The 93,999-nt window shown below is 44.5% G+C and carries 67 protein-coding genes; 41 read left to right on the top strand and 26 right to left on the bottom strand.

From position 1 onward, the window contains the following. Positions 1–138 precede the first annotated feature (138 nt). The 13 genes from JZY04_RS17815 to JZY04_RS17755 all read left to right on the top strand — a co-directional run bounded on the left by JZY04_RS17815 (position 139) and on the right by JZY04_RS17755 (position 17,460). Positions 139–411 carry a hypothetical protein gene (locus tag JZY04_RS17815; protein WP_005780897.1) on the top strand — a complete coding sequence of 91 codons (273 nt, stop codon included), beginning with the start codon at positions 139–141 and terminating at the stop codon, positions 409–411. A 401-nt stretch (positions 412–812) separates the two neighbouring features. Further along, complete coding sequence (locus tag JZY04_RS17810; protein ID WP_122143658.1) at positions 813–2,309, top strand: 2-isopropylmalate synthase; 1,497 nt, start codon at positions 813–815, stop codon at positions 2,307–2,309. A 47-nt stretch (positions 2,310–2,356) separates the two neighbouring features. After that, positions 2,357–3,751, top strand: a complete 1,395-nt coding sequence (leuC, locus tag JZY04_RS17805) for a 3-isopropylmalate dehydratase large subunit (protein ID WP_122143657.1) — start codon at positions 2,357–2,359, stop codon at positions 3,749–3,751. Positions 3,752–3,853: 102 nt separating this feature from the next. After that, a complete protein-coding gene (leuD, locus tag JZY04_RS17800; protein ID WP_005780891.1) occupies positions 3,854–4,444 on the top strand; it encodes a 3-isopropylmalate dehydratase small subunit in 591 nt (196 codons plus the stop codon). Beyond that, on the top strand, positions 4,423–5,952 hold the full coding sequence (locus JZY04_RS17795) for an alpha-isopropylmalate synthase regulatory domain-containing protein (protein ID WP_005821377.1): 1,530 nt from the start codon (positions 4,423–4,425) through the stop codon (positions 5,950–5,952). The genes leuD and JZY04_RS17795 overlap by 22 nt, the downstream gene beginning before the upstream one ends. Positions 5,953–5,964: 12 nt before the next feature. Continuing rightward, entirely contained in the window at positions 5,965–7,026 is a 1,062-nt protein-coding gene (gene leuB, locus JZY04_RS17790; RefSeq protein WP_005807868.1) for a 3-isopropylmalate dehydrogenase, read from the top strand. Positions 7,027–7,243: 217 nt separating this feature from the next. After that, positions 7,244–7,978: a glycosyltransferase gene (locus tag JZY04_RS17785; protein ID WP_005807866.1), complete on the top strand. Its 735-nt coding sequence runs from the start codon at positions 7,244–7,246 to the stop codon at positions 7,976–7,978. Positions 7,979–7,982: 4 nt separating this feature from the next. Then, positions 7,983–8,630 carry a lipid-A-disaccharide synthase N-terminal domain-containing protein gene (locus JZY04_RS17780; protein ID WP_005807865.1) on the top strand — a complete coding sequence of 216 codons (648 nt, stop codon included), beginning with the start codon at positions 7,983–7,985 and terminating at the stop codon, positions 8,628–8,630. Then, entirely contained in the window at positions 8,620–10,173 is a 1,554-nt protein-coding gene (locus tag JZY04_RS17775; protein ID WP_122143656.1) for a glycosyltransferase family 39 protein, read from the top strand. Before JZY04_RS17780 ends, JZY04_RS17775 begins: the two co-directional genes overlap by 11 nt. A gap of 13 nt (positions 10,174–10,186) precedes the next feature. Then, positions 10,187–11,197 (top strand): NAD-dependent epimerase/dehydratase family protein, encoded by a 1,011-nt coding sequence (locus JZY04_RS17770; RefSeq protein ID WP_122143655.1) that lies wholly within the window; start codon positions 10,187–10,189, stop codon positions 11,195–11,197. Between the two features lie 150 nt (positions 11,198–11,347). Next, positions 11,348–11,632, top strand: coding sequence for a hypothetical protein (locus tag JZY04_RS17765; RefSeq protein ID WP_122143654.1), 285 nt, complete (start codon positions 11,348–11,350; stop codon positions 11,630–11,632). Between the two features lie 1,016 nt (positions 11,633–12,648). Further along, positions 12,649–15,828, top strand: coding sequence for a TonB-dependent receptor (locus JZY04_RS17760; RefSeq protein WP_005780875.1), 3,180 nt, complete (start codon positions 12,649–12,651; stop codon positions 15,826–15,828). A gap of 12 nt (positions 15,829–15,840) precedes the next feature. Continuing rightward, positions 15,841–17,460 (top strand): RagB/SusD family nutrient uptake outer membrane protein, encoded by a 1,620-nt coding sequence (locus JZY04_RS17755; RefSeq protein ID WP_122143652.1) that lies wholly within the window; start codon positions 15,841–15,843, stop codon positions 17,458–17,460. A gap of 157 nt (positions 17,461–17,617) precedes the next feature. On the opposite strand, the gene JZY04_RS17750 is transcribed toward JZY04_RS17755, so the two are convergent. Together JZY04_RS17750 and JZY04_RS17745 are read right to left on the bottom strand one after the other, a co-directional pair. Next, positions 17,618–18,283, bottom strand: a complete 666-nt coding sequence (locus JZY04_RS17750; protein WP_005807857.1) for a phosphatase PAP2 family protein — start codon at positions 18,281–18,283, stop codon at positions 17,618–17,620. Positions 18,284–18,306: 23 nt separating this feature from the next. Next, positions 18,307–20,145, bottom strand: coding sequence for an LTA synthase family protein (locus tag JZY04_RS17745; protein WP_181996540.1), 1,839 nt, complete (start codon positions 20,143–20,145; stop codon positions 18,307–18,309). A 90-nt stretch (positions 20,146–20,235) separates the two neighbouring features. Here JZY04_RS17745 and cysK point away from each other — a divergent pair, with 90 nt between their 5' ends. Beyond that, positions 20,236–21,186, top strand: coding sequence for a cysteine synthase A (gene cysK / locus JZY04_RS17740; RefSeq protein WP_122143650.1), 951 nt, complete (start codon positions 20,236–20,238; stop codon positions 21,184–21,186). A gap of 132 nt (positions 21,187–21,318) precedes the next feature. Then, complete coding sequence (locus JZY04_RS17735) at positions 21,319–22,188, top strand: lipopolysaccharide assembly protein LapB (RefSeq protein WP_050550260.1); 870 nt, start codon at positions 21,319–21,321, stop codon at positions 22,186–22,188. 394 nt (positions 22,189–22,582) lie between these two features. On the opposite strand, the gene recQ is transcribed toward JZY04_RS17735, so the two are convergent. Next, entirely contained in the window at positions 22,583–24,388 is a 1,806-nt protein-coding gene (recQ, locus tag JZY04_RS17730; protein ID WP_181996538.1) for a DNA helicase RecQ, read from the bottom strand. Between the two features lie 233 nt (positions 24,389–24,621). Here recQ and JZY04_RS17725 point away from each other — a divergent pair, with 233 nt between their 5' ends. The 3 genes from JZY04_RS17725 (at position 24,622) to JZY04_RS17715 (ending at position 27,898) form a co-directional block, all read left to right on the top strand. Further along, the gene (locus JZY04_RS17725; protein WP_005780854.1) at positions 24,622–25,086 is read left to right on the top strand and encodes an AraC family transcriptional regulator; all 465 of its coding nucleotides are present in this window, start codon (positions 24,622–24,624) and stop codon (positions 25,084–25,086) included. Positions 25,087–25,180: 94 nt separating this feature from the next. After that, entirely contained in the window at positions 25,181–27,232 is a 2,052-nt protein-coding gene (locus JZY04_RS17720; protein WP_044300672.1) for a dihydrofolate reductase, read from the top strand. Between the two features lie 3 nt (positions 27,233–27,235). Further along, a complete protein-coding gene (locus JZY04_RS17715; protein WP_005780849.1) occupies positions 27,236–27,898 on the top strand; it encodes a DNA alkylation repair protein in 663 nt (220 codons plus the stop codon). A gap of 142 nt (positions 27,899–28,040) precedes the next feature. Here JZY04_RS17715 and JZY04_RS17710 read toward each other — a convergent pair whose 3' ends face one another. Beyond that, complete coding sequence (locus JZY04_RS17710) at positions 28,041–29,699, bottom strand: glycosyltransferase family 39 protein (protein WP_122143440.1); 1,659 nt, start codon at positions 29,697–29,699, stop codon at positions 28,041–28,043. A 95-nt stretch (positions 29,700–29,794) separates the two neighbouring features. Here JZY04_RS17710 and JZY04_RS17705 point away from each other — a divergent pair, with 95 nt between their 5' ends. From JZY04_RS17705 to JZY04_RS17685, 5 genes are all read left to right on the top strand, one after another. Continuing rightward, on the top strand, positions 29,795–30,283 hold the full coding sequence (locus JZY04_RS17705) for a Fur family transcriptional regulator (protein WP_122143441.1): 489 nt from the start codon (positions 29,795–29,797) through the stop codon (positions 30,281–30,283). Next, positions 30,280–31,551: an adenylosuccinate synthase gene (locus JZY04_RS17700; protein ID WP_005780843.1), complete on the top strand. Its 1,272-nt coding sequence runs from the start codon at positions 30,280–30,282 to the stop codon at positions 31,549–31,551. The genes JZY04_RS17705 and JZY04_RS17700 overlap by 4 nt, the downstream gene beginning before the upstream one ends. A gap of 136 nt (positions 31,552–31,687) precedes the next feature. Continuing rightward, positions 31,688–32,992 carry an alpha-L-fucosidase gene (locus JZY04_RS17695; RefSeq protein WP_005807843.1) on the top strand — a complete coding sequence of 435 codons (1,305 nt, stop codon included), beginning with the start codon at positions 31,688–31,690 and terminating at the stop codon, positions 32,990–32,992. Between the two features lie 117 nt (positions 32,993–33,109). Beyond that, positions 33,110–33,796, top strand: coding sequence for a zinc metallopeptidase (locus JZY04_RS17690; protein ID WP_005780840.1), 687 nt, complete (start codon positions 33,110–33,112; stop codon positions 33,794–33,796). A 308-nt stretch (positions 33,797–34,104) separates the two neighbouring features. Continuing rightward, the gene (locus JZY04_RS17685) at positions 34,105–35,235 is read left to right on the top strand and encodes a 6-bladed beta-propeller (RefSeq protein WP_122143442.1); all 1,131 of its coding nucleotides are present in this window, start codon (positions 34,105–34,107) and stop codon (positions 35,233–35,235) included. A 102-nt stretch (positions 35,236–35,337) separates the two neighbouring features. Here JZY04_RS17685 and JZY04_RS17680 read toward each other — a convergent pair whose 3' ends face one another. Next, complete coding sequence (locus JZY04_RS17680) at positions 35,338–36,726, bottom strand: transglutaminase domain-containing protein (protein ID WP_122143443.1); 1,389 nt, start codon at positions 36,724–36,726, stop codon at positions 35,338–35,340. Positions 36,727–36,821: 95 nt separating this feature from the next. Between JZY04_RS17680 and hisS the strand changes: the two genes are divergently transcribed. Then, entirely contained in the window at positions 36,822–38,186 is a 1,365-nt protein-coding gene (gene hisS, locus JZY04_RS17675) for a histidine--tRNA ligase (protein ID WP_005780834.1), read from the top strand. Between the two features lie 255 nt (positions 38,187–38,441). On the opposite strand, the gene JZY04_RS17670 is transcribed toward hisS, so the two are convergent. Continuing rightward, positions 38,442–40,979, bottom strand: coding sequence for a S9 family peptidase (locus tag JZY04_RS17670; RefSeq protein ID WP_122143444.1), 2,538 nt, complete (start codon positions 40,977–40,979; stop codon positions 38,442–38,444). Between the two features lie 23 nt (positions 40,980–41,002). Then, entirely contained in the window at positions 41,003–43,186 is a 2,184-nt protein-coding gene (locus JZY04_RS17665; protein WP_122143445.1) for a GH92 family glycosyl hydrolase, read from the bottom strand. Between the two features lie 296 nt (positions 43,187–43,482). Between JZY04_RS17665 and JZY04_RS17660 the strand changes: the two genes are divergently transcribed. The 4 genes from JZY04_RS17660 (at position 43,483) to JZY04_RS17645 (ending at position 47,842) form a co-directional block, all read left to right on the top strand. After that, positions 43,483–44,634 carry a glycosyltransferase family 4 protein gene (locus JZY04_RS17660; RefSeq protein ID WP_122143446.1) on the top strand — a complete coding sequence of 384 codons (1,152 nt, stop codon included), beginning with the start codon at positions 43,483–43,485 and terminating at the stop codon, positions 44,632–44,634. 30 nt (positions 44,635–44,664) lie between these two features. Then, positions 44,665–45,684, top strand: coding sequence for a lysylphosphatidylglycerol synthase transmembrane domain-containing protein (locus tag JZY04_RS17655; protein ID WP_122143447.1), 1,020 nt, complete (start codon positions 44,665–44,667; stop codon positions 45,682–45,684). Positions 45,685–45,765: 81 nt separating this feature from the next. Then, positions 45,766–45,927: a hypothetical protein gene (locus JZY04_RS17650; protein ID WP_005802723.1), complete on the top strand. Its 162-nt coding sequence runs from the start codon at positions 45,766–45,768 to the stop codon at positions 45,925–45,927. A gap of 1,033 nt (positions 45,928–46,960) precedes the next feature. Then, positions 46,961–47,842 (top strand): polyphosphate kinase 2 family protein, encoded by an 882-nt coding sequence (locus JZY04_RS17645; protein WP_005780815.1) that lies wholly within the window; start codon positions 46,961–46,963, stop codon positions 47,840–47,842. A 92-nt stretch (positions 47,843–47,934) separates the two neighbouring features. Here JZY04_RS17645 and JZY04_RS17640 read toward each other — a convergent pair whose 3' ends face one another. From JZY04_RS17640 to JZY04_RS17610, 7 genes are all read right to left on the bottom strand, one after another. After that, positions 47,935–48,477 carry a DUF3575 domain-containing protein gene (locus JZY04_RS17640; RefSeq protein ID WP_122143449.1) on the bottom strand — a complete coding sequence of 181 codons (543 nt, stop codon included), beginning with the start codon at positions 48,475–48,477 and terminating at the stop codon, positions 47,935–47,937. 3 nt (positions 48,478–48,480) lie between these two features. Continuing rightward, a complete protein-coding gene (locus JZY04_RS17635; RefSeq protein ID WP_122143450.1) occupies positions 48,481–50,517 on the bottom strand; it encodes a M48 family metallopeptidase in 2,037 nt (678 codons plus the stop codon). A 24-nt stretch (positions 50,518–50,541) separates the two neighbouring features. Beyond that, positions 50,542–51,360, bottom strand: a complete 819-nt coding sequence (locus JZY04_RS17630; RefSeq protein ID WP_181996509.1) for a hypothetical protein — start codon at positions 51,358–51,360, stop codon at positions 50,542–50,544. 80 nt (positions 51,361–51,440) lie between these two features. Further along, positions 51,441–52,523 carry a hypothetical protein gene (locus JZY04_RS17625; protein WP_122143472.1) on the bottom strand — a complete coding sequence of 361 codons (1,083 nt, stop codon included), beginning with the start codon at positions 52,521–52,523 and terminating at the stop codon, positions 51,441–51,443. Positions 52,524–52,537: 14 nt separating this feature from the next. Continuing rightward, positions 52,538–53,671: a DUF5031 domain-containing protein gene (locus JZY04_RS17620; RefSeq protein WP_122143452.1), complete on the bottom strand. Its 1,134-nt coding sequence runs from the start codon at positions 53,669–53,671 to the stop codon at positions 52,538–52,540. Between the two features lie 13 nt (positions 53,672–53,684). After that, complete coding sequence (locus JZY04_RS17615) at positions 53,685–54,818, bottom strand: hypothetical protein (protein WP_122143471.1); 1,134 nt, start codon at positions 54,816–54,818, stop codon at positions 53,685–53,687. Positions 54,819–54,851: 33 nt separating this feature from the next. Continuing rightward, entirely contained in the window at positions 54,852–56,051 is a 1,200-nt protein-coding gene (locus tag JZY04_RS17610; RefSeq protein WP_122143453.1) for a FimB/Mfa2 family fimbrial subunit, read from the bottom strand. 558 nt (positions 56,052–56,609) lie between these two features. On the opposite strand from JZY04_RS17610, the gene JZY04_RS17605 reads away from it, so the two are divergent. The 4 genes from JZY04_RS17605 (at position 56,610) to JZY04_RS17590 (ending at position 60,851) form a co-directional block, all read left to right on the top strand. Continuing rightward, entirely contained in the window at positions 56,610–56,882 is a 273-nt protein-coding gene (locus JZY04_RS17605) for a co-chaperone GroES (RefSeq protein WP_005780804.1), read from the top strand. A 42-nt stretch (positions 56,883–56,924) separates the two neighbouring features. Beyond that, complete coding sequence (gene groL, locus JZY04_RS17600; protein WP_005780800.1) at positions 56,925–58,562, top strand: chaperonin GroEL; 1,638 nt, start codon at positions 56,925–56,927, stop codon at positions 58,560–58,562. Positions 58,563–58,805: 243 nt separating this feature from the next. Further along, positions 58,806–60,077: a carboxypeptidase-like regulatory domain-containing protein gene (locus tag JZY04_RS17595; protein ID WP_181996506.1), complete on the top strand. Its 1,272-nt coding sequence runs from the start codon at positions 58,806–58,808 to the stop codon at positions 60,075–60,077. A gap of 195 nt (positions 60,078–60,272) precedes the next feature. Next, on the top strand, positions 60,273–60,851 hold the full coding sequence (locus JZY04_RS17590; protein WP_005807817.1) for a flavodoxin family protein: 579 nt from the start codon (positions 60,273–60,275) through the stop codon (positions 60,849–60,851). A 103-nt stretch (positions 60,852–60,954) separates the two neighbouring features. Here the strand turns inward: JZY04_RS17590 and JZY04_RS17585 are convergent, their stop codons facing one another. After that, complete coding sequence (locus JZY04_RS17585; RefSeq protein WP_032540253.1) at positions 60,955–62,694, bottom strand: thiamine pyrophosphate-dependent enzyme; 1,740 nt, start codon at positions 62,692–62,694, stop codon at positions 60,955–60,957. Positions 62,695–62,934: 240 nt separating this feature from the next. On the opposite strand from JZY04_RS17585, the gene JZY04_RS17580 reads away from it, so the two are divergent. Beyond that, on the top strand, positions 62,935–63,153 hold the full coding sequence (locus JZY04_RS17580) for a winged helix-turn-helix domain-containing protein (protein WP_005780792.1): 219 nt from the start codon (positions 62,935–62,937) through the stop codon (positions 63,151–63,153). 68 nt (positions 63,154–63,221) lie between these two features. Here the strand turns inward: JZY04_RS17580 and JZY04_RS17575 are convergent, their stop codons facing one another. Continuing rightward, on the bottom strand, positions 63,222–63,647 hold the full coding sequence (locus JZY04_RS17575; RefSeq protein WP_005807813.1) for a DUF6249 domain-containing protein: 426 nt from the start codon (positions 63,645–63,647) through the stop codon (positions 63,222–63,224). Positions 63,648–63,782: 135 nt separating this feature from the next. On the opposite strand from JZY04_RS17575, the gene JZY04_RS17570 reads away from it, so the two are divergent. From JZY04_RS17570 to JZY04_RS17560, 3 genes are all read left to right on the top strand, one after another. Next, entirely contained in the window at positions 63,783–64,334 is a 552-nt protein-coding gene (locus JZY04_RS17570; protein ID WP_122143455.1) for an RNA polymerase sigma factor, read from the top strand. After that, the gene (locus JZY04_RS17565) at positions 64,334–64,705 is read left to right on the top strand and encodes a hypothetical protein (protein WP_181996020.1); all 372 of its coding nucleotides are present in this window, start codon (positions 64,334–64,336) and stop codon (positions 64,703–64,705) included. Before JZY04_RS17570 ends, JZY04_RS17565 begins: the two co-directional genes overlap by 1 nt. Positions 64,706–64,982: 277 nt before the next feature. Then, positions 64,983–65,996, top strand: a complete 1,014-nt coding sequence (locus JZY04_RS17560) for a low specificity L-threonine aldolase (protein ID WP_122143456.1) — start codon at positions 64,983–64,985, stop codon at positions 65,994–65,996. Between the two features lie 114 nt (positions 65,997–66,110). Here the strand turns inward: JZY04_RS17560 and JZY04_RS17555 are convergent, their stop codons facing one another. After that, positions 66,111–68,327, bottom strand: a complete 2,217-nt coding sequence (locus tag JZY04_RS17555) for a TlpA disulfide reductase family protein (RefSeq protein WP_122143457.1) — start codon at positions 68,325–68,327, stop codon at positions 66,111–66,113. 340 nt (positions 68,328–68,667) lie between these two features. Further along, on the bottom strand, positions 68,668–71,178 hold the full coding sequence (locus tag JZY04_RS17550; protein WP_122143459.1) for a glycoside hydrolase family 9 protein: 2,511 nt from the start codon (positions 71,176–71,178) through the stop codon (positions 68,668–68,670). Positions 71,179–71,462: 284 nt separating this feature from the next. Here JZY04_RS17550 and JZY04_RS17545 point away from each other — a divergent pair, with 284 nt between their 5' ends. The 5 genes from JZY04_RS17545 to JZY04_RS17525 all read left to right on the top strand — a co-directional run bounded on the left by JZY04_RS17545 (position 71,463) and on the right by JZY04_RS17525 (position 77,491). Next, positions 71,463–72,683: a BamA/TamA family outer membrane protein gene (locus tag JZY04_RS17545; protein ID WP_122143460.1), complete on the top strand. Its 1,221-nt coding sequence runs from the start codon at positions 71,463–71,465 to the stop codon at positions 72,681–72,683. Continuing rightward, the gene (locus tag JZY04_RS17540; protein ID WP_122143461.1) at positions 72,670–74,370 is read left to right on the top strand and encodes a phosphoethanolamine transferase; all 1,701 of its coding nucleotides are present in this window, start codon (positions 72,670–72,672) and stop codon (positions 74,368–74,370) included. Before JZY04_RS17545 ends, JZY04_RS17540 begins: the two co-directional genes overlap by 14 nt. A 141-nt stretch (positions 74,371–74,511) precedes the next feature. Further along, the gene (locus JZY04_RS17535; protein WP_122143462.1) at positions 74,512–76,149 is read left to right on the top strand and encodes an ATP-binding protein; all 1,638 of its coding nucleotides are present in this window, start codon (positions 74,512–74,514) and stop codon (positions 76,147–76,149) included. Positions 76,150–76,222: 73 nt separating this feature from the next. Beyond that, the gene (locus JZY04_RS17530) at positions 76,223–77,164 is read left to right on the top strand and encodes a DnaJ C-terminal domain-containing protein (RefSeq protein WP_122143463.1); all 942 of its coding nucleotides are present in this window, start codon (positions 76,223–76,225) and stop codon (positions 77,162–77,164) included. A gap of 15 nt (positions 77,165–77,179) precedes the next feature. Further along, positions 77,180–77,491, top strand: a complete 312-nt coding sequence (locus tag JZY04_RS17525; RefSeq protein WP_005780772.1) for a chaperone modulator CbpM — start codon at positions 77,180–77,182, stop codon at positions 77,489–77,491. 146 nt (positions 77,492–77,637) lie between these two features. Here the strand turns inward: JZY04_RS17525 and JZY04_RS17520 are convergent, their stop codons facing one another. From JZY04_RS17520 to JZY04_RS17485, 8 genes are all read right to left on the bottom strand, one after another. Then, positions 77,638–81,663 carry a glycoside hydrolase family 2 TIM barrel-domain containing protein gene (locus JZY04_RS17520; RefSeq protein ID WP_122143464.1) on the bottom strand — a complete coding sequence of 1,342 codons (4,026 nt, stop codon included), beginning with the start codon at positions 81,661–81,663 and terminating at the stop codon, positions 77,638–77,640. Positions 81,664–81,898: 235 nt separating this feature from the next. Beyond that, the gene (locus JZY04_RS17515; protein ID WP_122143465.1) at positions 81,899–83,602 is read right to left on the bottom strand and encodes an acyl-CoA dehydrogenase family protein; all 1,704 of its coding nucleotides are present in this window, start codon (positions 83,600–83,602) and stop codon (positions 81,899–81,901) included. Positions 83,603–83,605: 3 nt separating this feature from the next. Next, the gene (locus JZY04_RS17510) at positions 83,606–84,625 is read right to left on the bottom strand and encodes an electron transfer flavoprotein subunit alpha/FixB family protein (protein WP_122143466.1); all 1,020 of its coding nucleotides are present in this window, start codon (positions 84,623–84,625) and stop codon (positions 83,606–83,608) included. A 15-nt stretch (positions 84,626–84,640) separates the two neighbouring features. Next, positions 84,641–85,513, bottom strand: coding sequence for an electron transfer flavoprotein subunit beta/FixA family protein (locus JZY04_RS17505; protein ID WP_005780764.1), 873 nt, complete (start codon positions 85,511–85,513; stop codon positions 84,641–84,643). Positions 85,514–85,663: 150 nt separating this feature from the next. Next, complete coding sequence (locus JZY04_RS17500) at positions 85,664–86,875, bottom strand: 6-bladed beta-propeller (protein ID WP_122143467.1); 1,212 nt, start codon at positions 86,873–86,875, stop codon at positions 85,664–85,666. Between the two features lie 192 nt (positions 86,876–87,067). Further along, positions 87,068–88,948, bottom strand: a complete 1,881-nt coding sequence (locus JZY04_RS17495; RefSeq protein WP_122143468.1) for an alpha-L-fucosidase — start codon at positions 88,946–88,948, stop codon at positions 87,068–87,070. A gap of 76 nt (positions 88,949–89,024) precedes the next feature. After that, a complete protein-coding gene (locus JZY04_RS17490; protein WP_122143469.1) occupies positions 89,025–90,716 on the bottom strand; it encodes a RagB/SusD family nutrient uptake outer membrane protein in 1,692 nt (563 codons plus the stop codon). 13 nt (positions 90,717–90,729) lie between these two features. Beyond that, positions 90,730–93,885, bottom strand: a complete 3,156-nt coding sequence (locus JZY04_RS17485) for a TonB-dependent receptor (protein WP_122143470.1) — start codon at positions 93,883–93,885, stop codon at positions 90,730–90,732. Between the last annotated feature and the right edge of the window lie 114 nt (positions 93,886–93,999).

Genomic DNA, 93,999 nt, shown 5'->3' with positions numbered 1-93,999 from the left:
GGTAGTCGCCGTTTTTAGAGAGTTCATCCCCTCGGGTCAGAAGACACGAGGGGATGACTTGTTTTTGGGAGATTCATTTATTTTATCTATATTTGCAAATGAGTATTTATATAAACGTTTAAAGCAAATATTTAAAGTATGAAGACAAAATTCTTTTTAGCTGCTGCAATGGTGGCATTCTCTTTTGCGATGATTTCTTGTGGTGGCAATAAAACAGCTAATTCGGAAGCTGCTACAGACTCTACTTCAGTTGCTGTAGAAGCAGTGGAATCTGCTGCAACTTGTTGCAAAGGTGACTCTGCTGTTTGTGACTCTACCAAGGCTTGTTGCAAAGATAAAGCTGCATGCGACCAGAAAACAGAATGCCCTCAGAATGCAAATTGTGAAAAGAAAGCTTGTGATAAGAAGTAATCAACAGGCATTAAAGCTATAATTGAGTGGGAATAAGGTATCTAACAGTACTTTATTCCCATTTTTTGTAGGCAGATATATGAACTTTGATTGTGATATATTTGTTATTATACAGTAGTTCTTCTTATGAAATGATATTTTTATGAATAAAAAAGTAACGTTTTATTTGGAGGCTAAGAAATAATCTATACCTTTGCATCGTCAAACAATAAAAGAGACAATAAACATGAATCAATCATTTATACATATTCTACTGTGTGGTATTATTATTCTGCTGGCAAAGGTCGGGGGAAGTGAGTGTCGCGCGTAAATATGTATAATGAAAATATACGAAAGCCTTTCTCACTTCCTTGTGTGAAAGGCTTTTTTGATGGTGTATAATCAGATTAAAAAAATAGAATATGAGCGACAGATTATTTATTTTCGACACCACCCTTCGCGATGGTGAACAAGTACCGGGATGCCAGTTGAATACAGTGGAAAAAATTCAGGTGGCAAAGGCATTGGAAGTTTTAGGTGTAGATGTAATTGAGGCAGGCTTTCCTATTTCCAGCCCGGGTGATTTTAACTCGGTGATTGAAATATCAAAGGCTGTGACCTGGCCGACGATTTGTGCATTGACGCGTGCGGTACAAAAAGATATCGATGTGGCAGTGGATGCCCTGAAGTTTGCTAAACATAAGCGTATTCATACAGGAATCGGTACTTCAGATTCACATATTAAATATAAATTCAATTCTAATCGGGAAGAGATTATCGAACGTGCTGTGGCGGCAGTGAAATATGCCCGTCGTTTTGTGGATGATGTAGAGTTTTATGCAGAGGATGCAGGACGTACGGATAATGAATATCTGGCTCGTGTGATTGAAGCGGTTATTAAGGCTGGTGCTACAGTAGTGAATATTCCGGATACAACAGGTTACTGCCTACCTTCCGAGTATGGCGCGAAAATCAAATATCTGGTAGATCATGTAACAGGTATTGAGAATGCAATCATTTCTACCCACTGTCATAATGATTTGGGAATGGCTACTGCCAACACGATGGCAGGTATTCTGAATGGTGCCCGCCAGGTAGAGGTTACCATCAACGGTATCGGTGAACGTGCGGGAAATACGGCCCTTGAAGAGATAGCAATGATTATTAAAAGCCATCACGAGATTGATATTGAGACGAATATCAATACTCAGAAGATTTATCCTACCAGCCGTATGGTATCGAGCCTGATGAATATGCCGGTACAGGCTAATAAGGCCATTGTTGGACGCAATGCATTTGCGCATTCTTCGGGTATCCACCAGGATGGTGTACTTAAGAATGTGCAGACTTATGAAATAATTGATCCGCACGATGTGGGTATCGACGATAACTCTATCGTATTGACAGCCCGTAGCGGACGTGCTGCCTTGAAAAATCGCCTTTCCATTCTGGGTGTGACACTGGATCAGGAAAAACTGGATAAAGTATATGAAGAATTCCTGAAACTTGCCGACCGCAAGAAAGATATTCATGATGATGATATTCTGGTATTGGCGGGTGCGGACAGAAGTGGTAACCATCGCATCAAATTGGAATATCTTCAGGTGACCAGTGGAGTAGGAGTCCGTTCCGTTGCCAGCCTCGGATTGAATATTGCCGGAGAGAAATTTGAATCGGCTGCCAGTGGTAATGGTCCGGTGGATGCTGCCATCAAGGCTCTGAAGCGTATTATTGACCGTCATATGACTTTGAAGGAATTCACGATTCAAGCCATTAGCAAAGGAAGTGATGATGTGGGTAAGGTACACATGCAGGTTGAGTATGATAACCAGATGTATTACGGATTTGGTGCAAATACAGATATCATAGCTGCATCGGTAGAAGCCTATATCGACTGTATCAACAAGTTTACTAAGTGATGTGACTCTAAACGTAATTTGTAAATCGTAAAATAATAAATAAAAAGATGAATACATTATTTGATAAAATATGGGATGCACACGTAGTGACTACGGTGGAAGATGGCCCTACACAACTCTATATCGACAGATTATATTGTCACGAAGTAACCAGTCCTCAAGCTTTTGCCGGTTTACGCGCACGCGGGATTAAAGTACTCCGTCCGGAGAAGGTATATTGCATGCCGGACCATAATACACCGACTCACGATCAGGATAAGCCTATTGAAGATCCTGTCTCAAAAACTCAGGTGGATACATTGACTAAGAATGCAGCCGATTTTGGGCTGACGCATTATGGGATGATGGATAAAAGAAATGGTATTATTCATGTGGTAGGTCCCGAACGGGGACTCACTTTACCCGGAATGACGATTGTCTGTGGCGATTCACATACTTCTACTCACGGTGCGATGGGAGCGGTTGCTTTTGGTATCGGTACAAGTGAGGTTGAAATGGTACTTGCTTCACAATGTATTTTGCAGTCACGTCCCAAGACTATGCGTATCACGGTAGATGGTGAATTGGGTAAGGGAGTTACAGCCAAGGACATTGCCCTTTATATGATGTCGAAAATGACGACCAGCGGTGCAACCGGTTATTTTGTAGAATACGCCGGTGAGGCAATCCGCAGTCTGACAATGGAAGGCCGGTTGACACTCTGTAATCTTTCTATTGAGATGGGAGCCCGTGGCGGTATGGTTGCTCCCGATGAAGTGACTTTTGAATACATCAAAGGGCGTGAAAATGCTCCTCAAGGCGAAGAGTGGGATAAAGCAATGGCGTATTGGAAGACTTTGAAGAGTGAAGAAGATGCGGCTTTTGATAAAGAAGTCCATTTTGATGCAGCTGATATCGAGCCGATGATCACTTATGGAACTAATCCGGGTATGGGTATGGGCATCACGCAGCATATTCCTACAACCGAGGGTATGAATGAAACAACGAAAACTTCATTCTTGAAATCTCTGGACTATATGGGATTTCAGCCGGGTGAATCATTGTTGGGTAAAAAGATTGATTATGTATTTCTGGGCGCTTGTACTAATGGGCGTATCGAAGACTTCCGCGCATTCGCTTCTATAGTGAAAGGGCGTCAGAAAGCCGAACATGTGATTGCATGGTTAGTGCCGGGTTCTTGGATGGTTGATGCCCAGATCCGTGAAGAAGGATTGGATAAGATTCTGGAAGATGCCGGTTTTGCTATTCGTCAGCCGGGATGTTCGGCTTGTCTGGCCATGAACGATGATAAGATTCCTGTCGGTAAATATTCAGTTTCTACCAGTAACCGTAATTTTGAAGGACGTCAGGGGCCGGGAGCCCGTACGTTATTGGCCAGCCCGCTTGTGGCGGCTGCAGCTGCCGTAACGGGAGTGATTACCGATCCGAGAGAACTGATGTAATAGAGCTATAGGACGATCGGGGATTTACTGCTCAAGGAGTTTGTGAACGGAGATTGTCCGCCTGCACTGTAAATCGCAATTATTTAAATCGAAAATAAAAAGATGAAAGCAAAATTCAATATACTTACAAGTACTTGTGTACCTCTTCCATTAGAGAATGTGGATACAGACCAGATTATTCCCGCGCGTTTTTTGAAAGCTACAACCAAGGAGGGGTTTGGAGAGAACTTGTTCAGGGACTGGCGTTACGATAAACAAGGGAATAAAATAGAATCATTCGTGTTGAATGACCCTACATATGGAGGACAAATTTTGGTAGCCGGAAAAAATTTTGGTTCGGGATCCAGCCGAGAGCATGCTGCCTGGGCCATTGCCGATTATGGTTTCCGTGTAGTGGTGAGTAGTTTCTTTGCAGATATTCATAAAAACAATGAATTGAATAATTTCGTTCTTCCGGTTGTGGTAACCGAGGAATTCCTTGCAGAGTTGTTCGATTCCATCTTTAAGAATCCGAAGATGGAAGTGGAAGTTAACCTGCCGGAACAAACCATCACTAACAAAGCTACCGGAAAGAGTGAACATTTTGAAATCAATGCCTACAAGAAGCACTGTCTGATGAATGGACTTGACGACATTGACTTTTTGTTGACTAATAAAGATAAAATAGAACAATGGGAAAAGGCGTCAAAATAGAAATCATGGACACGACTCTCCGCGACGGTGAACAGACCAGCGGAGTATCGTTTGTGCCCCATGAAAAACTAATGATTGCCCGACTTCTGCTGGAAGAGTTGAAAGTAGATCGTGTGGAGGTAGCTTCGGCGCGTGTGTCCGATGGAGAGTTTGATGCGGTGAAAATGATATGTGACTGGGCTGCCCGAAGGAATCTGCTGCAAAAAGTAGAGGTATTGGGGTTCGTCGACGGACATACTTCATTGGATTGGATTCATGCTACCGGATGTCGTGTCATTAATCTGCTGTGCAAAGGTTCGCTGAAACATTGTACCTGCCAGTTGAAGAAAACGCCCGAAGAACATATCGAAGACATTCTTGCCGTAGTGGATTATGCCAATGAACTCGATATTGAGGTTAATGTATATCTGGAGGATTGGAGTAATGGTATGAAGGACTCTCCCGAATACGTGTTCCGGATTGTGGATGCATTGAAGGAGACCACTATCAAACGGTTTATGCTTCCCGACACATTGGGTATCCTGAACCCGCTTCAGGTGATTGAGTTTATGCGGAAGATGAAAAAGCGTTATCCTGACACACATTTCGACTTTCACGCACACAATGATTATGATCTGGCTGTAAGTAATGTGCTTGCTGCCGTGCTGAGTGGGGTAAAAGGGCTCCATACTACTATCAACGGTTTGGGTGAACGTGCCGGAAATGCTCCTTTGGCGAGTGTACAGGCCATCTTGAAAGATCATTTCAATGCCATAACCAATATCGATGAGAGCCGGCTGAATGATGTGAGTCGTGTGGTCGAATCGTATTCGGGCATTGTGATACCCGCCAACAAACCGATTGTAGGTGAGAATGTATTTACTCAGGTGGCCGGCGTACATGCCGATGGAGACAATAAAAGTAATCTTTATTGTAATGATCTGCTTCCCGAGCGTTTCGGGCGTATACGCGAGTATGCTTTGGGGAAAACTTCCGGTAAGGCCAATATCCGCAAGAACCTTGAAAGTCTGGGACTGGAACTGGATGAAGAGTCCATGAAGAAGGTTACGGAGCGAATCATTGAGTTGGGTGATAAGAAAGAGTTGGTTACTCAGGAAGATTTGCCCTATATTATTTCTGATGTGTTGAAGCATGATGGCATGAGCAATAAAGTAAAATTGAAAAGCTACTTTGTCACTTTAGCACACGGATTGAAGCCGATGGCAACACTGAGTATCGAAATCGACGGTCAGGTTTACGAAGAAAGTTCTTCCGGTGATGGACAGTACGATGCCTTCGTACGCGCTTTGCGTAAAGTATATAAGGTGACTTTGGGGCGTAAGTTCCCGATGCTGATTAATTATGCCGTAAGTATCCCTCCCGGAGGCCGTACCGATGCCTTCGTGCAGACAGTCATCACCTGGAGTTTTGGTGAAAAGGTGTTCCGTACCCGTGGATTGGATGCCGACCAGACAGAGGCTGCCATCAAAGCTACTATTAAAATGCTGAATATAATAGAAGAATATTAATTATTGAACAATATGGATTTTAAAATTGCTGTATTAGCCGGTGACGGCATCGGACCGGAAATCTCTGTACAAGGTGTAGAGGTGATGAGTGCCGTCTGTGAGAAGTTTGGACATAAAGTAAACTATGAATATGCCATTTGTGGTGCGGATGCTATTGATAAAGTAGGTGATCCTTTCCCCGAAGAAACCTATCAGGTGTGTAAGAATGCCGATGCAGTTCTCTTTTCGGCTGTAGGTGATCCTAAGTTTGACAATGACCCGACTGCCAAGGTACGTCCGGAACAAGGGCTGCTGGCTATGCGTAAGAAACTCGGTTTGTTTGCCAATATCCGTCCGGTGCAAACCTTTAAATGTCTGGTTCATAAGTCGCCTCTTCGTGCAGAGTTAGTAGAGGGAGCCGACTTCCTGTGTATCCGTGAGCTGACGGGTGGTATGTATTTCGGTGAGAAATATCAGGATAATGATAAAGCATATGATACGAATATGTATACACGTCCCGAAATTGAACGTATCCTGAAAGTCGGTTTTGAATACGCAATGAAGCGTCGCAAACACCTTACTGTAGTCGATAAAGCCAATGTGCTTGCTTCCAGTCGTTTGTGGAGACAAATTGCACAAGAGATGGCCCCGCAGTATCCGGAGGTGACTACTGATTATATGTTTGTGGATAATGCTGCAATGAAGATGATCCAGGAGCCTAAGTTCTTTGACGTAATGGTGACGGAGAATACCTTTGGCGACATTCTGACCGACGAAGGTTCTGTAATTAGCGGTTCTATGGGATTACTCCCGTCTGCTTCTACGGGCGAGAGTACTCCGGTGTTCGAGCCAATTCACGGTTCATGGCCGCAGGCAAAAGGTTTGAATATTGCTAACCCACTGGCACAAATCCTTTCGGTAGCAATGTTGTTCGAATACTTCGATTGCAAAGCCGAAGGCGCTTTGATCCGTAAGGCTGTCGATGCTTCTTTGGATGCAAATGTACGTACCCCCGAAATTCAGGTAGAAGGTGGTGATAAGTTTGGCACGAAAGAAGTAGGAGCATGGATTGTTGATTACATCCGGAAAGCCTGATTTCGTTTTTATATTTATAAAACAACAGACAATGCCGGAGAGGAGTGACATTCTTTCCGGCATTCTTTTTCTGTTTTAAGTCTGTATGAATGTTATAATCCGGTTTCATTTTTTCTTTTTGTGCTATAAAAACATAAATTAGATTTGGTTTGTTGTTTCAATACCCCTGTTTTATTTCTTATTTTTTGTATTTTTGCAGGATATTTACAATGAGGCAATGAATAAAACGATCAATTATCAACTGACTATCGTTGTTCCGGTATACAACGAAGAAGACAATATCTACTCTTTGGAACAGAAATTGGGAGAATTTTTGCCCAACTCTATTTGTACGGCTTGTGTATTGTTTGTGAACGATGGTTCACGTGATAACAGTAAGCAACGTATCATGGAGGTATGCGCGCGCAATAAGGATTTCTTTTATATGGATCTGGCAAAAAATTCCGGATTGAGTGCCGCCATGAAAGCGGGTATCGACTACGCTGAGTCGGTATATGTGGGATACATGGATGCCGATCTTCAGACTACTCCCGAGGATTTCAACCTGTTATTGAAGGATATTGCCGACTATCAGTTGGTGATGGGTATCCGTGCCAATCGTAAAGACTCTTTTTTTAAAAACCTCCAGTCCAAGATTGCCAATGGTTTCCGGCGGATGATGACCCATGATGGTGTTCAGGATACAGGTTGCCCTCTTAAAGTGTTGCATACGGCCTATGCCAAACGTATTCCGTTCTTTACGGGTATGCACCGTTTTCTTCCTGCGTTGATTTTATTGCAGGATGCTAAGATCAAACAGATTCCTGTCCGTCATTTCCCGCGTGTAGCAGGTACATCCAAGTATCATTTGTGGAACAGACTGGTTTCTCCTTTCCTCGATTGCTTTGCGTACCGTTGGATGAAGAAGAGATATATTAACTATCGTGTCGGCGACAATAACTTAATGGAGTAGTCTTGTGGGAGGTAACGGCTTTATTTATGTAATCGGTTTTTTGGCGCAGGCTTTTTTCTCTGCGCGCATCATATTCCAGTGGGTACTATCGGAAAAAGCAAAGAAGGTAGTATCTCCTTCCATATTTTGGATTCTGAGCATTGCCGGTTCTTATCTGTTGTGTATCTATGGGTGGTTGCGTGATGATTTTTCTATTATCTTCGGACAGTTTATTTCTTATTATATCTATTTGTGGAATCTGAACGAGAAGGGTATTTGGAATAAATTGCACGGGGTACTGAAAACTCTGCTGGTAATTACCCCCATTATTGCAGCAGCTTTTATGCTGCACGATGCACAACACTTTATCGATAGTTTTTTCCGAAATGAAAAGGTGCCTCTCTGGCTGTTGGTCTTCGGTTCAATGGGACAAGTCATTTTCACTCTTCGTTTTGTATATCAATGGGCTTATTCATTCCATCATAAAGAGTCTTTACTGCCTGCCGGTTTCTGGATTATCAGTCTGGTCGGTTCATCGGTTATTGTGGCATACGGTGTATTCCGTCTCGATCCGGTTCTGATTTTGGGTCAGTCTGTCGGTTTCGTAGCCTATTTTCGCAATCTGATGATTGGGCGTAAAAGCTCCAAGCAATCAGTTGCCTATGAAAAGTAAATTTCTTCCGTTTTTATTATTGCTGGCAGTATTGCCGGTGCTGATTTTCCGGGATTATACTCCCTCCAATGAGTTACGCTATCTGAGCATTGTCGATGAGGCACTGCGCAATGGTGATATTTTTACGTTCACCAATCACGGTGTGCAATATGCCGATAAGCCTCCTTTGTATTTCTGGATTCTGATGCTGGGCAAATGGTTGCTGGGCAGTCATGCCATGTGGTTTGCGTCACTTTTCTCTTTCATTCCTGCTCTGGTGATTATGCTGGTAATGGATCGGTGGGTAGAACGTGAAACATCTGCGGCCAATCGTCTTTCGGCACAGCTAATGTTGATGAGTTGCGGCTTGTTTTTAGGGTTGGCAGTTGTTTTGCGTATGGATATGCTGATGTGTATGTTCATTGTTCTTGCCCTCCGTACTTTCTACCGGATGCTGAAAGGACAGGGCAGCAAGAACCGGAATGCCTTTCTGTTTCCCTTCTATATTTTTATGGCTGTTTTCTCCAAAGGTCCGGTCGGTATACTGGTACCCTTGCTGTCTACTTTTGTCTTTCTGCTTATCACCGGGCGTGTGAAAACCTTCGGACGCTATTGGGGATGGAAGACATTTGCCGTGCTACTGTTAGGATGTTTCATCTGGTTTGGTGGTGTCTGTTGGGAAGAGGGAGGTTTGAACTATCTGCATGATCTGCTATTCCGCCAGACTGTAGGACGGGCTGTCAATGCTTTCGATCATAGTGCACCCTTCTATTATTATTTTATTTCCGTTTGGTATTCGTTGGCCCCTTGGGCGTTATTGCTGATAGGGGTGATTGTGGCCGGGGCATGTCGTCGGTTAATACGTTCAGATCTGGAGCGTTTCTTTATGGTAATCATTCTCAGTACTTTGTTGATGTTATCTTGTTTCAGTGGTAAACTTGCCGTCTATTTGGCACCGACTTTCCCATTTTTTGTCTATCTGGCCGTACTTTTGCTATCACATTTCCGATGGAATCAATGGCTGGCGTTGACGTTGGTTCTTCCTGCCGTTGTTTTTGTGGCAGGCCTGCCCGCTCTTATCGTGTTGGGACAAATGCCGGGCACCGAATTTCTGGGACAGAAGCTTTTTTACGTGGCCGGTGGAGTGTTGACAGTTAGTGGTTGTGCGGCTCTGTATTTCCTCTATCGGAAGAAATCGTTGAACAAGACTATCAATACGCTTGCCTTCGGATTGTTTTGTGCTATCTTTGTGGGCGGTTGGGATGTACCTGCCATTAACAGTGAATTGGGTTATTCCGAATTATGCCGGAAAGCAGTGGAACTTTCCAAAGAAAAAGGGACTTCCGGTTATTGTGTCCTGAATGTACGTCGTCCTGAGAATATGGATGTCTACCTGCACGAAGGTGTGAAAGAAGTGACTGAAGAAGAAGTTTTGGATAATAAATATCAGAATACCATCCTGATGATTTCGAACAAGAAAATACGTTCGAACAAGGAACTGCAGAAATTTGTTGACGGTAAGGCACATTATGTTATAGGCCGTTTTTCCGTAATGGTACTCTAAATAAGATTGAATCATGAAAGTATTAGTGACAGGAGCTGCCGGTTTTATCGGCTCTTATACAGTAAAAGCATTGATAGCACAGGGTTGCGAAGTTGTAGGGTTGGATATAATCAATTCTTATTATGATGTGCAGTTGAAGTACGACCGCCTTGCTGATACTGGTATAGCAAAAGAGTTGATAGAAGATGGTGTATTGTTACCAAGTTCTAAATATCCTTCCTATCGCTTTATTAAGATCGATTTGACTGATCGTGACGGACTGAATCACTTGTTTGAATCCGAACATTTTGATGTTGTGGTTAATCTGGCAGCCCAGGCGGGTGTGCGCTATTCGATAGAAAATCCTTATGCGTACATCGAATCGAATGTTGTAGGTTTCCTGAATTTGCTGGAGTGTTGCCGTCATTACCCGGTGAACCATCTGGTATATGCCAGCTCAAGCAGTATTTATGGCCTGAATGACAAGGTGCCTTACGCTGAGACGGATAAGGCCGATACACCGGTAAGTTTATACGCAGCGACGAAAAAGTCGAATGAACTGATGGCCCATGCTTATAGCAAACTGTACGGTATACCGACTACCGGTGTGCGTTTCTTTACAGTGTATGGTCCGTGGGGACGTCCGGATATGGCTCCATGCCTGTTTATGAAAGCAATCCTGAACGGAGATCCCATTAAAGTATTCAATAATGGGCAGATGCGTCGTGACTTCACCTATATAGACGATATCATCGCAGGGTTGATGAAGATCATCGCCCATCCTTCTGCCGATCCTATTCCTTTCTATATTTATAATATCGGTAATTCCGCTCCTGTGGAACTGATGGATTTCATTTCTGTGATTGAGAAAACAGCGGGTAAAACGGCAGTTAAGCAGATGATGGGGATGCAGCCAGGAGACGTGGTATGTACTTATGCTGATACAAGCCGGTTGGAGAATGATTTTGGCTATAAGCCTTCTACTTCCATAGAAGAAGGAATCCGAAAATTCTATGACTGGTATATAAAGTATTTCAATAAGTAACGTACAAAATCATACTTTTGATAACCTGAAAATCTTTCCTGATGGTCCTCAGTGGATAATCGCACGCAGACAGAAAACAAAAAGAAAATGAAGCGGTGGCAGTATATCCTCGGGACAAATAAATGAAAAGGAAATGATAAATGCCGGATTATGGAAACACTTGGAAAGATTATTTTTTATCTGTCAAACTTAGCCTTATATCATCTTCTGATGTGGTGGGGAGTCAATACATTGTGTGTTGGGGTGGTAGCTGCCGGTTTTGAATATTGGATACTTTTTGCTGTGCTTATTTTCTTAGGCATAAGTACTTTCAGCTATTTACTGGCGCACTATTTTTGGAATAGTAGCTATTGGGGGATGTTCCTCAAAAATGCAGGTATATTCCTTTTGGCTTTATTTGTTACTTATTTAAGAATGATGTTTTACGACCTGTAATTGTCGGGATGCCTTTCTGCATCTGCCTGAATTTCATGTTTTGGGGATACTTTTGCCCTTGAAAGAGTTCTTTTGATAGTAATGCCGTGCAAATACTTGAAAATAGGACAATTGCTAAAACATTACTTCTTTTTCTACAATGCCACAATAAAACAATTAATGTTCAAATAACCGGCATAAATTAATCACTATTTTAAATAAGATTTCATTTCGCCCAAAGTCCTAAGGCATAGAAAGAAAATCTGCTTGAAAGGGCAATCAAACTTCATCTTTGCAGCCAAGATGTGTGTCTTCGCAGCCAAGATATACATCTCTGCAGGCAAGATGAATATCTTAGTCGCTAAGATGAAGAAAGTTAGGCATAGAACTTGGATTACATCCGGATGATCCGGTAAGAGAAATATGAGGAGGATTGGAGTACGTATTGGATTGCTAAGTTCTTTCAGGACTATATCCGCAGTGTAGAAAACGCAATTCGGAGCTTTTAAGGCTAACAAATAATTCACATCTCTTAAGTCTTTGGCAGATGTTATGCAGCAAAGATAAGAATAAGAATTAATAAAATGCAAAAATAGAATCTTTTTTTTAATAAATACCAGAGAGCTTAGACTAACCAATCTTTTGTAGTAAATCGAAACGGCATCCTTAATTTCTATCTTATAGATATAAGTTGCATATATTCAGTGTATTATATTTTAGTTTGGTAGAATATAGGTACAAATAAGTATAAATGATACGGTTGTTCCTTCAAAAAAGCATCTGCATTTCTTGCTTTTACTCTGATAAACTGTACAAAATTCCTGTCTTTCCAAGTCCTGAAAGGACTACTCCCCAATGAATTGTTTTTCGGAATAGGATATCAGCATAGTTCAGCAAAGTTTTAATGTCGACAGAAAACTAATAATCAAAACTAAAAGGCCTATGAAGACTTAGAAGAACGACCAAACTGATTCCGGATTTATACATCTTCCGGATGGAACATTCCTTTTTTTATGTTTAACCGAAAAATTTAATGTATGACAAAAAGAACTAACCTGTTTCCGAGTTTGATCAAAGCTCGTGAAATGAATTGCCTCAAAATAGCAGGTACCAGTTTGCTGCTATTATGTATGTCACCCCAGTTTGCTGTGGCCGATAGCCTAAAGCAAGATGCAGTTACCGTCACACAACAGCACAATGTAAAAGCCAGCGGCATTGTTACCGATGAAGCCGGCGAACCTCTCGTTGGTGTATCCGTATTGGTAAAAGGGACTACTTTGGGAAGTATTACCGACCTGAAAGGAAGATTCTCTCTGGATGTTCCGGAAGGAAGCACTTTTGAGATTTCTTATATTGGGTATAAAACACAGATTGTCAAAGCGGAGAGAACTCCGATGAATATTGTTCTGAAGGAGGATACTCAGAAGCTGGATGAAGTTGTTGTAGTGGGCTTTGGTACCCAAAAGAAGGTTAACTTGACGGGGGCGGTATCGGCTGTGACCGGTGACGATATTTCGAAACGACCGGTTGCCAATGCCGCTATCCTGTTGCAAGGACAAATCCCGGGATTGCGTGTCAATCAGGGGCTTGGACAGCCCGGTGGCGAAGGGACTTCTTTCCGTATCCGTGGTCAGGGGACTTTCTCTTCTGCCGGATCAGATCCTTTGATCCTGATCAATGGCGTACCAGGTAGTATGACCAACCTCGACCCCAGTGTGATCGAGAGTGTTTCCGTTTTGAAAGATGCTGCTTCGGCGGCCATTTACGGAGCAAGAGCCGCCAACGGTGTTATTCTCGTTACTACCAAGCAGGGTGCCGTGGGAGATAAGGTGAGCATTAGTTATCATGGGAATATTGGTTTGCATACACCGACCAAACTCTACGACCGAATTACCAATTCGGCAGAATATATGGAGTTGGCAAATCTGGCCTGGAAGAACTCCGGAACCGGAAAGCAGTACACCCAAGATCAGATCAACCTCTATCGGAATAATGTCGGTGACCCCCAATATCCCAATTTCGATTGGCAGGACTATATGTTCCGTACGGCCGTAGTACAGACACATAATCTCTCGATGGCCGGAAGTACAGAGAAAACTACTTATAACGTGGCTTTGAATTTTGTAGATCAGCCGGGTACTATGCGTGGATTCAAATATAGAAAGTATAACGCCACAATCGACCTTACCGCACGCATTACCAATTTCATCAAAGTCGGAACCTATGCCAACCTGATGTATGGGGAAACGGAACAACCCCGTCAAGGCCAGAACGATGCATTCCTCTCTACTCTTTCGCAAGCACCGACCTATATGCCTTGGTTGCCGGACGACGGAACAGGGATTCGTCGTTGGACAAGTTCGGCTTATTCGTTCGAAAGTCATAACAAGAATATGCCTGCCATTATCGGAGAGAATGCGATGAAACGTGACAACAATTTCGATATTAATGCCCAGTTGTGGTTAGAGATCAACTTGGCTAAGGGATTGACATGGTACACCAAGGGTGCTGCCCGTCTTCAGTCGAACAAAAGTAAAGACTGGAGAGGGAGTACGACTTATACTTACGATTACCACACCGGAGAGAAGTCGTCCGAGCTTGATAAAGGAGGATTGGGGTTGAGCGTGGGCGATAGCCGCCGTTTCTATACCAATCTTTATAGTTACTTGAAATATGACTTGTCACTGGTGGAGAATGCACACAATTTCTCTTTGATGGTAGGTTATAATCAGGAATCGGAAAAATATGAAACGCTCAACGCTTACCGTAAGGACTTTGCCTTTGACCTGCCGGTGCTCAATGCCGGTGGTACGGCCGATTGGAGCAACAGCGGAGGTGAAGAAGAATGGGCTATCCAGTCTTTATTCGGACGTTTCAACTATAATTTCAAGGAACGCTATCTGTTTGAAGCCAATATGCGCTATGACGGAACTTCGCGTATTTCCGATGAAAACCGTTGGGGCGTGTTCCCGTCATTCTCAGTCGCCTGGCGTGCTACGGAAGAAGAGTTCGTAAAAAAAATGAACCTCAACTGGCTGAATAACTTCAAACTGAGAGGTTCATGGGGACAGTTGGGCAACCAGAATATCGGGCTTTATCCTTATCAGGCCATGATTTCGGGGGTAGATGACTATCCGTTTACCAAAACTTCGGACGGAGTGGTTATCGGTTATCAGCAGACGGCTTATGCCAATCGTAACATCAAGTGGGAGACGACTACCATTACCGATATCGGTTTTGACTTACAGGTGTTTGACGGTTTGAGTGTGACCTTCGACTGGTATAAAAAGACCACCGATGACATTTTGCGCTCTTCACAGGTGTCCAGTTTGCTCGGACTTTCGGCGCCGACTGTAAACAATGGCTCGGTAGAGAATAAAGGTATAGAGGTTGCTCTGAATTATGCCAATATGGTAAAGGGAGGCACACTCAAGGGACTCCGTTATAATGCCGGTGTTTATTTTGACCGTTCGCGCAACAAACTGACTGAGTTTGGCGCAGAAGAGATCGGAAGTTACAGTATCAAACGTGAGGGACTGCCTTATGATGAATATTACATGCTGGAGTGCATCGGTGTATTTGCCGACCAAGCTGAGATCAATGCTTCGCCGAAGCAATTCAATGATAACACCCAGCCGGGTGACCTGAAGTATAAGGATATCAGCGGTCCTGATGGGAAACCGGACGGAGTGATCGATAATTACGACCGCCGTACTTTCTCCGGACGCTTCCCCGGCTTTGAATATGGCATCAATGCCAGTGCCACCTGGAAAGGCTTCGACCTGTCGTTAATCGGTCAGGGAGTAGCTGATAAGAAATATTACACCACTGACTGGGGAGTGCAGCCTTTCATGCAAGGCGCTTCTCCCAACAAAGACTATATCAAGCACATGTGGACGGAAGAAAACCCGTATGGGGCCAAACATCCCAAACTTTATTGGCAGGATATGGGCGGAGGCAAGAATACACGTCCCAACAGCTATTATCTGAAAGACGCTTCTTTCTTCCGGTTGAAGAATGTGACACTTGGCTATACGTTACCGCGGGTATGGACCGAAAAGGCAAATATCTCCAAAGTACGTATTTACTTCTCCGGTGACAACCTGTTGACCCTGACCCCTTACAAAGGACTCGACCCCGAACGTAACGGTGACGGAAGAGATGCCATCTATCCACAAAACAGAATCTACTCGTTTGGTTTAAATGTTGAATTTTAATTAGGACATGCAATGAAAAAGAATATTCATATATTGTTAGCTGCCACATTACTTTTCGGTGCCACCTCGTGTGAAGACTTTCTTCAGAAAGATCCTCCGTCAAGTCCTTCGCAAAGCGTATTCTGGCAGAAGAAGAGTGACTTTGAATCAGCTTTGGCCGGAACCTATTCGGTCATGTACTCCGGTGTATTCTCTCAGATTATGCCTTGTCTGGACGGATTGACCGATAATGCAATCGTGCAACACAGTGAAGGTACCTACGGTTGGGCCAAGACCATCGCCCAGGGAGACCTTACTCCCAATCAGGGCGGGTTCGTGACCGACATTTATGGTAATTGCTATAAAGGCATTGCCCGTGTACATATCCTGATGGAACAACTCGAACAGTATACCGGATCGGATATCAGTGCAGAGGATAAGAAGTTTATGCTCGCACAGTGTAAAGCGTTGCGCGGTTACTTTTATTCATGGTTGTATCAGTGTTACAAAGAAGTGCCTGTCGTGACCCAGTCACTCGATCTGAATACAATGTACCAGCCTAAGGCCACCCGTGCCGAAGTGTTGAACCGTGTGATGACCGACTATGACGAGGCTATCAGCGAATTGCCCGATAAACTGTATTCCGACTCACAGACATCCGGACGATTTACCGTTTCGGCTGTCAAGGCTCTGAAGGCGAGAATTCTGTTATTCGATGCCTACGATAGCAATGGGAAGGCCATCCCTTCGAAGATGGAAGAGGTGCTGACTTTGTTGCAGAGTATCAAAGGATATAGCCTGGCAGCACGTGTACGTGACAATTTTATCTCTGAGAAACAATTGGCATCACCGGAAATCATGTTTTCCGTCCGCTTCTTGCGTCCGAACCTGACTCACTCCATGGACTTGTATTATGGTGCCTGGGCTGTTCTCGATCCGACCCGCAATATGGTGGATGCATTTGAATGTACGGATGGAAAACCGTGGGGAGAGTCGCCTCTGACCGTACGTCCTGACGAAAGCATATTGTATGGTAACAATGATGCGCTGAAGAAAGCAGAACGTGCCAAGATGTTCATGAACAGGGACCGCCGTCTGTATGAGTCGGTCAATCACTCCATGATGGCTAACTTTGCCGGTGACGGATGGAAAGACGAAGAGGTACAGGTGAACGAATCGAACAATAAAGGACCTACCGGTTTCAGTGCCCTCAAATACATTCAGCCTACGGATGTGACACCCGGATACAGTACTGTTTCGGATGCAGATGTAATCGTGTTGCGCTATGCTCATGTATTGCTGATGATAGCCGAGGCGGAGAATGAAGCCCATGGAGCCACTACGACAGCTCTGGATGCTATAAACAAAGTAAGGACACGCTCCGGTCAGCCGGCTATCGGGGCAGGTATTTCACAGGACGACCTTCGCGAACGTATCCGGAACGAATGGCGTATTGAGACTTGTTTTGAAGGTTTACGTTACTTCCAGCTGAAACGATGGAAGCTGATGGACAAACTGGTGAACGGAGCGGAAGATCCCGCCTATCCGGGATATATCAAGGTGTATAAACCTGCATTTGAATTCTTCCCCATTCCGCAGTCCGAAATAGACAAGGCAGGCGGTGTCCTGAAGCAAGATCCGGCCTATGAGTAAGGGTACGAAGAAGACATGACCGGTAGCCGGATTCACGGTTGGTAATAAAGATGATAAGCCGACGGAACGCATGCTTCATAAGGAAGAAGCGCGTTGCCGTCGGCTTTTTGTATTTTAAAAGAGGAGGTCTTTTCCAGAACTCCGAAAGTAAGAATGATTATGCCATGATGAAAGCGTAAATCAGAATTCCCAACGTGGTCAGCAAACCGGCATAGATCGTGATTTCCGTATGTTTCACTTTGCCGAAGGAGGTGCCTTTGGCTATTTTCTTCAACAGATAGCACATCAGTGCAGCTCCGCAGCATCCTATGACAGCTCCTACAATCAGGTCGCCCGGATAGTGTACTCCCAGATAGATGCGTGTATAGCAATTCAGTGTGGCCCATAGGAGAATGAAAAGGCTCAGCCACTGTTTGCGGAACAGGAAAACCAGGAAGAAGGCAAGTCCGAAAGAGTTGGAGGCATGACAGGATGGAAACCCATAGCGTCCGCCCCGGTAGTTGTTTACTACGTGAACGAGGTCGGAGATCGGATTCTCCGGGTTTGCCGGGCGCAAGCGCTCTACGACGGGACGTATCAGGCCGGCACAAACCTGATCGGCAAAAGTAATGGTCAGCGCGATGGCAGCCAGACAGCACAAAGTTATTTTCCAGTTGAAATTCTTTAGCAGTACATACAAGATGCTGGCATACATCGGCACCCAGATCCATTTCCCGGTGAAGGTACTCATGAAATAGTCGGCAAAAGTGTTATGAAAACCGTTGAGGTATAGCAGCAGGTTCTGGTCTACGTTGGCCAGTGACTGAATAAGGTCGTTAGTCATATCGTTGTTGGGTTATGGGGTGATTATCTTTTAGCGAGGTCGTCGTACAGCTTTTGCAAATATGCTTTAGCTTTGGGTAAATTCTCTCCTTTATGTTCTCCTTCGTCCGAAACGACAGAGTTCGATTCACAGTTGAATACGACTTCATTTTCCGGTGTCATCATTCCGAAAGCGTTCGGGAAAGTGAAGAATCCGAAGTGAGGAGAGGCCGGGTTAAGCATGTTTTTACTGAAAGCGAACTCTTCGTGCGGAAGTCCCAGTTGCCCCAGCAGTGTGGCGGCAATGTCGATCTGTGAACCGTAAGTATCGATATGTTTCGGTTCTTTCACCGCTCCTCCTATGAAAATCAACGGAATCCGGTAACGGTCTACGGTCAGGTTGTCTATATCCTGCGGATAGGCTCCCAGATGATCGGGTACAAGAATGATGACCGTATTCTTCCATAAAGGAGTCTCTTTGAACCGGCGTACAAAGTCGCCGGCACAACTGTCCGCATAAGCAAAAGCATTCAGTCTCGGATTGTCCAGCCGTTGAAACGGAACTTCGAAAGGTTCGTGACTGCTCGAAGTCTGTACTATTTTCATAAAAGGTTCTTTGGGAGGATTCTGTTCCAGGTCGTTCAGCAGTCGGTTGAATACCACATGGTCGTGTGCTCCCCATTTGCTGAGACGTTCGGAAAGAGGAAAATCCTTATCGGAAACAATGTTGTCGATTCCTGCCTGAATCAGGTAAGAACGCATATTGGTGAAGTCGGCATCTCCTCCGTAATAATATTGCAGGTCGTATCCTGCCTTTTTCAGGCTGCCGGGGATCGAAGGCAAGTGTTGCGTCTTCTTCGGGTACTTCATGATGCTGGTGGTCGGTTGTGCCGGATAACCACTGATGATGGCTGCCAGTCCGCGGTCGGTACGGAAGCTGTTGGCGAAGAAGTGGGTAAACAAGACCCCTTCACGTCCGAACTGATCCATGTTGATAGCTACGTTGGGTTCTCCTCCAAGGGTTTCCATCAGTTTGGACGAGAAACTTTCGAGTATGATTAATACTACGTTCGGGCGTTCGGTAGTGAAAAGCTGAGGAACACTGTCGGTAGGAGTAACCGGATTATCCTTGAGTTCCGCGAAGAGTTTGTCGGCCTCCTCAGCCGTCATAAACCGGTATTGTTTGTCGAAATTATCCTGTCGCGACAACGACTCCATCAGGCTGAAACAAGGATTGATGGCCGCATGGTTCAGTCGCTGGTTGCTGCTGAAGTAAGCTTTGCTCAGATTCATGGTCGACACCGTGAAGCCTCCCCGTATCGGGATGAACAGGAGTCCGGTGACGAGCAGCAGAACTCCGGATACGCTTAACCGGTGGAAAGGTATTTTCAGAGGTTGCTTCTGATAAATCAGCACCCGATAGAATATCCAGTAAAGCAGGGCTGCATAAACGGCGATTGCGGCCAGTCCGGCTATTACGACCCAAATGCTGACACTGGCCAATGCGTCTTTGGGAGAAGAGAAGAGGTAAAAAAGCGGGGTGGCATCCAGACGGAACCCCCAGTATTCATATAACCCTAAGTCACCGATAAAGATACAGGATAGCAGGATGGCTATGATCATGAAGTATACCCGGCGTATCTGGCGGATAATGGAAGGTTGTATCCAGACCGAAGCGATCAGCAGTAGTCCGGGAATAGCGGTCAGATAACCGGCAAGCGAAAGGTCCAACGGAAGCCCGTGCCCTATCACGGAGAAATAATCAGTCCATGACACCTTATTATATAAGGTATGGTAGTAACCCATGAAAATTGGTTTCTGGAGGACGAATATGAGGACAAAAAGAAAATAAGTCGTGACGAATTGGATAAGTCTTCTCTTCATAAACTCTATACTTAAAAAGATTGAACGGTCACAAAGGTACGATTCTTTTCTTTATCTTTGCGCATTAACTGTGGTAAAACAGAGAGCTATATGGCAAAAATCGCAAAGAAACTTACCGAACTGATAGGCCATACTCCGTTGATGGAGTTGTCCGGTTATAGTCGTAAATACGGCCTGCAAGAGAATATTATCGCTAAACTGGAGTCATTTAACCCTGCCGGAAGCGTAAAGGACCGGGTGGCACTTTCGATGATCGAGGATGCCGAGAAGAGAGGAGTTCTGAAGCCCGGTGCCACGATCATCGAGCCGACCAGCGGAAATACCGGTGTGGGACTGGCCATGGTGGCTACCATTAAAGGGTATCAATTGATACTGACCATGCCCGAAACGATGAGTCTGGAACGTCGCAATCTGTTGAAAGCACTGGGAGCACAAATTGTATTGACTGACGGGTTGGCAGGAATGGCCGGTTCCATAACCAAAGCTGAGGAACTGAAAGACTCGATCCCCGGTTCGGTCATTCTGCAACAGTTTGAGAATCCTTCGAATGCGGAGGTGCACACACGCTTCACCGGCGAAGAGATCTGGCAGGACACTGACGGACAGGTGGCTGTGTTTGTAGCGGGAGTAGGAACGGGCGGAACCGTTTGCGGGGTGGCCCGTGCACTGAAAAAGCATAATCCGGATGTATATATAGTAGCTGTGGAACCGGCGTCGTCTCCCGTACTTGAAGGCGGGAAGGCCGCTCCCCACCGTATACAAGGGATTGGGGCGAATTTTGTTCCCGGTATTTACGATGCTTCGGTTGTAGACGAAATCATGCCTGTGCCTGACGATGAGGCGATCCGTGGTGGGCGTGAATTGGCTTCTACGGAAGGACTGTTGGCGGGGATTTCTTCCGGAGCCGTTGTTTATGCAGCCCGCAAGCTGGCCGAACGTCCGGAGTTTAAAGGAAAGAGGATCGTGGCTTTATTGCCCGACACCGGCGAGCGTTATCTCTCTACCGAGTTATTTGCGTTTGACGCTTATCCTCTGGATTAAAAAGCACACTCGCGCTTGTCTGACATTTTAATATATATGAACCGGAGATCGGCTTCTGACCGATCTGTGGAGAAAGAAACTGTATGTTCAGCGTATACTCCCCATTACCGGTTCGTTTTTAATAGATTATTTATGAATCGAAAAACTATCATTGTTCCCTTTCCTTTGGGAGAGGGGATAGGGAGGAAGTATCTTTTTCTCCTTCTTTTCTCCATCTTTTCCATATCCCTTTCCGCCCAGACCTATCAGGAACTTTCTGAGAAGGCCGTCGAGTGTGTTGGAAAAGACAGTCTGGCGCAAGCCGAGGATCTTTTGAAGCAGGCATTGAGACTGGAACCGAAGAACCCCCATAATGCTCTGTTGTTTTCTAATCTCGGCTTGGTGCAACGCAAGCTGGGACGTTATAATGATGCTGTCGAGTCGTATACTTATGCACTCAACATTGCGCCGCTCGCCGTGCCCATTTTGCTGAACCGTGCCGCCATCTATCTGGAGCAGGGTATGCAGGACAAGGCTTATGTGGATTATTGCCAGGTGATGGATGTGGATAAGAAGAATACGGAGGCCTTGCTGATGCGGGCGTATATTTATATGTTGCGGCGGGATTATAAAGGGGCTCGTCTGGACTACCAGCGTTTGCTGGAAATTGATCCGAAGAATTATAACGGACGCCTCGGCTTGGCAACTTTGGAACAGAAAGAGGGCAAATTTCGTGAATCGCTCGATCTCCTGAACCAATTGTTGGTGGAATTTCCCGAAGATGCCGTTTTGTATGTGGCCCGTGCCGATGTAGAGCGGGATATGAAACATGAAGATCTGGCACTGGTGGATTTGGACGAAGCCATCCGCCTGGCGCCTAACTCAGTCGATGCCTATTTGCTGAGGGGGGATATCTATCTGGACCAGAAAAAGAAGTCGCAGGCGAAGGCAGATTTCGAGAAAGCTATTTCGCTGGGAGTGCCCCCTGCCGATGTTCACGAACAGATGCAACAATGCAAATAATTTCGGAAAATAATAGTCCGGAAGCTTGACTTTTGCTGTTGATTATCGTATCTTTGTAAGCGTAATCATAAACTATATTCAGATTAAAATACGGTAGAAGGGAGAAGTTGAAAGCTTTTCCCTTTTTTTATGCCTTTTCTGTTCATCGGCACGGGAAGCCGGTGTATATGGGGGGAAGCCCGGCTTTCGGATGATGAAAGCCCGGCTTTTCGGCCCAAACAGACGGTTGCTCCGACTCGGACAGACACCGTCTTCCGACCCGAATGAAGCTTTGTTCCGGTGCGTTACAATATGTGTTATGAAAATATCTCCTATTGTTATCGGCCGGTGGTCTGCCCGGTTAATAAAACGTAAAACTGCTCTTGACAAAATCCGGTTGCGGTTTCTCTTCCGGTCATACAAACTGGCGGATCAGCGCGACAAATTCTTTTCCGTATTTTTTCTTTTTATATTCGCCAATCCCATTGATGTTGCCGAATGCTTCGACGGTTGTGGGACGCGACAGGCAGAGCAGGTGCAGCACTTTGTCCGATAACACGATGTATGCCGGGAGTGCTTCCTGGTCGGCCAGTTGCTTGCGCAACGCACGCAAGGCCTCGAAGAGGTCTTCTTCCTTGCTTCTGCTTTCTCCGTCCCATGCCTGTGCATGGACGTTTACGGTCTTTCTTCTCTTTCTGGCGGTAGCAGGCTCTTCTCTCCGGATGACAACCAGCATTGCCCTCTCACGGCCAAAAAGGACGTCACTTCCGCTCTTTGTTATTTTCAGGTGATTGTTTTCGTTGTAGGCTATCTCAAAGTATCCCATTTGCAGCATTTGCAGCAAATAGTCCTGCCAGTCGCGCGCCGGGATTTCTCTTCCGGCTCCAAACGTTTTCAGCTCTGTATAAGCTTTTTCGGTGATTTCAGCAGTAGGGTTCCCTCTCAGGATATCTATCAGGAGAGTTATGCCTGCCTGTTGGTTGGTACGGGCTATGGCGCTTAAGGCTTTTTGAACGATGACAGTTCCGTCGAAGCGCTCGGGCGGATTACGGCATACATCGCAGTTGCCGCAATCTTCAGTAGCCGTTTCGCCGAAATAGCTCAATAAGATACGTCGCCGGCAGATGTCGGCTTCGGCATATTGTTGCATCCGGTTTAATTTTTCCAGATTGATATTCTGCTGGTTGCTTTCTGTTGCAAACTTTGTCAGCAAAATCAGGTCGCCCAATGAGTAGAATAAAATCGTATCGCTGGGCATACCGTCACGCCCCGCACGGCCGATTTCCTGGTAAAAACTTTCAATGCTTTTCGGCAGGTTATAATGTATCACCCACCTGACATTCGACTTGTCAATGCCCATCCCAAAAGCGATGGTGGCACATACCACTTCGATCCGGTCGTTGATGAAGTCGTCTTGTGCTTCGTCCCGTTGGCGGGCAGACAGTCCGGCATGGTAGACGCCGCAACGGATGCCGTGTTTTTGCAACATCTGTGCCACTGTTTCAGTTTTACTGCGGCTCATGCAGTAAATGATTCCGCTTTCACCCCGGTGGCGGGCAATGAAGTCTACGATGGCTTTGCTCTTCTCCTTGGGTTGGTAGCCTCTTTTTACAGACAGGCTCAGGTTAGGGCGGTCGAATGATGAAATAAATATCTCCGGCTGCTTCAGTTGCAGTTGGCGGACAATGTCTTCCCTTGTGATTTTATCTGCCGTGGCAGTCAGGGCAATCATGGGGACGTTGGGGAATTGAGTACGTAAGAATCCCATCCGGGCATATTCCGGGCGGAAATCGTGTCCCCATTGCGAAATACAGTGGGCTTCGTCTACCGCAAACAGTGAGATGGTCATATCCCTCAGCAGATAGTCGGCTTCGGAGAGCAGTTTCTCCGGTGATATGTAGAGCAGCTTGAGCTTGCCTGAGATATAGGCCCTGCGTAAGTTGGCATTTTCGGATTCGTCGTTGCTGCTGTTCAGTGCACCTGCAGGTATTCCGTTGGCACAGAGGGATTCTACCTGATCCTTCATCAGTGAAATAAGAGGTGAAATAACAATTGCAGTGCCTTCCATCAGCAAGGCCGGAAGCTGATAACAGATTGATTTGCCTCCCCCCGTGGGCATCAGAACCAGTGCGTCTCTCTTACTCATCAGGTTTCGGATGATCTCTTCCTGCAGGGGACGGAAGCTGTCATAACCGAAATAAGTTTTGAGGGTTTGTATCATTTGATATTTTTCATTCATCTTTCGGGCAAAGGTACGCTTTATTTCCGGGTTATTAAAAGTTAAATATTCTTATTAACGCCCCTTTTTACCCACTTTTCGACGATTTTGATTGTTTTTATATCAAAAATATATACGAAAAAGTTGTGTATATCAAAATAATGTATGAAATTTGTGACATCTAAAGTTACAAATTAATAGTGATATTTAAAAACAAACCCTAACCAGTTAATTCAATGAGTGATTTAGAAAACAAAACCCAGGAAGAAACTCCTAAAAAACGCCCTTACAATTTAAGGGAGAAGAAAGAAAAGAAAGCTGCTTACCGGTCTTTAATCAGACCAGAATTGGCAGATGAGTTGTATGACAAGATTCTGAACATCATTGTTGTACAGAAGAAGTACAGAGACCCTGACTATTCGGCTAAAGATTTGGCGAAGGAACTGAAAACCAATACCCGTTATCTTTCGGCTGTAGTTAATTCTCGCTTTGGTATGAACTATTCTTGCCTGCTGAACGAGTACAGAGTAAAAGATGCTTTGCACTTGTTGACGGATAAAAGATATGCCGACAAGAATGTAGAGGAAATCAGTGCGATGGTTGGTTTCGCTAACCGTCAGTCTTTTTACGCTGCATTTTATAAAAACGTAGGTGAAACACCCAACGGATATCGTAAAAAACACGCAGAAAAAAAGAAATAATTGCATTTCTTGAAACGGAATAAAAAGGAATTATCTCAGAGTACGGCTTTGAGATATTTCCTTTTTATGTTTTATAACCTCAACGTCTAAAGGTATGAAGAAACATTTTATTTCAATGGCTGCGGCCGCAATCTTGCTGACTGCTTGCGGCAGAGCCGAAAAAACAAACCCTGCTGCGGCAGATAATTTTAAATATACAGTGGAACAATTTGCAGATTTACAGATATTACGCTATCGCGTACCCGGATTTGAGAATTTAACTCTCAAACAGAAAGAGTTGGTTTATTATCTGACTCAGGCTGCGTTGGAAGGAAGAGATATTCTGTTTGATCAGAACGGAAAGTACAATCTTACCATCCGTCGGGCGCTTGAGACGATCTATACGGATTATGCCGGTGACAGAAACAGCCCGGACTTCGTGAATCTGACCACCTATCTGAAACGCGTATGGTTCTCAAACGGTATTCATCACCATTATGGTTCGGAGAAATTTGTTCCGGGCTTTACGCCGGAGTTTCTGAAACAAGCATTGCTCAGTGTAGATGCTTCCGGGCTGCCGTTGGCTCAAGGACAGACGGTAGAACAACTGTTTGAGGAGCTGTCACCCGTTATTTTTGATCCGAAGGTGATGCCTAAACGAGTGAATCAGGCGGACGGCGAAGACTTGGTGCTGACTTCGGCCAGCAATTACTATGACGGAGTCACCCAGCAGGAAGCTGAGGATTTCTATAATGCGATGAAGGATCCCAAAGATGAAACCCCTGTCTCTTACGGACTGAACAGCCGTCTGGTTAAAGAGAACGGAAAGATCGTCGAGAAGGTATGGAAAGTAGGAGGGCTTTATACGCAGGCCATCGAAAAGATTGTGTATTGGCTGAAGAAAGCTGAAGGGGTGGCAGAAGACGAAGCTCAGAAGGCTGCCATCGGCAAGCTGATTGAATACTACGAGACCGGTGACCTGAAGACGTTTGACGAATATGCCATCCTTTGGGTGAAAGATCTGAATTCACGCATTGACTTTACGAACGGATTTACTGAAACCTATGGCGATCCGCTCGGGATGAAGGCCAGCTGGGAGTCCATCGTGAATTTTAAAGACCTGGAGGCTACGCGCCGTACTGAACTGATAAGCGGCAATGCCCAATGGTTCGAAGATCATTCCCCAGTGGACAAGCAATTTAAGAAAGAAAAGGTGAAAGGGGTGACTGCCAAAGTGATTACTGCTGCCATTCTTGGCGGAGACTTATATCCGGCGACGGCCATCGGAATCAACTTGCCTAACTCTAACTGGATTCGCAGCCATCATGGCTCCAAGTCGGTCACTATCGGGAATATCACCGACGCTTATAACAAAGCGGCTCATGGAAACGGATTCAACGAAGAGTTTGTGTACAGTGATACAGAAAAGCAACTGATCGATAAATATGGTGATCTGACAGGAGAATTGCATACCGACTTGCACGAATGCCTGGGTCACGGTTCCGGAAAATTACTTCCGGGAGTTGATCCGGATGCCTTGAAAGCCTATGGCTCTACAATAGAGGAGGCACGTGCCGATCTGTTCGGACTTTACTATGTAGCCGATCCTAAATTGCTGGAATTGGGCTTGGTGCCGGCTGAAGAGGCTTACAAGGCCGAATATTATACCTATCTGATGAATGGCCTGATGACCCAGTTGGTGCGTATCGAGCCGGGCAACAGTGTTGAAGAGGCTCACATGCGCAACCGCCAGCTCATTGCCCGTTGGGTGTTTGAGAAGGGTAAGGCCGATAAGGTGGTGGAGATGGTGCAGAAAGACGGTAAGACTTACGTCGTGGTGAACGACTATCAGAAACTTCGTCATCTCTTTGGCGAATTGCTGGCCGAGATACAGCGCATCAAGTCGACCGGAGACTTTGCAGCAGCCCGTTCGCTGATAGAAACCTATGCCGTAAAAGTAGACCCCGAACTTCACTCCGAAGTATTGGCCCGCTATAAGAAACTGAACCTGGCGCCTTATAAAGGATTCGTGAATCCAAGATACGATGCGGTAACCGACGAGAAAGGAAATATAATTGATGTAAAAGTAACCTATGATGAAGGCTATGCCGAACAGATGCTGCGTTATAGCAGGGACTATTCGCCACTGCCTTCTGTAAACGATTAACCCATGGATGTAAAAGAACAATTGAAAGATATTAAAACACAGCTCCGTCTCTCTATGAACGGAGTTGTGTCACAAAGCATGCGTGAGAAGGGGCTGGACTATAAACTGAACTTTGGTGTTGAGTTGCCCCGTATCAAGAGCATCGCCGCTGCTTATGAGAAGAACCATGACTTGGCACAAGCCTTGTGGAAAGAGAATATCCGCGAGTGTAAGATTCTGGCAGGTTTATTGCAGCCGATAGATACCTTCTTTCCCGAGATAGCTGATATCTGGGTAGAGGATATCCGCAATATTGAGATAGCAGAACTTACGTGTATGAATCTGTTTCAAAACCTGCCTTATGCCCCGGCGAAAACTTTCCAGTGGATTGCGGATGAGGCGGAATATACACAAGTTTGTGGTTTCCTTACCATTGCCCGTCTGTTGATGAAAAAGGGAGATATGGCCGAACGCCCTGCGGGTGAATTGCTCGATCAGGCGATTTGTGCCGTACAATCGGGAAGTTATCATGTCCGTAATGCGGCAATGCTTGCTATCCGTAAGTATATGCAGCATAGTGAAGAACATGCTTTCCAGGTATGTCGCCTGGTAGAAGGCATGGCCAACTCTGATAAAGAAGCGGAACAGATGCTGTATACGATGGTGAGGGAGGAAATTAGCGATTAACGATAAGGTTGTATCGAAACTTCACCACAGATTACGCCGGTTTTCACGGATTATCAACATCGATAATCAATGACTTAAAACTCACTCAGTGTCACTCTGTGCCCTCTGCGGTGAAGTCTCGACACCTTTTCATCGTCCGTCTTTATCGTTCGTCGACTATTGTCACATTGCTGATAAATACGCTATCATATCTTTTGTGCCCTTTTGCCCAGCGATTGTTGTCATAACAGTCGATAAAGCGAAGACTTAAATCCTTTCGGATGGAATCCGGAATCAGTTGTTCCGCCGGTTTCTGTGAGATCAGAACAAACGGCAGGGCTTTTGTAATCTCTTCTTTATTGGTTAAATCCATGTCTCCGATCTTCTTATGTGCTTCGTATACCAACTCGATGCGTAGCACTTCGTCTTTGCTGTGATAGAATGGCAGAGCTTTTAACTCCGGGTTTTCTTGGGTAGCACTGATGCTTTTGGGATCTGAGTTACTCACAAAACTTCCGATATAAGGCATTACAAACAACTCGGCAACAGCAAATAACGCTACGACTCCCATCAGGAAAGAGAAAGGCCGGAGCTTGAGCGCAGAGCTGAATAGCCAAACTGCTACTGTCAGGAATAATACAGTCAACCATATGAACATCCCTGTACCTATTCGTCCTTCCCGGTACATGAAGAGGTAGAGAGCAACGGGAAGGGCCAATGTAGCCACTACAATCAAATAAGTATTTATCCGGTAAATCACTCTGTCTTTCAGGTGCGGCATTTTCTGTTTAGCCTGTTGAATCCAATATACAAATAGGTATCCCATAGTCAGTGCGGCCGGTAATAAGATAGGAAGCAGATAGCGTGTCTTCTTTTCCGGGAGCAACGACAGGAAGAAAAGGATCAGTAACATCCAGCTCAGGCAGAACGTGTACTCTTTGGATGCTTCGACCCGCTTTTTCCAGAAAGGCACTATCAGTGCTGTCAGTGTCAGCAGCGACCATACTCCTGTTTCCAGGAAAAACTGCCAGTAATAATACCAAGAACGTACGTTGTGGTTACTCCAGGAAGAAGACTCTTTGTGGAATACATAGGATGCCATCTCCTGGTGGCAGATGTATGTGTAGGCATACCACCACGTGCTGAGCACGATGCAAATAAAGATCATGGTGAAGAGTGCGGCCCATTTTCCTTTCATTCTTGTTTCCCTGCGATAGAATATGAGGTAGGCACAAATGAACGGGAGAAGCAGGGCATAGAAAGATACGGGCCCTTTGCCAAGGAAAGATAATCCCATAAAAACGCCTGCGGCAATGAAAAGAGGCCACTTGCAGGCAGTTTGCCGCAAAGCAAGATAAAGATAATAAATAGCTCCCATCATAAATGCGTGGCAATAAATGTCCCAGGTAGCTGTACGTCCCATCAGAATGATATTATAAGAGGTGCACAAGATCAGGGAAGATACCAGGGCATAGGTTCGGTTACCGGTCAGTTTCGTAGCAAACTTATAGAAAAAGAGTACTAACATGACGGCCGCAAGTCCGGCCATGGCTCGTTGCAAGGGAAGATTATCCGGCGAAATCACTTCTACCACGGCAGCAATCCATGTGGGAAGTGGAGGCTTCTCCAGTCGCAGCTCTCCGTTCATGGTAGGCACCAGCCAGTTATGGTCGTATACCATTTCGCGTGCAGTGACAATGTTTCTTGATTCCATGATGTCTGCAAAGATTGCGCCATTGTTTATAAAGAAAGAACAGCAGAACACAAGAAGTAATAGAGGCAAGTGCCAGCGATAATTTTGCGTGAAGGGGACTCTTGTCATAAAACATTTTTTTAGTGATTGGGTGCAAATTTACAGATATATTTTTGCTTTCCGCAAAAAACAATTAACTTTGTTGGCGCTAAAATAGCGCCGATATGGAAACTCAAAATGTGAAAGATACGGTACGGCAGATATTCACCGAATATCTAAATGCGAATGGACATCGCAAGACTCCTGAACGTTATGCGATACTGGATACCATATACTCCATTGACGGGCATTTCGATATCGATATGCTTTATTCGCAGATGATGAACCAGGAAAATTTCCGGGTGAGTAGGGCTACACTGTATAATACCATCATCTTACTTATCAATGCACGTCTGGTGATAAAACATCAGTTCGGCACTTCCTCTCAATACGAAAAATCATATAATCGCGAGACACACCATCACCAGATATGTACGCAGTGCGGTAGGGTCACAGAGTTTCAGAATGAAGCTTTACAGAACGCGATTGAAAATACCAAACTAAGTAAGTTTCAACTTTCGCATTATTCCTTATATATATACGGTATATGTAGCAAATGCGACAGGGCCAACAAGAGAAAAAGAGTAAATAATAACAATAAAAAAGAAAGATGAAAGTAGATGTTCTATTAGGATTGCAATGGGGCGACGAAGGTAAAGGAAAAGTAGTCGACGTCTTAACTCCGAGATATGATGTAGTTGCACGTTTCCAGGGTGGACCGAATGCCGGTCATACACTTGAGTTCGAAGGACAGAAGTACGTGCTTCGCTCTATCCCTTCGGGTATTTTCCAGGGAGATAAAGTAAATATCATCGGTAACGGTGTAGTGCTCGATCCGGCTTTGTTCAAAGCGGAAGCAGAAGCGCTGGAAGCATCGGGACACAACTTGAAGGAGAGACTGCACATTTCGAAGAAAGCGCACCTCATTTTGCCTACGCACCGTATACTGGATGCTGCCTATGAAGCTGCCAAAGGTGATGCTAAGGTCGGAACTACCGGAAAAGGTATCGGTCCGACTTATACGGATAAAGTAAGCCGTAACGGTGTCCGTGTGGGGGATATCCTGCATAACTTCGAACAAAAATATGCTGCAGCGAAGGCTCGCCACGAACAAATCCTGAAAGGTCTGAATTATGAATACGACCTGACTGAACTTGAAAAAGCCTGGTTTGAAGGTATCGAATACCTGAAACAGTTCCAGTTGGTAGACAGCGAACATGAAATAAACGGTTTGCTCGATGCCGGAAAATCCGTGCTTTGTGAAGGTGCTCAGGGAACTATGCTGGATATTGACTTTGGTTCGTATCCGTTCGTGACTTCTTCGAATACCGTATGTGCAGGTGCATGCACCGGTTTGGGCGTTGCTCCGAATAAGATCGGCGATGTATATGGTATTTTTAAAGCTTATTGTACACGTGTAGGTTCGGGTCCGTTCCCCACAGAGTTGTTCGATAAAACTGGCGATCAGATCTGTACGCTTGGTCACGAATTTGGTTCGGTGACGGGACGTAAACGTCGTTGCGGATGGGTGGATCTTGTTGCACTGAAATATTCAATCATGATCAATGGTGTCACCAAACTGATTATGATGAAGAGTGACGTACTCGATACTTTCGAGACGATCAAAGCTTGTGTGGCCTATAAGATGAATGGTGAAGAGATCGATTACTTCCCTTATGACATTACCGACGAAGTGGAACCAATCTACGTGGAACTTCCGGGATGGCAGACAGACATGACAAAGATGCAGAGCGAAGATGAATTTCCTGAAGAGTTCAATGCTTATCTTTCCTTCCTTGAAGAACAGCTGGGCGTACAAATCAAAATTGTTTCTGTAGGTCCCGACCGCGAGCAGACTATTGAAAGATATACTGAAGAATAAGAAGCCTCATCTGTATCCTTCTTTTTTAAAAGGAGGAAGAAGTAGACTTTTATAGAAGAATTAATTCAAAACGAGGCCTTTCTTCTTCCCTCTCTAAAGTAGAGAGGGGCGAGGTGAGGCCTTTATTATAATACTTATGAAGAAGCATTTTATTACTTTTCTCTTGTTATTGGGAATGACTGCTTCCCTGACAGCGCAACAAAATTACCAACCGACAGAGGCTAACCTGAAAGCCCGGAGTGAATTTCAGGACAATAAGTTCGGAATCTTCCTTCACTGGGGACTCTATGCCATGCTTGCTACCGGCGAGTGGACGATGACGAACCATAATCTGAATTATAAAGAGTATGCCAAACTGGCTGGAGGATTCTATCCCTCTAAATTTGATGCAGATAAATGGGTAGCGGCTATCAAAGCCTCCGGTGCCAAGTATATCTGTTTCACTACCCGTCACCATGAAGGTTTCTCGATGTTCGATACCAAGTATTCCGATTATAATATTGTAAAAGCCACTCCTTTTAAACGTGATGTGGTAAAGGAACTGGCTGATGCATGTGCCAAACATGGCATCAAACTGCATTTCTACTATTCACATATAGACTGGTATCGTGAAGACGCTCCTCAGGGAAGAACCGGACGCGGAACCGGACGTCCCAATCCGAAAGGGGACTGGAAGAGCTATTATCAGTTTATGAATAACCAGTTGACAGAGTTGTTGACCAATTATGGTCCGATCGGAGCCATTTGGTTCGATGGTTGGTGGGATCAGGATATCAATCCCGATTTCGACTGGGAACTTCCGGAACAATACGCATTGATCCATCGTTTGCAGCCGTCTTGTCTGGTTGGTAATAATCATCATCAGGTACCTTTTGCAGGGGAGGATATTCAGATATTCGAACGTGACCTTCCGGGAGAGAATACCGCAGGACTTTCCGGACAGAGTGTCAGCCATCTGCCTCTTGAAACATGTGAGACGATGAATGGCATGTGGGGATATAAGATTACAGACCAGAACTATAAATCAACTAAAACTTTGATTCATTATCTGGTGAAGGCTGCCGGTAAGGACGCCAATCTGTTGATGAATATAGGCCCGCAGCCCGATGGAGAACTTCCGGAAGTGGCTGTTCAGCGTTTGAAAGAGGTGGGAGACTGGATGTCAAAGTATGGTGAGACCATTTATGGAACGAGAGGTGGTCTGGTAGCTCCTCACGATTGGGGAGTAACGACTCAGAAAGGCAATAAACTCTATGTGCATATTCTTAATTTGCAGGACAAGGCTTTATTCTTGCCTATCGTTGATAAGAAAGTGAAAAAGGCAGTGGTCTTTGCTGACAAAACGCCGGTACGCTTCACAAAGAATAAAGAAGGAATTGTACTGGAACTCGCAAAAGTTCCGACGGATGTAGATTACGTGGTGGAACTTACAATTGACTAATTTTTAGCTAATTCTTCATAAAAGCGATGTGTGGGAAATCTCCTCTCCGTCGCTTTTGTTTATTTTTGGCAAGCTATTTGTATATTAGCTATCATAACAATTTAATTAAGAAAGAATATGGTAATAGGAATTCAATGGATTATTTTTATTGGCATCGCTCTCGTTAGCTGGCTGGTGCAGATGAACCTGCAAAACAAGTTCAAGAAATACTCCAAGATACCCACAGGAAACGGAATGACAGGACGCGACGTAGCTATTAAAATGTTGCATGACAACGGTATTTACGATGTTCAGGTGACTCACACTCCCGGACAGTTGACCGATCATTATAATCCTGCCAATAAGACAGTGAACCTGAGTGAAGGAGTTTATGAAAGTAATAGCATCATGGCTGCTGCCGTGGCTGCTCACGAATGCGGACACGCTGTTCAGCATGCACGGGCTTATGCGCCGTTGACGCTCCGCAGTAAGCTGGTGCCGGTGGTTTCTTTCGCTTCACAGTGGATGACGTGGTTATTGCTTGCCGGTATTTTGTTACTGAATTCGTTCCCGCAGTTATTGCTTGCCGGCATTATCCTGTTTGCTTTGACCACCTTGTTCAGTTTTATCACACTTCCGGTAGAGATTGACGCGAGCAAACGTGCATTGGTATGGCTCAGTGCATCGGGAATTACTAACTCGTATAATCATGCCAAAGCGGAAGACGCTCTTCGTTCGGCTGCATACACTTATGTTGTTGCTGCGTTGGGCTCGTTGGCTACGCTGATTTACTACATTATGATATTTATGGGACGCCGGGATTAATCTCTCCTTCCCATACGGAATAAAAAGAAAAGCTCTGTAGAGGAATCTATCGAGCTTTTTGTGTATAGGAAAGTATTTTTTATGTTTTAAGTGCTGATGGTGCTTTTTTTATATATCTTTGAAGAAATAAGAATAATGTTTATAGAAAAAAGTATTAATATCAATCAATATGGTCCCTATCTTATAAGTCTGAGAGGACAAAACGTTTTTGCATATCGCGTGGTAACGGAAATATCCTGTTTGGGACTTGGAGTGATAAACAGTACATCAGGTATAACCGAAAGTTGGGTTCCGGTAAATTGAAAAGTATGAGAATTAGAACAGCCTTTTTTATATTTTGCATTTCTTTATTGTCGGGAGCCTGTAGGCAAGTTGCGACAGAGTCTCGGGTGCAGCCGGTTTCTTTTGAAGACGGTTCTTCTATGATAGCTGATACGGTTTTCTTAGATAGCTTATCTCTTTTTATGCCCGAAACAAACGAAGAAGCTTTAATAAACAATATTGATAGAGTCTGCGAATCTGACGGGCGATATTTTATTCTGGATAAGCGGATGAAGCAGGTGCTTTGTTATACTCTTTCCGGGAAACATTTATTTACGATACATGCTGTGGGGAATGGGAAGGGAGAGTATGTTGACCTGTTCGATATCGCTATTGATGAAGCAGAAAATAAATTGTTGCTTTTAACCTATCCTTCGCAAATTCTTTACTATGATTTGGAGGGTACATACCTGTCTTCTTATCCATTAGACGATATGTATCAATCTTTTGCCGTGGATAAAGGATTTATTTATTTGCGGAATGATACTTATGCTAATGGAGTGGTATCAGATTATTCTCTGATAGTGATTAATAAGGAAACGGGTAAACAAACTTCTTTATTAGAACCTTTATACGAAACAGCACCGTTTTGTTCTTTTGGTAATTACCAAATTACGAATACTGCTTCAGTGTTATTTACCCGTAAGTTTGATAATTATATATATCGAATAACGGGAGAATCGATTGAACCACTTTATATGGTAGATTGGAAAAGCAAGGCTTTTCCGGAAAGTGATAAGCAGCGTCAGTTCCAATGTAACGATTTGAATCAGTTCTGTTATCAAGGGAAATATATATATACTATGACTGATTTATGTGATACTCCTTCCTGTTTGTTGTTTAGAACCAATCAACCGGGCGTGTGTCTGCTTTCAAAAGCTACCGGTACAGTGAACAATTATCAGGTAATTATCAATACGGATTATCAGTTACCTTTACCCAATTATATGCCGGTAGATGGGAAACAAAGTCGGATTTTTTTTATTTATTCATCTGAAGTACTATGCGAGCAGAAGAGATTGTCTGCTGAAGAAGGTATTAATGAAAAAATGCGCTGCTTACTGGATCGGATAAAGGAGGGAGATAATCCGGTTATTTTTACATATCATGTAAAGTAAGTCATTTAAAGATTGCCCCAAACATCATAGATTCTATAAATGGCGTTTTAGAGTTGATGTTGTCTATGACGCTTGGGGATAATATCGTTTGGTCTTTTAGGTTTATTCTTGATAAGGCGATTGCCAGAAGTAAGAGTCATTATGTGAGTCGTAGGCGGTGGCACCGGGCTTTCCATTGGTACTGTATCCTTCCGGAACTAACGAGATATACATCGGCCACTTTTTGCCCGGATAGTTTGTTTCTGCGTTATATTCGCTTTGCAGAGGGCAAGTTACGTAATACAGGTTCTTGGCCATATAGTAATCCAGATAATACTCTTTGGTCTGCTTATTTTTATTATTCCAGTTTGCGTCTTCGTTTAGTACAACGGGTTGATTGTTGCGGAGGCGTTCGCGCACTTCACCAATTCCCAGAAGGTTTCCTTTTTCATCTGTTACATAAGCGTTGAATGTCGGGTCCATCCATAACCATTTGTTGAGGGTGTTGGAGTAGACCGCATTGATGACGTGGCAATCATTGATCATCACTTTGGGCATACAGGTGATGAAACGGGACTTGAATCCCATAGCCAGATAGCACTCGTTCAGCATTTGTGCCATCATCCGGCAGTTTACGCCCCGGTTCTCCTTTTTGCAAAGTTCTACCATGGCTATTGTGTTCCGCTCTTCCGGATTACGTGAATTGCCATCATGTGGAACTATGTTGTGAACCCAGTAAAGAAGGTTTTTGATTTTGGAGATTTCGTCTCCGCTTCCGGCGATACTATCCAGGTTGAAATGTTTCCGTAACTGTACCAGATTACTGTCGTTAGGATTCATGTAGGTGAAGCGGGGTAGAGTGTCAGTTACTGATTCATTATAACATATCGGTTTTGTTTCAGTTCTGTTGTATCCTTCGGCTTGTTGCAGAATATACAGATAGTCACTGTCCAGACGCATTTTAGCCATTACTTCCAGATACTTCTTCTCTTTACGTAAATTGTCGATGTCACTGTCACCTTTAGCATGGTTGTAATCATTCCATCCGGAGTTGAAAGCCTTCTCAAAGTTTTTCAGGGCTGCCTTTTTCTTTCCCTGAAGTGCCTGATAGCAAGCAAGGTCGTAATAAACCAGTCTTGTTATATTTTTTGCTTTTTCCTGAAGTTGTTGAGGCAATCCTTGATACAACTTCAGTTTCTCCCAATTTAATTTCTCGGCCTTTTTGTAATCTTTCTGTTTGCGGGCGTTTGCTACTTCCTGAGTGAGTGCGCTGTACTTTCTCTCAAATTCTTTTTTTTCGTTGTTTTGTGCCATTCCCGGTAGTCCAAGGCATAACATTGTAATGATCAAAAAAACTGTTTTCATATGATTCCTGTTAGATAATGTGATTTCTTTGTCTTTCAGAAAGCAAATGGTATACCAAATTAATAAATATCTCTTATTGAGCAGAATGGCATTAAAAAGTATTGTCCGAAAATGAACAGTCTTAACGGAACCGGACACCGGATACATTTGCTTACAGATTCACAGAAAGTCTGTGGTTTCTGTTTTAATAATCAATTATTTCATCTAACTTTGCAACTCAATTCAATAAAACAGTTAAAACAATGGCAGCAAAACCAGGTATACCTAAAGGAACCCGTGATTTTTCGCCCGTAGAGATGGCGAAACGTAACTACATATTCAATACAATTCGTGACGTATATCATCTGTATGGTTTCCAGCAGATTGAGACTCCTTCGATGGAGATGCTTTCTACCCTGATGGGAAAATACGGTGAAGAGGGTGACAAATTACTTTTTAAAATACAGAATTCAGGTGATTACTTTTCGGGTATTACAGATGAAGAGCTATTAAGCCGTAACGCCGCTAAACTGGCCAGTAAATTTTGTGAAAAAGGGTTGCGTTATGACCTTACCGTACCCTTTGCCCGTTACGTGGTAATGCACCGTGATGAAATAACTTTTCCCTTCAAGCGTTATCAGATTCAACCTGTCTGGCGTGCAGACCGTCCGCAGAAAGGACGTTATCGTGAATTTTACCAATGCGATGCCGATGTGGTCGGTAGTGATTCACTGCTGAACGAGGTAGAGTTGATGCAGATAGTAGATACGGTGTTTACCCGTTTCGGTATCCGTGTCTGCATAAAAATCAATAATCGCAAGATACTGACCGGTATTGCCGAGATCATCGGAGAGGCGGATAAGATTGTGGATATAACTGTAGCTATCGACAAACTGGATAAAATCGGTTTGGAAAATGTGAATAAAGAATTGGCTGAGAAAGGGATTAGTGATGAGGCTATTGCCAAACTGCAACCTATCATTCTTCTGAGTGGAACCAATGCTGAGAAGTTGGCTACATTGAAGACTGTACTTTCCGGTAGCGAAACAGGTTTGAAGGGAGTGGAAGAGAGTGAGTTTATTTTGAATACCCTTCAAACGATGGGACTGAAAAACGAAATAGAGCTTGACTTGACATTGGCACGTGGATTGAATTACTATACAGGTGCTATTTTTGAGGTAAAGGCGCTTGATGTGCAGATTGGCAGTATCACCGGTGGAGGTCGTTACGATAACCTGACTGGTGTATTCGGTATGGCAGGAGTATCGGGCGTAGGTATTTCGTTTGGTGCCGACCGTATTTTCGATGTGCTCAACCAGTTGGAACTGTATCCGAAGGAGGCTGTTAATGGAACTCAGCTTCTGTTTATTAACTTCGGTGAGAAAGAAGCTGCTTTTTCTATGGGTATTCTGGCTAAGGCCCGCGCAGCCGGTATTCGTGCCGAGATATTTCCCGACGCTGCGAAAATGAAGAAACAGATGAGTTATGCAAATGTTAAGAACATTCCTTTCGTTGCTATCGTAGGTGAGAATGAAATGAATGAGGGAAAAGCTATGCTGAAAAACATGGAAAGCGGTGAACAGCAAATGGTTACTGCTGAAGAACTGATTGGCGTTTTAACAAAATAAGGAAAATGCCCTTACCTTTTTAAAACCGGGGACTGTTGGCGTAAAAAAGGTAGGGAGATAAAAGGAACGGGACCTTAGTTTAAAACCAAAGGCCCCGTTCTTTCTTATAAGTCTTTTCAACGCCAATACTGATTGGATTGATGATTGCTGTTTTCATCGGATTCTACCGCCATAAAGATCACAGAGTTTTAACTGTTTTCAGATTAACTTCATAATAAATCAGTGCTCTCCCTGTCTTTTTCAGTGGAATATGTTTTATAAATGACGTTCCGGATACATATCTTCCCACCACTGAGGACTATCCTGCAACCAGCGGGCAAACCATGCCATAATACTGTTATGCCATTGCACGCGTTTCGGATAGTCGGCAATGAAGTGGTTTTCTCCATCTACAGTGATGAACTCTACTGTTTTACCCAATATTTTCAGGGCATTGAATAGCTGGATGCTTTCACCGATAGGTACATTGGTATCTACGGTGCCGTGCAGCAGTAAGAGTGGAGTGTTGATCTTATCGGCGTTGAAGAGCGAGCCTTGTTTGGTGAACAGTTCCGGATTGTTCCAGGGATAACTGTCTGCGGCGGCTATGGCATTATAACCGTATCCCCAATAGCCTTCACCCCAATAACTGGTCACATTGCTGATACCGGCATGTGAAACTGCGGCGGCGAAAATATCCGTCTGAGTCTGGAGGTATTGTGTCATGAATCCACCGTAAGATGCACCGAGACAACCGATTTTCTTATCATTCACGAACGGGTGTTCTTTACAGAACTGTTTGGTACCTTCAATGATGTCGTCGGCAGTACGTTTTCCCCAGGCATTGACATGGCGTGCTGAAAACTCCTGTCCGAATCCGATTGTTCCGCTCGGCTGGATAACATATACCACGTAGTCACGTGAGGCAAACAGTTGTGCGCAGTACGGATTGCTGATGCCTCGTTCTGTCGGGGTCGTTCCTCCATAGTAATACACAATCAGCGGATACTTTTTATTAGGATCGAATGAAGGCGGCAAACACATCATACCTTTAATCTCAGTGCCATCTGAAGCAGTGAAATTCCATGGTTCCATTTTACCCAGTTCAATTTTTTCGAGGGTAGGCTTCATCGGGTCGGCTATCAGTCGAGAGGTTTTCTTTTTCAGGTCGTATACATAAGCAACTCCTGCATTGTAGCATCCTTGTCCGATATAAGCAGCTAACGACGGATTGTTTTCTGACAGGGCAAATGCACTGGTAACGTCAGTCTCCAGATTCAACTTCTCAAACTTACGGTCTTTGGGAGAGTAGCGATAGATGTTCCGGCAATCTTCGTCATTGGTGCTAAAATAGATGCACCCGTCACCTTTGTTCCATTGCAGGAAGTTGACAGACGGATTGAACTCTTTAGTGATCGGATCGATCTTGCGGGTAGCTAAATCCATGATGAATGCCTGAGAGTCGAAATCATTGGCGATCGGATGATTACCACAATTCTTGCCGATACCGTCAAAAGCTTCCGGGCTGGCGGTGAGCAGTAATTGTCTGCCGTCCGGTGAGTAGCTGGCTCCTCCGAGGAAACGGTCTTCAAAGAACAGAGTATCGACAGCTAATGTTTCAAGGTTCACTTGGAACAGTGAACTCAGAGAGAAAGGACGTTGCGTGATATTTTCCTTCGAACTGCTGTAAAGTAAATATTTGCCGTCCGGTGAGATATCCTGCATATACGTACTGTGATTGCCGTAGGTCAGTCGTTCGGAAGTTCCGTTGGCAATGTCATATCTGGCCAGAAAACTACGTCCGCGTGTATTCGGAATACGGTCGGCGGGGCTGACAATGCGTTTCAACGGCCCATCATCTTTCACGCCTTCTTCACGAGGATAGTATATCAGGAAGTCTTCGTTGGGCGACCAGCTGAAACCTTGCTCGGGAATGCCCTGCAGGAGAACTTCTTCCTTCAGCGTGATGGGATCGAGAGTGATGACGTCATTTCCTTCGGATGCCACTGCCGTATAATACAGTTTATTACTTTTCGGCATCCATCTCATGCCGTCCCTCAGATTGGTGAGGAGTACTTTTCCTGTTTTCAGTTCAGTCAGTTCACAGTAGGTGCGTGAACGTTTCAACGAATGATTGTCCCAATAGCGGGTCAACAGATATTTCCCGTCCGGTGATACGGAAACAGCAATGGCGCGGTTGCCGTATACGGTATTGTCGAGCGCGAAACGGTGTTTCTGATCGGGATCGGTGCTACATGCCACTTCTTTGAATTTATCATCTTTCACCAGTTCGCACTTCAGTGAAGGTGCAGTCTTATCGTCTGGAGTTGAAAGTAGTTTAATGGCAATTTCATAATCCATTTCCGGTTCCAGGCGTAGGGTAATTTCTTTGGTTGCTGCTTTGGAGATACTGTCTTCCGCAGCATCTTTCACCATTTTCGATTCGCCGTTGATGAAAAGCTCCCACCGGACCGGAGAGGTCACTTTCAGTTTGCCTTTCATGAAGCGTTCGGCCCGTAGCTGAGTCTTCAGCAGATAAAGCAGATTGTCTTTATCGGCTTTCGCAAAAGTGACCAAGCCTGCTGTGTCGGCAGACAGCATTTGTGTCGGTGCATTGGCAAGGTCAAGCATTACTGGCGTTTGCAGCAGTGCTTTGGCGGTGTGTTTTTCTCCTTTTGGGTTGATACTGTCGTTCATGATCGGAGTGCGTACAGTAATGGCATTTCTTACCTGATACTGCGTCAGCCTCTCTTGTGCTTGTGTGGCAAGTCCTGTTGTCATCAACAGCGCCATCATCAGTAACTTTTTGTCCATTGTTTCTTTGAGTTTATAATTGGTTATTTCATTTTATATACCAGCGTACCACCCTTCACGATGTCTTCGTGGGAGATATAGTTTTTAGTATAAAGTTCACCATTCAGTGTGATGCTGTCGATGTACTTATGTTCTTTCGACAGATTTTCGGCAATGACTGTGAACGTTTTTCCATCCGGCAGGTGAAGTACTATTTTCGGCATCTGCGGAGCACCGAATATATAATGCCCGCTCACCGGATCGACCGGATAGAATCCCATTGCATTGAACATATACCAGGCTGACATCTGTCCGCAGTCGTCGTTTCCACAGAGACCATCGGGCTTGTTTTTGTATTGGGTATCAAAGATTTCACGTATCAGCTCCTGAGTGCGTTCCGGCTTGCCGGCCAAAGCATACAGGAAGGTGACATGATGGCTTGGTTCGTTGCCGTGGGCATATTGTCCAATCAGTCCGGTAACGTCTGCCAGTCCGCTTCCTTCCAGTTTGATAGTGAATAATGAATCCAGTTTGTTGAGGAAAGGCCCTTTACCACCGAATAATTCGATCAATCCCGGTACATCGTGCTGAACATGCCAGGTGTATTGCCAGGCATTTCCTTCAGTATAATCGCCTCCGCGGCTTTCGGCATGTGCCAGATCGCTGGGATTGAAAGGAGTTTTCCAGCGTCCGTCGGCATAGCGCGGGCGCATAAACTGTGTTTCCTTATCGAACAGGTTCTTATAGAATTCCGAACGTTTACTGAAGTATTCCGCATCTTCCTTTTTACCCATTAACTCTGCCATTGTAGCTGCGGCGTAGTCATCGTAAACCGATTCAAGTGTACGTGAAACCGATTCGGCATCTACCTTGTCTGTCGGATAATAACCATATTTCATATAAGTTTCCCAGTCCGATTTCGGATGCGAAACAGTCAGTGTCTGTTTGATGGCATCGAATGCTTTCTCGGCATCAAAGCCACGGAAGCCCTTCTTATAAGCTTCGGCAATAACCGAAACAGAGTGGTTGCCGATCATAGTATTCGTTTCTTTACCCCACAAGGTCCAGATAGGTAAGTAGCCTTGTGCCTGATTTTGTTCGATCATCGAATTGATGAAACCGTCTACTCGTTCGGGTACGGCCAATGTATAGAAGGGGTGGGCAGCGCGGTAGGTATCCCAGATCGAGAAGGTGGAGTAATAGACTCCCGATGCTGATTTTACTACCGAGTCTTTGGCGTTACGGTATCTTCCGTCTACATCGGCAATATTATTAGGCTGTATCAGTGCATGATAGAAGCTGGTATAAAAATTCTCCAATTCGTCCGGAGTACCTGTCACTTCGATACGGCTCAAGTAACTGTTCCAGATGTCCTTGGCTTTCTGTCTTGTACCGTCGAAATTCCAGTCTGCCAACTCTTGATCCATATTCTTACGGGCACCGTCTACACCGACTGTAGAAATGGCTACTTTCATCAGCAGTTGTTCGTCCGGCTTCATGTCGAAACTCATTAACAGACGTTTTCCTTTTTCAGTTTCTTCCATTGGCAGGGAGATGGAATCGGTCACCGGCTTGCTGAACTTCATTACAAAGTATAAATCCTGATTCACCCATACGCTGCTGCGCACGTGTCCTGTCAGTGTTTGAGCATCTTCCCAATTGATTTCGCAAGCTTTTACGTGCGATTTATATTGTTGGGGATTCCATACCAATCCGTGTTGAAGGTCGAGTAACAGTGAGGCTGAATCGGCATTCTGATAAGTGTAACGATGCAGTGCTACATGATCTGTTGCGGTCAGTTCTGCTTTTACTTTATATTTATCGAGTTCTACAGTGTAGTATCCCGGTGTTGCGCTTTCTGTCTTTTTAGAGAAACCGCTTTTGTAGTCATCCCGTACTCTTTGTCCGGTGACAGGCATTACAAGGAGGTCGCCCAGATCCATACATCCTGTGCCATTGAGGTGAGTTTGAGAGAAGCCCCAGATCAGTGAATCCTGATAATTGTATCCTGAGCAATACTGCCATCCGATGGCATTGGTTTCCGGGCTTGCCTGTATCAGTCCGAAGGGTAGGCAGGCACCCGGGAAGGTGTGACCGTTGTCGGCTGCTCCGATAAAGGTGTTTACGTACTGAGTGTAGTCTTGGGGTGCTGTCGGAGTTTCGGGAGTGCAGGATGTGCAAAGACCGATCCCCAGACATGCAGTCATAAAGGTTGATTTGAACTTCATAGCAATGACCTTGATAAATTATTTTTGTGACAAAGATAAGCAAACTGAGAGCAGAATAAAATGAACTCGTTCATTTTTTATGCCAAAGTGAGACTTATCTTCACTTTTCGGGCAAAAATAAGGAAAAACAGAAAGTATCGTACAGAATAAAGGAAGAAGGCTGTAAGCAAGGAATTTAGAAGACGAGCAGATCTCCAGGGGGCTCATGCTTACTTGAAGAAGAATATTCTCGTCATACTTCCGTCAAACAATTGTAATATGTAAGCTGTTTCTTTGCAAACAGATAATGGAATGCAATGATAGGTCTTTTTAATGATTGTTTCCCTCCGATCATGGATGGGGTATCACTTACTACACAGAACTATGCCTACTGGCTGCATAAGAAGACGGGGAATGTTTGTGTAGTGACTCCTAAGTCGCCTGATGCGAGAGATGCGGAAGAATATCCGGTTTATCGGTATTCATCTATTCCCATTCCTATGAGAAAGCCTTACAGATTAGGTTTTCCGCGCATCGATTGGCCTTTTCACGAGCGTATCAGCCGGCTTTCATTCGAATTGGTACACGCTCATTGTCCCTTTTCTTCGGGAGCACTGGCCATGCAGATTGCCAAAGAACAACATGTTCCGGTTGTAGCTACGTTTCACTCCAAGTACCGGGCGGATTTTGAGAGGGCCATTCCTTCCCGTCTGTTGGTGGACTATCTGATACGAAAGGTGATTCGTTTTTACGAAGCTGCCGACGAAGTGTGGATTCCCCAGGCAGCTGTCGAAGAGACGTTGCGGGAGTATGGGTATAAGGGCAGGATAGAAGTGGTGGATAACGGAAATGATTTTGCGGGTACGCCTTCTCTGCAATCTGTCCGGCGGGAGGCCCGACAGGCTTTAGGTATCCGTTCCGGGGAGTTTATGTTTCTTTTTGTCGGCCAACATATTTGGGAGAAAAATCTCGGCTTTTTGCTCGATGCGCTTGTCCTCTTGTCCGATGTACCTTTCCGGATGTACTTTGTCGGTTCAGGCTATGCGAGCTGTGAGTTGAAACAAAGGGTGGTGGGACTGGGACTGTCTTCCAAAGTATCTTTTGTAGGTAGTATTGTGGAACGCGAGATCTTGAAACGCTATTATGTTGCTGCCGATCTGTTTCTTTTTCCTTCTTTGTACGATAACGCTCCGCTGGTGATACGTGAAGCGGCTGCATTGGGCACGCCTTCGGTATTGATCAGGGATTCCACTGCTTCGGAAATAATCTCCGATTCGGTAAATGGCTTTCTGAGTTCCAATAGCACAGAGGATTATGCCAATCGCATACGTGAAATATTATGCAGTACTGCCATAATAAAGCAGGTGGGAGAGGAGGCATCACGAACCATTGCCCGGTCATGGGAAGACGTGGCCGGTGAGGTGTACGATCGCTATAACCGGTTGATAAAGCGAAACGGAAATAAATAAGATTATCATTGAAACCTTTTTTCCTCCATTATGTCAGATTCTATTAAAACCTTTAAAACCGGCTATATCCTGCTTCCCGTCCTGATAGGGCTGTCAGTGGTAGGGTGGCTGTTCTACCGGGAGTTCAATCCGGAACTTTTCAGTGATATTCATTTCTCCTGGCGTCTGGTAGGCGGATTGCTACTTGCCATACTTTTTATGTTTGGGCGTGACGGTGGGTTGATGTGGCGTTTCCGCTTTATTACTGACAGGGAATTGACTTGGCGTCAGGCATTTCGGGTAAATATGCTTTGTGAATTCACATCGGCAGTGACTCCCTCTGCAGTGGGAGGGAGTAGTCTGATTGTGTTATTTTTGAATAAAGAAGGCATTAATGCCGGACGCAGTACAGCTTTGACTATCTCCTGCCTGTTTTTGGATGAATTGTTTCTTGTATTGGGCTGCCCGCTGGTTTTACTCTTATTTTCGTTTGATGATTTGTTTGGTAATGTGGCTATATTATCGTCAGGAATTGAGATTCTGTTTTTCCTGGTTTATGGGATCGTTACGATCTGGACTTTCCTGTTGTATCTTGCTTTGTTCCGGCGTCCGGAATGGGTAAAACGTTTGTTACTCACTATTTTCCGCTTGCCACTGCTCCGACGTTGGCACAAGGCCATCGAAACACTTACGGACCATCTGGTATTAAGTTCCAGAGAGATGAGTCAGAAGTCTTTTACCTTTTGGTTGAAAGCTTTTGGGATTACTTGCTTGGCTTGGATTTCACGTTATCTGGTAGTCAATGCTTTGCTGATAGCCTTTACCACTTCGGGCAGCCAACTGTTGGCCTTTGTACGTCAGCTGATTCTATGGGTAGTTATGACTATCAGCCCTACTCCCGGCGGTAGCGGAGTGAGCGAATATATGTTTCGTGAATATTATGCCGATTTTTTTGATGTGGCAGGCATGGCTTTGGTTGTTGCTTTCGTTTGGCGGATTATTACCTATTACATGTATTTGCTGATAGGTGCTATAATTATTCCCGGTTGGGTGAAGAAGTTGAGAGATTAAACAACGTTGTCACAAGCCTGTAAAAAGAACGTAAATTCTTGCCGCTATCTTTGTCCTGTCAAAATTAAAAGAGAAAGCCTTATGAGTAGAGAAGAATTACAGCAGAAAAGTCGTTTCGCCATGATAGGAACATTGATGACCATTGTCAGTCTCGTGTTTTTGTTTTATGTAGGCAGTTCGCTGGTCAATACAACCAAGAAATATAAAGAACAAGCCATTGAGATAGCGTGTATAAACAAGTAGCCTGATTATTTTGTATCCGGGGAGATGATTTGACCGATTTCCGGGAAACGTATGATACTTTAAATATCCGGGGGAGAAATATTGTCTCTTTAAAATATACTTCTCCTACGGAAAATGATTTTCGATCTTCCATCTTCCACCTTTGAGGATGTATGTTGTTGATTACAAGATATATGTACAGGTGGAAGATGCAGTTTTTATGCCATTTATCTTCCACCTTCATCTTCCATCTTCCACCCTCGATTTGACAAGTCCGATTCATGGTATGTGTTTGATATGTAGATAGATGTATCTGTTATCCTATCAGTTTATACCATTTAAAGCAGTTTGTTTTTCTTAGTACCTTTAGTGAAAATGGTTGGGTTCTTATCTCGTCCCCGGTGCGGAGGCTCGTGGGCCCTGGTATGCGGGCTCATCGTCCCCGGTATGCGGGCCCATGAGCCCGCATACCGGGACTGAGATAAAGATACCTTAGAAAGAGGTAAGATATTTATTGATAATGCATTATAATTATTATGGAATTGGCTTGCTTTCTTGGTAATTTCCGTACCGGTCATAATGAACTTTTGTCTACGTATAGTCGATAATGTAGAACAACTCACGAATTCTTATCATATTTATCATAAGACCGGTGACCGGTTAAAAGGATTTAGGGAAGCTGTCCGTTCGTTGCAGAATTTAAAGTCAGGAGGTAAAGAATAGAATTTAAGCCTCCTTTGGTTTAATTAGCTAATCGGATGAAACTTTTTTGCCCGATTCTTTGTATCTTTATTACCGGATTATAACAGGTGTCACTGTAAAAGGTTGCACTCTAAAAAGAAAGGATCAGAAATGGATACAAACGAGTTAAAACAAAGACAGCATTTCATTCTAATCAGGACGTTGCTGGTTGTCACAGCTCTTGCCCTGTTGGTCTATATCGCTTTCTCAATGGCCTATTCATCCAGAAGATTTCAGGAAAGTACTTCAATTATCGAATTGGTTAGTGATTAGCTAAATAACGTCCGAAGAAGATAATAAACAGATTGGCGAAATGAAAAAAGAAATCTTGAAAAGGCTGTTGGCTACTCCCGGAGCGGAACATACCGTTTCGGAATTTGATACTCACTTTACAGGCGATTTGACCAAACAGGAAGCTGGGGCACTACTGGCTGAAGATATTGAGAAACTTTCTGCTTTGCAGGGGAAACTGTATGCACAGGACCGATATTCGGTCCTCGTCATTTTTCAGGCAATGGATGCTGCCGGAAAGGACGGAACAATTAAACATGTAATGTCCGGTATCAATCCGCAGGGTTGTCAGGTATACTCTTTCAAACAACCATCAGCCGAAGAACTCGACCATGATTATCTTTGGCGTATCAACAGATGCCTGCCGGAAAGAGGGCGTATCGGCATATTCAATCGTTCGCAGTATGAGGATGTGTTGATTGCCAAGGTACATCCTGAGATTATTTTGTCTAATAAGTTGCCGGGTGTCACCAGTCTGGAAGATGTCACTCCGAAATTCTGGAAAAAGCGCTATCGTCAGATAAATGATTATGAACGCTATCTGACGGAGAATGGTACGATCGTTATCAAATTCTTCCTGAATGTTTCGAAAGATGAACAGAAGAGACGCTTTTTGGCACGGCTGGAAGATGAGGCAAAGAACTGGAAATTTTCTACTTCCGATTTGAAAGAGCGTAGCTATTGGGATGATTATATGAAGGCTTATTCGGATATGCTGACTCATACTTCGACGGAAGATGCACCGTGGTATGTGATTCCGGCTGATAATAAATGGTTCATGCGTTATGCTGTGGGACGGATTCTTTGTGAACGCATGGGTGAACTTGATTTGCATTATCCGGAAATGCCTGTTGAGGCACGGCATAAGATTGATGATTTCAAAAAAGCTTTGCTGGATGAATGAATAAAAAGCGGATTATCCGTCACAGACAATCCGCTTACTTTTTAACATTAGATTTTTAGAGAACTATGAAATTATTTATGGAAAGTACTTGCCTATTTGAGTATATAAATAAGACTGAATCCGAGCTTGGTTAATCCGAAGTAGTTGGAATGGTCTTGTCCAAGGAATAATCCACATTTGGGACGTTCATATTTATCATAATTCATAGATGCATACCCTATTCCGGCGGACACTTCAATGTTCCATCGTTTTTTCCAGATCCATTGGTAGCCATAAGATACCCCGATCCCGTATAAATCTCCCTGATAGCGATATTTACTGAATCCTCCATTGTACTGGCCATAATGGGCATGAAGTCCCATAAAGTGTTTATAGAAAGGGATGCAAAACCAATATTTGATTTCCGGTTGAACTAAGAAACCACCCATTTTACGATTGTCGGATAAAAAAGTCCACCCTTTATACATGATATCTGTTCCTGCAGTTAGCCGAGGTGAGATTTTGAATTCAGCTCCCAGGTTTACAGTGGTGGTTGCCCAGGAGAGGGCATTGGTTCTCAATGCTATTTCTTGTGAAAGTATGGAGGGCAGCGGAATAAGTAATAGCAAAAGTAGGAAGAAGGCTTTCTTTTTCATACATTATTTCTTATCTATATCTAATAAATCCAGTAAATCTAATACGTCTCCATCTTTTAAAGCAATTTCTTTTAAAGACGGTTTTTGGGCGATGGCGTTCCTCAGGTGAGTAACAGCTTCGCCTATGTTGTCCAACCTGTTTGCAGCGATTGCTCTGACATATTCGCTCTCGGGAGAAGTATCTTCTATGCTTTTCAGGATTTCCCAGGCTTTTTGGTTTTGCTTCATGCTCAGCAGTAGGATGACCTGATTGATTCCCCCTTGTTTCTCGAAAGTGGGATAAGCTTCCTGATACTTTCCATCCATGGCGGCAGCAAGTGCTTTCACCATTTCGGTCTCTTTATTATCAGGCAGAAGTTCTGCAAAATGGTTTGCTTTTTTGAAATCCCGCTTTTGTAGATAGGCTACAGTTTGGTTGACCAGTATGGCCGAAGGGGCATCCTGCGTGATAAAGGGTTTCAGTAGAGTTGTATCGGCACGGTTTTGTTTTATTAAGAGTGATGCCAGATTGTTGGCTGCAATCATTAGGTCGGGATGTACCGAGAGGGCTTCTCTGTATAAAGCTTCTCTTTTTTCGTCAGTGATTTCTTTTTGATTCATGATGTAACTCCAGAACTCACTTGCCGTTAATTTTTTGGGGTCTTTCCGATAGAGAGTATTGATTTCATCTCTGTTGAGTGTACGCAGTTCAGAATACTCGTAGAAATATTCGACTCTTCGCAAGCGGGGTAGGTAGCGGTCGCGAATAAGCGGATAAATTTTCATTCGTCTGGCCCCCCAGGATATTTCATTATGGTTTCCCCGGGCGCGTCTGATCAGATCTTTGAGTTGGATAACTTCTTTGATGCTGTCTTTTTCCATTAGTTCGCAAACCGTATTCCATGATTCTACTATGGCATCATTTTCAACTTTGGCCTTCCGGATCGTTTCTTCGGAAATATTTTCGAATACTTTCTCTGCTGCGTTTTTCATTCTTTTTTTAGCCAGTTTAAGATTGTATTCATACGTTCCTTCGGGAGAAGTGTATCCTGTGATCTGAAAAGTTGTCAGTGTTTTAGTACGATCTTTATCGATATCATCTAGTGCTTTTCTCATTTTCCTGAGTTCTTCAGCGTTTCTTCCTTCATTTTCGTAAATATTCGCATCTTCAGGACGGAACCGGAGATGCATTTCTCCTTTCTCATTGAAGTTGAGAGGGGTTTGTTGGGGTATATAGCTGTTGTCCAAATCCATTGCACTCAGATTATAGTTGAAAAAACGCATCGGATAAATAATGCCGTTTGTGATACGGACTGTGTCCCGATATTCGTCTTTACAAAAAGTACTTATCTTGATATGCACTTCTGTTGTGTATAAGTCATTGATGTTATCTACTGTGCATGAATCGGCATAAGTCAATGTCTGATTACAGATCGAGTCAGGGTTTATGACTTGTGCGAAACGGGAATAATATTCTTTTTCTGACGGATCACCACAGACATTTCCACGGCGAAGCAGGATGTCGTAGTTTTTACCGTCGTATACAATGGGGGAAAAGTCTTTTCGGGTTCCCTGGCTACTGTTTACCAGAATTGGCTGAATGATAACCCGGGAGTTGTTTTGAAATCGTTTGGAAGGAATCTTATATCGGGTTTTAAGATAGAGCATATCTTTGATTAATTCCAGATCGGACGGAGCGAAAACAAATTTCATACTGTTCTTTAATGTGGATGTAACCATGATTTCGGGCAACAGGCTTTGTGATTCTTTGAGAATGATCTCCAGCCATTTTTCTTTACCGGAGTGAATAGTGACTGTTTCATAACCGACGGAGGAAAAAGTGATGATGGAATTTTGTGGGATCTCCAGTGTGAATTTTCCTTCTTTCCCCGTAGAGGCTTTCCATTTCTGACCATCTACCTGAATACTTACTCCTGAAATAGGAGCGGCTTCCTTGTCTTTCACAATACCACTAATGGTATGCGATGTTTGGGCTGATAGACGAACAAGCATGAAAGTTTGTAATAAGATAATAATCAGAGTTCGTATTCTCTTTTTCATGATTTACTGCGTTAATGTCCAAAGTTAGGGTATGATTGTTTCATCGTCATTATTTGTACCATCCCAGTCAGGATTGATGGCCACGGAGAAGCCGGAGTTCCCCAGAATGGTATAGTTAAAATCTGTGCTGATACGGGTCAGTTGGTTACGTAGAATGCGTACATTGTTTAGTGTGTTCTGGTAAACCGGAGAATCGGACTTACCATCGGCATATAATTTAAGGATAATGCTGGCATTCTCTGTTCCGGTTGTTGGGAAGGTACCTATATTGAAAGAAACGATACCTTCTGCGTTAGTGGCTTCTGTGACTGTGGTATGGTATTCGGCTATTGTTTCACCTTTATATAAAGTATCAATCTGACAGGTTGCCGCTACTTTATGCATTTCTACTGCGATTCCGGTAATGTTTTCGGGTAACTGTTTCAATTGGAATTGAGTTACGGCTTGAGTACGTCGAAGAATTACGAAGTCTTGATAACCGCATTCACAATCAACGGTAAAATCATAACAGGATGTAAAATAATCTTTTGTTTGTTCGGCTCCCGGATAGTTTAAATTGAGTGCCTCGGGGGTAGTCGTGTCAGAAAGTTCCTCTTCCGAAGCATTGGCAACAAGTCCCAAGCAATACTCTCCGAATGCCAGTTTGGGAAAGCTCAGTGGATGCGTATCAGTGTCCAGGTCAGTTGCATTGTCTATAATTCCGGACTGGACCAGTGTGTTATCTTTATAGAGATAATAACGGATGCTACTGATTCTGGCAGACAGATTATCTTCCAATTGCCCTTTATCGGTAGCCGGCTGCTGGAATTTTTCAGCTGCAATTGTCAAGGTAACGTCACCCATCCAGCAGTTTTTCAAATCTTCTTTCCAGCAACTGCTAAAAAGTAGAATGAAAGGAAGAAGGTATAAAAGACGGTTTGTTTTCATTTTGAGAAATTGAGTTCTATGTGTCCCCATGGAATATTATTAGGATCCCAATTATCGGGTGTACCTATTATGAGAGATTGACAGTTTAAAGCAGATCCTGCTTTATTTAGGATAAGAGTCGTCACTTGATTGCGCATCGCTTGGGTTTCGACTTCAATAGTAGGCGGTGTTTGATCGTTGTCCTGGAAGATGGTTACAGTAATGTTTTTACCTTCGGGTGGGGTTAATATGTTTTTTAATTTATCCTCCTCTCTCACTCCAAAGTAAGTGAAAAACATGGTCTGATCACCGACTTGATACTGAAATGCTTGTCTTATAATTGTTTTTAATTTACCGAAAGATAACTCAGTATCTTTTGTGACAGTTTGACCAAGTAGATTTATTCCAGTAATGCTTTGTTCTTTTATGGAATAATTAATCTCTGTTTCTTTATCGAAGATTCCCCAGAAGTCGTCTCCTGTTGTAGATAGGCGTATTAATGAAGAATATCGCTTTAGAGTTAATTGTTCTGTTAATGGGTGGTGATGACCGGAGTCTTCAAGTTTTTCAGTTTTTTTTATCGTAACAATGTCTGATGTTGCGAAAAATATTTCATAACTGCAATAGTCTGTATCAAGGCTTGTTAGCCATGGAATATCGCTTTCTGTAAAGCTTTGATTAGGTTGTAATGTATTGTTTTTCGGACCATTAATGAGAAGTATAAATTTATAATTTCCCGGGCGTAGTGTCTTTTGGAGAGTATAGTTAAATGAATCGGAAGATTTTATGTATCCTTGGGGAATAACCTTATCTTCTATCTCTTCTATCACCCATGTGGAGTTATTTACTTCTTTTATAATGATCAATCGGCTATCGTTGATTGCTGTCACATTGTAGTCTGCTATGCTGTTGGTTCGTGTCCTCATCGGTACAATTTCGTTGTCTGTTGAGAACTCTTTACTGTTTATAGTGGCAGTTAATCGGACTGTAACCAGTTCATCCTTACTATCAGGGAATTCCACCTCATTACTACAGGAGGTATATAAGAATAATAGACTTATCCATCCTGATAGAGTATATAATAATCTATGTCTCATCATATTCTCATTATTTTTTAGTCCCATTTCCAGTCTATTCCGTAATTACCCGAAACAGAAAGATCTATGATACGATTGTTTCGAAGGCGTATATTGGTCACGGTATAATGGTCTTTCACGATAGTCAATGGTTTGTCGGTAAGAGATAGAGTGAGTTTTTGGGTATTGTAACTTCCGGGAGGAAATGGAGTTGTGTCATAATACGAAAATTTGAGGACAGCTTTGACTCCTTCTTCTATCTCTGCCACTCCTGTTTCCGGATTATCTAAAGTTATCTTGGAGAAGAGGTATGGACCACAGATGCGCGTTGCTCCATTTACGGCTTTATTATCAATATCCAACGGAGCATCGTTAAGTAACTCTATGATTCCTTTATTGCTTTCGAAAACAGGGAAGTATGTATCCTCTTTGAGAGTGACTGTTTTAGAGAAACAAATATCAATTCGTTCCGGCTTTTTCGTTTCGTTGGTTAAAGACACTTTGGGTGTCACTCCGCTTACCTCCATATCTATTTGAAATACTCTGTCTAAAGTTGAGGAGCATTCTGCGTCAATATCGATGGGATTACCCTTTTCATCGCACTTCATTACATCAAAAACCAGTTCACCCACTGCCCGTTTTAATTTGAACTCGATAGAAGTTTTTCCTTGTGTTATGTCTTCCGGGGTAAGAGCCTGAATGGCATAATAGTTATCTTTTGAAAGAGGAATATAGCTGTTATCGCTTTCTCTAACCATACTGATCTCTGAGTCTGTGAAAGTCATACCTTCTCCACTTAAGACTACAGACTCCGGTTTCTGTTTCGGAGTGGCATGGAGTAGTAACAGATAAAATCGATCAGTATATTCGGCCGGGATGGATAATGTGTAATTTTGGATTTCTTCCAGATCGAGCCCTTTCTCTTCGGTCCGTTCCCAAAAGATATAATCGGAACCATCATTGGATGAAGGGGTAGAAGTTTCGGAACGGAAAATGAAAAGATGGTAAACCAATTGGGGCAATACTGTATTATCACCGGGGACTACCTCTCCGGCAGGAGGCATCAGACTAAGGCTGAAGGCTGAAGTTTCAGGGGCTCCTTCGGGTTGTTCACACGAAAAGACCCCCAACAATAGAATTCCTAAAATCAGAAAAAGTGTATGTGGTTTCATTGCCTATGTGTTGTTAGTTCCAAAATCCGTCGTTACCGGCAACCTGACTATTGAATTTTAGTTCTTCTAAATTCAGTTCGGCGTCAGGGGAAATGGAAATATCAATATTTTCATTTAAAATCCAAAGGGTGAACAGGTACATCTTGTTGCGTTCTAAAGTGATATTTTTTAATGTGAAAGTTTTGCTCTTCAGAGTTCCTGTGTAATCGATATCGATGGTTATGCAAATCGTTTGATTGAGAGGGGCAGGGAATAGTAGCGGACCTTCGCAATAAGCTGCTCCTTCGTACTTTTGATAGTCTGCTTTTTCAATAGCCGGACTGAACAGAGAAACAAATTTGTCTACATCAAACTTTTTAAAAGAGAAATTCCCGTTTTGGAGTCGTGCCGAACAGTGGTAGGGCATCGGATTTTTAAAGATTAATCCGGTTTCACTTAAATAGCAGCGGCTACTGCTTCCTTCTATTGTAAGATTGATGCCATCAATCTTTTTCAATGCATTATCAAAGGTGTTTTGAGGTGAATCAATTGATATGTATTGGCCGTTTTCTTTTCTGGCTCTTTGCACAATAAAGCATAATTGTCCTTGTAAATGGTTTATTTTCCGGGAAATTTGTGCTTGATTCGTTGTTGATAAATCATATTCTGTCTGGCTGTCTTGGATCTCTTCTTGGTCTGAGTCCGTAAAGAGGGATGTTGTGCAGTGATTGAGTTCCGTTTGTTCGTTTACAACATGGGTAGGATACTGAAAATAATAGTTCCGGTCATAGGAAGTTGAAATTAGATTTTCCGGATTATCTTCGGTCACGAATGAAATTTTTTCAGAACTTACCGCATTTTGAGAAAATCCTTTTGCCAACAGAAATCGATAGATTCCTGTTGGCAATAAGATGTTTTTTTGCAAGTGTTCTTTCTCAGTAAACCATGGACTCTCTTGGATACTTTCTATTTTGGTAAATTGGTTCTCTTCTTTTTTAAATATGAGAACTGACATTTCGTCGTCATCTCCTCCTTTGGTGGAAGGTGACTGTTGGGCCTTAAATGTGACATTGACGGAAGTATCTCCTTCGATTATTTCCCGGTGGTTAGTACAGGCACTTCCCAGCACAAGTGTTCCCAAAAGTAATTGTCCGATGTAGTGTTTCATCATATTAGGCTCTGCAGAAGGATTTTAGTGGATTTATTCGACATCAACATCCGTTTGATGGATACCGTCATAAGTTTTTTCTATTTCTACAATGAAAGTAGATTTTGGGTTGAATAGATGTTCGTCATCATTACCTTCACCATTGTTTTCGGCTTCAGTCGAAGATTTTAATTTAATGGTAATCACAGAAACATAGTTTTTGGTGACTGTGAACGATGGGACTTTGATCGTTCTTTCCTGATTTGCTTTGTTAAGTTGAATGTTGGCGTTCAGCGTTTGAGAAACAGATGGTGAAAATGGTAGTAAGTAAGATCCCATAAAGTAGGCTCCACCGTTTGCTATACCATTTTTGATATTAGTTTCCATATTTTGGTTGATTGCATCTGCATCTTTAGGGAATGGTTGGTACTCTGTTGATTTTACTGCATCCGCGCTGGATTCTCCATATCGAAATGTAGGAGTATTGTAGGTTACTTCACATGGGGTGCCTGCTGTATAGTCCGGATTTTCCCCATAAAGGTTATATTTGAGAGGGATATTTGTTGGCTTGAAGATCAACGATGTCAATGGGTTCACCTCTGTACTTCCAAATATATTACCTGTTTTATATGGTACTTCTATTGTGGGATCGTCTGACGCTACTTTGATAAACTTAATATCTATGCGTGATACAATACGTGCCAAAGTTAATTTTATTTTTATTTCATTGTCATCTCCGCCTACACCACTGGAAATATTTATCTCTTCCGTATTACCACAGAAAATTTCATTCATGTCCGTTTGGTATTGGGAAGAGGTAGAGGGGGAATGGGTAATTACGATACTTTTTAATACAGTCTCCCAACTTATATTTTTTATGTTTTCTATAATTTCATTGAGATTAGTTCGGTTGCTTTCGTCCAGATTGTAAAATGCAATAAATTTATAGGTACCTACCGGAAATGCAGCATTATATTTCCAGGTTTCCCCATCAATGGCAGTTGCTGGGTGTTTAGCCTCTTCATAACTAAAGTTACCTTCTCCGTTTTTTTTGAATGCATACAGCACGAAATGGTCCTCGTCCAGACTTGTTGGTGCGGATCCTCTTGTTTGAGCGGAAGAATGAGTTGTTAATTGAGTGGTACAACTGATGTTTCTCAATTCTGTTTCAGGAATTTCTGTTGTAGCTTTTTCGCTGCAACTTAGAGTCATTGCAGACAATGCAGTAATAAACAAAAGTTTTAATGTTTTCATAATGTTGAGTATTTGTTATTGCTTTGATGAATAATCGAATGGGAGAATACTCCCCCTTGTGTAAGTTGGCGTAATACAAAAACAGCAATGTTGAGGTTACAAAGCGTTTTGATAAGAAATTAAAAAATGATTTGTTGATAAGGCACGCTACGCTCTTACCTCTTACAGANAAAATATTTCTTTTCTTTTTTTTAAATGAAACTATTTAATATTTGCCTTTTACACCAGTTCTTTTTATTAAATTGTTATCTATGAATGATTTTTAAAGTAAATATAATTCCTTATTATAAAATAATATATATCTATATGACTGCTTCATGCCATGAGATTATGAATTTAACTCAAAACTATCCGTAGGAGCATATATCCATAAAATAAATTCTCTTACCTATTAAGTAAGCGCCTGTTTTTCCAATGTCATCAGTCATTTTGGCAGTCCTTCTCTGACAAACAATCATTCTTCCCTTTTGGCACACTTTTCGCAATAGGTTATTCGTCCTGCTAAAAGGACAAAATATTACTATAATAAGTATAACATATAAAAAATAAAAAGTAACTATGAACATTAAACCATTAGCAGACAGAGTGCTGATACTCCCTGCACCTGCAGAAGAAAAAACAATTGGTGGTATCATTATTCCTGATACAGCAAAAGAAAAACCTTTGAAGGGTGAAGTTGTGGCAGTTGGTCACGGTACGAAAGACGAAGAAATGGTATTAAAAACAGGCGATACGGTTCTTTATGGAAAGTATGCCGGAACAGAACTTGAAGTAGAAGGTACAAAATACCTTATCATGCGTCAGAGCGATGTTCTCGCTGTTTTGGGTTAATAAACGTAGTGTTTAATCAATTAATTAAATAGTAAAATCATTATGGCAAAAGAAATATTATTCAATATCGAAGCTCGCGATCAATTGAAAAAAGGTGTTGATGCTTTGGCAAATGCGGTAAAAGTAACATTGGGCCCGAAAGGACGTAATGTAATTATTGAGAAAAAATTCGGTGCTCCTCACATCACTAAAGATGGTGTGACAGTGGCAAAAGAAATTGAACTGACAGATGCTTACCAGAATACCGGTGCACAGTTGGTAAAGGAAGTTGCTTCTAAAACAGGTGACGATGCCGGTGACGGTACAACTACTGCAACTGTTTTGGCTCAGGCTATCGTAGCAGAAGGTTTGAAGAATGTAACTGCCGGTGCAAGCCCTATGGATATCAAACGTGGTATTGACAAGGCTGTTGTCAAAGTGGTTGATTCTATTAAAAATCAGGCAGAGAAAGTTGGTGATAACTATGACAAAATCGAGCAGGTTGCTACTGTTTCCGCTAATAATGATCCGGTTATCGGTAAACTGATTGCTGATGCCATGCGTAAAGTTTCTAAAGATGGCGTAATTACTATTGAAGAGGCTAAAGGTACTGATACTACTATCGGTGTGGTAGAAGGTATGCAGTTCGACCGCGGTTATCTGTCGGCTTACTTCGTGACTAATACGGAGAAGATGGAATGTGAGATGGAGAAACCTTACATCCTGATTTACGACAAGAAGATTTCTAACCTGAAAGATTTCTTGCCTATCCTCGAACCGGCTGTACAATCAGGTCGTCCTTTGTTGGTTATCGCGGAAGATGTAGATAGTGAGGCATTGACTACATTGGTAGTGAACCGTCTGCGTTCTCAGTTGAAGATTTGTGCAGTAAAAGCTCCAGGCTTCGGTGACCGCAGAAAAGAAATGCTGGAAGATATTGCCGTATTGACCGGTGGTGTGGTGATCAGCGAAGAAAAGGGTCTGAAACTGGAACAGGCTACTATCGAAATGTTAGGTACTGCTGACAAAGTGACTGTTTCTAAAGACAACACTACAATTGTAAACGGTGCCGGTGCTAAAGAAAACATCAAAGAACGTTGCGACCAGATCAAGGCTCAGATTGCTGCTACTAAATCAGATTATGACCGTGAGAAATTGCAGGAACGTCTGGCTAAGCTGTCAGGTGGTGTAGCTGTTCTTTACGTAGGTGCTGCTTCTGAGGTAGAGATGAAAGAGAAAAAAGACCGTGTGGACGATGCTCTTCGCGCTACTCGTGCTGCTATTGAAGAAGGTATCGTACCGGGTGGTGGCGTAACTTACATCCGTGCAATCGATGCTTTGGAAGGTATGAAAGGTGACAATGCCGACGAAACAACCGGTATCGAAATCATTAAACGTGCTATCGAAGAACCGTTGCGTCAGATTGTAGCCAATGCCGGTAAAGAAGGTGCTGTAGTAGTTCAGAAAGTTCGTGAAGGTAAAGGTGACTATGGCTATAATGCCCGTTTGGATGTTTACGAAAATCTTCATGCAGCCGGTGTGGTAGATCCTGCTAAAGTGACTCGTGTGGCTTTGGAAAATGCAGCTTCTATTGCTGGTATGTTCCTGACTACCGAATGTGTGATTGTAGAAAAGAAAGAAGATAAACCCGAAATGCCGATGGGCGCTCCCGGAATGGGAGGAATGGGTGGAATGATGTAATTTATTCCCAGGATTGAAAAAAGGAAGCTGCTTTCGGAAACGGAAGCAGCTTTTTTTGTTGACCTTTGCGGATATTTTGCAGAACGTTTGGACGTGGTTGTAGGATTGTGTATATTCGTAGATATAAACCAAAGCTAATTAAAATGGAGACACATAGTATTTCTCTATGGATTATTGCTTTTGTGGTGGCTTTCGTTTCCCCGGTTCAGGAATAATTGATGTGGATTATAATATAAAATGTGTATGCGTATAGTTTTATTCCTATGTATCCTTTTTTTAGAAATATCAGTCAGCAGGGCTCAGATCAGGGGGATTGTTGTAGATGGAAAAAAAGGACAGCCTTTGTCCGGTGTGAATATCTATATGCAGAAAGATTCCATAGGAATTGGAGTGACGGACATTAAAGGAGAATTTCGATTTGCACATAATAAGATGGGGCTCAGCGATACCATTGTTTTCTCGTATGTCGGCTACTCGTCTTTTAAATGTACATTATCCGAGTTACGGCATCTTGAGTATAAAGTGTCCATGTATGAACTTCCCCAATTATTGCATGAAGTGGTAGTTAGTGGAGAGCGTCCACCCTTCTTTCTGGAATGGACTTCGTTGGCTTCTTTACCTAAACCTTTATATTCTTTTGGTGGTTTTCTGCACGATGGCAAAATTTATGTGGTTGCGGGGGATGAGACTCTTGTCCGAATGGTTTCCAATAAATACAGGCAAGGTACTGAAGCTTGGGAATATCGTTCCAATAATATGTATGTATATGACATTGCATCGGATGTGTGGAAAAAATGTGCGAAAGGTTTTGTGCCTCGTGCGGGACATGCGGCTCAATTTTATAAGAATAAAATATTTGTTTTGGGTGGAAAAAGATTATCCACCAATCGACAGTTGGAATATACAGATGCTACGATGGAGGTTTATGATCTGAATAAAGATACTTTGTATGTTGATCCTGTGAATCCTCATCAGGCAGTTGACTTCGCTTCATTCATTTATGATGAATGCCTCTATGTGATGGGCGGGGCGGTAAAGGAGAAGATGTTTTCTAATCAGATACATATGCTTGACCTGAAAAGGGGTGTTTGGTATGAACAGGAAAACACAATTCCTGCCGAATGGTGTGGTAGGATGAATGGCATTCTGGTGGGAGATAAAGTTTACTTTTTTGGTGGTTACCGTACAGCACCGATGTGGTTTACAGTTAGTTATGACCTACGGACAGGAAAATGGCAACGGTTATGTGATCTGAAAGACGGAGTTTCTTATCCCGGCTTGGCTTCTGATGGCGATTGTATCTATATTTTTGAGAACCGTAATTTACAAGTTTACGATATAAAAACAAATACCATGCGTATTTACGAACTGGCTGCTTTGGATTTAGAGAGCGCAGGACTTTTTTATTGGAAAAATACGCTTTACATAGTAGGCGGATGTACTCGCCGAGGAATATATGTAGCTCCTCATAAAGGTGTTATCGCTGTGGATGTGAGTCAGATAAATCCGCAATGAGGCGGGTACATTGCATCGTTTTCGTTTACCTTTATCCGGTTTGTAAGTTTAGAGATCATCACGGTAAATTGTGTTAAATTGTGCCTGTGTATCAATAATAAAACAAAATAGGAGGGCGGGAACCAAGGGTACTTTTACTCTAACATATTTTACTAATTTATATTTGCATTTTAAACCTATAAAAGAACAGACAAAATGAAAATTGTGGCGTTTAACGGAAGTCCCCGTAAAGGTGGCAATACAGAGATGCTAATTAATGAAGTGTTTAAACCTATACAGGAAGCCGGTATAGAAACCGAATTGGTACAGTTGGGTGGGAAGTTGCTGCGTGGCTGTGCTTCATGTTATACTTGTTTCAAGACAAAGGACGGACAATGTGTCATCAAGACCGACCCAATGAATGAGTTTATCCGAAAAGCTCAGGAGGCAGACGGAATAATTCTGGCATCACCTACTTACTATGGTAGTGTGAGCGCGGAGATGAAAGCTTTTATGGACCGATTGGGGTTGACCACTATCGGACAAGGGCGTACACTGACACGTAAAGTTGGAGCTGCCGTGATTAGTGTCCGCAGAGGTGGTGCCGTAACGGTTTATGATGAACTTAACCGTTTCATGCTCGGAAGCGGAATGATTGTTCCCGGATCTACTTACTGGAACTTCGGTATTGGTGAAATGCCGGGAGAAGTTTATGATGATGCAGAAGGGTTGAGAAATATGAAAGACCTGGGAGTACAATTGGCGTGGTTGCTAAAGGCTGTACATGATAAATGATGAATGCTGAATGGTGTACGATGAACGCAAGGTGTGGATCATAATTATCCATTATTTACCGTTCATCGTTTACCATTCATCATTCAACCAACCCTGTTCATCATTAAAATACCTCTCTGATATGTTTAAAGTTCGAATTGATCGTATCGATAACTTCCTGTGAGCGTCCGTTGATCAGTAGTTTATACATGGATTGGGCGAAGCCTACCATTTGGCCTAATTCTATTTTCGGAGGCATGGCCAAAGCATTCGGGTCGGTCATGATATTTACCAATACGGGACCTTCCAGTTCGAATGCATTACATAATGTATTTAATACCTCTTCCGGATCGGAAACATTGAAGCCTGTCATACCCATTGCTTCGGCTACTTGTGCGAAGTTAGGATTCAGCATATTCGTCTGCCAATCCGGCAGTCCGTCTACTTCCATTTCCAGTTTTACCATTCCCAAGGACCGATTGTTGAACACAATCACTTTTATAGGAAGTTTATATTGTACCACAGTCTCCAGATCTCCCAATGTCATGGATAATCCTCCATCACCACAAAGGGCGATTACCTGTCTGTCCGGGCAAGCCAACGCTGCTCCTATAGCTTGGGGCAGGGCATTTGCCATCGAACCATGATTGAAAGAGCCCAGCATGTGCCGCTTTCCGGTCGCTTGCAGATAGCGGGCTCCCCATACACACGTCATACCTGTATCTACCGTATAGATGGCGTCATCGGATGAAATCTTATTGATTTCGGACATCACGTATTCCGGATGAATCTGATCCATTTTGCCTTTATCTTCCGTATAGGCAGCCAGATCTTTCTTTACTCCTTCGTAGCGTTTCAGCTGTTTACGTAAAAAAGAGTCATCCTTTTTCTGTTGTAGCATGGGCAATAAGGCACGAAGAGTAGAGCGTATATCTCCACAAAGCCCCAGATCCACTTTGGCACGTCGTCCCAGTCTTTCGGGTTTAATATCCACCTGGACGATTTTTATATCATCGGGTAAAAAGGCGGAATAGGGGAAATCGGTTCCGAGCATGACAAGCACTTCTGCTTCGTGCATGCTGTAATAGCCGGAAGGCATACCCAGTAGTCCGGTCATACCTACTTCATAGGGATTGTCATATTGTACTTCCATTTTTCCTTTAAAAGTATACGCGACAGGAGCATTTAGAATCTCGGACATCCGGATGATTTCCTCATGTGCTCCTTTACAGCCTATACCACAAAACAAGGTGATGCGTCCGTAGTGATTCAGCATGCCGGCCATCCGGATCAGGTCTTCTTCGACCGGACATACGGACGAAGCTAACGGATAAATCTGTTCAGAGGACTCTACTTGGGCTGCCGGTTTCTTTGCCAAGTCACCGGGAAGCCCGATTACGGCTACTCCTTTTCGGGTAGTGGCTGTTTGCAAGGCCGATTGCAGCATGCGGGGAAACTGTTGGGGAGTAGTAGCTACTTCGTTATAGAAACTACAGTCATTGAATAGCTTGATCGTATTGGTTTCCTGAAAATATTCAGTTCCGAATTCTCCGGTTGGAATAGTTGAGGCAATGGCTATCACAGGAGCTCCCGAACGGTGAGCATCGTAAAGCCCATTGATTAAATGGACATGTCCCGGTCCACTGCTTCCTGCACAACATCCCGGCAGTCCGGTCAGTTGTGCTTCCGCACCTGCGGCATACGCACCGGTCTCTTCATGACGTACATGTATCCACTTCATTGCTTCGTTTTGCCTGACGGCTTCATTCACTTCGTTCAGACTGTCGCCTGTTACTGCATAAATTCTTCTGACGCCTGCCTCAATCAGAGTGTCGACAAGCTGTTCTGCTACCTTCTTTCCCATATCTATCATTCAGTTTAGGTTATTCAATGATGCAATAACAGGTGATTATATCAAAAAGTTGTATATTTAACGTATGCTAATAACCTTGGTATATTGGTATATAAGATAGATTTTATGTTAAAAATATCGTATGTAGTATGTTTTTAGTGTTTTTGTAGTAACAATGCTTACATAATTTTGTTAACTTACACCGCGTAAATAGTAACTTTATGTGTTTTAACCTTTAAACTTTTGTATCAAATGGATAAGAATGAAATCGGCTTGAATGCCGGAAAAGTTTGGCAATTGTTGAGCAACAATGACAAATGGAGTTATGGCAACCTGAAAAGGAAATCCGGGTTGAAGGATAAGGAATTGGGGGCAGCTCTGGGCTGGTTAGCCAGAGAAGATAAGATTGAGTTTGAACAAGAAGAGGAGGAACTTTATGTTTACCTCTGTGTAAATGTTTATATTGGGTAGATGATGCTGCTTATTGTGAAAAAAATCCCCGGAACAGTCCATTGGTATTGTATTCCGGGGATTATTTTTTATTCCTCTTTCTTTTTATTGCAGAAATTCCGTTCTATCAAAAAAGAAGTCACTAATCCAGCTCCTCCGAAGAGAAGTGTGCATGATCCGTAGATAACTCCTATCATTTCGCGGGTATATCCCCTGTCGAATCTACCAAAGTCATATGGAGAGATGCTTACATAACTGATAATGAAACCGGTTAATAGCCCCAGTCCTACTCCCAATAGCAGGCAGCCACCTTTCAAGGTTCCGAATGACAATTGAGAACGGTTATAGTCAGGCAAACAAATCTTCCCATTCAGTTCGAGATTGCCTTCTGACATTTTCTCTCCTAACTTTTCAATAAGAGTGATGCGTTCGCGTCTGCACGCAAAAAGTTCAAACAATTTGTAAATACCTAAGGTAATGATGCCCACAACTAAGGGGACTGTAATGAAATCCATCATGATCGTATGTTTTTAAGTGAATAATTCCGTTCTTTGCACTGTTTGACGCAATAGACTACGGAAAGGTTACAAAGAAAAAAAATATTTTTTTGCCTGTAACCTTTCTGATTCGTTTGCGTCTAACCGAATATCATGGTACAGAACGAAGAAACACAATACATAGCACGGATACTGAACGGGGACACAGAAGCTTTTTCTGTATTTCTCGACCGTTACAGCCGTCCGCTTTATGTGCTGATTGTGCAGATTGTCGGTTGTCCCGAAGATGCGGAAGAGTTGGTACAGGATGTTTTTCTGAAGGTCTTCCGCTGTCTTGACAGTTATAAGGGAGAGTGCCGCTTCTCTACCTGGCTTTATCGGATTGCTTATAATGCGGCTGTATCCGCTACCCGTAAAAAGAAACAGGAATTTCTTTATATTGAGGAAGGTACCATAAATAATGTACCCGATGAAAAGGCCGACGAAATACTTTGTCCTACCGATGACGAAGAACGGACTGCGAAACTGATTCAAGCCATCGACTTGCTGAATGTTGAGGAAAAAGCCTTGATTACACTTTTCTATTTTGAAGAGAAGTCGATAGAGGAGATAGGAGAGGTGCTGAAACTTTCATCGGGAAATGTCAAGGTGAAGTTGCACCGTACCCGCAAAAAGATTTATTTATTAATGAACGGAGATGAGTAATTATGGAAGCAAATAAGAAATGTACGGAAAATGCATTGAAGCAGGCTCTTCGGAAAAGGCAACCTGGTAATCTGCCGTCCAATTTTAATTACCGGATGATGGAACTGGTTCGACTGGAGGCCGAAAAACAGCGGAAACGGAAAGAACGGACTATGCTTTGCGGCATGATTCTGGGTATATTGCTATTGATAGGGATGGCGGTCTATACACTCGTTTTCAAATTAGAATTCAACTTAAAGGAGTGTTTGTCCGGAGTCGATTGGTCCGATACCGCTTCTCCGATGATGGTTTTCTATAGCTATATTGCAACTTTGGTTCTGCTCCTGCTCGGATTGGATTATTGGCTGCGTAAGAAGAAGTTTCATTCCTGAGTGAGTTTGATTTCACTACAGATTACACAGATTTCCATAGATTAATAATTTATTTCGTTGATATTTAAAATTATTCGTTGATATTTAGACTAAAGATTCGGTGAAAATTCGTGTAATCTGTGGTGGAACCGATTCATTCCTATTTTGGATTGTCCATTCATCAGCTGAGGATATAATATCAGAAAACCTCTGTGCCCTCCGTGTAGTCTGTGGGGAAATCCTTTTTTTTTTTGCGAATAATTTTCTTCCTTTGCAGAAAAATTTATCTTTATAGACTATGAGAAGTTTTGCCTCTGATAATAATTCGGGTGTACACCCTGCCATCATGGAAGCTCTGACACGGGCTAATCAAGATCATGCGCTGGGCTATGGTGACGATTCGTGGACAAAAGAAGCTGTCCGAAAAATTAAAGAAATATTTGTTGCCGACTGCGAGCCGTTGTTTGTTTTCAATGGGACAGGTAGTAATGTCATCGCTTTGCAGCTGTTGACTCGTCCTTATAATTCTATTATTTGTGCCGAAACTGCACATGTTTATGTAGACGAATGTGGTTCTCCGGTGAAGATGACCGGTTGCCAGATCCGTCCCGTAGCCACTCCCGACGGAAAGTTGACACCGGCACTGATCGTTCCTTATCTGCATGGCTTTGGTGACCAGCACCATTCGCAGCCGGGTGCTGTTTATCTTTCGGAGTGTACGGAGTTGGGTACTATTTATACGCCGGAAGAGTTGAGAGCAATCACCGCACTTGCCCACCAACACGGGATGCGGGTACATATGGATGGTGCACGTATAGCCAATGCCTGTGCTGCCCTCGGCCTTTCACTGAAAGCATTGACTGTAGATTGCGGTATCGATGTGCTCAGTTTTGGCGGAACCAAAAACGGATTGATGATGGGAGAGTGTGTGATCGTATTTGATGATTCGTTGAAAGCGGAAGCTCGATTCGTACGCAAGCAATCGGCTCAACTGGCATCGAAGATGCGTTATCTTTCCTGCCAGTTCACGGCTTATCTGACAGAGGAACTGTGGTTGAAGAACGCAACGCATGCCAATGCGATGGCCAAACGCCTCTATGATGCTTTGAAGCAGATTCCCGGTGTGCGTTTCACCCAAAAGGTGGAAAGTAACCAACTGTTCCTGACCATGCCTCGTGCCGAAATAGACCGTATGCTGCAATCTTACTTTTTTTATTTTTGGAATGAAGAGGCAGATGAAATTCGTTTGGTTACTTCGTTTGACACAACGGAGGAGGACATCGATACGTTTATCCGGATATTGAAAAAATAGGATTGTATCCAATAGCGCCAGATGATCACCACGGAGTAACACAGAATCCCAAAGAATTTAATTTCTATCATTTTCCCTCTGTGAGACTCTGTGCTACTCCGTGATGAAATCTTCTTATTCTTTTCTTATTTTAGATTCTTTCAGGAATTGTTCGATGTTGTACATCGGAAAATCCCCGTTCAGCAGTTTTCCGTCCCGGTCCAGTAATACGTAACGGGGGATACCGTTAAAGTGGAATAGCTCCCTCAAATAGTTATAGTCGCTTTGCGGAAGGCGGAATATGACTTCTTCTTTCAGATTCTTCTCTACATAATCGTTGTAAGCTTTTTCAGGTGATTCACTGTCACTGGTGATGAAGATGAACTTGATATCCGGACTGTTCCGGTACTCTTTTCGCAAATCTGCATGATGCTCGATGCTGGCACGGCAAGGCCCGCAAGTAGTTGCCCAAAAGTCAATGACCACCAATTTTCCATGATAAGGTGCTACGATTTTGCGGATGATATCCGTTCCTTTCCCTGCCGGAAGTTCTTGTGGCTGGTTCCCTTGTGGCGGATAAATCTGACGGTACATACGTTCGGACTCTGCCACAAGGAATGGCTCGTGCAAATAGCTTTTCAGGATATTGAGTAGTGTGAAAGCTTTTTTCCCATCCTTGAGAGTTCCGGCCAGGAAGGGGTAAGAACGGGTGAGAATGAGTTCTCCGGCCATTGGGAATGGGATTCCTGTCGTGTCCTCCAATATCTCCTTTTTCTTTTGCCAGCTTTCCGCATATTTTTTCACCTGGTCGTCTGTGCCGATCTTGATTTGCCAACTTGCCCGGTTTAGAGGGTTCATATACTCAAGTCGGTTGATGAAGGTTGAAAAAGAACTGCAACCGATGGCACGGACGTCATCGAGCGGCATTTCTTTCAGGAAATCATAATAGTCCGGAGTTTCTTTTATTTTTAATATCGCGTTGGTAGTATCCTTGCGGGCATTCATGTCTCTTTGCAGGATAAAATCGAGAAGCCAGCTGCCGTACATCATTTTCACATCATTCTTCAGCATTTGCATTCCTTCGGGTTGCAGCGTTTTTGATTGTTCCAACGAGTCGAGCCGATGCATCCACAGGTCGTACATCGGCTTTTGCTGTGCTTTAAATTCATCGGGAGTCAGCGTGCCGCATGCTTTCAACAGGATGTTGAAGTCTCTTGGGAAGAGCGGTTCACAAGGCATCAATTCTTGGTTGAAAGTGCTTGAAGCCCCCATATATTGAGTTTCTGTCAGCATGGGTTTCAACCTTCTTTGCCGGTTGTAGTCCAGCAGGTCTTCCCAACTGAGGTAAAGGATCAGTGTTTCGCCCGGTTTGACATAAAACCCTATCCAACAGCTGCCCAGACTAAGGTGATGTATCCCAGGATAATTGACAATGAAGTCCGACTCAAAACGTCCGTCCGGATGGATGGTCACCAGGGCGGGACTACTCTCGCGGGTGATATGGTTGTCTGTATAGATCAGGGCGGTGGTAAATCCTAACTGCGGGCTGTATCCATCCAGAAAACCACGTATGTGAGCCGTATCTTTCCGGAAAAAATCAGTCCGGGGAGTAGTGGAAGCAGTTGTTACCGATGCGTAATTTCGCTGGGGCAGTCCGGCGCGGATATACTTTTTCTCTTTTTCACCGTTTTTGCCGATGCGTATGTTGCCGTCTTTTTCTTGTGTTATTTCAAGTTGGCACTGTCCGTCAGTTTTATTCCTTAAATTCAGTTTGAGCTTTTTCCCCTGTTTCCGGCAAAGTTCATATTTCCAGAACCGGTTATCCATGATGGCAAGTGAATCGTAAATTCCGATGTCCCATCCGTTTCCTGCATCTGTCTGCTGCCAGTTTCCACGGATTTCGCGAAGGAAGGCCTGCTCTTTGGTCTCCTGCGGTTTCACCAGCAGAATGCCATAGGTGTTGGTTTCCGATTTAAGATCGTCCTCCATCCAATCTATCCGGGTTGTGCCTTCGGGCAGGGGAGGATAGGTGATGACACAGTCGTTTTCTATTATTCCTGAAGCGGGAGTCGTTACGCGTTCGCCAAATTTGCGCCCTTCTATGCGGAGAGGATAAAGTTGCTTTCTGCTTTCGGGGGCATAAATATAAGTCAGGCTGTCGATGCTGGTCCACCATTGGGGTCGGAATACCGTCCGTATCGTGAGCCGGGTTTCTGTCGGAGATAGTTCTATCTTCGAGATGGTGTGTGCACTTCCCTGGCGTGTTTCGAAAGAAGGGTTTTCAATTACGGTTTGTGCTGCGGCATACGTACTTCCCAGAAGTAGCAGTAGCGGGAGTATCTTGTTTTTCATATCCGTATGATTAAAGTTGTGACGGTAAAGATAAATATTTCATGGGAGAAGTCTTACTGTATAGCATTTTATTTTTGTCCGGGAGGCAAATTCCGTCTCTTTTAGGAGATATGGCATACCAGTTGTGTAACTCGGCAAACAGATGTCTCGGAGAAACGGAGCCGGCCTTGGAGGGAGGGCATAATAAAGGTCCGGACCTTCGCAGGCACGGACCTTCGCTTATTCAAACCACGCTCCTTGGGGGTGGAGGGGTTTGTTTACTGAAAACAATCCGGTCGATTGTCTACCTTAAATACCTATTATGATAACCTTCTTAACTAACCTTTATCTTATAACTGAATTATATGCCAACGGCTTCTCGCAGTGGGACAAACTTATATCCTTTATTCTTCAGGACTTTAATCAACCGTTCAAAGTGACCTTTATAGAATTTATCCGTGCGGCGGGCGTCCGTCCCGAAATGGATCAGCATCAGGTGACCATTCAATCCTTCGGCAGCTTCTACCGAAAGTATTTTATCGTAGATTGCCTGGCTACTCCGGTAGTTCTTCATGTCCGGTGTGGTATAGTCGGCATTGCTGGCTGTGCCGGCGGTGAAGTTAACCACCTGGATGCCCATATTCTTTGCCCACGCTGCAATCTGCCGGTTGTAATATTCGTAAGGCGGTATGTAGAGCGGAGCGTCTTTAAATTCAATGCCGGCCTTTCGCATCACTTCGTAGCTTTTCAACAGATCTTTTTCAAACTCTTCGCGCGTCACCAGCAGCGAATCGCGGTTTTCCCACGGGCTGTACAGCAAATGTCCGTAACTGTGACTGCCGACGTAGTGCCCCTCTTTCAGCAGGCGTTGCACTACGTCCGGATAGAGTTCGTAAAATTCTCCGGTAAAGAAGAATGCTCCTTTGATACCTTGCTTTTTCAGAGTACTGATGATGGCGTCCGCTCCGTCCGCTCTATCGGCGGCGGTGAATACGAGCGTGATCTGTTTTTGGGACGGGTCGGTACGTACAATGCCGCCATTGCTGTAGATGTTCTTATCTGCTGCTGCGTTTGCCTGCTTCATTCCGTCTTTCTGTAAAGAAGATAAGTAGTAGGTCAGGCAAGCGGTTCCGTCCATGGTCGGTTCGTTGGTCGAATAATCGTGAAGGGCGTCGTGATAGACCATTAAGTCCGGTTGGAAACGTTCGTAATCCTGTCCGGGCATTCCCGGAATGCCCTCCATGTTTACTCCCCGGAGACTTTCGAAAATAGTGCGGTATACCGGGCCGTCCACCAGTCCGCCGGTAGTGTTGCCTACTCCTGCATTCAGCAATGAAGAGTGAGGCTGTATCGGATAATCTCCGGATAAAGGTAGCTCTACGATCATGCTGGTTCCCCACGGGTTGCACCCCAGGAGCCAGTCGCGCAGAGCGGCTTCCATCTCCTCATAAGTCGTGTCGCCTGTCAGCTCACGGTAAAGCCGGCATTGCGTAAGCATGGCGGTGGTCAGGTTGTTCGAACACCAGATATAAGGTATGCCGTGCAGGAAAGGATTACCGACGGCTTTTTCGTATGTTCGCTGTATTCCGGTTCGCAGGTTCCGGATAAATTCGTCGCGCAGGCGCTCGTTGCCCGAAGCTTTGGCTACCCAGTAGTGTCCCATGTTCATAAACGGATACCATTGGTAGTGGCGGGCACTGTCGGCACCCATCCACGGTGTCACCGGTTCACGCCTTCCGTATTCTACTGCCTGCTCCAGATATTTGGGGTCGCCGGTAGCTTTGAACAGTTCCATGGCTCCGAGTTCCATATCGTCCACCCAATTGTCTTCTTCATAAATATAAGGTGACTTTACCGAGGCTGTCTGACAGGGGCCGGGTTTTTTTATACCCTCCTGATAGGCATTGTCTGCTTTAGAGGCTATTTCTTGGGCGAAGTCCGGATAGAAATCTTTCAGTACCTTTGCCCCCAGTGCAAAGCAAGAGGCGAATTTGCCTGCGGTACTGGCCACTCCGGTGGTTGCATTTCTGAATTTGCCGCGGACCTGAGGCTCACCACTGCAAAAGTAAACCGGGCGCCCTTGTCCTCGTCCGTAGCCGTAGTCCACCGAATCTTTGCCGGGCAGGCGCATCCCTGCATGGTCCCGGTCATCGGCAATCTGGTTGTAAAGTTCTCCTTGGGCAGGGTTCATCCGGTTCAACCAGTCGAGCCCCCATTTTATTTCGTCCACAATGTCCGGGATACCGTTAGCTCCGGGGTGCCCGGCAGCGTCGTAAGCATCGCCGAATGCTTCTGGGTTTTGCAGATAGGCAAACATCATCTGGTAAATGGCATTGGCCGAGGTTGTGGTATATTGCAGATAGTCGGTCGCGTCATGCCATCCTCCCCGGACATCGATGTGCTGTCCGGTCTTTGTAGGATGATACACGATAAAGCCGTCATGTACATGGCAACTGTCTTTCAGGAAGGGGTTGTAACCGCATCGCTGCTGGCGCATGTAATTCAGCAGGAAGTCGGCCGTTCCGTTGTATACCCGGTGGTTGATGGGGAAGTGGGGCGATACTGCTTTTCCGGCTTTCAGATAGTAGGTTCCGGGTGTATCAAAGGTACTGAAGTCCAGCCGGTAGATTGATTTCATTTGTCCGATCGGGCCTGTCTTCCGGGGAAATGTGAAAGTGCGTACCGTTTTTCCGGTGAATACATCGACCAGTGAATAGTTGTTCACTTCAACCGGTACTTCACTCATAAATACGGCTACCTTTTTAGATTGGGGGAGGTAGCCCAGTTGGTTGATCCGTATCCATTCACCTGCCTGAGCGTGCAGGGTGGAAAGCAAGAAAACAATGGCCAAAAGCCAGTAATTCCGTTTCATAATGGAAGCATTGTTTAAGGTTGGGGAATGTGTTAAGTTGTATAATGCAAATAAAGCGGATTTAATTTAATTAAAGAATAATAGGGTAGCTTTATTAGCTGATATTATGTGTCGTTTACAAGTTTTTAGAATTTGATGTTGCTTTATATGGCATATTCTGAACTTTTTTCGTTTATTAAGTGTTAAATGGAGGCAATAAATGATAAAAGAGAATGTAATATGATTGTAACAAGGAATGATAAAACTACTTTTGTAGATTGAGTTTTCTTAAGAGGGAACAATATATGAAACCTAAACACAAAAACTGGCTATTACTTGGATGCTTTTCCGCACTGTGGACTGTATCTTTGGCACAGGGGGAGAACTGCAACGATAGTCTCTCACCGATTACGTATATTCCTGTTGCGGAGGATTCCGCCTCTACTGTTGTCGCTGCCGACTCTGCTGCGGTGAAGCGTAGTTTTTTAAAGAAATTCCTTGATTACTTCAATGATGCCAATAAGGAGAAGAAGAACAAGAAGTTTGATTTCAGTGTAATCGGCGGTCCGCATTATTCCAGTGATACCAAGCTTGGGCTGGGACTGGTGGCTGCCGGATTATACCGTACCGACCGTGCCGATACACTTCTGCCGCTTTCCACCGTATCATTGTATGGCGATGTGTCCACTGTCGGATTCTATCTGCTGGGCGTTCGGGGCAATCATATCTTTCCGAAAGATAAATACAGGCTGAATTATAACCTTTATTTTTATTCTTTTCCCAGTTTGTATTGGGGAATAGGATACCGGAATGCGGTGAATGACGAAAATGAAAGCAGTTACAAGCGCTTTCAGGCACAGGTGAAAGTCGACTTTATGTTCCGTTTGGCAAAAAACTTCTATCTGGGACCTATGGCAAGTTTCGATTATATCGATGGACGCAACTTTGAGAAGCCCGAACTTTGGCGAGGGATGGACGCCTGTACGACCAACGTCAGTGCAGGGCTTTCCCTTGTGTACGATTCGCGGGACTTCCTCACGAATGCCTATAAGGGGTATTATTTGCGCATAGACCAGCGTTTCAGTCCTGCGTTTCTGGGGAATGACTACGCGTTCAGCAGTACGGAGCTGACCACAAGCTACTATCGTAAGGTGTGGAAAGGCGGAATACTTGCCGGACAATTTCATACGCTGCTGACTTACGGCAATCCGCCTTGGGGATTGATGGCAACATTGGGAAGTTCGTATTCCATGCGCGGATATTACGATGGCAGATTCCGTGACAAGAATGTGGTGGATATGCAGGTTGAACTCCGGCAGCATGTATGGAAACGTAACGGAGTAGCTGTCTGGGTGGGAGCCGGAAATGTTTTTCCCGACTTTTCTTCGTTCGAGGTGAAACATATACTTCCCAATTATGGATTCGGCTACCGGTGGGAGTTCAAGAAGAGAGTGAATGTACGATTGGATTTAGGGTTTGGAAAAGGCCAGACCGGATTTATATTTAATATCAATGAAGCTTTTTAATAAGATAAAGAAATGGTTCGATAATCAGGAGAACTTGTTCTACCTGTTTTTGTTTGTGTTGATTGTGCCCAACATAGTACTGTGTTTCACGGAACCTTTACCGCTTGTGGCCAAGGTTGCCAACGTTCTGTTACCTCTGGGTTGTTATTATCTGATTATGACCCTGTCCAGAAATTGCGGAAAGATGCTCTGGATATTGTTTCTTTTTGTATTCTTCGGGGCCTTTCAGATCGTGTTGCTCTATCTGTTCGGGCAGTCCATCATAGCGGTGGATATGTTCCTCAATCTGGCTACGACCAATTCTTCCGAAGCCATGGAGTTGCTCGATAATCTGCTGCCGGCCCTCGTTACGATCGTGATACTGTATATACCCGCCCTGATACTGGGTATGATTTCCATAGTTCGTAAACGCAGGCTCTCTGTCGACTTTATTCGTAGGCAACGGAAACGTGCGTGGGGAGTACTTGCCGTTGGCTTTCTTTCGTTGGGAGCTGCCTACTTGCTGGATAAGAAATATGAGATGACCACCGATTTATATCCGGTCAATGTGTGCTACAACGTGGTGCTTGCCGTAGAGCGCAACGCGCAGACCCTCGACTATGCAGAGACTTCGAAGGATTTTACTTTCCATGCTGTTGCCACCCATCCGGCGGAGGACCGCGAGATATACGTGCTGGTTGTGGGGGAGACATCCCGTGCTCTTAACTGGTCGTTGTATGGCTATGACCGCGAGACGAACCCCCAATTGTCGGAAATACCCAATCTTACGGCTTTCACGAATGTGCTGACCCAGTCGAACACAACCCATAAGAGCGTTCCGATGCTGATGTCCGCTGTTTCGGCAGAGAATTTCGACTCTATCTACCATCAGAAAGGTATTATTACGGCTTTCAGGGAGGCAGGTTTCAAAACGGCTTTTTTCTCCAATCAGCGTTACAATAATTCTTTTATAGACTTCTTCGGAAAAGAGGCCGATCATTGCGATTTCATCAAAGAAGATTCGCTGACCGCCGGTCAGAACCTTTCGGATGACAACCTGCTGGCATTGGTGAAAGAGGAACTTGCCAAAGGAAACCGCAAACAATTCATTGTGTTGCATACCTATGGTTCGCACTTTAACTACCGTGAGCGCTATCCTGTCGGGGCTGCGTTTTTCCGGCCCGACAGTCCGGCGGATGCCGAATTTAAGTATCGGGACAATCTGATTAATGCCTATGACAACTCCATCCGCTATACCGACGATTTCCTGGCAAGGCTGATCGGCTTGTTGCAGCAACAGGATGCCGGTGCGGCCATGCTCTATACTTCGGACCATGGAGAAGATATTTTTGACGACGACCGTCACCTTTTCCTACATGCGTCGCCTGTGCCTTCGTATTATCAGTTGCACGTGCCGTTTATTGTCTGGACTTCGGATACATACCGGGAGAAATATCCGGAGCATATCGCTGCTTTACAGCAAAACCGTCAAAAGTCTGTCGCTTCGAACCGGGTTGTGTTCCATTCGCTACTTGATCTGGCCGGGGTGACTACTGCCTATGTGAACGACTCGCTATCCGTGGCAAGCCCGTCCTATACGGAGTTCCCCCGCTTTTACCTGAATGACCACAACGAGCCGCGGGCTTACGACGATATCGGATTGCGTAAGGAGGACTTTGAGATGTTCAGGAAGATGAATATTCGCTGAAAACGCATTTAAACTATAGACTCGGGGATATAAGTGTAGTATCTCGAAACTTTGTTTCCTACGGGTGCTTTTGTTTCATATTGTGGTGAAAGTCGGAGAATAATTTCTATATTTACCGTCAATTCATCACAATATGCAATTATGGCAACCAAACTACTATTGGTAATGGGGGTAACCGATAATCTATGGCTTTATGTGTTATCCGTATTTTTGTTTCTGACCGTTTGTTTCCTGCTCTTTCAGAACTTCCGGCTTCGTAAATCGGCTTTGGCAGACGATGACTATCGTTGTTTCCTGTTCGAGATATTAGATAATCTTCCGTTTCCTATTATGGTGAAGGATATTCAGGAACAATTCAAGTACACGTACTGGAATAAGGAGGCGGAGTTGCAGTCGGGCATCAGCCGCAAAGATGCCGTCGGCTTTTCCGATGCGGGTATTTTTGGTGAAGAACGGGGTAAACAGTACCGTAAAATAGATGAAGATCTCGTTAAAGCCGGAAAACCCTATAAGGCGGAAGAGAGGTATGTGACTGTCGACGGAAAGGTGCACGATACCCTTGTGGTGAAATCAATCATATCTTCGGGCAAACTGGGCAAATGGCTACTGGTGGCCCGTTGGGAGATCAGTCAGCTTAAAACGTACGAAAGAGAGCTTCTGGCTGCCAAAGAGCAACTGGAGGGAGCCGTCCGTAAGCAGAAGCTGGCTTTGAGAAGCATCGATTTCGGTCTGATTTATATAGACCGGAATTATAAGGTGCAATGGGAAGAGACCAGCAATATAAAGAACCTGGTTGCCGGACGCCATTATACTCCCGGCACTACTTGCTACCGGACTACAGGGCAAGGAGATAGACCATGCAAGAAATGTGCCTTTCAGGAGGCCATCAATACAGGCAAAATCGTGAGACATATTGCTCATGTGGATCATGTAGACTTTGAAATTACCGCTACCCCTGTTTATAGTGATACGGGAAGTGAAATTATCGGTGGATTGCTGCGCTTTGAAGATATCACGGGGAAACTGAAGGTAGACCGTATGCTTCAGGAGGCCAAGGAGAAAGCAGAGGAGTCCAATCGGTTGAAGTCGGCCTTCCTTGCCAATATGAGCCATGAGATACGTACGCCGCTTAATGCCATCATCGGTTTCTCCGACCTGATCTGCCAGACAGATGATGCCGAAGAAAAAGAGGAGTACATCCGGATTGTCACTTCGAATAACGAACTTTTGTTGCAGCTTATCGACGACATTCTCGACCTGTCGAAGATAGAAGCCGGAACGATGGATTTTTCCTATGACCTGACGGATATCAACGAACTGATGGAGGACATCTGCCTGCAAATGCAGCAGAAGAACCAACACCCGGGGGTACAGATTCTGTTTACAGAAAAGGAGCCCTGCTGTGTGATCAATACGGATCGTTTGCGTTTGTCGCAGGTCATCATCAATCTGATGAATAACGCTATGAAGTTTACCGCCGAAGGTTCCATTACGTTGGGATACCGGCTGAACGGACAGAAGAATGAACTTTATTTCTTCGTGAAAGATACAGGCATCGGCATTCCCGCCGATAAAGCAGAAAAAGTCTTTGAACGTTTTGTCAAACTGAACTCCTTCGTTAAGGGCACGGGGCTGGGACTCGCCATCTGCCGGGTGATCATAGAGCGCCTGGGAGGAACGATCGGGGTCGATACGGCAGTAGAAGAGGGTGCCTGCTTTTGGTTCCGTCTTCCTGTTCAAGAGGACATACCGCTCGATATTCCTATTAATTTGTGCTAAAAGTTGAACCTAAAACTCTGGTTGGCGTGTTGTTTGTATACACTTAATATAGAGGTTTAAATATATAAAAAACATGGCTTATATAGATTATTACAAGATTCTCGGAGTTGACAAGAATGCTTCTCAGGATGATGTCAAGAAGGCTTTCCGCAAATTAGCCCGTAAATATCATCCCGACCTGAATCCGAATGACCCAAGCGCCAAGGATAAGTTTCAGGAGATTAATGAAGCCAACGAAGTATTGAGCGATCCGGAGAAAAGGAAAAAGTACGATGAATACGGCGAACATTGGAAACATGCGGACGAATTCGAAGCACAGAAGAAGGCCCGCCAGCATGCCGGTGCGGGTGGAGGCGGCTTCTCCGGTTTTGGCGGAGACGGTGGTTCCTATTGGTACTCGTCCGATGGAGAAGGATTCTCGGGTGGTGATGCCGGAGGATTCTCAGATTTCTTCGAGTCTATGTTCGGGCATAGGGGCGGGGGCGGACGAGGTGGCTCAGGTTTCCGCGGACAAGATTTTAATGCGGAACTACACCTGTCTCTTCGCGATGCGGCACAGACCCATAAGCAGGTGTTGAATGTGAATGGAAAGCAGGTTCGTATCACAATACCGGCCGGTGTAGCCGACGGACAGGTGATTAAACTGAAAGGATACGGTGGTGAAGGTATTAACGGTGGTCCGGCAGGCGATCTGTATATCACTTTCCGGATAGCCGAAGATCCTGTATTCAAGCGTCTCGGAGACGATCTGTACGTGGATGTGGAAGTCGATCTCTATACTGCCGTACTGGGTGGTGAAAAGGTGGTTGATACGCTGGAAGGTAAAGTGAAACTGAGGATAAAGCCCGAAACCCAGAATGGTACGAAAGTACGCCTGAAGGGTAAAGGTTTTCCCATATATAAGAAAGAAGGACAGTTTGGCGATTTGATTGTCACTTATTCTGTCAAGATACCTACGAGCCTGACAGATAGGCAGAAAGAACTGTTCAGAGAGTTACAACAGAGTATGAACTAATAATGAAAGAGCGCTATGCAGACCGAATTAATAATAGTCAGTGAATACTGTCACAAATGTCATATTGAGCCTTCATTTATCGACCTGTTAGAAGAGGGTGGCTTGATTGAGGTACGCACCGAGGGCGGCGAGCACTATCTGCTTGCGTCGCAACTTCCCGATGTGGAACGATACAGCCGTATGTATTATGACCTGTCCATCAATATGGAGGGTATCGATGCCATTCATCATTTGCTGGAAAGGATGGAACTGATGAGACGTGAAATCAGTACTCTCCGGAATCAGCTTATCGTCTTTAAGAGGGAAGGTGTTATGGAGGACTGGTAAAAGGTTTATTTCATGCGTTGGATAAAGAGGCTTTTCCGGTTTCTATCAGAGCCTCTGTATGATATAAACAGAGCCTTTATCAAGGGTGGACAGAGTGTCTGTTCCGCCCTGATAAAGGCTCTGTTTTTTTATGCTTGGCCGTACTTTTATTCAGCCAGAATCGTCAGTTCGGCACCCGAAGCGTAGTCTTGTCCGCGTTGTTCACTCAGAGCAGTGAAGCGGATGTAACGGGCTTTTACAGGTTTCTCGAACATTACTTTCTTCTCTTTCAGGTCTCTTGCGAAAGTACCTTTCAGGATTGGTTCACCCCATTCTTTGCCATCCTGGCTTACGTGGATGGTGTAATCTTTCACATTACCGTTGCTGCTGTCCTGACGTGGAAGGTAAGTGAAACCTTTAATTGTTTTCACTTCACCAGCATCCAGGTCTACCCAGTGCGGGTGTTTAGCCACGGTTACAGAGAACATGGTGTGCCAGATGGTATTCGGGTCACCGTCGGTCAGGTTCTTGGCTTCGCCTCCATCCGATTCTTCACTACTTGCATAGATCACTTCCGTCTGGATGCTTTCGATCTTGTCGAATGTCATGGTTGCTTTGATGAAAGGTGCATCTTTGAACCAGGCAGTCACTGTACCGCCATTGCGTAATGCGATCGGTTCGGTGTAAGTTTTGGGTTTACTCTTATCTACTGTGTAGAGGATAACCGCATCCTTTTTCTGTGATGATACAGATACTGCACCGGCACGGTTGCGGGTAATGGACAACGGCATCTCTCCGGCAGGGGCTACATTGGCTGTTGCAGTCAGGTCTTTACCCGCAGGGCGGATGATGAAACCTGTGTTGTGATGGCTGGCGAAGACACGGTCTTGTTCCAGCGGGCCACCTTGGCCGCAACTGTTGCCACCCAGACCGGTTACGGCTGCATCCAGATGAAGATAAGTATCACCGGCTTTCGGCAACTGATACGGATGTGAAGCCAGGATCAGGTCGAGTGCGGAGTAGGGCAGAGCCGAAGCCGACAAGCGGTCGGTAGCTACAAATACAGCACCGTTGCCTGTGTTGTTGGTCAATGCACACCAGCGCACATCTTCGTGGTTACCCATATCCTGTGGTTTGGGGAAGTTGACAAATTCTCCGGCAACTGTGTTCTTATGTTGCTCGATGAACTGTCCTACCTTGCGGTCGGCATAGTTGTCAATAGGTCCGCGTCCGTAGTAAGTGAAGTTATCATATTGCTGAGGCACGCGTATCATATATCCCAGACGAGGCAATACGAGGCTCGGCTGATTGGATGTGATACTTGCTTCCAGTTCGATGGAACCGTCTTTATAGACAGTCCATACCTGATTGGTGGTGAACTTGAAGTCATTGCTGCCGAACTTCTTGTCTGTCAGTTCTTCAATCTTGTTCTTGCCGGAACTCGTTCCACCCAAAATCTTAGCTGCGTTTGGAGCTTGGGATTTTACTGTGAATGACAATACGACTGTGCCATCTTCTTTGGTAGTCATATCGAAGCCGGTAGCTGAGTGCTTCAGGTTGTGCAGTCCGTTGTCGAACCACTGAGAGTAGAACCAGTTGTCATTGTTCGTGAACGCGCGGAGCGCATCCAGTTTCGGACCGTTACCGTCAGTAATTACTTTTTCGTTTCCGTATGTCAGGCTGTAGATAGTACCTGTTTTGATGTCGAATTGAGCTGTGTAGCCATTGCCTTTAATGGTAATGATATCGCTCGCTTTAATCCTAATTATTTCCGGTTTGTCGCTTCCGGATGCCACAGTGTTGATGGCAGGACGTGCAGTAGCTTCTTTAACGAGTATCTGTTCTTCTGCCTGCGCAAAGTTCTTGTTAGCCCAAGGCATGTTGTCTTTCAGCAGGAACTGAATCTTCACGAAATATTCCGAATCGGCTTTCAGTTTACTGAACTGATAAGGAACCGTGATCTGCGTACGGGTACGCGGAGCCACCTCACCCATAGACAATATGCCCGATTGTGCTTCCTTACCGTTTTCGTAAAGTGACCATTTAACTTCATAGTCCGAAAGGTTTTTGAAGTAATACTTGTTGAATACTTCGAACTGTCCTTTTTCTACATCGATTGGTTGTACGCCGATGTGTTGGTACACTTTCTTCACTTCATAATATTGTGGTTTCGGTTCCAGGTCACCGAATACGATACCGTTCATAACGAACTGTCCGTCATTCGGAGTATCACCGAAGTCACCACCGTAAGCCAGATAGCGCTCTCCGGTTTTCTTATCGTAATTGTACATCGATTGGTCTACCCAGTCCCAGATAGCTCCACCACAGAAGAAGTTAGTCGACTCGATAGCTTCCCAGTAGTCCACCAGGTTACCGCAGGCGTTACCCATAGAGTGAGCATATTCCGAAACATGGAACGGATATTTGATATCATAATTACCTTTCACGGCACCACGCATCCAGCCGATGGAAGGATACTGGTTGGAACCCATGTCGACGATGTCGTTGTTACGTTCGTACTGAACAGGGCGTGACAAGTCGAATGCTTTCAGTGCATCATAGGCTGCTACGAAGTTCTTTCCCGGTCCGGCTTCGTTACCCAATGACCAGATGACAATCGAAGGATTGTTTACGTTGGCATGAACCATTTCCATCACACGGGCTACGTGGGCGTTTTTCCATTCCACCGGATGAGACAGTGAAGCGGCTCCATAATAGTACTCGTGAGACTCGATGTTAGCTTCATCTTCCAGATAGAGTCCGTATTTGTTGCACAGATGGTACCAGTACGGATCGTCCGGATAGTGAGAGTTACGTACGTGATTGATGTTGGCACGTTTCATCAGCATTACCTCTTTCTCCATCATTTCGCGAGTGATGGCATGACCTACGGCAGGATTTGATTCGTGGCGGTTGACACCTTTCAGTTTCACGGTCTTGCCATTTACATAATAGTAACGGCCTGCCAGTCCGAATTCGTCTGCAGAAGCAGGGGTGTCTTTGATTTCCACTTTACGGAAACCTACAGTAGTTGAAACGGTTTCTATTGTTTTGCCTTTCTTATCTTTCAATTCAGCAACGAGTGTATAGAGGTAAGGGAACTCAGCCGACCACTTGTTGGGTGACTGCACGTTCAATATCGCTTTTTCAGCCTCTACGGTTTCGTTCGGGTTCACCAGGTTCACAGTAGCATTGGCAACCGCATTGGCAACGGGGGTATTTTCGTCCGAATACAGTTTGTTTGCATAAAGTGTATAAGCCATCTGGTATCCTTTGGCAGCTTTCTTGCCATAGTTACGGATGTCAGCGCTGATAGCCAATGAACCATTGGTGTATGTCTCGTCCAGGTCGGGGATTACAACAAGGTCGCGTACCTGTACTTTCGGAGTAGAATAGAGGGCTACGGTACGGAAGATACCCGGCAGACGGAACATATCCTGTGCTTCAAGGAATGAGCCGTCCGAGCTGCGGTATACTTCGGCAGCAACGGTGTTCTTTCCTTTTTGCAGGTAAGGAGTGATGTTGAAGTTGGCTGTGTTGCGTGAGTTCTTGGAGAAACCTACATACTGTCCATTGATCCAGAGGTAGAAGAAAGAGTCCACGCCGTCGAAGCTGATAAATACTTCACGACCGTCCCAGTCCTGCGGGATGTCGAAGTCGCGACGGAATGATCCCACTTCGTTACGGTCTTTATAAGTAGTCCAATTGGTCGGGGGGGTACGCATCACACCTCCGCGCCAGTCGTCTACTTTCACTTTGTGCATGAAAATTACAGGTTGGTTCACGTAGATGGGTACTCCGTATTTCAGGCTTCCGTCCTTCTGGATGCCATAAATATTCCAGCTTGAAGGAACCGGGATATTGTCCCATCCTGAAACATCGAAGGTTGTTTGATAAAAATCTTTAGGGCGGGAGTCCGGATCGGGTGCCCAATTGAATTTCCAGTCACCATTCAGTGACAACCAGTATTTACTGTTCTCAGGCAACACCTTTCGTGCGCTTTCCACATCCTGGAAGGAAAAGAACCAGGCGCGTGGTTGTTCTTTGTTGAGTGCTAAGTTTTCCGGTGATTCCCATTCGTTGCCCACCGGGGCTTTTTCCGAGGCATACTTAAATCCCTCTAAAGGTCTTTGACCGGCAAAGCAAAGCGTAACCATGCTGCATAGTATCAGACCTAACGTGATTTTCCGCATAATTGTTTTTCTTTTAATAGATTATTTACTGAAGTTTTTTCGTGTTATATTGATCCGTAATCCGGTATCTCTCTAATTTTGTTGCAATATTCGTAAAAACCAGTCACATAGCCAAATCATTTGACATTAATTGGGTATTTTCGGGAGATAAAAATAACTCGCCTCTCTCCGGTAGTAGAAAAAGAAAAGGGATCCGGTTGTTCGAATCCCTTTTTTTAGTCTTGAAGTAAACTCTTTACTTTCTGTAGTAAGCCAGATCGTCTTTATCGAATTTGCGAATAAAGTTGATATGTTTTTCTACTTCAGCCTCAGCATAACGTACGTATACCTGAGCCGATTCGGAGAACAGATCGCTCTTCGAAGCATCTTGAACCATCAGGTGCCCCATGATGATGTGGGCAGCCATTTCTACCAGACGGCGTGCGCAGAAGTCGAGCAGTTCCTGGTCTTTTGCTTCTGTGATTTGAGTCACGCAGGCTGCATATTTACTTGTCATACTTTTCAGGCGGTTCTGCAAGCCTTCCAGTTCTGGAGCTACCGGCATGTTCTCGTATTCTTGGATACGTGCCAGATAAGCACCGGTCGTTACGTAACGGATAGCAGCCACAACCTGCAACTGGGTGGTACCTTCGTAGATGGAAGTGATGCGTGAGTCACGATAGATACGTTCGCAGGCGTAATCTTTCATAAAACCCGAACCACCGTGAATCTGAATACAATCGTAAGCGTTCTGGTTGGCAAATTCACTGCCCATGCCCTTGCCCAGCGGAGTAAAGGCGTCAGCCAGTTTGGCGAATGTTTTCTGTTCGGCACGTTCTTCCGGAGTCAGTTTGCGCTCCTTGGCAATGTCGTCCAGTGCTTTGTAAATGTCTACAAAACGAGCTGTCTCGTACAACAGTGAACGGGAAGCATCCAGTTTAGCTTTCATCAAAGAGAGTATCTCGGCTACGGCAGGGAATTCGATGATTGCTTTGCCAAACTGTTTACGGTCTTTAGCATAAGCCAGAGCTTCATTGTAAGCTGCCTGTGACAAACCTACCGATTGTGCGGCAATGCCCAGGCGGGCACCGTTCATCAACGCCATTACGTATTTGATAAGACCCAGTTTACGGTCACCGCAAAGTTCGGCTTTGGCATTTTTATATACCAGCTCGCAAGTAGGGGAGCCTTTGATACCCATTTTGTTCTCGATGCGGCGTACGTTAACTCCGCCATTGCGCTTGTCGTAGATAAACATAGACAGACCGCGTCCGTCGTGTGTTCCTTCTTCCGAACGTGCCAATACGAGATGAATATCGGCATCACCGTTTGTGATAAAGCGTTTCACGCCGTTCAGATACCAGCATTGGTCTTTTTCACTGTAAGTGGCTTTCAGCATGACAGATTGTAGGTCGGAACCTGCATCCGGTTCGGTCAGGTCCATTGACATGGTTTCGCCTTGGCATACACGGGTGATGTAGCGCTGCTTCTGCTCTTCGTTGGCAAACTCGTAGATGGTTTCGGCACAGTCCTGTAGTCCCCAGAGGTTCTCGAAACCTGCATCACTGCGGCTCACGATATCGGCAGCCATGATGTATGGAGTGATTGGGAAGTTCAGACCTCCAAAGCGGCGGGGCATAGCCATACCCATCAGCCCGGCTTTACGGCAGGCATCCAGGTTCTGGGCAGTTCCGCTGGCATAAGTTACGCGGTTGTCGGCACAAACCGGACCTTCGTGATCGACGCCTTCTGCATTGGGAGCGATGATGTCGCCACAGATTTCCCCTACAATTTCCAGTACTTTATCGTAGCTGTCCATTGCATCTTCGAAGTCTACCGGAGCATAGTCGAATTTATCTTTATCAGCATAGTTGCGCTCTTTCAGCTCAACAATTCTCTTCATCAACGGATGGTTCAAGTGATGCTTGAGTTCCGGAGTATCTAAATAAAAGTTAGCCATTTCTTACTTACTGTTTTGTTTATAATACTTAATCATCTTCGGTACAACTTCTTCGATTGTTCCGTTGATCACATAGTCTGCAATCGTATTGATCGGAGCTGACGGATCGTTGTTGATGGAGATGATGATACCGCTTTCCTGCATACCGGCAATGTGCTGAATTTGTCCGGAGATACCGCAGGCAATATAGAGTTTCGGACGTACTGTAACACCGGTCTGGCCGATCTGACGGTCGTGGTCAACGAAGCCTGCATCTACAGCGGCACGGCTGGCGCCTACTTCTGCGTTTAACACCTTTGCGAGATCGAACAGCAAGTTGAAGTTTTCTTTCGAACCTACACCGTAACCGCCGGCAATGATGATCGGAGAACCTTTCAGGTTGTTCTTGGCTTTTTCTACGTGGCGTTCGATGACTTTTACCACATAGTCGGAATCAGCTACGTATTTCTTCACATCATGCTTGATGATTTCACCTTTGTAGTCGGCTGACAGAATGGCTTTTTTCATCACACCTTCGCGAACGGTTGCCATTTGGGGGCGGTGTTCGGGATTGACGATGGTAGCAACGATGTTACCTCCGAATGCCGGACGAATCTGGTAAAGTAGGTTTTTGTAAACCTTACCTTCTTTCTTATCTTCGTGGTCACCGATTTCCAGTGAGGTACAGTCCGCTGTCAATCCGCTGGTCAGAGCTGACGATACACGCGGACCGAGGTCACGACCGATCACGGTTGCACCCATCAGGCAGATTTGCGGCTGTTCTTCTTTGAACAGATTCACGAGGATTGAAGTGTGGGGAAGTGAAGTATAAGGATAGAGTCCTTCACCATCGAATACATGGAGTTTGTCTACTCCGTACGGGAGAATCTGTTTTTCAATATCTTTGAGACCGGTTCCGGCAACGACTGCTTCAAGCTGGCAGTTTAACTGATTGGCCAACGAGCGTCCTTTTGTCAGAAGTTCGAGGCTTACGTCTGCGACGATGCCGTCTTCTATTTCGCAATATACAAATAAGTTATTCATATCTTTTCTCTCCTCTTACCCTATAGTGTGGTTCTCCAACAGTTCAACAATCAGTTCTTCCACTTCACGGTCGCTGCCGCTGATGGTTTTACTCTCTTTCGCCTGGAACACGATGTTCTGGATAGCTTTTACCTTTGTCGGTGAACCGCTGAGGCCGCATTGTTTCAGATCACCATTTACGTCTGCTACACTCCATTCCACCAGGTTCAGGTAGTCGCGGGTGTCGTAAAGGTCGGTATAGTCCAGATTGCCCTGTTGCTTCTCGGTAACGGTTTTGGCATGTTTGTACTTCTGAACCAGCTTTGCATTGCGCGGGCGGCAGGGAGCTGCACTTCCGTTGACAGTGATGACGATGGGCAGCGGGCCTTCTACGGTTTCCACACCACCGTCAATGTGACGCTTCACGGTAATGCTTCCGTCACCTACTTTCAGGATTTCTTCCGCATACGTAATCTGGGTCAGTCCTAACTTTTCTGCAACCTGCGGTCCTACCTGTGCTGTATCTCCGTCGATGGCCTGACGACCGCCGATGATGATGTCATACCCACCGATCTTTTTGATGGCTGTTGCCAGAGCGTACGAAGTAGCCAGTGTATCAGCACCGGCAAAAGCACGGTCTGTCAGCAGATAACCATTGTCGGCACCACGGAAAAGTCCTTCACGAATAATGTCGGCTGCACGTCCCGGTCCCATGGTCAGGATGGTAACGGTAGAGCCTGGGTGGGCATCTTTCAGTCGGAGAGCCTGTTCAAGAGCGTTCAGGTCTTCGGGATTGAAGATGGCAGGGAGTGCCGCACGGTTAATGGTTCCGTCGGCTTTCATGGCATCTTTCCCAACGTTGCGTGTGTCGGGAACTTGTTTTGCCAATACAACAATTTTCAAACTCATGTTATTAATTTTAGTATTAGTATTTCTACAAGTTAGCAGCCAGTAGTCAGTAGTAAGGTTCTTGCTATTCACTATCCGGTTAACTATCAGCCTGCAAATTTAAGCAAACGCTTGGTTCTGACAAGAAATCCGTCTGAAAAATGCACAAGTTTAAAGATTCTGAGCAACTTGTTTGGTTCTTACGATCATGAATACCGGGTTATCGTCGGCTTTCAGATCTTTTAATTCGGGGATGTTTTTCAGCTCCGGATCTTCTTCTGCCAACTCCAGTATGTCACTTGCTTCCCAATAATACAATAAAACATCATCTGCCACACGCATTGCCGGGTAGAAAGGGACTTTGCCATACATATCGTTCTGTATCATTCCGTCTTTTACACCGAATAGCTGTCCTTTCTGTTTGTCGTACATAGCCAGGCGGGGAGCTTCCGACTTGTCCGTTACGTTCCATGAAGTATAAGGGATGAACAGGTATCCGGGCGTTTCCAATATATCCGGACGGAGATAGTTGGAAGCCGTTGTTTCATAAACGTTCCAGTTGCCGTCGAGAACTTCGAAGCGTTTCTCTTTGGGCAATTTATATTTTCCAAGTTGTAGGATATAGCGGGGCAGGAGTGTATCCGGACGGACGGTAAATACTGTGTCATTATAGTATTCTTTCATGCAAACCTGATTCTGGAACCGGTATAAATATTTGTCGCATTTTCCCCATAAATAGAGGTTTAGCCCGCTGGGAATGGTGAAACGGTCGTATTGGGGAAATGAAGTCAGTGTATCGCCTTTAGAGTCGATTATTAATAATCTGAAAAGCCTGTTTCCCGTATTGTTGTAAATGTAGGACGCGAAAGTGCTGTCGTTAAGTGCCGAAAATTGCCAGGCAAATGGAAACTTACATTCATTCATGAACTCTCCGTTGCCGGAATATGCCAGTAGTTTTCCATGGTCCATCAGGAATACTTGTTTGGAAACATCGTCTGTTGATATAAAACGAATACCGGTATATTCTCCGGGGCCTTGTCCCATCCGGGCAACTGTCCGGACAAATTTACCCTCGTCCGTGAACTGAAAGACCTGTTTTTGCGTAGGGATGTATAAGTTATGTCCGCAGAGTGTAATACTGTTTTTTATGATGGCCGGCAGTAAACATTGGTCGGTGGTTTCCAAAGGGATGATTTTCACTTCCCGGGCTATCTGGCTCAGAGTAACTGTTTGTTCCGTCCCGATTCCGGTTTCAAAAGAGAGAGTGATGGGAAATGTTGTTTCGGAGATTGGTTCTTGTGACGAAGAGGGTTTGTTGGTACATCCCAAGAAGAGTAAACCGGAGGAAAGGAGTAAGCTGAAAAGGGTTGTGTTCGTTCTCATAGTCTATGCTTTTTAGTAAATGGCATAAAACTACGTAATATTCGTAACTTAAATCAAGCCTGATAGTTAAACTATGTTATCCTTCAGTGCTATCCTTCTTATAAGGAATATATAAAAAGGGAAAAAGGGTTGAATAATGGAGGTATGCCTCAGATTTATAATTACTTCTGACATACCTCCGGAGTACTGTTGTTATTGGATTCCTATTTCTGCAAATCCCATAGTTTCTCCTTCTGTTACCATTTTGGTAGGTTTCAGAGAAAGGTATCGTGCTTTCACCGGAGTGAAGTAGACAGACTGTAGAATCGGATTGTTTTTGATGTTTGAAAATTCCCCTTTAGCTACTATCTGGTTTACCGCATTTGCTTCAGTACCTACAGATAGTTCATAAGAGGAGATCAATCCTTTGTTATATTCGCTTTGATCCGGCAGATAATGGAAAGAGGTAATTGTGCGTTCTTCTCCCAGATCGATCACCAGTGCGTCCCCTTCAACAAAAGCAGTGGTGCTCTTGTCTTTATCCATACATTTCTTAGTCTCCTCTTCGGATACTCCTACGAGTGTAAACGGATAACTTTTTAATTCTTTGGCCTCTACGGTGAATGTGTCGGGTGTCTCACCTGCATAATAAGCCTCTATGTTGTTGATGCAAAGGCAGGCGCGTGCATCCGTGAAGCGTATGCGGAGTTTGTCGGTCGAAATGGTTTCAAAGCGCAACAAGCGTTTGTAGCCCACGGTCGTAGTCTCTTCATTCAGTTTCACCGGTAGCCATTTTCCATCTTTATCATATTCCACTACGAATGATTTGACACGTTGTCCCAACGGAATATATTCCTGGATCATCATACGGTTGACCTTCTCCGTTTTGGGGAAGTCGAACTCAATATCTGCGGCAGTCACACCGTCATTGGTAGCCCAGTAAGTATCCCAACTTTCATCTGTTGCAGCTTTGGCTGAGAATTTTCCTCCACGTTCATCCGATACTTTTGGTTGGATACCTGCGAGCAGATTGTGCGCCAATTGTTTCTGTACATTCTTGTGGAAGTTAACTGCGTTGGCCGAGTCGATCGGATGGATCAGCCCGTCGCGGTCAACCGGGAAGTTAAGCAAGAGGGTCGCGTTGTGTCCCACACTCCGGTAATAAAGGTCCGTTAATTGGTCTACGGTTTTTACGCGGTTGTCTTCTTCCGGATGATAAAACCATCCCGGACGGATAGAGACATCACATTCTGCCGGTACCCATTGGTTACCGTCAGCGTGTCCGTATTGCAGTTCGCGATATTTCGGATAGCCCGGATACACTTCGCCCGCCCGCAGGAACGACCAGTTGGTAGCTCCGGCAAATCCGTTCTCGTTACCTACCCAGCGGCAACCGGGACCTCCGTCGGAGAAAACAATGGCCTGTGGTTGGAGTTTATCCAGTATTTCATAGATACGTGGATAGTTGTAGTAAGTCTTGCGGTCGATGGTACGGCTGTCTTTGGCTCCGCCATACCATCCGTCACCGCCGTTGGCACCGTCAAACCAAACCTCGAATACTTCGCCATAATTGGTCATCAACTCAGTCAGTTGTTTATGGAAATAATCTACATATTCCGGTGTACCGTAGTTAGCCTGGTGTCTGTCCCAGGGAGAAAGATAAACGGCGAATTTAATGCCGTATTTCTTACAGGCGGCTGCCAGTTCACCTACAATATCTCCTTTACCGTCCTTGTAAGGAGTGTTACGGATGCAATATTCTGTCAGTTCGGTAGGCCACAAGCAAAAGCCATCATGGTGTTTGGCGGTAAGGATTACTCCTTTCATACCCGATTCTACAAAGGTTTTCACCCATTGTTCGCAGTCCAGCTTGGATGGGTTGAACGTTTTCGGGTCCGAATCTCCGTATCCCCATTCACGGTCGTTGAAAGTGTTCAGGCCGAAGTGAACGAAAGCATACGTTTCCATTTTCTGCCATTCCACTTGTTTTTCTTCGGGAACAGGTAAGATAGCTTCGGGAGCTTTCACAGCAGGAGCACAAGCGCCAAGTAGGGTCAGGGCAGCTCCGGCATACAGTAGTTTGTTTATTTTCATGATATGTTAAAAGGGTTAATGATGCAAAGATAAAAAAATCCCCGGAAACTCGTTCCGGGGATTAACTAAAAAGCAATTATTCCCATCCCGGATTTTGCGGGAGAAGGTTCTCGTTTCTCTGAAGTTCCCCGGTCGGTATCGGCCTCAGGTAAAGCCTGTCATTCCAGGTGCGGCTTTTGCCTGCTTCATAAGAGTAGTCGGCATTGGTATAGGCAGGATATACGACTGCGTACTTGCCTTCCTTATAAGGTTCACGTTTTCCGACATATGTCTTCACATTATCACATATTTTTCCGGCTTTCCAACGGGCCAGGTCGTCCCAGCGGAATCCTTCACCAGCCAACTCAATGCGGCGTTCGCGGCGGATTTCCTGTAATAGCGGGCTAAGGCTGTATCCCCAGGCGGGCCAGTTCGGATCGGTGAAACCTACTTCCATAGTCAGGTGAGGCATACCTGCACGGTCGCGCAATACATTGATGGTCTTGTTCAAGTCCGCTTGTGTAATCGTACCCAATTCGGCTTTAGCCTCTGCGTTGATCAACAAGGTTTCTGCATAACGATAGGCGATGCCGTCATAAGTATTGTTGTTTGCCTCAAAGGCTTTATCTGTCGGAATAAGGTATTTGATGGACTTATATCCGGTCAGGCAGTATTGCGAAATGAAATCTTCTTCCTTTTCAACATACGTACTGTCGTTGGTGGCCACAGTCACCCGTGTAGGGAAGTCCCAGGTCAGGATGGTCTGCTTCAGGCGTGGGTCGCGGTCGGTAGTTTCATCCTTCATATTGTCATCCCCTTTATATTGGTCGTTTCCTGTAATGGGTTTACCGTTGAGACACAGATAACTTTCTACAAAGTCTTTTGAAAAGCCGGTATTGGCTTCGGACAACGTACGGCTCATACCGTGTTTTCTTTTGCCATCCAGATAGATCACCGGTAAGATAGCCTCTTTCAGGTTTGTTTTGTCTTCCATTACAAATACGTCGTAATAGTCTTTTTCCGGATGTCCGGTGTTATAGATCTCGTATTTGCCGGTTGCCATGATTGCATCTGTTTCGTCGGCTGCCATTTTCAGCAGGCGGTCTGCTTTGTCTGCCCATCCCAATTCGGTGTGATATTTATAATATGTACCTTCGTGCAGACAAGTCCTGGCTTTCAACTGGCGTGCTACATCTTTTCCGATGCGTCCGGTAGCCGGTTTCTCGGGTAACCATTGGATGGCAAAATCAAATTCTTCAATGATTTTATCCATCACTTCATACCGTTTCAGTTTCGGTCCGTAAAGAATATCCGTATCACCCGTGCCCAGGTCTTTATCCAGCCAGGGGATATCGCCGAACGTTCTCATCAATCCGGCATATTGCATCGCTTTGAAGAAGCGGACTTCTGCTACATACTGGTTGATTTCCGACTCCTTGCCGCTTACCGTCTGATAGTGGGTCAGGAAGTAGTTTACCAGCCGGATCGGCTGCCATCCGCCTTTGCTCCAGTTACACCAGCTTGCTGCCTCTGCGGGGGTGCTCAACTGATTCCAGAAGAACTGGGGGATGCTGTTAGGTACTTGATTGTCGCTCTCACCGTCTGCTATTGAGGTTACACCTCCGGGGAGGTAACTATAGAATTGATTGGCATATGTTTCCAAATCTCCTGTGGTATTCCAGAAGGTTTTGTCATTGATTGCTTCCGGGGCTCTTTCCAGGAAACCGTCGTTACAGCCCGATAGGGCGAGTGTTGCCACTCCTATATAGAATAAATATTTGATTTTCATAAGATGCTTTGTATTAGAATGTGAGATTTAAACCAACAGATAATGATCTTTGCATCGGATATTTGTATGGGTTATCCAATTCCGGATCAAGTCCGTCGGGCGTGTCTGAAATAGTGAAAAGGTTTTCACCGGTAAAGTAGATACGTATCTTTTCGATCGAAGCTTTCTTGGTCAATACTTTAGGTAATGTATAACCAATGCTGAGCGATTTCAGACGACAGTAAGAAGCGTCAACCAGATAGCGTGTCTGGGTCTGATTGATGGCCGAACCACCATTGAAGCGAGCGCGTGGGAAGTAGGCTCCGGTGTTCTCTTCAGTCCAGTAATCGTTGTTGTAGGCTGAAGGTACTTGCCATTCGCTTCCGTAATGGCTGCGGAATGAAGTGCCCGGCAGATAGAGGTCACGTTTGCCTACACCCTGGAAGAAGATACCCAAGTCGAAGCCTTTCCAATCGGCTCCCAGATTGATGCCGTAATGATAACGCGGAGTGCTGTTACCGATAATTTTCATATCGCCCGGATTATCAACAGTGTTGTCACCCCAGTCAATAACGCCATCGTTGTTGCGGTCTACAAAACGGATGTCACCCGGCATCAGTTTGATACCTCCTGATACTTTATCCTGATTGGCGGCTCCGGCTATTTCTTGTTCGGACTGGAATAAGCCATAGGTTTCATAACCCCAGATTTCTCCTTGTTTCTGTCCCACATACCAGTTGCCCAGTTCTTTTGATTTATTATCGAACTTGGTAACTTCCGATTGATAGTCGGACAGATTGAATCCGACTGTGTAGTGGAACCCACTTGCCAACTGGTCGTTCCAGCTGATTTCAAATTCCCAACCTTTCGTTAATGATTCGGCTGCATTTTCCTGAGGTTCGTTGGCACCCAGGATACCCGGCAGGATTTTACCTGCGGCAAGAATATCCGATGTACGTCTCTGATAATAGTCGAAAGCACCTTTCAACCGGTTGTTCAGGAAGTTGAAGTCAAGTCCCAGGTCCCATTGTGTTACGGTCTCCCAAGTGATGGACGAGCTGACAAGTCCACCCGGAACCACATACTGCGGTTGGTTGCTGCCCATAATCCAACTGGTCTGTCCGGTACTGTAATTAGAGAGATAAGCATACCATCCATTGTCGAGTGCCTGATTGCCTAAGCTACCATAAGAACCTCTGATTTTCAATTCGTCAAAGAAACTGTTTGTCCAGTTCTTGAACCAGCTTTCATTGGATAGCCTCCAGGCTGCCGAGAAAGAAGGATTGAACACGGCACGGTCGTGTTTGGGGAATTTGGAAGAGAGGTCGTAACGGCCGTTTACTTCAAGTAAATAACGATCGTCATATCCGTAGTTGATGCGGAAGAAGCCGCTTCGGGTAGCCCAGGAGTTGTCATAGCTACCTACCCAACGGTCGCCTGTGGCGTAGCTCAATGAACCCAAGTCATTTGAGATCAGTTGTTCGCGTCCGGCATTGAATCCGGTCGTGTGCTTGCTTTCCTGATTGTAACCGATCATTCCCTTCAGGTAATGTTTGCCCAATGTCTTTTCATAATCGCCGAAAAAGTTGAAAGCATTGTAGGTATCGTTAGCTTGTGACTGGGACACAGAGTTTGGATTGGTCCATGCAAAAGTTTGCAGGAATTGTCCGTTGGCTCCATATTCGTCGAATGACTTCATGTGTACCTTATTATTCTCACTATAGTAATTGAACGTATAGTCCATGTTGATGCTCATACCTTTAATAGGAGTCAGCTTCATCGTGATCGTGTTCCAAAGGTCATTTTTGTTGGTTTGCCGGTTACCGCCGTCTTCAAGAATGGCAGGGAAGTTGGTAAAGTCGCCCTGTCCGGCCCAATTTCCGTCCGGGTGTTTCACCGGCATGATAGGACGCGTATCACCTCCCATAAAATTATCGCCATGCACGTTGTCCTGATTCAATCCTGTCAGCTTGGTGCGGTTGAAGCTTGTTTTCATGGAGAGGTGCAACCATTCGTTTATGTCATAGTTGATGTTGTTCATCACGTTGAACTTCTTGAACTGTTCGTTACCGAAACGAATTAGAGATCCTTGGTCGGTATATCCTAAAGAAGTGTAATAGGTAGCCTTCTTACCGCCGCCACTGATATTGACATTGTACTTCTGGACAGGATAATTCTTCTTATACAACTCTTTCATCCAGTTGGTGTTACCGGCATACGTGTATTTGGTGCCGTTTTTACTGATACTCGGATCTGAGTGGATAAATACCGGAGAGTTGTTTGCCGGATCTTTATAGTAAGCTTCAATGTGCTGCATCCATTCAGCATCGAAATAGTCTCGTCCCACTGTGTTTTGCTGTGCGGTGTTCATCCAGGTAGCATATTGCATGGAGTTCATATAGGTGGGGCGGGTAGTAGGTCCGTTGAAAGAAACCGAAGCATCGAATGATACTTGTGTCGGCTGGTCCTTGCGTCCTCCTTTGGTTGTAATCAATACAACGCCATAAGCCGCACGTGCACCATAGATAGATGCGGAGGCGGCATCCTTCAGTACGGAGACACTTTGCACGTCTTGCGGGTTAATGAGGTTCGGGTCCATTTCCACGCCATCAACCAATACCAGCGGTGAACTTCCACTCATGGCAGTGGTACCACGGATATTGAAACTTGAACCTTCGCCCGGACGACCACTGGTGGTTACGTTTAAGTTGGGGATAGCACCTTGCAAACCCTGTCCGAGATTGACAATCGGGCGGTCTTCCAGCACCTTACTGTCCACAGCTGATACGGCTCCGGTCAGGTTGGCTTTTTTCACGGTGGCATAACCAACGACTACCACCTCTTCCAATGCCTTGCTGTCTTCAGCAAGCTTCACTTGAATGGGCTTTCCGGTATAAGGAATTTCCTGTGTGACATATCCGATGTAAGATATTACAATAATATCTCCTTTTTTCACGCCATCCAACGAGAATTTACCTTCTAAATTTGTGATGACGCCGTTAGTCGTGCCTTTTACCATGACACTGGCACCAATAACCGGGCCCATTGCATCTTCAACCGTTCCTGTTACTTTCTCTTGAGTAACTTCAGGAACCAATGCTTCTGTGGCTTGCGTTGCATACGAATAAGCTGGGAAGCTTAGTGCACCGGCGAGCAAGAGCAGAGTAACTTGTCTAGTGATTTTTAACATAACAATTTTGTTTTAGATTAATAATAAAGGTTTTGTTCGGTTCTTTTACATTTCACTTTCTCCATTCATCTGCCTTTCCTTTTTCTTTAAAATAGGATTAGTTCTAACAGAACT

The organism is Bacteroides sp. 11BF (assembly GCF_019633765.1).
In the GTDB taxonomy this organism is placed as follows: Bacteria; Bacteroidota; Bacteroidia; order Bacteroidales; family Bacteroidaceae; genus Bacteroides; species Bacteroides hominis.
The sequence above is the reverse complement of the archived record's forward strand: the minus strand, read 5'-3'. Positions and strand labels throughout refer to the sequence as shown.

Bases quoted from the DNA above. Each gene is read 5' to 3' on its own strand.
- JZY04_RS17815 (WP_005780897.1), top strand. From the start codon at position 139: ATGAAGACAAAATTCTTTTTAGCTGCTGCAATGGTGGCATTCTCTTTT.
- JZY04_RS17810 (WP_122143658.1), top strand. From the start codon at position 813: ATGAGCGACAGATTATTTATTTTCGACACCACCCTTCGCGATGGTGAA.
- leuC (WP_122143657.1), top strand. From the start codon at position 2,357: ATGAATACATTATTTGATAAAATATGGGATGCACACGTAGTGACTACG.
- leuD (WP_005780891.1), top strand. From the start codon at position 3,854: ATGAAAGCAAAATTCAATATACTTACAAGTACTTGTGTACCTCTTCCA.
- JZY04_RS17795 (WP_005821377.1), top strand. From the start codon at position 4,423: ATGGGAAAAGGCGTCAAAATAGAAATCATGGACACGACTCTCCGCGAC.
- leuB (WP_005807868.1), top strand. From the start codon at position 5,965: ATGGATTTTAAAATTGCTGTATTAGCCGGTGACGGCATCGGACCGGAA.
- JZY04_RS17785 (WP_005807866.1), top strand. From the start codon at position 7,244: ATGAATAAAACGATCAATTATCAACTGACTATCGTTGTTCCGGTATAC.
- JZY04_RS17775 (WP_122143656.1), top strand. From the start codon at position 8,620: ATGAAAAGTAAATTTCTTCCGTTTTTATTATTGCTGGCAGTATTGCCG.
- JZY04_RS17770 (WP_122143655.1), top strand. From the start codon at position 10,187: ATGAAAGTATTAGTGACAGGAGCTGCCGGTTTTATCGGCTCTTATACA.
- JZY04_RS17765 (WP_122143654.1), top strand. From the start codon at position 11,348: ATGGAAACACTTGGAAAGATTATTTTTTATCTGTCAAACTTAGCCTTA.
- JZY04_RS17760 (WP_005780875.1), top strand. From the start codon at position 12,649: ATGACAAAAAGAACTAACCTGTTTCCGAGTTTGATCAAAGCTCGTGAA.
- JZY04_RS17755 (WP_122143652.1), top strand. From the start codon at position 15,841: ATGAAAAAGAATATTCATATATTGTTAGCTGCCACATTACTTTTCGGT.
- JZY04_RS17750 (WP_005807857.1), bottom strand. From the start codon at position 18,283: ATGACTAACGACCTTATTCAGTCACTGGCCAACGTAGACCAGAACCTG.
- JZY04_RS17745 (WP_181996540.1), bottom strand. From the start codon at position 20,145: ATGAAGAGAAGACTTATCCAATTCGTCACGACTTATTTTCTTTTTGTC.
- cysK (WP_122143650.1), top strand. From the start codon at position 20,236: ATGGCAAAAATCGCAAAGAAACTTACCGAACTGATAGGCCATACTCCG.
- JZY04_RS17735 (WP_050550260.1), top strand. From the start codon at position 21,319: ATGAATCGAAAAACTATCATTGTTCCCTTTCCTTTGGGAGAGGGGATA.
- recQ (WP_181996538.1), bottom strand. From the start codon at position 24,388: ATGATACAAACCCTCAAAACTTATTTCGGTTATGACAGCTTCCGTCCC.
- JZY04_RS17725 (WP_005780854.1), top strand. From the start codon at position 24,622: ATGAGTGATTTAGAAAACAAAACCCAGGAAGAAACTCCTAAAAAACGC.
- JZY04_RS17720 (WP_044300672.1), top strand. From the start codon at position 25,181: ATGAAGAAACATTTTATTTCAATGGCTGCGGCCGCAATCTTGCTGACT.
- JZY04_RS17715 (WP_005780849.1), top strand. From the start codon at position 27,236: ATGGATGTAAAAGAACAATTGAAAGATATTAAAACACAGCTCCGTCTC.
- JZY04_RS17710 (WP_122143440.1), bottom strand. From the start codon at position 29,699: ATGACAAGAGTCCCCTTCACGCAAAATTATCGCTGGCACTTGCCTCTA.
- JZY04_RS17705 (WP_122143441.1), top strand. From the start codon at position 29,795: ATGGAAACTCAAAATGTGAAAGATACGGTACGGCAGATATTCACCGAA.
- JZY04_RS17700 (WP_005780843.1), top strand. From the start codon at position 30,280: ATGAAAGTAGATGTTCTATTAGGATTGCAATGGGGCGACGAAGGTAAA.
- JZY04_RS17695 (WP_005807843.1), top strand. From the start codon at position 31,688: ATGAAGAAGCATTTTATTACTTTTCTCTTGTTATTGGGAATGACTGCT.
- JZY04_RS17690 (WP_005780840.1), top strand. From the start codon at position 33,110: ATGGTAATAGGAATTCAATGGATTATTTTTATTGGCATCGCTCTCGTT.
- JZY04_RS17685 (WP_122143442.1), top strand. From the start codon at position 34,105: ATGAGAATTAGAACAGCCTTTTTTATATTTTGCATTTCTTTATTGTCG.
- JZY04_RS17680 (WP_122143443.1), bottom strand. From the start codon at position 36,726: ATGTATCCGGTGTCCGGTTCCGTTAAGACTGTTCATTTTCGGACAATA.
- hisS (WP_005780834.1), top strand. From the start codon at position 36,822: ATGGCAGCAAAACCAGGTATACCTAAAGGAACCCGTGATTTTTCGCCC.
- JZY04_RS17670 (WP_122143444.1), bottom strand. From the start codon at position 40,979: ATGGACAAAAAGTTACTGATGATGGCGCTGTTGATGACAACAGGACTT.
- JZY04_RS17665 (WP_122143445.1), bottom strand. From the start codon at position 43,186: ATGAAGTTCAAATCAACCTTTATGACTGCATGTCTGGGGATCGGTCTT.
- JZY04_RS17660 (WP_122143446.1), top strand. From the start codon at position 43,483: ATGATAGGTCTTTTTAATGATTGTTTCCCTCCGATCATGGATGGGGTA.
- JZY04_RS17655 (WP_122143447.1), top strand. From the start codon at position 44,665: ATGTCAGATTCTATTAAAACCTTTAAAACCGGCTATATCCTGCTTCCC.
- JZY04_RS17650 (WP_005802723.1), top strand. From the start codon at position 45,766: ATGAGTAGAGAAGAATTACAGCAGAAAAGTCGTTTCGCCATGATAGGA.
- JZY04_RS17645 (WP_005780815.1), top strand. From the start codon at position 46,961: ATGAAAAAAGAAATCTTGAAAAGGCTGTTGGCTACTCCCGGAGCGGAA.
- JZY04_RS17640 (WP_122143449.1), bottom strand. From the start codon at position 48,477: ATGAAAAAGAAAGCCTTCTTCCTACTTTTGCTATTACTTATTCCGCTG.
- JZY04_RS17635 (WP_122143450.1), bottom strand. From the start codon at position 50,517: ATGAAAAAGAGAATACGAACTCTGATTATTATCTTATTACAAACTTTC.
- JZY04_RS17630 (WP_181996509.1), bottom strand. From the start codon at position 51,360: ATGGGTGACGTTACCTTGACAATTGCAGCTGAAAAATTCCAGCAGCCG.
- JZY04_RS17625 (WP_122143472.1), bottom strand. From the start codon at position 52,523: ATGATGAGACATAGATTATTATATACTCTATCAGGATGGATAAGTCTA.
- JZY04_RS17620 (WP_122143452.1), bottom strand. From the start codon at position 53,671: ATGAAACCACATACACTTTTTCTGATTTTAGGAATTCTATTGTTGGGG.
- JZY04_RS17615 (WP_122143471.1), bottom strand. From the start codon at position 54,818: ATGAAACACTACATCGGACAATTACTTTTGGGAACACTTGTGCTGGGA.
- JZY04_RS17610 (WP_122143453.1), bottom strand. From the start codon at position 56,051: ATGAAAACATTAAAACTTTTGTTTATTACTGCATTGTCTGCAATGACT.
- JZY04_RS17605 (WP_005780804.1), top strand. From the start codon at position 56,610: ATGAACATTAAACCATTAGCAGACAGAGTGCTGATACTCCCTGCACCT.
- groL (WP_005780800.1), top strand. From the start codon at position 56,925: ATGGCAAAAGAAATATTATTCAATATCGAAGCTCGCGATCAATTGAAA.
- JZY04_RS17595 (WP_181996506.1), top strand. From the start codon at position 58,806: ATGCGTATAGTTTTATTCCTATGTATCCTTTTTTTAGAAATATCAGTC.
- JZY04_RS17590 (WP_005807817.1), top strand. From the start codon at position 60,273: ATGAAAATTGTGGCGTTTAACGGAAGTCCCCGTAAAGGTGGCAATACA.
- JZY04_RS17585 (WP_032540253.1), bottom strand. From the start codon at position 62,694: ATGGGAAAGAAGGTAGCAGAACAGCTTGTCGACACTCTGATTGAGGCA.
- JZY04_RS17580 (WP_005780792.1), top strand. From the start codon at position 62,935: ATGGATAAGAATGAAATCGGCTTGAATGCCGGAAAAGTTTGGCAATTG.
- JZY04_RS17575 (WP_005807813.1), bottom strand. From the start codon at position 63,647: ATGGATTTCATTACAGTCCCCTTAGTTGTGGGCATCATTACCTTAGGT.
- JZY04_RS17570 (WP_122143455.1), top strand. From the start codon at position 63,783: ATGGTACAGAACGAAGAAACACAATACATAGCACGGATACTGAACGGG.
- JZY04_RS17560 (WP_122143456.1), top strand. From the start codon at position 64,983: ATGAGAAGTTTTGCCTCTGATAATAATTCGGGTGTACACCCTGCCATC.
- JZY04_RS17555 (WP_122143457.1), bottom strand. From the start codon at position 68,327: ATGAAAAACAAGATACTCCCGCTACTGCTACTTCTGGGAAGTACGTAT.
- JZY04_RS17550 (WP_122143459.1), bottom strand. From the start codon at position 71,178: ATGAAACGGAATTACTGGCTTTTGGCCATTGTTTTCTTGCTTTCCACC.
- JZY04_RS17545 (WP_122143460.1), top strand. From the start codon at position 71,463: ATGAAACCTAAACACAAAAACTGGCTATTACTTGGATGCTTTTCCGCA.
- JZY04_RS17540 (WP_122143461.1), top strand. From the start codon at position 72,670: ATGAAGCTTTTTAATAAGATAAAGAAATGGTTCGATAATCAGGAGAAC.
- JZY04_RS17535 (WP_122143462.1), top strand. From the start codon at position 74,512: ATGGCAACCAAACTACTATTGGTAATGGGGGTAACCGATAATCTATGG.
- JZY04_RS17530 (WP_122143463.1), top strand. From the start codon at position 76,223: ATGGCTTATATAGATTATTACAAGATTCTCGGAGTTGACAAGAATGCT.
- JZY04_RS17525 (WP_005780772.1), top strand. From the start codon at position 77,180: ATGCAGACCGAATTAATAATAGTCAGTGAATACTGTCACAAATGTCAT.
- JZY04_RS17520 (WP_122143464.1), bottom strand. From the start codon at position 81,663: ATGCGGAAAATCACGTTAGGTCTGATACTATGCAGCATGGTTACGCTT.
- JZY04_RS17515 (WP_122143465.1), bottom strand. From the start codon at position 83,602: ATGGCTAACTTTTATTTAGATACTCCGGAACTCAAGCATCACTTGAAC.
- JZY04_RS17510 (WP_122143466.1), bottom strand. From the start codon at position 84,625: ATGAATAACTTATTTGTATATTGCGAAATAGAAGACGGCATCGTCGCA.
- JZY04_RS17505 (WP_005780764.1), bottom strand. From the start codon at position 85,513: ATGAGTTTGAAAATTGTTGTATTGGCAAAACAAGTTCCCGACACACGC.
- JZY04_RS17500 (WP_122143467.1), bottom strand. From the start codon at position 86,875: ATGAGAACGAACACAACCCTTTTCAGCTTACTCCTTTCCTCCGGTTTA.
- JZY04_RS17495 (WP_122143468.1), bottom strand. From the start codon at position 88,948: ATGAAAATAAACAAACTACTGTATGCCGGAGCTGCCCTGACCCTACTT.
- JZY04_RS17490 (WP_122143469.1), bottom strand. From the start codon at position 90,716: ATGAAAATCAAATATTTATTCTATATAGGAGTGGCAACACTCGCCCTA.
- JZY04_RS17485 (WP_122143470.1), bottom strand. From the start codon at position 93,885: ATGTTAAAAATCACTAGACAAGTTACTCTGCTCTTGCTCGCCGGTGCA.